The sequence below is a fragment of the Pararobbsia alpina genome, assembly GCF_965118125.1.
In the GTDB taxonomy this organism is placed as follows: Bacteria; Pseudomonadota; Gammaproteobacteria; order Burkholderiales; family Burkholderiaceae; genus Pararobbsia; species Pararobbsia alpina_A.
This window is the reverse complement of record NZ_OZ221287.1, coordinates 1382067-1497409: the sequence shown is the minus strand read 5'-3', so window position 1 is coordinate 1497409 and position 115343 is coordinate 1382067. Positions and strand designations below refer to the sequence as shown.

99 protein-coding genes, 1 other RNA gene and 1 pseudogene (2 of these 101 cut by a window edge) are annotated in these 115343 nt (G+C 62.9%); 32 read left to right on the top strand and 69 right to left on the bottom strand.

Going from position 1 to position 115343, the window contains the following annotated elements:
• A protein-coding gene (locus tag ACMFWR_RS06390; protein ID WP_413194165.1) for a histone deacetylase family protein crosses the window boundary here: on the bottom strand, positions 1 to 648 show its 5' portion. The gene continues 276 nt to the left of window position 1, outside the view; 648 of the gene's 924 nt are visible here — the first part of the coding sequence; its start codon is at positions 646 to 648; its stop codon lies beyond the left edge, outside the window.
• A gap of 164 nt (positions 649 to 812) precedes the next feature.
• Between ACMFWR_RS06390 and mltB the strand changes: the two genes are divergently transcribed.
• The gene (gene mltB / locus ACMFWR_RS06385) at positions 813 to 2012 is read left to right on the top strand and encodes a lytic murein transglycosylase B (protein ID WP_413194164.1); all 1200 of its coding nucleotides are present in this window, start codon (positions 813 to 815) and stop codon (positions 2010 to 2012) included.
• A gap of 218 nt (positions 2013 to 2230) precedes the next feature.
• Here mltB and cysM read toward each other — a convergent pair whose 3' ends face one another.
• The 17 genes from cysM to gyrA all read right to left on the bottom strand — a co-directional run bounded on the left by cysM (position 2231) and on the right by gyrA (position 21682).
• Positions 2231 to 3133, bottom strand: a complete 903-nt coding sequence (cysM, locus tag ACMFWR_RS06380) for a cysteine synthase CysM (protein WP_413194163.1) — start codon at positions 3131 to 3133, stop codon at positions 2231 to 2233.
• A 186-nt stretch (positions 3134 to 3319) separates the two neighbouring features.
• On the bottom strand, positions 3320 to 3730 hold the full coding sequence (locus tag ACMFWR_RS06375; RefSeq protein ID WP_413194162.1) for a ComEA family DNA-binding protein: 411 nt from the start codon (positions 3728 to 3730) through the stop codon (positions 3320 to 3322).
• A gap of 145 nt (positions 3731 to 3875) precedes the next feature.
• Complete coding sequence (rfaD, locus tag ACMFWR_RS06370; protein ID WP_413194161.1) at positions 3876 to 4871, bottom strand: ADP-glyceromanno-heptose 6-epimerase; 996 nt, start codon at positions 4869 to 4871, stop codon at positions 3876 to 3878.
• A gap of 79 nt (positions 4872 to 4950) precedes the next feature.
• Positions 4951 to 5913, bottom strand: coding sequence for a D-glycero-beta-D-manno-heptose-7-phosphate kinase (gene rfaE1 / locus ACMFWR_RS06365; RefSeq protein ID WP_413194160.1), 963 nt, complete (start codon positions 5911 to 5913; stop codon positions 4951 to 4953).
• Positions 5914 to 5947: 34 nt separating this feature from the next.
• Positions 5948 to 7348: a UDP-glucose dehydrogenase family protein gene (locus tag ACMFWR_RS06360; protein WP_413194159.1), complete on the bottom strand. Its 1401-nt coding sequence runs from the start codon at positions 7346 to 7348 to the stop codon at positions 5948 to 5950.
• 36 nt (positions 7349 to 7384) lie between these two features.
• Entirely contained in the window at positions 7385 to 8560 is a 1176-nt protein-coding gene (gene lapB / locus ACMFWR_RS06355; protein WP_413194158.1) for a lipopolysaccharide assembly protein LapB, read from the bottom strand.
• A 67-nt stretch (positions 8561 to 8627) separates the two neighbouring features.
• Positions 8628 to 8921, bottom strand: a complete 294-nt coding sequence (locus ACMFWR_RS06350) for a LapA family protein (protein ID WP_413194157.1) — start codon at positions 8919 to 8921, stop codon at positions 8628 to 8630.
• Positions 8922 to 9226: 305 nt separating this feature from the next.
• Complete coding sequence (locus tag ACMFWR_RS06345) at positions 9227 to 9550, bottom strand: integration host factor subunit beta (RefSeq protein ID WP_413194156.1); 324 nt, start codon at positions 9548 to 9550, stop codon at positions 9227 to 9229.
• 12 nt (positions 9551 to 9562) lie between these two features.
• A complete protein-coding gene (gene rpsA, locus ACMFWR_RS06340) occupies positions 9563 to 11272 on the bottom strand; it encodes a 30S ribosomal protein S1 (RefSeq protein ID WP_413194155.1) in 1710 nt (569 codons plus the stop codon).
• A gap of 124 nt (positions 11273 to 11396) precedes the next feature.
• The gene (gene cmk, locus ACMFWR_RS06335; protein WP_413194154.1) at positions 11397 to 12080 is read right to left on the bottom strand and encodes a (d)CMP kinase; all 684 of its coding nucleotides are present in this window, start codon (positions 12078 to 12080) and stop codon (positions 11397 to 11399) included.
• Positions 12077 to 13378: a 3-phosphoshikimate 1-carboxyvinyltransferase gene (gene aroA, locus ACMFWR_RS06330; protein ID WP_413194801.1), complete on the bottom strand. Its 1302-nt coding sequence runs from the start codon at positions 13376 to 13378 to the stop codon at positions 12077 to 12079. Before aroA ends, cmk begins: the two co-directional genes overlap by 4 nt.
• A gap of 211 nt (positions 13379 to 13589) precedes the next feature.
• Positions 13590 to 14711, bottom strand: coding sequence for a prephenate dehydrogenase (locus ACMFWR_RS06325; protein ID WP_413194153.1), 1122 nt, complete (start codon positions 14709 to 14711; stop codon positions 13590 to 13592).
• An 8-nt stretch (positions 14712 to 14719) separates the two neighbouring features.
• The gene (gene hisC / locus ACMFWR_RS06320; RefSeq protein ID WP_413194152.1) at positions 14720 to 15835 is read right to left on the bottom strand and encodes a histidinol-phosphate transaminase; all 1116 of its coding nucleotides are present in this window, start codon (positions 15833 to 15835) and stop codon (positions 14720 to 14722) included.
• 75 nt (positions 15836 to 15910) lie between these two features.
• Positions 15911 to 16996 carry a prephenate dehydratase gene (pheA, locus tag ACMFWR_RS06315; protein ID WP_413194151.1) on the bottom strand — a complete coding sequence of 362 codons (1086 nt, stop codon included), beginning with the start codon at positions 16994 to 16996 and terminating at the stop codon, positions 15911 to 15913.
• Between the two features lie 180 nt (positions 16997 to 17176).
• The gene (gene serC, locus ACMFWR_RS06310; protein WP_413194150.1) at positions 17177 to 18253 is read right to left on the bottom strand and encodes a 3-phosphoserine/phosphohydroxythreonine transaminase; all 1077 of its coding nucleotides are present in this window, start codon (positions 18251 to 18253) and stop codon (positions 17177 to 17179) included.
• A 105-nt stretch (positions 18254 to 18358) separates the two neighbouring features.
• Positions 18359 to 19030: a DUF2059 domain-containing protein gene (locus ACMFWR_RS06305; protein WP_413194800.1), complete on the bottom strand. Its 672-nt coding sequence runs from the start codon at positions 19028 to 19030 to the stop codon at positions 18359 to 18361.
• A 42-nt stretch (positions 19031 to 19072) separates the two neighbouring features.
• Positions 19073 to 21682, bottom strand: coding sequence for a DNA gyrase subunit A (gene gyrA / locus ACMFWR_RS06300; RefSeq protein ID WP_413194149.1), 2610 nt, complete (start codon positions 21680 to 21682; stop codon positions 19073 to 19075).
• Between the two features lie 760 nt (positions 21683 to 22442).
• Between gyrA and ompA the strand changes: the two genes are divergently transcribed.
• Together ompA and ACMFWR_RS06290 are read left to right on the top strand one after the other, a co-directional pair.
• Positions 22443 to 23093: an outer membrane protein OmpA gene (gene ompA / locus ACMFWR_RS06295; RefSeq protein ID WP_413194148.1), complete on the top strand. Its 651-nt coding sequence runs from the start codon at positions 22443 to 22445 to the stop codon at positions 23091 to 23093.
• A gap of 817 nt (positions 23094 to 23910) precedes the next feature.
• A complete protein-coding gene (locus ACMFWR_RS06290) occupies positions 23911 to 25365 on the top strand; it encodes a DUF2252 domain-containing protein (protein WP_413194147.1) in 1455 nt (484 codons plus the stop codon).
• Between the two features lie 56 nt (positions 25366 to 25421).
• On the opposite strand, the gene ssrA is transcribed toward ACMFWR_RS06290, so the two are convergent.
• Positions 25422 to 25780, bottom strand: a transfer-messenger RNA (tmRNA) gene (ssrA, locus tag ACMFWR_RS06285).
• Between the two features lie 446 nt (positions 25781 to 26226).
• Between ssrA and ACMFWR_RS06280 the strand changes: the two genes are divergently transcribed.
• Positions 26227 to 27483: a fumarylacetoacetate hydrolase family protein gene (locus tag ACMFWR_RS06280; RefSeq protein WP_413194146.1), complete on the top strand. Its 1257-nt coding sequence runs from the start codon at positions 26227 to 26229 to the stop codon at positions 27481 to 27483.
• Between the two features lie 19 nt (positions 27484 to 27502).
• On the opposite strand, the gene ACMFWR_RS06275 is transcribed toward ACMFWR_RS06280, so the two are convergent.
• Positions 27503 to 28165 (bottom strand): HAD family hydrolase, encoded by a 663-nt coding sequence (locus ACMFWR_RS06275; RefSeq protein WP_413194799.1) that lies wholly within the window; start codon positions 28163 to 28165, stop codon positions 27503 to 27505.
• A 70-nt stretch (positions 28166 to 28235) separates the two neighbouring features.
• Positions 28236 to 28934, bottom strand: a complete 699-nt coding sequence (gene ubiG, locus ACMFWR_RS06270; protein WP_413194145.1) for a bifunctional 2-polyprenyl-6-hydroxyphenol methylase/3-demethylubiquinol 3-O-methyltransferase UbiG — start codon at positions 28932 to 28934, stop codon at positions 28236 to 28238.
• 352 nt (positions 28935 to 29286) lie between these two features.
• Here ubiG and crcB point away from each other — a divergent pair, with 352 nt between their 5' ends.
• A complete protein-coding gene (gene crcB / locus ACMFWR_RS06265) occupies positions 29287 to 29670 on the top strand; it encodes a fluoride efflux transporter CrcB (RefSeq protein ID WP_413194144.1) in 384 nt (127 codons plus the stop codon).
• 48 nt (positions 29671 to 29718) lie between these two features.
• Here the strand turns inward: crcB and ACMFWR_RS06260 are convergent, their stop codons facing one another.
• A complete protein-coding gene (locus ACMFWR_RS06260; RefSeq protein WP_413194143.1) occupies positions 29719 to 31515 on the bottom strand; it encodes an FAD-dependent monooxygenase in 1797 nt (598 codons plus the stop codon).
• A 223-nt stretch (positions 31516 to 31738) separates the two neighbouring features.
• Between ACMFWR_RS06260 and ACMFWR_RS06255 the strand changes: the two genes are divergently transcribed.
• A complete protein-coding gene (locus ACMFWR_RS06255) occupies positions 31739 to 33568 on the top strand; it encodes a tetratricopeptide repeat protein (RefSeq protein ID WP_413194142.1) in 1830 nt (609 codons plus the stop codon).
• Positions 33569 to 33572: 4 nt separating this feature from the next.
• On the opposite strand, the gene ACMFWR_RS06250 is transcribed toward ACMFWR_RS06255, so the two are convergent.
• Positions 33573 to 34862 (bottom strand): MFS transporter, encoded by a 1290-nt coding sequence (locus tag ACMFWR_RS06250; RefSeq protein WP_413194141.1) that lies wholly within the window; start codon positions 34860 to 34862, stop codon positions 33573 to 33575.
• A gap of 314 nt (positions 34863 to 35176) precedes the next feature.
• Between ACMFWR_RS06250 and ACMFWR_RS06245 the strand changes: the two genes are divergently transcribed.
• Positions 35177 to 35773 (top strand): N-acetyltransferase family protein, encoded by a 597-nt coding sequence (locus ACMFWR_RS06245; RefSeq protein ID WP_413194140.1) that lies wholly within the window; start codon positions 35177 to 35179, stop codon positions 35771 to 35773.
• Positions 35774 to 35919: 146 nt separating this feature from the next.
• On the opposite strand, the pseudogene ACMFWR_RS06240 reads toward ACMFWR_RS06245, so the two are convergent.
• Positions 35920 to 36810 (bottom strand): annotated as a pseudogene (locus ACMFWR_RS06240) (gamma-glutamyl-gamma-aminobutyrate hydrolase family protein); the annotation flags it as partial.
• Between the two features lie 491 nt (positions 36811 to 37301).
• Between ACMFWR_RS06240 and ACMFWR_RS06235 the strand changes: the two are divergent.
• The 7 genes from ACMFWR_RS06235 to guaD all read left to right on the top strand — a co-directional run bounded on the left by ACMFWR_RS06235 (position 37302) and on the right by guaD (position 47665).
• Positions 37302 to 38735, top strand: coding sequence for an amidase (locus ACMFWR_RS06235; protein ID WP_413194139.1), 1434 nt, complete (start codon positions 37302 to 37304; stop codon positions 38733 to 38735).
• An 84-nt stretch (positions 38736 to 38819) separates the two neighbouring features.
• Positions 38820 to 39350 (top strand): disulfide bond formation protein B, encoded by a 531-nt coding sequence (locus ACMFWR_RS06230; protein WP_413194138.1) that lies wholly within the window; start codon positions 38820 to 38822, stop codon positions 39348 to 39350.
• 583 nt (positions 39351 to 39933) lie between these two features.
• Entirely contained in the window at positions 39934 to 41448 is a 1515-nt protein-coding gene (gene xdhA, locus ACMFWR_RS06225) for a xanthine dehydrogenase small subunit (protein WP_413194137.1), read from the top strand.
• 14 nt (positions 41449 to 41462) lie between these two features.
• Positions 41463 to 43955, top strand: a complete 2493-nt coding sequence (xdhB, locus tag ACMFWR_RS06220; RefSeq protein ID WP_413194136.1) for a xanthine dehydrogenase molybdopterin binding subunit — start codon at positions 41463 to 41465, stop codon at positions 43953 to 43955.
• Positions 43956 to 43958: 3 nt separating this feature from the next.
• Complete coding sequence (gene xdhC / locus ACMFWR_RS06215) at positions 43959 to 44966, top strand: xanthine dehydrogenase accessory protein XdhC (protein WP_413194135.1); 1008 nt, start codon at positions 43959 to 43961, stop codon at positions 44964 to 44966.
• A 268-nt stretch (positions 44967 to 45234) separates the two neighbouring features.
• Positions 45235 to 46260, top strand: coding sequence for an adenosine deaminase (locus tag ACMFWR_RS06210; protein ID WP_413194134.1), 1026 nt, complete (start codon positions 45235 to 45237; stop codon positions 46258 to 46260).
• Positions 46253 to 47665, top strand: a complete 1413-nt coding sequence (guaD, locus tag ACMFWR_RS06205) for a guanine deaminase (RefSeq protein ID WP_413194133.1) — start codon at positions 46253 to 46255, stop codon at positions 47663 to 47665. Before ACMFWR_RS06210 ends, guaD begins: the two co-directional genes overlap by 8 nt.
• A gap of 136 nt (positions 47666 to 47801) precedes the next feature.
• On the opposite strand, the gene ACMFWR_RS06200 is transcribed toward guaD, so the two are convergent.
• From ACMFWR_RS06200 to ACMFWR_RS06185, 4 genes are all read right to left on the bottom strand, one after another.
• Entirely contained in the window at positions 47802 to 49349 is a 1548-nt protein-coding gene (locus tag ACMFWR_RS06200; protein WP_413194132.1) for a TolC family protein, read from the bottom strand.
• An 8-nt stretch (positions 49350 to 49357) separates the two neighbouring features.
• Complete coding sequence (locus ACMFWR_RS06195; protein WP_413194131.1) at positions 49358 to 50500, bottom strand: HlyD family secretion protein; 1143 nt, start codon at positions 50498 to 50500, stop codon at positions 49358 to 49360.
• Positions 50500 to 50997, bottom strand: a complete 498-nt coding sequence (locus ACMFWR_RS06190) for a DUF3302 domain-containing protein (protein ID WP_413194130.1) — start codon at positions 50995 to 50997, stop codon at positions 50500 to 50502. Before ACMFWR_RS06190 ends, ACMFWR_RS06195 begins: the two co-directional genes overlap by 1 nt.
• Before the next feature lie 245 nt (positions 50998 to 51242).
• A complete protein-coding gene (locus tag ACMFWR_RS06185; RefSeq protein WP_413194129.1) occupies positions 51243 to 51941 on the bottom strand; it encodes a DUF4136 domain-containing protein in 699 nt (232 codons plus the stop codon).
• Between the two features lie 280 nt (positions 51942 to 52221).
• Between ACMFWR_RS06185 and pepN the strand changes: the two genes are divergently transcribed.
• On the top strand, positions 52222 to 54918 hold the full coding sequence (gene pepN / locus ACMFWR_RS06180) for an aminopeptidase N (protein WP_413194128.1): 2697 nt from the start codon (positions 52222 to 52224) through the stop codon (positions 54916 to 54918).
• A 108-nt stretch (positions 54919 to 55026) separates the two neighbouring features.
• On the opposite strand, the gene ACMFWR_RS06175 is transcribed toward pepN, so the two are convergent.
• The 3 genes from ACMFWR_RS06175 to ACMFWR_RS06165 form a co-directional block, all read right to left on the bottom strand.
• Entirely contained in the window at positions 55027 to 56313 is a 1287-nt protein-coding gene (locus ACMFWR_RS06175; RefSeq protein WP_413194127.1) for an RNA polymerase sigma factor, read from the bottom strand.
• Positions 56310 to 56726, bottom strand: coding sequence for a YciI family protein (locus ACMFWR_RS06170; protein WP_413194126.1), 417 nt, complete (start codon positions 56724 to 56726; stop codon positions 56310 to 56312). The genes ACMFWR_RS06175 and ACMFWR_RS06170 overlap by 4 nt, the downstream gene beginning before the upstream one ends.
• Before the next feature lie 211 nt (positions 56727 to 56937).
• Positions 56938 to 57291: a YciI family protein gene (locus tag ACMFWR_RS06165; RefSeq protein WP_413194125.1), complete on the bottom strand. Its 354-nt coding sequence runs from the start codon at positions 57289 to 57291 to the stop codon at positions 56938 to 56940.
• A 122-nt stretch (positions 57292 to 57413) separates the two neighbouring features.
• Between ACMFWR_RS06165 and ACMFWR_RS06160 the strand changes: the two genes are divergently transcribed.
• Positions 57414 to 58427, top strand: coding sequence for a class 1 fructose-bisphosphatase (locus ACMFWR_RS06160; protein WP_413194124.1), 1014 nt, complete (start codon positions 57414 to 57416; stop codon positions 58425 to 58427).
• 52 nt (positions 58428 to 58479) lie between these two features.
• Here the strand turns inward: ACMFWR_RS06160 and ACMFWR_RS06155 are convergent, their stop codons facing one another.
• Both ACMFWR_RS06155 and ACMFWR_RS06150 read right to left on the bottom strand, forming a co-directional pair.
• Complete coding sequence (locus tag ACMFWR_RS06155) at positions 58480 to 59691, bottom strand: serine hydrolase domain-containing protein (RefSeq protein ID WP_413194123.1); 1212 nt, start codon at positions 59689 to 59691, stop codon at positions 58480 to 58482.
• A 43-nt stretch (positions 59692 to 59734) separates the two neighbouring features.
• Complete coding sequence (locus ACMFWR_RS06150) at positions 59735 to 60169, bottom strand: hypothetical protein (RefSeq protein WP_413194122.1); 435 nt, start codon at positions 60167 to 60169, stop codon at positions 59735 to 59737.
• 203 nt (positions 60170 to 60372) lie between these two features.
• On the opposite strand from ACMFWR_RS06150, the gene ACMFWR_RS06145 reads away from it, so the two are divergent.
• The gene (locus ACMFWR_RS06145) at positions 60373 to 61089 is read left to right on the top strand and encodes a PolC-type DNA polymerase III (protein ID WP_413194121.1); all 717 of its coding nucleotides are present in this window, start codon (positions 60373 to 60375) and stop codon (positions 61087 to 61089) included.
• Positions 61090 to 61342: 253 nt separating this feature from the next.
• Here the strand turns inward: ACMFWR_RS06145 and ACMFWR_RS06140 are convergent, their stop codons facing one another.
• A complete protein-coding gene (locus ACMFWR_RS06140; protein ID WP_413194120.1) occupies positions 61343 to 61936 on the bottom strand; it encodes a nitroreductase family protein in 594 nt (197 codons plus the stop codon).
• A 605-nt stretch (positions 61937 to 62541) separates the two neighbouring features.
• On the opposite strand from ACMFWR_RS06140, the gene ACMFWR_RS06135 reads away from it, so the two are divergent.
• Complete coding sequence (locus tag ACMFWR_RS06135; RefSeq protein WP_413194798.1) at positions 62542 to 62862, top strand: DNA-binding protein; 321 nt, start codon at positions 62542 to 62544, stop codon at positions 62860 to 62862.
• Positions 62863 to 63202: 340 nt separating this feature from the next.
• On the opposite strand, the gene ACMFWR_RS06130 is transcribed toward ACMFWR_RS06135, so the two are convergent.
• Positions 63203 to 63910 carry a hypothetical protein gene (locus ACMFWR_RS06130; protein ID WP_413194119.1) on the bottom strand — a complete coding sequence of 236 codons (708 nt, stop codon included), beginning with the start codon at positions 63908 to 63910 and terminating at the stop codon, positions 63203 to 63205.
• Between the two features lie 332 nt (positions 63911 to 64242).
• Here ACMFWR_RS06130 and ACMFWR_RS06125 point away from each other — a divergent pair, with 332 nt between their 5' ends.
• Positions 64243 to 65607 (top strand): MFS transporter, encoded by a 1365-nt coding sequence (locus ACMFWR_RS06125; protein ID WP_413194118.1) that lies wholly within the window; start codon positions 64243 to 64245, stop codon positions 65605 to 65607.
• A gap of 169 nt (positions 65608 to 65776) precedes the next feature.
• On the opposite strand, the gene ACMFWR_RS06120 is transcribed toward ACMFWR_RS06125, so the two are convergent.
• The 5 genes from ACMFWR_RS06120 to ACMFWR_RS06100 form a co-directional block, all read right to left on the bottom strand.
• Complete coding sequence (locus tag ACMFWR_RS06120) at positions 65777 to 65965, bottom strand: hypothetical protein (RefSeq protein WP_413194117.1); 189 nt, start codon at positions 65963 to 65965, stop codon at positions 65777 to 65779.
• Between the two features lie 387 nt (positions 65966 to 66352).
• The gene (locus tag ACMFWR_RS06115; protein WP_413194116.1) at positions 66353 to 68590 is read right to left on the bottom strand and encodes a xanthine dehydrogenase family protein molybdopterin-binding subunit; all 2238 of its coding nucleotides are present in this window, start codon (positions 68588 to 68590) and stop codon (positions 66353 to 66355) included.
• On the bottom strand, positions 68587 to 69666 hold the full coding sequence (locus ACMFWR_RS06110) for an FAD binding domain-containing protein (protein ID WP_413194115.1): 1080 nt from the start codon (positions 69664 to 69666) through the stop codon (positions 68587 to 68589). The genes ACMFWR_RS06115 and ACMFWR_RS06110 overlap by 4 nt, the downstream gene beginning before the upstream one ends.
• 50 nt (positions 69667 to 69716) lie before the next feature.
• A complete protein-coding gene (locus ACMFWR_RS06105) occupies positions 69717 to 70550 on the bottom strand; it encodes a 2Fe-2S iron-sulfur cluster-binding protein (protein ID WP_413194114.1) in 834 nt (277 codons plus the stop codon).
• 2 nt (positions 70551 to 70552) lie between these two features.
• Positions 70553 to 70903 (bottom strand): hypothetical protein, encoded by a 351-nt coding sequence (locus tag ACMFWR_RS06100; protein WP_413194113.1) that lies wholly within the window; start codon positions 70901 to 70903, stop codon positions 70553 to 70555.
• Between the two features lie 694 nt (positions 70904 to 71597).
• Here ACMFWR_RS06100 and ACMFWR_RS06095 point away from each other — a divergent pair.
• The gene (locus tag ACMFWR_RS06095; RefSeq protein ID WP_413194112.1) at positions 71598 to 72044 is read left to right on the top strand and encodes a PA2169 family four-helix-bundle protein; all 447 of its coding nucleotides are present in this window, start codon (positions 71598 to 71600) and stop codon (positions 72042 to 72044) included.
• A gap of 172 nt (positions 72045 to 72216) precedes the next feature.
• Here the strand turns inward: ACMFWR_RS06095 and ACMFWR_RS06090 are convergent, their stop codons facing one another.
• The gene (locus ACMFWR_RS06090) at positions 72217 to 72555 is read right to left on the bottom strand and encodes a BON domain-containing protein (RefSeq protein WP_413194111.1); all 339 of its coding nucleotides are present in this window, start codon (positions 72553 to 72555) and stop codon (positions 72217 to 72219) included.
• A gap of 95 nt (positions 72556 to 72650) precedes the next feature.
• Positions 72651 to 73316, bottom strand: a complete 666-nt coding sequence (locus tag ACMFWR_RS06085; protein ID WP_413194110.1) for a BON domain-containing protein — start codon at positions 73314 to 73316, stop codon at positions 72651 to 72653.
• A gap of 568 nt (positions 73317 to 73884) precedes the next feature.
• Between ACMFWR_RS06085 and ACMFWR_RS06080 the strand changes: the two genes are divergently transcribed.
• On the top strand, positions 73885 to 75447 hold the full coding sequence (locus tag ACMFWR_RS06080; RefSeq protein WP_413194109.1) for an RNA polymerase factor sigma-54: 1563 nt from the start codon (positions 73885 to 73887) through the stop codon (positions 75445 to 75447).
• A 24-nt stretch (positions 75448 to 75471) separates the two neighbouring features.
• Here the strand turns inward: ACMFWR_RS06080 and ACMFWR_RS06075 are convergent, their stop codons facing one another.
• From ACMFWR_RS06075 to ACMFWR_RS06035, 9 genes are all read right to left on the bottom strand, one after another.
• Positions 75472 to 76443, bottom strand: coding sequence for a YihY/virulence factor BrkB family protein (locus ACMFWR_RS06075; RefSeq protein WP_413194108.1), 972 nt, complete (start codon positions 76441 to 76443; stop codon positions 75472 to 75474).
• A gap of 76 nt (positions 76444 to 76519) precedes the next feature.
• Positions 76520 to 76765, bottom strand: a complete 246-nt coding sequence (locus ACMFWR_RS06070) for a DUF2795 domain-containing protein (protein WP_413194107.1) — start codon at positions 76763 to 76765, stop codon at positions 76520 to 76522.
• Positions 76766 to 76969: 204 nt separating this feature from the next.
• On the bottom strand, positions 76970 to 77482 hold the full coding sequence (locus ACMFWR_RS06065) for a hemerythrin domain-containing protein (RefSeq protein ID WP_413194106.1): 513 nt from the start codon (positions 77480 to 77482) through the stop codon (positions 76970 to 76972).
• Positions 77483 to 78438: 956 nt separating this feature from the next.
• Positions 78439 to 79908: an alpha,alpha-trehalose-phosphate synthase (UDP-forming) gene (gene otsA / locus ACMFWR_RS06060; RefSeq protein ID WP_413194105.1), complete on the bottom strand. Its 1470-nt coding sequence runs from the start codon at positions 79906 to 79908 to the stop codon at positions 78439 to 78441.
• 225 nt (positions 79909 to 80133) lie between these two features.
• The gene (locus ACMFWR_RS06055) at positions 80134 to 80355 is read right to left on the bottom strand and encodes a hypothetical protein (RefSeq protein WP_413194104.1); all 222 of its coding nucleotides are present in this window, start codon (positions 80353 to 80355) and stop codon (positions 80134 to 80136) included.
• Between the two features lie 445 nt (positions 80356 to 80800).
• A complete protein-coding gene (locus ACMFWR_RS06050) occupies positions 80801 to 82198 on the bottom strand; it encodes a sigma-54-dependent transcriptional regulator (protein ID WP_413194103.1) in 1398 nt (465 codons plus the stop codon).
• A 243-nt stretch (positions 82199 to 82441) separates the two neighbouring features.
• Positions 82442 to 82801: a hypothetical protein gene (locus ACMFWR_RS06045; RefSeq protein ID WP_413194102.1), complete on the bottom strand. Its 360-nt coding sequence runs from the start codon at positions 82799 to 82801 to the stop codon at positions 82442 to 82444.
• Positions 82798 to 83169, bottom strand: a complete 372-nt coding sequence (locus tag ACMFWR_RS06040) for a phage holin family protein (RefSeq protein WP_413194101.1) — start codon at positions 83167 to 83169, stop codon at positions 82798 to 82800. Before ACMFWR_RS06040 ends, ACMFWR_RS06045 begins: the two co-directional genes overlap by 4 nt.
• Positions 83170 to 83197: 28 nt before the next feature.
• Entirely contained in the window at positions 83198 to 83677 is a 480-nt protein-coding gene (locus ACMFWR_RS06035; RefSeq protein WP_413194100.1) for a DUF883 family protein, read from the bottom strand.
• Between the two features lie 375 nt (positions 83678 to 84052).
• On the opposite strand from ACMFWR_RS06035, the gene ACMFWR_RS06030 reads away from it, so the two are divergent.
• Entirely contained in the window at positions 84053 to 85138 is a 1086-nt protein-coding gene (locus ACMFWR_RS06030) for a sigma-54 interaction domain-containing protein (RefSeq protein ID WP_413194099.1), read from the top strand.
• Between the two features lie 414 nt (positions 85139 to 85552).
• On the opposite strand, the gene ACMFWR_RS06025 is transcribed toward ACMFWR_RS06030, so the two are convergent.
• Positions 85553 to 86887 carry an AAA-associated domain-containing protein gene (locus ACMFWR_RS06025; RefSeq protein ID WP_413194098.1) on the bottom strand — a complete coding sequence of 445 codons (1335 nt, stop codon included), beginning with the start codon at positions 86885 to 86887 and terminating at the stop codon, positions 85553 to 85555.
• 13 nt (positions 86888 to 86900) lie between these two features.
• On the bottom strand, positions 86901 to 88649 hold the full coding sequence (locus ACMFWR_RS06020; protein ID WP_413194097.1) for an ABC transporter permease: 1749 nt from the start codon (positions 88647 to 88649) through the stop codon (positions 86901 to 86903).
• Positions 88650 to 88955: 306 nt separating this feature from the next.
• Here ACMFWR_RS06020 and ACMFWR_RS06015 point away from each other — a divergent pair, with 306 nt between their 5' ends.
• A complete protein-coding gene (locus ACMFWR_RS06015) occupies positions 88956 to 90746 on the top strand; it encodes a diguanylate cyclase (protein ID WP_413194096.1) in 1791 nt (596 codons plus the stop codon).
• A 215-nt stretch (positions 90747 to 90961) separates the two neighbouring features.
• Entirely contained in the window at positions 90962 to 91228 is a 267-nt protein-coding gene (locus tag ACMFWR_RS06010) for a hypothetical protein (RefSeq protein ID WP_121083851.1), read from the top strand.
• Positions 91229 to 91447: 219 nt separating this feature from the next.
• Here the strand turns inward: ACMFWR_RS06010 and mog are convergent, their stop codons facing one another.
• Both mog and yjgA read right to left on the bottom strand, forming a co-directional pair.
• The gene (gene mog / locus ACMFWR_RS06005; RefSeq protein ID WP_413194095.1) at positions 91448 to 92104 is read right to left on the bottom strand and encodes a molybdopterin adenylyltransferase; all 657 of its coding nucleotides are present in this window, start codon (positions 92102 to 92104) and stop codon (positions 91448 to 91450) included.
• Positions 92091 to 92741 (bottom strand): ribosome biogenesis factor YjgA, encoded by a 651-nt coding sequence (gene yjgA / locus ACMFWR_RS06000; protein ID WP_413194094.1) that lies wholly within the window; start codon positions 92739 to 92741, stop codon positions 92091 to 92093. The genes mog and yjgA overlap by 14 nt, the downstream gene beginning before the upstream one ends.
• A 107-nt stretch (positions 92742 to 92848) precedes the next feature.
• Between yjgA and pmbA the strand changes: the two genes are divergently transcribed.
• Positions 92849 to 94207 (top strand): metalloprotease PmbA, encoded by a 1359-nt coding sequence (gene pmbA / locus ACMFWR_RS05995; RefSeq protein ID WP_413194093.1) that lies wholly within the window; start codon positions 92849 to 92851, stop codon positions 94205 to 94207.
• Between the two features lie 3 nt (positions 94208 to 94210).
• Here pmbA and ACMFWR_RS05990 read toward each other — a convergent pair whose 3' ends face one another.
• From ACMFWR_RS05990 to ACMFWR_RS05945, 10 genes are all read right to left on the bottom strand, one after another.
• Positions 94211 to 94705 carry a dihydrofolate reductase gene (locus tag ACMFWR_RS05990; protein ID WP_413194092.1) on the bottom strand — a complete coding sequence of 165 codons (495 nt, stop codon included), beginning with the start codon at positions 94703 to 94705 and terminating at the stop codon, positions 94211 to 94213.
• 166 nt (positions 94706 to 94871) lie between these two features.
• Complete coding sequence (locus ACMFWR_RS05985) at positions 94872 to 95231, bottom strand: hypothetical protein (RefSeq protein ID WP_413194091.1); 360 nt, start codon at positions 95229 to 95231, stop codon at positions 94872 to 94874.
• A complete protein-coding gene (locus ACMFWR_RS05980; RefSeq protein ID WP_413194090.1) occupies positions 95206 to 96750 on the bottom strand; it encodes a sigma 54-interacting transcriptional regulator in 1545 nt (514 codons plus the stop codon). Before ACMFWR_RS05980 ends, ACMFWR_RS05985 begins: the two co-directional genes overlap by 26 nt.
• 21 nt (positions 96751 to 96771) lie before the next feature.
• On the bottom strand, positions 96772 to 98265 hold the full coding sequence (locus ACMFWR_RS05975) for a hypothetical protein (protein ID WP_413194797.1): 1494 nt from the start codon (positions 98263 to 98265) through the stop codon (positions 96772 to 96774).
• Positions 98266 to 98495: 230 nt separating this feature from the next.
• Entirely contained in the window at positions 98496 to 99305 is an 810-nt protein-coding gene (locus ACMFWR_RS05970) for a peptidase C39 (protein WP_413194089.1), read from the bottom strand.
• Positions 99306 to 99312: 7 nt separating this feature from the next.
• Positions 99313 to 99939 carry a C39 family peptidase gene (locus tag ACMFWR_RS05965; RefSeq protein WP_413194796.1) on the bottom strand — a complete coding sequence of 209 codons (627 nt, stop codon included), beginning with the start codon at positions 99937 to 99939 and terminating at the stop codon, positions 99313 to 99315.
• Between the two features lie 205 nt (positions 99940 to 100144).
• A complete protein-coding gene (locus ACMFWR_RS05960; protein ID WP_413194088.1) occupies positions 100145 to 101530 on the bottom strand; it encodes a cell wall anchor protein in 1386 nt (461 codons plus the stop codon).
• Between the two features lie 33 nt (positions 101531 to 101563).
• Positions 101564 to 102220 (bottom strand): hypothetical protein, encoded by a 657-nt coding sequence (locus tag ACMFWR_RS05955; protein ID WP_413194087.1) that lies wholly within the window; start codon positions 102218 to 102220, stop codon positions 101564 to 101566.
• A complete protein-coding gene (locus ACMFWR_RS05950; protein WP_413194086.1) occupies positions 102217 to 102690 on the bottom strand; it encodes a hypothetical protein in 474 nt (157 codons plus the stop codon). Before ACMFWR_RS05950 ends, ACMFWR_RS05955 begins: the two co-directional genes overlap by 4 nt.
• A gap of 1 nt (position 102691) precedes the next feature.
• Positions 102692 to 103267: a hypothetical protein gene (locus ACMFWR_RS05945; RefSeq protein WP_413194085.1), complete on the bottom strand. Its 576-nt coding sequence runs from the start codon at positions 103265 to 103267 to the stop codon at positions 102692 to 102694.
• A gap of 575 nt (positions 103268 to 103842) precedes the next feature.
• Between ACMFWR_RS05945 and ACMFWR_RS05940 the strand changes: the two genes are divergently transcribed.
• The gene (locus ACMFWR_RS05940; RefSeq protein ID WP_413194084.1) at positions 103843 to 105222 is read left to right on the top strand and encodes a sigma 54-interacting transcriptional regulator; all 1380 of its coding nucleotides are present in this window, start codon (positions 103843 to 103845) and stop codon (positions 105220 to 105222) included.
• Between the two features lie 87 nt (positions 105223 to 105309).
• Here the strand turns inward: ACMFWR_RS05940 and ACMFWR_RS05935 are convergent, their stop codons facing one another.
• From ACMFWR_RS05935 to ACMFWR_RS05925, 3 genes are all read right to left on the bottom strand, one after another.
• Positions 105310 to 106143 carry a thymidylate synthase gene (locus tag ACMFWR_RS05935; protein WP_413194083.1) on the bottom strand — a complete coding sequence of 278 codons (834 nt, stop codon included), beginning with the start codon at positions 106141 to 106143 and terminating at the stop codon, positions 105310 to 105312.
• Positions 106144 to 106409: 266 nt separating this feature from the next.
• The gene (locus ACMFWR_RS05930; RefSeq protein WP_413194082.1) at positions 106410 to 107696 is read right to left on the bottom strand and encodes an ATP-binding protein; all 1287 of its coding nucleotides are present in this window, start codon (positions 107694 to 107696) and stop codon (positions 106410 to 106412) included.
• A 109-nt stretch (positions 107697 to 107805) separates the two neighbouring features.
• Positions 107806 to 108534: a response regulator gene (locus tag ACMFWR_RS05925; RefSeq protein ID WP_413194081.1), complete on the bottom strand. Its 729-nt coding sequence runs from the start codon at positions 108532 to 108534 to the stop codon at positions 107806 to 107808.
• A gap of 186 nt (positions 108535 to 108720) precedes the next feature.
• On the opposite strand from ACMFWR_RS05925, the gene ACMFWR_RS05920 reads away from it, so the two are divergent.
• The 6 genes from ACMFWR_RS05920 (at position 108721) to ACMFWR_RS05895 (ending at position 114784) form a co-directional block, all read left to right on the top strand.
• Positions 108721 to 109296 (top strand): hypothetical protein, encoded by a 576-nt coding sequence (locus tag ACMFWR_RS05920; RefSeq protein ID WP_413194080.1) that lies wholly within the window; start codon positions 108721 to 108723, stop codon positions 109294 to 109296.
• A gap of 467 nt (positions 109297 to 109763) precedes the next feature.
• Positions 109764 to 110537 (top strand): ABC transporter substrate-binding protein, encoded by a 774-nt coding sequence (locus ACMFWR_RS05915; RefSeq protein ID WP_413194079.1) that lies wholly within the window; start codon positions 109764 to 109766, stop codon positions 110535 to 110537.
• Positions 110538 to 110691: 154 nt separating this feature from the next.
• Positions 110692 to 111378, top strand: a complete 687-nt coding sequence (locus ACMFWR_RS05910; RefSeq protein WP_413194078.1) for an ABC transporter permease — start codon at positions 110692 to 110694, stop codon at positions 111376 to 111378.
• Positions 111375 to 112088, top strand: coding sequence for an ABC transporter permease (locus ACMFWR_RS05905; RefSeq protein WP_413194077.1), 714 nt, complete (start codon positions 111375 to 111377; stop codon positions 112086 to 112088). The genes ACMFWR_RS05910 and ACMFWR_RS05905 overlap by 4 nt, the downstream gene beginning before the upstream one ends.
• 21 nt (positions 112089 to 112109) lie before the next feature.
• Complete coding sequence (locus tag ACMFWR_RS05900; RefSeq protein ID WP_413194076.1) at positions 112110 to 112877, top strand: ABC transporter ATP-binding protein; 768 nt, start codon at positions 112110 to 112112, stop codon at positions 112875 to 112877.
• A 782-nt stretch (positions 112878 to 113659) separates the two neighbouring features.
• On the top strand, positions 113660 to 114784 hold the full coding sequence (locus ACMFWR_RS05895; RefSeq protein ID WP_413194795.1) for a porin: 1125 nt from the start codon (positions 113660 to 113662) through the stop codon (positions 114782 to 114784).
• Between the two features lie 138 nt (positions 114785 to 114922).
• On the opposite strand, the gene ACMFWR_RS05890 is transcribed toward ACMFWR_RS05895, so the two are convergent.
• A protein-coding gene (locus ACMFWR_RS05890; RefSeq protein WP_413194075.1) for a hypothetical protein crosses the window boundary here: on the bottom strand, positions 114923 to 115343 show its 3' portion. The gene runs 176 nt beyond the window's last position; the window shows 421 of its 597 coding nt (coding positions 177-597); its start codon lies beyond the right edge, outside the window — the gene reads right to left on this strand; the stop codon is at positions 114923 to 114925.

Sequence of the window (115343 nt, the reverse complement as noted above, 5' to 3'; positions counted from 1 at the left end):
GGTCGCGCCGTTCGTGCGAGCGGCCAGCGGTACGTTGATCATGTTCGGCGCCATCGGGGTGTCCCCCGAATACGGATAGAACGGGTGCTGAAACAAGCCGCACATCAGTACACGCCGGTCGCCCGCGAACGCGGCCTCCGTGCCGTTGCCGTGGTGCACGTCAAAATCGACGATCGCCACGCGTGACAGCCCACGCACATCAAGCGCATGCCGTGCGGCGATCGCCACGTTATTGAAAAGACAGAACCCCATCGCGCGATCGGGTTCGGCGTGATGGCCCGGCGGACGCACGCTGCAGAACGCGTTGTCATAGCGGCCATCGATGACCGCATCGGTCGCCGCAACGGCCGCGCCGGCCGCACGCATGGCCGCACGCCAGCTGTGCTCGTTCATCCGCGTGTCGGCATCGATCTCGGCATAACCGTCGACGGGCGCAAGCGCGCGCAGATGGTCAATGTGCTCAGGACGATGGACGCGCAACAGCTCGTTCTCGTCGACGAGCGGAGCATCCTCGTGCACGAGCAAGGGGTCGATGCGGCTCGCGATCAGTTGATCTTCGATCGCCTGCAGACGCCTGGGACATTCGGGATGCCATTCGCCCATGTCGTGCAGGACGCAATCAGGATGGGAATAGAGTGCGGTGGCCATGCTCGTTGCAATGTGGGTCGAATCGCACGCTAAGCCCGGTGCGGGTTCGAATGACAATAAGTTACCACAGCGGCCTCGGTTATACTGCTTGCAAACCGCGCCCGACACGACCAATGATCGCCTCACGCTTGTCTCGCCTGTTTGCTCTCCGTCTCACTTCCGGTATGTCCGCCCGAATCGCGCTTGCAGCTGCGGGATTCGCGCTTGCATCGACGACTGCGTTTGCACAGGACCCCGCACCCCAGACCTTTCCCGGTCAGTCCGGTGCACCCGGCCAGACCTTCGAAGAAGAAATCGTCCCGCAGCGTTATGCGAATAACCCGGACGTCGACGCCTTCATCAACGACATGGTCGCGCGATACGACTTCGATGCAGACGCGCTCCACCAGTTGTTCAATCAGGTCAGCTATTCCGCGACGGCCGTCAAGCTCGTGACTCCGGCGCCTGCACCGGGCGTCAAGAACTGGCAAGTGTATCGAAGCCGCTTCGTCGAACCGATCCGTATCAATGCGGGCGTCAAGTTCTGGCGCGAAAACCGGGATGCGCTGCAGCGTGCCTACGCGCAGTACGGCGTGCCGCCCGAGGCGGTCGTCGGCATCATTGGTGTGGAGACTATCTATGGCAAGTACATGGGTAACTTCCGTGTGCTCGACGCGCTGACCACGCTCTCGTTCGACTATCCGCCGACGCCGAACCAGGCCGAACGCGAGCAGACGTTCCGACGCAATCTGGCCGACCTGCTCGTCTGGACTCGCGACTCGGGCATCGACCCGACCACGGTTCAGGGTTCGTATGCGGGCGCGATCGGCATTCCTCAATTCATGCCGAGCAGCATCGTGCAGTACGCGGTGAATTTCGACGGCAACAAGACGATCGATCTGCGCAACAACCCGACCGATGCGATCGGCAGCGTGGCCAATTATCTGAGCAAGAATGGCTGGGAGAAGGATCGCCCCGTCGAGTGGCATATCGCCGGCGACACGGGCAGCGTCGGGATCGCGCAGGCTGCGAACGACGGCAAGCCCGAACCCGCGTGGACGCTCAATCAATTGCTCACGGCGGGCATGCTGCTCAATCAGCCCGGCCTGGACCCGGCGCGTGAAGGCTCTACGATGCTGACGTCGGTCGATCTGCCTTCACCGGCCGCGCCGACCCAGTATGTGCTGGGCCTCAAGAACTTCTACGTGCTGACGCGCTATAACCGCAGCTTCTTCTACGCCCAGGCGGTCTACGAACTCGGCGAAGCGGTCAAGGCAAAGGTCATGGCCCTCGATGCCGCCGCAGCCGCGCGCGCGAATGATGCCAGCGGCGCTCCCGCCAACAGTGTCAACGCGCCGGCGGGTCAAGGCAGCGGTTCAAACTGATCCCACTGTGAGCACAGATGTTCTCTCACCCTCAGGTGTTGCCCGGAGGTGAGAGCCCGCGCGGTGCAAACTGATTCCGCTGCGCACACAGATGTGCCCTCCCCCAGCTAGCTCGCAAGAGCTGAGAACCGATGCGGCTTGAACTGCTTTCGCCGCACGCACCGATGTGTGCCTCACCGTCGGGCGAGCCCTAAGCGGTGATGCGCGGCGTGGCCTGCTCAGGCGGGGAATACGCCCGTCGACAAATAGCGATCGCCGCGGTCGCACACGACAAACACGATCGTCGCGTTCTCGACTTGCCGCGCGATGCGCAGCGCGACTTCACATGCGCCCGCCGCGGAGATGCCGCAGAAAATCCCTTCGACCGATGCCAGGCGCCGCGCCATCGACTCGGCTTCTGCCTGACTCACGGACTCTTCCCGATCGACGCGCGCCCGATCGAAAATCTTCGGCATATACGCTTCCGGCCATTTGCGGATACCCGGAATGCGCGAACCTTCAGCCGGCTGCGCACCGATGATCTGGATCGCCGAATTCTGTTCTTTCAGGAACTGCGACACACCCATGATCGTGCCCGTCGTGCCCATCGCCGACACGAAGTGCGTGATGCGCCCTTCGGTATCGCGCCAGATCTCCGGACCGGTGGTCTGATAGTGCGCAAGCGGATTGTCGGGATTGGCGAACTGGTCGAGGATCACGCCCTTCCCATCTCGCTGCATCTGCTCGGCGAGGTCGCGCGCGTACTCCATGCCGCCTTTGAGCGGCGTCAGAATGATTTCCGCCCCATACGCCGCCATGCTTTGCCGACGCTCGACCGACAAGTCCTCGGGCATCAGCAGGACCATCTTGTACCCGCGGATCGCAGCCGCCATCGCGAGCGCAATACCTGTGTTGCCGCTCGTCGCTTCGATCAGCGTATCGCCCGGCTTGATACGGCCACGTGCCTCTGCCTGCTTGATCATCGATAACGCCGGCCTGTCCTTGACCGAACCCGCGGGGTTGTTGCCCTCGAGCTTGCCAAGAATCACGTTGTTCCGCGCGCGAATCTCATCGTCCGGCAGACGAACGAGTTGAACGAGCGGTGTATTGCCGATGGTGTCTTCGATAGTTTTGTAAGGCATGGCGAAGGTAGGGATGCGAAGGCTCGAGACGTGTAGAGCGTTTGATTGTAATCCACGCCTGTCAGGCATGCTGGCAACGAGGTCATCGGGGAGGCCTTTAGCGCGGGCACGGCGTAGCGATGCTTCGTCGTGCCCTGCCTGCACACAACCGCGTGTGCTCAATGTCAGAACGGTGTGAGGTGAACGCTATTTGCGCGCCGCTTGCGTAGCGCGCGCCGCGCTCTTGCTGTGCGCGGGAATTGGCGCAGTCGCACCGCCCGCCGCAGCTTCAGGCACGCCCGCCGCAGTCGATCCACTGCGCGCCCCGCTTCCCTGCGCGCCCGTGCTGCCGATCGTCAGGCCGTTCTCGCGCAAGTGTGCGATCGATTTGGGACCGAGTCCGCTGATGCGCGCGGCCAGGTCATCGTCGTCCTTGAACGGGCCGTTTGCTTCGCGTTCCTTGACAATCGCTCGTGCCTTGGACACGCCAATTCCCGTAATGCTTTCGAGCGCGGCCTCGTTGGACGTGTTCACGTCGACCGCTGCGTACGCCGACGATACCGACACCCCGAGCGCGAGTGCCATGACCGCGCTGAACCCACGTTTGATAATGCACATGCTGACTCCCTTGGAAACCCATCGCAGCACGATGCCGCGATGAGAAGCCAGTCTAGGGAGCGCGCCATCCGGCGCGTAGTCAGCCGGAAGGCCTATGCCGAAGATACGTTCGAAGGCTGTCCGGCCTTCGACGGTCGTCCGGTCTTTAGTGATTCTGCTCGATCATCCACTGCACGTAACGCTCGACGCCCTGCTGCACGGTCAGAAACGGCACCGTATAACCGGCCGCGCGCAAACGCGTCTGATCGGCTTCGGTAAAGCATTGATACTTGCCACGCAGCGCATCCGGGAACGGGATGTATTCGATCAGGCCTTGCGCAACGAGATCCTCGAGCGACAGGCGCGTCTCGCCCTTGAGCGCGCGCATTGTATTGACGACCGTGGATGCGACGTCGTTAAACGGCTGCGCATTCCCCGTGCCGAGATTGAAAATCCCGGTGAGCTGAGGGCGATCGAAGAAGTGCAGGTTCACACGCACGACGTCTTCGACAGACACGAAGTCACGCGTCTGCATCCCTTTGCCGTATCCGTTGTATTCGCCGAACAGCTTGACCTTGCCTTCTGCACGGAACTGGTTGAAGTTGTGGAACGCGACCGACGCCATGCGACCCTTGTGCTGTTCACGGGGACCATAGACGTTGAAGTAGCGAAAGCCGACGATCTGGCTCTTCGCCGTCGGCAGGCGCCGACGAACGATCTGATCGAACAGGAATTTCGAATAGCCGTAGACGTTCAGCGGCCGCTCCGATTCGCGGTTCTCGACGAACGTCTCCGACCCGCCATAAATCGCGGCCGACGACGCGTACAGGAACGGCACCCGCTGCCCGATACACGCGTCCAGCAACGCGCTCGAGTAGCGGAAGTTGTTGTCCATCATGTAACGGCCGTCGGTCTCCATCGTGTCGGAGCACGCGCCTTCGTGGAACAGTCCGCGGACCTTGCCGAAGTATCCCGATGCGAAGCGCTCGACGAACTCGGTCTTGTCGAGATAGTCGGTGATTTCGCAGTCGACGAGATTGCGGAACTTGTCGGCGCGCGTCAGGTTGTCGACCGCGATGATGTCGGTCTCGCCACGCTCATTGAGCGCCTTGACGAGGTTGCTGCCGATCAGGCCGGCCGCGCCGGTAACGATAAGTGTCATGGGTCGCCTTGCGAGGATAAGACACGCAAGCCAGACCGCCCGGGGCAGTCCAGCTTCGTAAGACTGTCACTGTCGGGTCTTAGCCGAACAGCTCATGGTATTCGACGGTCGCCGTACCGAGCTTCGCGACGACCACGCCTGCCGCGCGATTCGCGTAGGCCATTGCCTGGGGCAGCGAGAGGCCTGCGCCAAGCATCGCTGCAAGCGTGGCGATCACGGTGTCGCCCGCACCCGAAACATCATACACTTCGCGCGCATGCGTCGGCTCGTGCACGGCGCCGGCATCGGTGAAGAGCGTCATGCCCTCTTCAGACCGTGTGAGCAGCAGCGCCGACAAGCCGAGTTCGGCACGCAGCTTCGCCACGCGCTGCTCGAGATCCGCTTCCGATTGCCACCTGCCCACGACTTCACGCAATTCCGCGCGATTCGGCGTGATGACCGAAGCGCCGCGATAGCGTGCCCAGTCATCCCCCTTCGGATCGACGAGCACCGTACGGCCTGCGGCACGCGCGCTCGCAATCATGCGTTCGACGTGCGTGAGACCGCCCTTCGCGTAGTCGGAGAGCAGCACGACATCATGGCCCGAAAGCAAGGCGTCGAATCGGGCGAGGCCGGCAAGCAGGACCTCATGTGTCGGTGTGTTCTCGAAGTCGATACGGATCAGCTGCTGCTGTCGAGACACGATGCGCAGCTTGATGGTCGTCGCGAGACCGGGGTCGCGCTCGACGTGCGCCGACACATTGCTGTGCTCGAGCAATTCGATGAGCTTCTGCGCAGGTTCATCGTCGCCGATCACGCAAAGCAGACTGGTTTGCGCGCCAAGCGTAGCGGCGTTGCGCGCGACGTTCGCGGCGCCGCCAAGGCGCTCCTCGCTGCGGTTGACGTGAACGACAGGCACGGGCGCCTCGGGCGAGATCCGGTTCACGTCGCCGAACCAGTAACGATCGAGCATGACGTCGCCGACCACGAGCACACGCGACGCGCCGAGCTGTTCGCGGGACACGGGGGGCAAAGGCGACGTCTGAGCGGTCGAGGATGTCATGGTGGTCGTGGATGCGGTCATTGCACTTCCCGAATCAAGCGACGACATTGACGGACCCTTCCTGCGAGAACGTCGTCTCCGAACGGCCGATACCGAAGTACTCGATGCCCTGCTCGGCGACCGTCGACGGGTCGTAGAGATTACGGCCGTCGAAAATCAGCGGCGTCTTGAGTTGCGCCTTGACGTAGGCGAAGTCCGGGCTCTTGAATGCCTTCCATTCCGTCACGATCACGAGCGCGTCGGCGCCTGCGAGCGCCTTGCGGGGTTCGTCGACGTAGGTGATGCGCGACAGCGCATCGGGCTGGTCCGCGAAATCGAGCGCAAACACGCGGCGCGCCTCCTCCATCGAAACCGGGTCGTGCGCGACGATCGAGGCACCGCGCGCCAGCAGCTCGGCGATGATCGGTCGGCTCGGCGCCGCACGCATATCGTCCGTGTTCGGCTTGAATGCGAGACCCCAGACCGCGAAGCGCTTGCCGCTCAAATCATTGCCAAGACGCTTGACGATCTTGCGTACCAGCACCTGCTTCTGGTTTTCATTGACGGCTTCGACGGCTTCGAGAATATGCAGGCGCTGTTCGTTTTCGTCCGCCGTGCGGATCAGGGCCTGCACGTCCTTCGGGAAGCACGAGCCGCCATAACCACACCCGGAATACAGAAAGTCGTATCCGATGCGCGGATCGGAACCGATCCCGCGGCGCACGGCTTCGATATCCGCGCCGACGCAGTCGGCGAGATTCGCGAGTTCGTTCATGAATGAAATCCGCGTGGCCAGCATCGCATTGGCCGCGTATTTCGTGAACTCTGCCGAACGGACATCCATGTAAAGCGTACGTTCGTGGTTACGATTGAACGGCGCATACAGTCGCTTGACCATCTCGCGCGCCTTCTGACCGAGCGCGTCGTCGTCGCAGCCGAGCACGATGCGGTCCGGCCGCATGAAATCGTCGACTGCCGCGCCTTCTTTCAGAAACTCGGGGTTCGAGACGACCGAGAACGTCGCGGAAACGCCGCGCGCACTCAGCTCTTCGCGGATCGCGGCCTGCACGCGCGCCGCCGTGCCGACCGGCACCGTCGACTTGTCGACGACGACCTTGAATCCCGTCATATGCTTGCCGATGGCGCGCGCGGCGGCGATCACGTATTGCAGATCAGCCGATCCGTCTTCATCAGGCGGTGTCCCGACCGCGATGAACTGCACATCGCCATGCGCGACGCTGGCAGCGACGTCCGTCGAGAACTGGATGCGCCCCGCTGCGCGATTGCGCGCGATGAGCTCCTGCAAGCCCGGCTCATGAATCGGCACGCCGCCCGCGTTGAGAATGTCGATCTTGCGCGGATCGACGTCGAGACAGAACACGTCATTGCCGATTTCCGCGAGGCAGGCGCCCGTTACGAGGCCCACGTAGCCAGTGCCGATAATAGTGATTTTCATGATCTTCGGGATACTCCTGAGTCGATTCGGCGGCGATCAGCCACCGCTGGCCATCGGTTCAACGCGACGCGGCGCATAGGTTTCCCAGCCGCTGCAGCCCGGGCACTGCCAGTAAAACAGACGCGCACGAAAGCCGCAGCTTTGGCAGGTATAGCGCGGCAGGTTCTTCGTACGCTGGCGAATCAGATTGCGCATGAGCTCGAGTTCGCCGCGCCGCGGTTCCTCCGCCGTGGCGACCTGCGATTCGAGCAATCGCGACATGCCGGCCAGATTCGGTGCCTTCTGCATTTGCGCGCGCACGAGTTCATGCGCGGCCTCGGTGCCGACGTGCTGCGCAATATAGGCATACGAGATGTCGAGCAGATCGTTTGACGGATACTTCTCGAGATATTGCATGATGAGGTGCGCGCCGTCGGCGTCCTTGCCGAGCGCCGTATAGGCCTTCATCAGGCGTTCGACGACGAGCGGCAGATGGGCCGCCGACTGCGTTTCGACCTGGCGCCACAGCTCGATGGCGCGCGCCGGATTGCCGGCGGCCATCTCGACGTCGCCCGCCAGCATCGTCGCTCGCACGTTCGCCGGATTCACGTCACGCGCGAGCTTCAGCTCGTCGGCCGATGCCGTCGCGTCCTTGCGCTGCAGCGCTTCCTGCGCGCGCTCGCAGTGGAACTGCGCAATCTCCTTGCGATACGACTGGCCGCTCGTGTTCGCGAGCTTTTCAGCCATTGCAATCGCCTGCGCCCAGTCCTTCTCGATCTCATAGATCGTCAACAGGCATCGTTGCGCTTCGACCGCGAATGCGCCGCTGCCGAACGCCTTGAAGGTGTCTTCGGCACGGTCGAGCAAACCCGCCTTCAGAAAGTCCTGACCGAGTTCGAACAAGGCGTGTTCGCGTTCGACTTCGGGCAAGTCATTGCGATTGAGCAGGTTCTGGTGAACGCGAATCGCGCGCTCGGTTTCACCGCGACGTCGAAACAGATTGCCCAGCGCAAAGTGCAGTTCGGTCGTCTCCGGATCCAGCTTCACGACCTCGATAAACGCATCGATGGCCTGGTCCGGCTGCTCGTTGAGCAGGAAATTAAGCCCGCGGAAATAGGATCGCGGCAGGCTCGCGCTTTCGGAAAGCAGATGCTTGACGTCGAAACGCGCGGCCATCCAGCCGAGCCCGAACACCACGGGGATCAGCAACAGCCACCAATAATCAAGATCCATGCGGTGTGATCAGGCAATAAAAGAGAGTGGGAAATACATTCGGGTATCGAGGCGCCTGGCGCCCGCGTCAAATGATCGGGGGCAGCGGGGGCTCGTCGATGACGGCGGGCGTGTCCTGCACGTTCTTCAACTGGCGCTTGAGCCGCCCGATCTCAAGGCGCTGTCGCACAAGCGCCGGCGCGGCGGCCAGCACACCGGCCAGCAGGCCAACGGCGAAGAACACGAGGCCGATCAGGATCAGCGGCGCCGTCCACGAGTAGCCGGCGACGAAATTGAGCGATGCGTCCTGCGTGTTCGCCAACGCGAGCACGAGCAGCACAATGAACACCACCGCGCGCAACAGCCAGACGATAAACCTCATGCGATTCGTTTCCGTTGATGAGTGACGAAAGACGCCCAGGACAGCCCGACCAGCGAGCCGTGACGTCGGTTTGCGAATCGTGCGTATTGTAAAGGATGCCGCGAATGTCCCGGCAGGACGGGCAGCAACGCCGCACAGATACAAAAAAAGCGCCCGAAGGCGCTTTTTCAAGGGTACTGCAATCACTTCAATTGGCGGCGGACGATGCGAGCCGTCAGTCGAACCCGGTGCCGCGCTTCATTTCAGGTCGCTCGTTGAGCGACCCTCGAAGAAAAGCGGTCCGCGGACCGCGGCGCAAGCATGCTTTACAGCGTGCTGCTCGCGCCGTCCTGCTTCAGCGGCTCTCCCGCACGACCGTCGACGCGTTCGCGCAATTCCTTGCCTGGCTTGAAATGCGGCACGTGCTTTTCGGGCACGAGCACCTTCTCGCCAGACTTCGGATTGCGCCCGACTCGCGACGGGCGGCGGTTCAGTCCGAAACTACCGAAGCCTCGAATTTCAATGCGGTGTCCTTTCGCAAGCGAGTCGGACATCGCATCGAGCATCTGCTTCACGGCGAAATCCACATCCTTCAACACCAGTTGTGAAAATCGCGTGGCCAATTGCGCGACCAATTCGGATTTGGTCATACGCCGGCAACCTTACTGGTTCTGACCGTCCAGCTTAGCCTTGAGCAGCGCGCCGAGATTCGTCGTGCCGCTTGCCGCCGAGCTGTCGTTCGCCATCTTCGCCATGGCTTCGGACTGTTCAGCCTGGTCCTTTGCCTTGATCGACAGATTGATGCTGCGCGACTTGCGGTCGATGTTGATCACGACGGCTTCGACCTGCTGGCCTTCCTTCAGCACATTGCGCGCATCTTCAACGCGGTCATGCGTGATTTCCGAAGCGCGCAGGTAGCCTTCGATGTCGCCTTGCAGCGTCACGACAGCACCCTTCGCGTCGACCGTCTTGACCGAACCGGTCACGATCGAACCCTTGTCGTTCATCGCAACGTAGTTGCTGAACGGGTCGCCTTCCATTTGCTTGATACCGAGCGAGATGCGTTCCTTCTCGACGTCGATACCGAGCACCAGGGCTTCGACTTCGTCGCCCTTCTTGTACTTGCGAACCGCTTCTTCGCCGCTTTCGTTCCACGACAGGTCCGACAGGTGGACCAGGCCGTCGATGCCGCCAGGCAGGCCAATGAACACGCCGAAGTCGGTGATCGACTTGATCGCGCCCTTGAGCTTGTCGCCCTTCTTGTAGTTGCGGCTGAAGTCATCCCACGGATTCGGCTTGCATTGCTTCATGCCGAGGCTGATACGACGACGGTCTTCGTCGATCTCGAGCACCATGACTTCGACTTCGTCGCCAAGCTGGACAACCTTGCTCGGTGCAACGTTCTTGTTCGTCCAGTCCATTTCCGAGACGTGGACCAGGCCTTCGATACCCGACTCGACTTCGACGAATGCGCCGTAGTCGGTGATGTTCGTGACCTTGCCGAACAGACGCGTGCCCGACGGGTAGCGGCGCGAGATGCCTTCCCACGGATCGTCGCCCAGTTGCTTGATACCCAGCGAAACGCGGTTCTTCTCTTGATCGAACTTGAGGATCTTCGCGGTGACTTCCTGGCCAACCGACAGGACTTCGCTCGGGTGACGCACGCGGCGCCATGCGATGTCGGTGATGTGCAGCAGGCCGTCGATGCCGCCGAGGTCAACGAACGCACCGTAGTCGGTGATGTTCTTGACGACGCCTTCGACGATCGCGCCTTCCTTGAGCGTCTCGAGCAGCTTCGCGCGTTCTTCGCCTTGCGTGGCTTCGATCACGGCACGACGCGACAGCACAACGTTGTTGCGCTTGCGGTCGAGCTTGATCACGCGGAATTCGAGGGTCTTGCCTTCGTACGGCGTCGTGTCCTTGACCGGACGGGTGTCGACGAGCGAACCCGGCAGGAACGCGCGGATGCCGTTGACCATGACGGTCAGGCCGCCCTTGACCTTGCCCGTGATCGTGCCGGTCACGAGTTCGTTGTTGTCGAGAGCCTTTTCCAGCGACAGCCACGAAGCGAGGCGCTTCGCCTTGTCGCGCGACAGGATCGTGTCGCCATAACCGTTTTCGAGCGCGTCGATCGCGACCGAAACGAAGTCGCCCGCCTGAACTTCAACCTCACCTGCATCGTTGAAGAATTCTTCGATGGGAATATAGGCTTCGGACTTCAGACCCGCGTTGACGACCACGAAGTTGTGGTCAACACGCACGACTTCGGCGGAGATCACTTCGCCGGCGCGCATGTCTTGACGGGTCAGCGACTCTTCGAACAGAGCCGCAAAGGATTCGTTGCTGGAGGTTGAGGTTTGCAGGTCGGACATAAAAAATGAAAAATCACACGTTCCCGTTCATCGCGCGGCGCGCGTCACTGCCAAACGGTCAACATGCGGGGTTAGAGGTTTAACACACGTCCCGCAGCACAACGCCCGGGACACTTCACTGCGCCTACTCTTGCTTCTTCTGCACTCTCTCGCGAAACCACCCGACCACCGTTTGAACGGTCTGTTCGACGTCCAGACCCGAGGTATCGAGCGTCAGCGCATCGTCGGCCGGCTTGAGCGGCGCGGCGGCCCGCTGGCTGTCGCGATCGTCGCGTGCTTGCAAATCGCGACTGAGATCGTCTAGCTTAGCAGAAAAACCTTTTTCTATCAATTGCTTATATCGGCGCTCCGCGCGGGCGGCCACGCTGGCGGTCAAAAACACCTTGAGCGTGGCATCCGGGAAGATCACAGTGCCCATGTCGCGGCCGTCCGCGACCAGGCCCGGAGGCACGCGGAAGGCCCGCTGGCGGGCAATCAGCGCCTGCCGCAGCGCGCCATGCACGGCGATCGACGAGGCCCGATTACCCACGTGCTCGGCACGGATATCGAGCGACACGTCCTGCCCGTCGAGGCGCACGCAGCCCTCGCGGAACACGATATGGAGGTCCTGGGCCAGTTCGACAAGCGTGTCGACGTCGTTTTCGTCGATCCCGATCTTCAGGCTCGCGAGCGCCGTCAACCGGTAGAGCGCCCCGCTATCCAGATAGTGAAACGCCAGCGCTTCGGCCACCTTCTGGGCCACGGTGCCCTTGCCCGACGCGGTCGGGCCGTCGATCGTGATGACCGGTACTTTCAGATTGGCACTCATTGATGCGTCACAGCCCCGAAACGGTCGAAATAGTCGGGGAACGTCTTGCCGACGCAACGCGGGTCGTTGATCTTGACGGGCACGCCCGCCAGGCTCACGAGCGAAAAGCACATGGCCATCCGGTGATCGTCGTATGTGTCGATTTCGGCATTCGGCGTCAATGCCGCCGGGGGCGTCACGACGAGGTAGTCCTGGCCTTCCTCGACGGTCGCGCCCACCTTGCGCAACTCGGTCGCCATCGCGGCGATCCGGTCGGTTTCCTTGACGCGCCAGCTCGCGATATTGCGCAGCGTGCTCGGGCCATTGGCAAACAGCGCCGCGACCGCGATCGTCATCGCGGCATCCGGAATCAGGTTGAAATCCATGTCGATGGCGCTCAGGCGGCCGTCTTCATTCTCGACACCGCGGACTTCGATCCACTCATCGCCGACCGACACGTTCGCGCCCATCTTTGCCAGCGCATCGGCAAACTGCACGTCGCCCTGGATGCTCGTATGGCCGACGCCTTCCACGCGCAGCGGGCCACCGCCGATTGCACCGGCGGCAAGAAAGTACGAGGCCGACGACGCGTCGCCCTCGACCGCGATGCGTCCCGGGGAGCGATAGCGCGCCCCCGCCGGAATCGTAAAGCGCGACCAGCCGTCGCGTGCCACGTCGACGCCAAAACGCGCCATCAGGCGTGTCGTGATCTCGATATACGGCTTCGAGATCAGCTCGCCCTGAACTTCGATGACCACGGGCGCGGTGCGTGCAACGAGCGGCAACGTCAGCAGCAACGCCGTCAGAAACTGGCTCGATACATCGCCGCGCACACGGATCGGCGCGGCGACGGCGATCGTTGCCGGATGAATGCGCAGCGGCGGAAAGCCCTCGTTCTGCTCGTAGTCGACCGAAGCGCCGATCTGGCGCAGCCCGTCGACGAGGTCGCCAATCGGGCGCTCGTGCATGCGCGGCACGCCGTGCACGCGATATTCGCCGCCGCTGAGCGCCAGCGCCGCCGTCAGCGGACGCACCGCCGTACCGGCGTTGCCGAGAAACAGCTCGCCGTCCTTGACCGGAAACACGCCGCCCGCGCCGCGAACGGTGCAGCGATCGCCGTCACGCTCGATCCCGATGCCGAGCTTCGCGAGCGCCTCGAGCATGACTTTCGTGTCGTCCGACGCCAGCAAGTTGTCGACGACGGTTTCGCCGTCGGCGAGCGCCGCCAGCAGCAGCACGCGATTCGAAATGCTCTTCGAACCCGGCAGACGCACGGTGCCGGCAGCACGCGAGAACGGTCCCAATACCAGTTGTTCCATCTTGAATCCCTGTTGTTCGGCCATGCCGTCGCGTGCCGAAAAGCACATCGAAACACGGCCGCTAAGGCCCTACCTTTGCCGGCCCGAATGAACGCAGGCTCGACTTGTGGGCTCTACTTTATTGGACGACGAGCGTCCGTGCGCGTCCAGTCAGCCGTTCGACCAGGCGCGCGGCACGTCTGGAATGCCGGCACGGATGCCGACGCACGCCTCAGTTGCCTGGGTTGGCGTCTGTCCGGCCGGTGGCCGGAGCCTGAACGACCGGTGCCTGCCCTGCCGCGCCGGTGCCCGGACGATCGCTCCACGCCTCCCGTGCGTCACGCGCCCGGGTGAACACCGCCGACAGCGATTCGCCGTCGCCCCGCTCAATGGCGGCGCGCAGACGTGCAAGCACGGCGGTATAGCCGTCGAGTTCGGCGAGCACGGCATCGCGGTTCGCGAGAAAGATATCGCGCCACATTTCCGGGCTGGAGGCGGCGATCCGCGTGAAATCGCGAAACCCGCCCGCGGCAAAGCCGAATTTGAGCGCGGCGTCAGGCGAATCGAGAATCTGGTCGACCAGCGCAAACGACAGCAGGTGTGGAAGATGGCTGACCGACGCGAACACGCCGTCATGCTGCGCAGCCGTCATGCGGTGCGTGCGGGCGCCGGTCGCCTGCCACATCGCGTCGACACGCGCGACATCGTCACCGCGGTTCTCGTCCAGCGGACACAGCACGACGTTACGGCCGTCATAGAGCGATTCGAGCGCGGCATCGACACCACTGCGCTCACGACCCGCGATCGGATGCGCGGGCACGAACTGCCCGACCCGCGAGCCCAGCGAAGCACGCGCCGCGGCAATCACGTCACCCTTGGTGCTGCCGGCGTCGGTCACGATCGTCTGCAACTGCAGATGCGGCAGCATGACGTCGAGCAAGGCGCCGGTCTGCGCGACGGGCGCAGCGAGCAACACGATATCGGCGCCATCGAGCGCCGACGCGAGCCCGGCGACGTCGTCAAACGTACAGGCCGAATCGACCACGCCCAGCTCAACCGCGCGGTCGACCGATGCATGCGAACGGCCCACACCAACGATCGTGCTCGACGGGCCCACGCATCCGGCACGGCGAAGCGCCAGCGCGAGCGAGCCGCCAATCAGGCCGACTCCGCAGATCACAATCTTGCGGAACGCAAAACCGTTGCCTTGCAAAGGCGTGGTCTGTCCCGCAACAGCGTTCGAGTCCGGCAGCGGAGCACCTTCAGCCGCGCCTGCGCCCGCCCCCTGCCCGGCACTACCGTTCTGATTCGCGGCCGGATCCTGCGACACAGCGCCCTGCGGGCCTGAATTCATTGCACTCATCACGCGCGGCCGAGTACACGGCGCAGTGCCGCCAGGAACACGTCGTTTTCCTCGGGCAAGCCGATCGTCACGCGCAGCCACTGCGGCAGGCCATAGTTGCCCACCGGACGCACGATCACGCCTTCCTTGAGCAAGCCGAGATTCACACGCGAGCCGGCGTTGTCGTCATCGCCGACGCGGACCAGCACGAAGTTGCCCGACGACGGCACGTATTCGAGACCGAGCTCGTCGAATGCCGCGGTCAGCTTCTTGTAGCCGGCCGCATTGATCTCCGCGCTCTTTGCGAGAAACGCGTGATCGCCGAGCGCGGCGACCGCCGCAGCCTGAGCCATGCTGTTAACGTTAAACGGCTGACGCAGGCGGTTGAGCAAATCGGTCAACGCGGGCTGACCGATCGCAAAGCCAACGCGCAGGCCAGCGAGGCCGTAGGCCTTCGAGAACGTGCGCGAGACCAGCAGGTTCGGGTACCGGCGCGTCCACTCGATCGCGTCGTAACGCTGATCGGCCGTCAAGTATTCCGTGTACGCCTCGTCCAGCACGACGACAACGTGCGCGGGCACCTGCTTGATAAACGCCTCGATCTTGTCACCCGGAATGAACGTGCCCGTCGGGTTGTTCGGATTGGCGACGAATACGACACGCGTATCGGCTTCGATCGCAGCGAGCATCGCATCGAGATCGTGACCATAGGCCTGCGCCGGCACAACGATCGCGCGTGCGCCGACACCCTGCGTCGCCAGCGCATAGACAGCAAACGAGTACTGCGCGAACACGATCGACTGACCGCGCTCAACGAACGCATGCGCCGCGAGTTCGAGAATATCGTTGCTGCCGTTGCCAAGCGTGATCCAGTCTTCGGTCACGCCGTATCGCGCGGACAGCGCCGCCTTCAGATCGAAGCCGTTCGCATCGGGATAGCGGCCGAGGTCGCTGATGGCCTGTTGCATCGCGGCCTGCGCCGACGGCGGCATGCCGAGCGGGTTTTCGTTCGATGCGAGCTTGACGATGCGCGCCTCATCGAGACCGAACTCGCGGGCGACTTCGGAGATGGGCTTGCCGGCGATATACGGCGCAAGTGCACGGACGTACGACGGTCCGAAAGACGTGGCGGACATGAATGCTCCCTTCTTGACTGACTGACGGTGCCGGCCGCCGCGACGCACGCGCGGCCGGCGCTTTCGCGCCTGCGATCAATGCGAGCGCGGATACGACCCGAGGATCTTGATAAAGGCCGCGCTGCGATCGAGTTCTTCGATGGCCTCGGCGACATTCGCATCGTCGCTGTGGCCCTCGATATCGATATAAAACCAATACTCCCATGCCCCACGGCGCGCGGGCCGCGACTCGAAGCGCGTCATCGACACGCCGTGCCGCGCAAACGGCTCGAGCATATGGAACACCGCGCCCGGCTCGTTCTTCACCGACAGAATCATCGACGTCTGGTCGCGTCCGGTCGATTCGGGCGACGTGCCGCCGATCACGACAAAACGCGTGCGGTTGTGCGGATCGTCCTGGATCAGCGAGGCCACGGCCTGCAGGCCGTAGTGCGCGGCCGCGCGATCGCCGGCGATCGCGGCAAGCGTCGGATCTTCCGCGGCGAGACGTGCGGCTTCGGCGTTGCTCGACACCGCCTGACGCTCGAGCGTCGGCGCGTGCTTCGACAGCCACTCCTGACACTGCGCCAGGGCCTGCGCGTGCGCGCACACCCGCTTGACCCCATCGAGCTTGCCCGATTTGGTCAGCAGATTATGGTGAATCGGCACGGCGATTTCGCCGCTGATCGTCAACGTCGTATCGAGCATGAGATCGAGCGTGCGGGAGACGGCGCCTTCGGTCGAATTCTCGACCGGTGCCACGCCATAGTCCGCTCCGCCGGCTTCGACCGCCCGGAAGACTTCGTCGATCGACGAGCACGGCAAGCCTTTGACCGACTGGCCGAACAAGGTCTGCATCGCGAGCTCGCTGTAGGTGCCGACCGGGCCGAGATAGGCGATCGTCAGCTCGCGCTCGAGCGAGCGGCTTGCCGACATGATTTCGCGCCAGATGGCTTCGACGTGCTCGGGCCTCAACGGACCGGCCGCGCCAAGCTGCTGCAGGCGCGCGATGACCTGCAATTCACGCTCGGGCCGGAACACGGGGGCCGACATGGTCTTCTTGACCTCGCCGACTTCGAGCACCACCGCGGCGCGCTCGTTGAGCAACGCAAGCAACTGCGCGTCGAGCTCATCGATGCGATCGCGCAGCGGCTGCAATTTAAGGTTCAGTTCTTCGTCCATTGTCTATATGCGAGCGGTGCAGGCGCGCAACGCCACGCGCTGGCCCGAGGGCGAGCGCAGGCCAGGCCTGTTCCCGGGCAAGTTGCCCCGGGGCGTGGCGCCGACGCACGATGCGGCCACACTCGGCGGCCAGCCTGGTGCGCAGCCGCACACCTGCGATCCGGTATTCCGACGCAGCGCTTACGCGCGCGTTCGTTCGAATTCCCTCATGTAATCGACGAGTGCCTGCACAGCGTCGATTTGCACCGCGTTGTAGATCGATGCACGCATGCCGCCAACGGACTTGTGGCCCTTCAGCTGCAGAAGACGGCGCTCTTTAGCGCCTTCGAGAAACGCTTCGTTGAGCGTTTCATCGGCCAGGAAGAACGGCACATTCATTCGCGAGCGCGCCGATCGTTCCACTTTGTTCAGATAAAAATCACTGCTGTCTATCGTTTGATACAACAGCTCAGCCTTGGCAATATTCCGGCGTTCGATGGCCGCCAGGCCGCCTTGCGCCTTGAGCCACTTGAACACGAGGCCGGCGATATAGATCGCGTACGTCGGCGGCGTATTGAACATCGAGTCGTTTTCGGCGACAGTCTTCCACGTGAACGCGCTCGGGCAGATCGGCATCGCCTGATCGAGCAGGTCCTCGCGCGCGATCACGATCGTCACGCCGGCCATGCCGATATTCTTTTGCGCCCCGCCGTATACGACGCCAAAGCGCGACACGTCGAGCGGCCGCGACAGGATATGCGACGACGCATCCGCGACGATGGGCAGATCGCCAAGGTCCGGAAATGAGTTGAACTCGACGCCGTCGATGGTCTCGTTCGAGCAAAGGTGCAGATAGGCCGCATCGCGTTCGACGTTCCAGCTGTCGAATGCCGGAATGAACGTGTAGTTGCCCTTGGACGTCGCCGCGACGTGCACGTCGCCATAGCGCTTCGCTTCGGTCTGTGACTTGTTCGACCACGAACCCGTCACGACGTAGTTCGCCTTGTTGCGCTTGCCGAGCAAGTTCATCGGCACGATCGCGTTTTCTGCGATCCCGCCGCCTTGCAGGAACATGATCTTGTAATTCGACGGCACGGCGAGCAGCTCGCGCAGGTCGGCGACAGCGGTCTGGATGATCGAGGTGAACTCGCGGCCGCGATGGCTCATTTCCATCACGCTCATACCACTGCCCTGCCAGTCGAGCATCTCGCTCGCTGCCTGCTCCAGCACTTCGACGGGCAATGCCGCCGGGCCGGCCGAAAAATTAAACGCCCGCATTCGGATTCCGAGATCAAGAAACGACAAAGGCCGCTTGCGCACGTACGCAAACGGCCTCAATGGCACGGGCCCGAAGGCCCATGACGGGGGTCTGGCTACCGGGGCTTACTTCGCTGCCGGAGCTGCACCTGCGCCGGCCGCCGGCGCCTTCACGCTTGCCACTTCCTTGTCGGCCAGCGAACGCGTCGCGTTGACCGATTGCGGCATGTACTTGTCGAGCAGGCCATTGACGACATCGCGACCGACGAGGTCTTGGGCGTGCAGGAACTTCTGGCCGGTCGGGCTCTTGTAGAACGCCGTCAGATCCTTGATTTCCTGCGTCGAGTAGTAACGCGCATACGCTTGATACAGCGCATCGGTCTGGTCAGCCTTGAATTGCGGCGTCGTGAAGATCGTGCCTGCCGAGTCGACTAGCTTGGGAATCGACGATTGTTGCAGTTGCGGCACGACAGCGCGCTTCTGGTCAACGGTCATCGACTGGTTCTCGACGAGGGCTTCCTGGAGGATTTCCGGAACCATTTCCTTGGCGCGCATCTGGGCGCTGTTGGCCATCGCGGCTTCAAGCTTGTCGACTTCGATGGCGGCGAACAGGTCCTTGATCGCAGCCTTCTTCGGTGCGTCGATGTCGACGCGAGCCGGTTGCTGGGGAGCTTGCTGTGCCTGCGCGGGTGCGGCGGTCGTGCCCGCAGCCGGTGCGTTCTGGCCTTGCAACGCTTGTGCAAACACGAGGGTCGGGACGAACAGCGCGATCGGCAACAGTTTGAAATGCTTTTGCATCATTGCTCCATGAATAACTTGAAAGATTTCTGCGGGCTATGTTTATTCAGTCGCGTCATCGGCACCCGTTTCCGGCTCGCCTTCTGCGTCTGATTCTGCGTCGGTCTCCGCAATCTGCTGGAGACCCGACAAACGGGTGCCTTCGTCGAGGCTGATGAGTGTAACACCTTGCGTTGCGCGGCCCATTTCGCGGACCTCTGAAACGCGGGTACGAATCAGCACGCCCGACGTGGTAATCAGCATGATCTCGGCATCGGCGTCGACCAGCGTTGCGGCGACGACCTTGCCGTTGCGCTCGCTCGTCTGGATCGCGATCATGCCCTTCGTGCCGCGGCCATGACGCGTGTACTCGGTGATCGAGGTCCGCTTGCCGTAGCCGTTTTCGGTCGCGGTCAGCACGGACTGGTTCTCGTCGCCGGCCACCAGCATCGCAATAACCTGCTGCCCGTCTTCGAGCTGCATGCCGCGCACGCCGCGGGCTTCACGGCCCATCGGACGCACATCGTTTTCGTCGAAACGCACGGCCTTGCCCGAATCCGAGAACAGCATCACATCGTGCTGGCCGTCGGTGATCGCCGCACCGATCAGGAAATCGCCCTCGTCCAGATTGACGGCGATGATGCCCTTCTTGAGCGGACGCGAGAAGGCTTCGAGCGGGGTCTTCTTGACTGTGCCGAGCGACGTAGCCAGGAATACGAACCGGTCAGCCGAGAATTCACGCACCGGCAGCACGACGTTGATCTTCTCGCCTTCGGCAAGCGGGAACATATTGACGATCGGCCGGCCGCGCGAATTGCGCGAGCCCTGCGGCACTTCATAGACCTTGACCCAGTACACGCGGCCGCGGTTCGAGAAGCACAGGATGTGGTCGTGCGTGTTCGCGATGAACAGCGTCTCGATCCAGTCGTCTTCCTTCATCGCGATCGCCTGCTTGCCGCGGCCGCCACGCTTCTGGGCGCGGTATTCGGACAGCGGCTGCGACTTCACGTAGCCCGCATGCGACATCGTCACGACCATATCGGTCGGCGCGATCAGGTCTTCCGTGTTCAGGTCGATTGCGTTCGGCTCGATCAGCGAACGGCGTGCATCGCCGAACTCGGTTTTGATATGCGTGAGTTCGTCGCCAATGATCGTGCTGATCCGCTCCGGCTTGGCCAGGATGTCGAGCAGGTCGGCGATCTGCGCCATAACGTCGCGGTATTCGCCGGTAATCTTGTCCTGCTCGAGACCCGTCAGGCGTTGCAGACGCATCTGCAGAATTTCCTGCGCCTGGGTGTCCGACAGACGGTACAGGCCATCGCCCTGCATGCCGAACGCCGGATTCAGCCCTTCGGGCCTGAATGCCTCGATCCCACCGACGGCCTGCGCGTCGGTGCGCGACAGCATTTCGCGCACGAGCGAGGAGTCCCACGAACGCGACATGAGTTCCTGCTTCGCGATCGGCGGCGTCGGCGCCGACTTGATCAGCTCGATGAACTCGTCGATGTTCGCGAGCGCAACGGCCAGGCCTTCGAGCACGTGGCCGCGTTCGCGAGCCTTGCGCAGCTCGAACACCGTACGGCGTGTGACGACTTCACGGCGATGCGAGATGAAGTTCTCGAGAATCTGCTTGAGATTCAGCAGGCGCGGCTGGCCGTCGACGAGCGCGACCATGTTCATGCCGAACGTGTCCTGCAGCTGCGTATTCTTATAGAGGTTGTTGAGCACAACCTCGGGCACTTCACCGCGCTTGAGTTCGATGACGACGCGCATGCCCGATTTGTCGGACTCGTCGCGCAGATCGGAAATGCCCTCGATCTTCTTCTCGTTGACGAGCTCGGCAATGCGCTCGAGCAGCGTGCGCTTGTTCACCTGGAACGGCAGCTCGTCGACGATGATCGCTTCGCGTTGACCCCGATCGATATCTTCGAAGTGAGTGCGCGCTCGCATCACGACGCGGCCGCGCCCCGTGCGATAGCCGTCGCGCACGCCCGAGATGCCATAAATGATGCCGGCGGTCGGGAAATCGGGCGCCGGAATGATTTCGATCAGTTCGTCAATCGACGCATCCGGATTGCGCAGCAAATGCTGGCAGGCGTCGATGACTTCGCTGAGATTGTGCGGCGGGATATTGGTTGCCATGCCGACCGCAATACCCGACGAGCCGTTGATCAGCAGGTTCGGGATCCGCGCGGGCAGCACGAGCGGTTCTTGCTCGCTACCGTCATAGTTCGGACCGAAGTCGACGGTTTCCTTGTCGATGTCGGCAAGCAGCTCATGGCCGATCTTGGCCATGCGGATTTCGGTGTACCGCATCGCAGCGGCGTTGTCGCCGTCGATCGACCCGAAATTGCCCTGACCGTCGACGAGCATATAGCGCAGCGAAAAGTTCTGCGCCATCCGCACGATCGTGTCGTAAATCGATGCATCGCCATGGGGGTGGTACTTACCCATGACGTCACCGACGATACGCGCCGACTTCTTGTGAGCCCGGTTCCAGTCGTTGTTCTGCTCGTGCATGGCGTACATGACGCGGCGATGCACAGGTTTGAGGCCGTCGCGGACGTCCGGTAACGCACGCCCGACAATCACGCTCATGGCGTAATCGAGGTACGACCGGCGCATTTCCTCCTCAAGGGAGATCGGCAAAGTCTCTTTCGCGAATTGATCCATTATCCCTTTCTGTTCCAGAACCTTCTCTGGCACGGGCAAGCCCGGACACATAAGCGGGGGATTCTAGCATGCGGCGCACAGCCGCCGACGCACCCTGGGGCTTCCTGTGACGGGGCCCTCTATTACTAGTAGTGAGTTACTGGTCGTGAGCGAACGGCAACGAGAGACTTGAAACGCCCTGTGCGTAGTGCGAACCCACGGCATGCTGAGGCCGATGCGGCCGCGCGTTGCCGTGTTCTTTTAACGCGGTGTTACACACGCGCGCACTCAAGCGGAATGCATTGGGCGAAAGACACGTTTACAGTGTCGGGAACGACGCGTGACAGCGGGTTACGCGAAAAGTTCGACGTGAGAACGAAAGTCGCTGTCAACCGCTATCACGTGACGGGCACGAACGTCGTGCAAACAGGCCACACACGGGCGTCCGGACGCTTGCGAGGGGTCTGGTGCGCGCGTAGAGTGCAAAACGACGAAAAAGTTCTGCAAAAGTTTGGCAGGTTGCGCAGGATTCAGGGTAGGATGGCGTCCGCGCGGATGTTGCTCGCTGGCTACATGCATTACGGGCTTATCGTCGCAAAAGGACTTTTTCGGTGACTGCGGATAGCATCATGGCAGAATGCCCGCACTGTCTGGGATTGGTCAGAGTGTAATCGTCGCTTTTTTTGATAAACGGCGATGTTATACTCCGGGCAATGTCAGATTCGTCTTGGTCACCAAGCTCGCAGTAAACCTGCGGTAATCTCAATTTCGAGAGGAGAATATGAAAAAACTTTCAAAGCTCGCGTTCATTGCAGCTACCGCAGTCATGGCTGCATCGGCAATGGCTCAATCGGTTCCGGCATCGCGTCAAGCTGTGAACGATAACTGGGTAAACGGCACGGGCGAATGGGTTTGGATGAACGGCACGAACGAGCTCTGCTGGCGTGACGGCTTCTGGACCCCGGCAACGGCCAACGCAAAGTGCGACGGCGCCCTGGTTGCTCAGGCACCGGCTCCGGCACCTGCACCGGCTCCGGCTCCGGCTCCGGCGATCACGAGCCAGAAGGTCACCTTCCAAGCTGACACGCTGTTCGACTTCGACAAGGCTGTTCTGAAGCCCGAAGGCAAGGCGAAGCTGGATGATCTGGCATCGAAGATCGGCGACGTGAACCTGGAAGTCGTTGTCGCAACGGGCTACACCGACAAGATTGGCTCGGACAAGTACAACGACCGTCTGTCGCTGCGCCGTGCACAAGCTGTCAAGGCATACCTGGTCAGCAAGGGCATCGACGCCAACCGTATCTACACGGAAGGCAAGGGCAAGCGTAACCCGGTCGTGACGGATTGCAACCAGAAGAACCGTAAGGCCCTCATCGCCTGCCTCGCGCCGAACCGCCGCGTGGAAGTCGAAGTGGTCGGCACGTCGAAGTAAGCTTCTGCTGCGATCAAAAGCCCCGCTCCGGCGGGGCTTTTTTTTCGCCTGAACATATCGTGCGGGACCCATTCCCGACCGAATGCACAGATCGAATTCCATCGATTTATTCGTGCAATGTCAAAGACGTAGTCTGATCGCGTGCGATTTTCCAGGACTAGAAATATCCATAATCGTTGTTTGATCAACTATCCTATTAGGCTATTTTCGTGGTTCAATTAAGTGCTCATCAGTTTGGTCTGCGGATTGAATAAATCGTCATAAAGATTTCGCGAAACACTGACGCTTACCCGAGCATTCTTAAGCGAAAATTAAAATGCGGTGCCGCATAAAACATTTTTATTAATCGCTTCTCACCCCGTAATAAATACAAATCGCCCAACTCATCGGGTGACTTAACCGGTTACTTGCGCAGTCGAAATATTCACGCTGAAAAGAAGCCAATTTGCTTTGTGAATTTTTTGTGACAATCGCCCTTCGCCCTCCCTCCGTATCAAAGCGTCGTTTGGCCTGATGTTCGGCTTTACGTTCCGCTTCACGTTCGCTGAGCTTCGCCCGTCGCACGCCTGCCCCGCGCGTTCCTGCCAAGCCGTCTCAACCGGCGTCGCCCCGTCGTGGGATCTCCCGCGTCCTCGCCCTGCCGCCGGGACCAGCCAACCCTGACGGCGGTCCGACGGAAGGCTTTCAGACACCCGCCTGACCGCAAGGCGCTACGGCAGGCGAGGTGTTGACGGCTTCCGTGAAAACGGCGAGCGTTGCGCTCTGTCAGGCGTGCGAGATCGTGCGCTCGGCGCTTACGTCCGGGAGGAATGCCATCGTGTCCGATTCAGCAGCAGCGAAGCCCGTTCAATCTGGTGCGTCAGGCGCCAATCCGAAGGCCGCCGCCAATGTGCAAGACCCGGAGTCGCTGTTTTCCGGGCGCGACGCCGTCTCGGCGCGTGTCGGCCAGGGCAAAGCCTTGCGCCGCCAGGTCCCCCGCGAAAAGCTCGGTGAATGCACGATCAAGCGACGGGACCCCATTGCGCTGCTCGACGCGTCGAACGCCGGGCGGGTCGAAGAACTGATCCCCGTGCGGTACGGGCGCATGCTCGCCAACCCGTTCGCGTTCTACCGCGGCGGCGCACCGCTTTTCGCGCACGACCTCTCCGCGCTGCCCCACTCGGGCGTGCATGTGCAGCTCGGCGGCGACGCGCATCTCGCCAATTTCGGGCTGTTTGCCAGTCCGGAGCGCCGCATTCTGTTTGGGCCCAACGACTTCGATGAAACCCTGCCGGGCCCGTTCGACTGGGACGTGCGACGACTCGCCGCGTCGTTTGTGATCGCAGCCCGTGAGCGAGGGTTTCCGACGCGAGGCCAGCGTGCGGTGGTGCGCCGGCTGTGCGAAACCTTCCGGCGAAGGATCACCGACTTCAGCCGCATGGATACGCTCGACGTCTGGTACCACCAGTTCGATGCGGACACGATGCTCGCCACGGCCGACTCCGAGACGGAGCGCCGCAAGGAACAGATGGTGATCGATAAAGCGCGCGTGCAGTCCTCTCGATCGGTCATGACACGTTCGACGGAACTCGTGAACGGCAAGATCCGGATCAAGGATGTTCCTCCGCTCGTCTATCACGTACCGCTTGCCAGTCACGTCGAGCAGAAGCAGTACAACGCCCAGGTGCGACGTTTCTTCGCCGACTATCGGCTGACGCTGCCCGACGACCGCCGCGCGCTGTTCGACCGGTATGAGCTCGTCGATGTCGCGATCCGCGTGGTTGGCATCGGGTCAGTCGGCACACGCTGCTATGAAGCGCTCTTTATGGCCGATGGCGAGTCGCCGCTGTTTCTGCAGCTCAAGGAAGCGCGCGCGTCAGCGCTGGAAGGCTATCTGCCGGCGAGCCGGTTTCCGAACCACGGCCAGCGTGTCGTCAACGGGCAGCGCCTGCTTCAGTCGGCGAGTGACATCTTCCTCGGCTGGTCGAACATGCATCACACGGGAAACGACTTCTACGTGCGTCAGTTGCGCGATATGAAGGGGGCGTTCGACTTCAGCACGTTCGACCTCGAGGACCTTGGCGAATATGCGGTCTCCTGCGCGCACGCGCTCGCCCATTCGATGGCCAAGGCGGGCGACCCGGCACTACTGACCGGTTATGTCGGCAAGTCGGACGCCTTCGACGCGAGCATCGAGCGTTTCGCGCTGGCGTATGCGGATCAGAATGAAGCGGACTGGGAAGCGCTGAAGAAAGCCGCGAAGACAGGACGAATCCAGGCGGTTCGCGAGTAGCGTCGCCCGGCGAGAACCGGGAGCTCGCGCCTTGGCGCGGGCAACCGATAAAAGGATGGTGGAGGCGGCGGGAATCGAACCCGCGTCCAGAAGCACTCTACGACCAGTTCTACATGCTTAGTTCAGTCATTTAATTTAACCGGACGGACGCGGACGAACACGCTGCCGGACGGCGATTCACTAAGTTTTCGTCCCACGCGTCGTGACACCACGCGAGCTTATCTGACGTATATGACCTCGTGTGGCCTTGCGGCCCTAGCCCGTCAGCGAGCTAGTACGAGGACGGCGGCCCTTAGGCTGCCAGTGCGAACGTATCGTCGTTTGCAGTTACGTTTTTCCCATTGATTAACGAGGTGACGGGTCCTCGGCATGCCCTGAGCCGCTTCGCTACCCCTGTCGAAACCAGGTCGCCCCCACGGTCGGAACGCTCAACGATATGAGCAGTCTGGCAGTGTAACGCAGATCGACACCCTCATGAAAGGCCCGCGACGTTCGGCCGCAGGGCCGGCGCGCGAGCGGCACGTGCGGCGCGTCGGATGCCCGGAAGCTAAAACACGCTCATCTGCTGTCCGCCGTCCGGTACCCGGTGCCCCGCGCCGGATCCGCGTTTCGTGAAGCACGTCATAGCCGGCAAGACGCGGCAAAAACATAATCGCATCAAGAACGCCCGCGCTGGACACGCACGCGGCCGCCCCCTACGCTGTCGCACGGAGACACGACTGCGCATCGGCCTCGGCCATCGGGCCTGGCATCAGGATGCACGTCGCATTCGGCAAGTTCGATTTGTAGGCCGACGCCGAACCCTTTTCGATTTCGGATTCCCGACAAGACCACAGCGCGGCCCGAGCCGCCCAATCCATCATGAAATATCCAAGCCCCGCTTCCTGTTTGCCCGCCGATCTCGACAGCGCCCTGCTCGTCGGGCGTGTCTGGCGTCCTGCCCCCGTCGACGGCCCCTCTGTCGTCGTCGTCCGGCACGGTCAGGTCTACGACATCACGTCGACCGTGGCGACGATGGCCGACCTGCTCGACCGCGAGGATGCCGTCGATATCGCCCGCCACGCGCCCGGCGAAGCGCTCGGCACGGTCACCGCGCTGCTCGAGTCGACGACCGCCGCCTATGGCAGCACGGATGGCGAAGGCACGCGCCCCGCTGGCGCGGGCGCATCGGCTCACAACCCCGCCTCGCTACGCCTGCTCGCCCCGTGCGACGTGCAGGCCATCAAGGCCTGCGGCGTCACCTTCGCCGTGAGCCTGCTGGAGCGTGTGATCGAAGAACAAGCGGGCGGCGACGCGACCAAGGCGCGCGAAACACGCGAAACCATCAACACCTTGATCGGCACGGACCTGTCGAAGATCCGTCCGGGATCGCCGGCAGCAGCCAGACTCAAGGAAGAGCTCGAACGCCGCGGCGCGTGGTCGCAATACATGGAAGTCGGCATCGGCCCCGACGCGGAAGTGTTCTCGAAGTCGCAACCGATGTCGTCGGTGGGATTTGCGAGTCCGGTGGGCCTCTACCCGACATCGCAATGGAACAACCCCGAGCCCGAGATCGTGCTTGCGGTCAACAGCCGCGGAGAGATTGCCGGCGCAACGCTCGGCAACGACGTCAATCTGCGCGATATCGAAGGCCGCAGCGCGCTGCTGCTGGGCAAGGCCAAGGACAACAACGGGTCATGCTCGATCGGCCCGTTTATCCGGCTCTTCGATGGCCAGTTCACGCTCGACACGATTCGCGCCGCGAGCCTGTCGTTGCGGATCGAAGGCGAAGATGGATTCGAACTGGATGGCGTCAGCCATATGAGCGAAATCAGCCGCGACCCGGCCGATCTGGTCTCGCAGACCTGCGGTGCCCATCACCAGTACCCCGATGGGTTCATGCTGTTTCTCGGCACGATGTTTTCGCCGATCAAGGATCGGGATACCCCGGGAGGCGGCTTTACGCACCAGCTCGGCGACCTCGTGACGATCGCGACCCCGTCGCTTGGCGCGCTGGTCAATACGGTGCAGTTGTCGACACAGATTGCGCCGTGGACCTTCGGTGTACGTGCGCTCTATCGCAACCTCGCTTCGCGAGGCGTGTTCGACGAGGCCCGTGCAGGCGTCACCGGGCCTTGACCCGAGTGCTTCCGGCGCGTCAGACCGAACCGCGCAGCACCTGAGCGAGCCGGTCGGGCGATTCCACCACGCAGTCCGCATCCCAGGTGGCAGGCGGCGAGTCGGTGCCGCAGTATCCATATGCAGCGGCAATCGTCATCATCCCCGCGGCCTTGCCGGCCTTGACGTCGCGCAGGTCGTCGCCGACGTAGACGATATGCCCCGGGCTCACGCCAAGCTCCGACGCCGCATGCAGCAGCGGCGCGGGGTGAGGCTTCGAATGCGGCGTCGTATCGCCGGACACCACGCAGCTCGCCACTTCGGCAAGCCCGAGTTGCGCGACGAGCGGCTCGGTCAATCGCGCGACCTTGTTGGTCACGATGCCCCAACGCACATTGCGCGCGGTCAGTTCATCGAGCAACGGGCCAATCCCCGGAAACAGCACCGTCTCCACGCACAGATCTGCCTCGTAGTTCGCAAGGAATTCATCGCGCATCGCCGGAAACTTCGGATCGTCGGGTCCGATGCCGAACGCGGCGCCGAGCAAACCGCGCGCGCCAGCCGACGCCACCGGGCGAAACACGTCGAGCGGCAGCAATTCGAGTCCGCGTGCATCACGCATCTTGTTGGCCGCCGCGGCGAGGTCGGGCGCGGTGTCGGCGAGCGTGCCGTCGAGATCGAACAGCACGGCCCTCGCTGTCATCAGCGTCGAGGCAAGCAGCGGTTCGGGCAGCGGGTACAGCTCTGGCGTATCGGGCTCTTGCATGGTGGCCTCAACCCTCGCGCCGGCAGGCGAGCATGTAGTTGATGCTCGTGTCGTCGGACAGCGCGAAGTGCTTCCCGATCGGGTGATACGTGATGCCCTTGAACTGCGCGGCCTGCAGGCCGGCCATGCGTACGAAACGCGCGAGCTCTGCCGGACGGATAAAGCGCGCGTAATCGTGGGTGCCGCGCGGCAGCATGCGCGCGATGTACTCGGCGCCGACGACGGCAAACAGATAGGCCTTCGCGTTGCGGTTGAGCGTCGAAAAGAACACCCAGCCGCCGGGCTTGACGAGAGTCTTGCACGCCTCGACGATCGCTGCGGGGTCGGGCACGTGCTCGAGCATTTCCATGCAGGTCACGACATCGAACGTGCCGGGCTCGCGTGCGGCGATCGCCTCGGCTGCGATTTCTTCATATTCGACCGCGACCCCGCTTTCGAGGCTGTGAAGGTCGGCGACACCGAGCGCCTCGGTCGACAGGTCGATGCCTTTGACGCTCGCGCCCAGCGTGGCCATCGATTCGCTGAGGATCCCGCCACCGCAACCAATATCGAGTACGCGCTTGCCCGCGAGCGACGCATGCGAATCGATCCAGCCCAGGCGCAGCGGATTCAGGTCATGCAACGGTTTGAATTCCGCGCGCGGATCCCACCAGCGATGTGCAAGCTCGCTGAATTTCTGGAGTTCATGGGGGTCGGCATTCGTCATGGGGGTCGTGGCGTTCGATGCTTTGGACACGTCAGTATATCGGCGCAAACGCTGCGCCGCAAAAACGCCGGCCCGCGCAAGATCGACGCACCTGACTGCCTTGCCTGGCCCCCTTGACCTGTCGAGCCCGTCGGCGTGTCGATGACTGGGGCCGACGCAAGCCCGACGGAACGCTTTGGCAGGGTCGCAAGCCGCCGTCGGGACCAGGCCGCACGCTGACCGCGATGTCGTCGTGATCACGAATGCTAAGATCGGACGCCTATGTGACACGAGGACGACGACCCTGCGACGCAGCAGGACGCACTGAAACGCGCACGTCGCCGTCCCTTACGAACATCAACCGGGGTTCGACATGATGCTGTCGTTCATTGCCGTCGCACTGGGCGGCGCACTGGGCACGTTGCTGCGCTGGGTGCTCGGCTTGCGTTTCAATGCTGCGATGCCCGACCTGCCGCTTGGCACGCTGATCGCGAACCTGTCTGCAGGGTATGTGATCGGTCTTGCCGTCGCCTTTTTCGCGCGCTATCCCGATGTGCCGCTCGAATGGCGGCTGTTTGTCATTACCGGCATTCTCGGCGGCCTGTCGACGTTCTCGACCTTCTCGGCGGAGGTCACGGCCCATCTGCAAGCGGGGCGCGTGGGATGGGCGCTCGGCGAGATCGCCGTGCATGTCATCGGCTCCGTGCTCATGACCATGCTGGGGATTCTGACGATCACGACGTTCGTCAGGCGATAACGATCACCGCACCGCAATCGTGACCACCCCACGCACGCACTCAAGCGCTTACGCACTCACCGGTGCGGCAAACCACCGCGAGCAAAACGTCAGGCATGCCGGCCCGTCGATGGTCGGCCGGCCGCGGGCCACGATATAGCCGTCCGGGCGCCACAGGAAGAACACGGGTCGACTTTGCCCGTAGCCGTCGCTCAATGGGGGACCGCCACTGTGCTGCGGTCCGCCATTGTGGCCGTTGCCATTGCGCTGGGGCGCGTCCGCGACGAGCCAGATGCGGATCATGCCGCCGGCTCGATCCGACAGATGCCGGAACCCCTCCAGAAACGGCTCGAGCGGTTTGATCTGCGCGCCATTCGAACCGGGTTCGAGCAGCACGAACAACGAAAAACTCGCGGGGTCGTGCAGGTCGAACAGCCGCGCGTGACTCGGCACCTTGCCCAGCGGCCCGTCAAGAATTTCAACAAACGCGTCCGGCGCGCGATCGCCGGCCTGTGCGCCGCCGTCTAGAAGCCGGTCGAAACACAAGGGACCGCGCCGATAGTGGACCGCCAATTCGCTGATGCCACGCCGTGCGGCATTGCGCACGGGCCCCAGTGCTGTCAGCAGCGGCGCGATCCGGTCCCGGACCATCATGAGCCAGCCGTGGTCGGCCATGCCCATGCGCGTGACGAATGCCGTTTGCCTGAGCACGTCGCGTTCGATCGGATGGCGTTCGGCGTGATACGTATCGAGCAGGCGTAACGGCGCACCGCGCTGAATCAGTGCGAGCTTCCACGCGAGGTTCATCGCCTCCTGAATGCCGGTGTTCATCCCCTGCGCGCCGGCGGGGCTGTGAATATGCGCGGCGTCTCCCGCGAGCAGCACGCGGCCCTTGCTGAGATGCGCGACCATGCGCGAGTTGATCGTGAAGCGCGATGACCAGCCGAGCGACGCCAGGGTGACAGGACGTCCGACCCGCGACGAGACGATCGCCTGACACTGCTCGAGCGTCGGCGCGCCAGCCCCTTCGGCCGGTGCGGATGCAGCTTCGGCCGGCGCGGCGGCGCCTTCCGTTCGGGCAGCTTCGCCGCCGTTCGGCGTATGCGGTGCATTCGGTGTACCCGGACTCGCATCGGCGATCAGGCGGTAGCGGCCGCCACCCAGCGGAAAAATGGCCGTCAGCCCTTCGCGCGACAGAAAGATATGAAATTCGTCGTCAGGCAGATCCCATTCGACGCGCAGGTCCGCAAGCACGAAGTCCTGTTCGACGGTCACGCCCTCAAACGGCATCGCCAGGCAATGTCGCACGACGCTGTGTGCGCCGTCGGTGCCGACGAGCCACGCGGCGTCGACGGTTTCGGTGCGGCCGTCCGGATGCCGGACGATCCCGGTCACGCTCTGCGAGCTTTGCTCGAGCGACACCAGTTCGACACCGCGTTCGATGCGGCCGCCCAGCGTCTCGAGAGCTTGAGTCAGCACCCGCTCGGTCTCGGACTGGTCGACGAACAACAGGAACGGATAGCGGCTGTCGAGGGGATCGAAATCGATCCGGATGATGCGACGCTTCCCGGCGAGGATATTGCCTGCATGACCCCGATGACCGGCCGCCAACAGCGCGTCGACGATGCGATGCTGCTCGAGCAGCTCGAGCGTGCGCGCCTGCACGCCGATCGCACGCGAGCCCTGGGCAGGCGAAAGCGCGCGGTCGATCAGCCGGAACGGCACTTTCCAACGTGCAAGACACACGGCAAGCGCGAGTCCTGTCGGCCCCGCGCCGACGATCAGCACATCCGTGCGCGAGCGTCGCGGACCGGCCTGATGGCCCGGTTCCGTCGGGACAGAAGACTCACGGCTGGATTCAGACATGGTCGGCTCCGAAAACCCACGGCCGGTTCAGTGTAACGCCGGAACGCGTCGCGCTGCGAAGGGTCACGATGCCGCGGTGGCCATCCGCCGTTTCATTCAGCCGCACCAGCCGGACCGCCCGCCATGCTGCGCAAGGCGCCGTGCGCGCGCCAGCGCACCGAGACGGTTCGAGTGTGCGTGGCACAATACGCGTTCCTACAAGCTGGACCACGCCGAATCTGAAGTGAACGAGCTTCGCGAAGCCTACGCAGCCCACCAGAGCGGCCGTCTGGTTGAAGCCGAGCGCGGCTATCTTGCCGCATTGCAACAGTCGCCCGACGAAGTCGACGCGCTGCATCTGCTCGGCGTGCTGCGGCACCAACAGGGTCGGAACGCCGAGGCGGTCGAACTGCTCAGGCGCGCGGTCGCATTGCGCCCCCGCTTTGCCGGTGCACATCTGAATCTGGGCAATGCATGGAAGGCCCTCCGGCAATTCGACGAAGCCCAGGCGAGCTACCGCGCCGCGCTCGCCGTACAGCCCGATTTCGCGCACGCGCACTTCAACCTCGCCAATACCCTCGTGACGCTCGAACATCACGAGGACGCGATCAACCATTTCGAGCAGGCCGTGCGCCTGCAGCCGACCCACGCCGCCGCGTTCAATAATCTCGGCAATTCGCTGGCCGCGTTGCAACGGCACGAAGCCGCAGCCGGCGCGTTCTATAAAGCCATTCAATTGCAGCCCGGCTACGCGGGCGCGCATAACAACCTGGGTCTGGCGCTCAATGCGCTGGGTCGTCACGACGAAGCGCTCGACCAGTTCCGCAAAGCGCTGCTGACCGAGCCGAACTTCACGCTCGCGCGCTTCAACTACGGCACAACGCTCGACAAGCTCAGCCGGTCCGCGGATGCCATCGAGCCCCTCGAACGCGTGACGCGCGACCAGCCCGCCTTTGCGCCTGCACATTACGCGCTTGGCAATGCGTATGCGAATCTCGGGCGGCTCGCGGACGCCGAGGCCGCGCTCGCCAAGTCTGTGGAACTGGATCCGTCATTCGCCTTGGCATGGCAGGACTATGGCACGGTCGCCTACGACCTCGGCGACTACGCGAGAGCCGGACACGCATTTGAAGAGGCCACGCGCCTGCGCCCCGATCTTGCGCTCGCGCAATACAACCGCGGTCTCGTCGCGCTGATGAATGGCGACTTCGAGCGCGGCTTCGATGCCTATGAATGGCGCTGGAACGTATGGCCGAGGCCGACTGTCGCTGCACCGCCGTGGCGCGGCGGCGCGCTGCCCGAGACGGGTAAGCGCCTGCTGATCCATGCCGAGCAAGGTCTCGGCGATACGATCCAGTTCATCCGTTACGTTCCGCGCCTCGTCGCGGCGGGTGCGCAGGTCGTGCTCGAAGTCCAGCCGTCGCTGGCGAAACTCTTCGCGCCGAGTGCAGAAGCGTGGGGGGTGGAGTTGATTGAACGCGGCGCGCGCCGTCCGGCTGTCGATGCTGAATGCCCTCTGCTCAGTCTTCCGCTCGCACTCGGCACACGGGCCAATTCGATCCCGCGCAACGTCCCCTATGTGATGGCGCCGGGTCTGGGCAGCGGATACACCGAGACCACGCGCCGACGCGTCGGGATTGTCTGGTCAGGCGCCATCCGCGAGCGGCGCGAAACGCGAGCGATTCCCGTCGATGCGCTGACGTCGCTCTTCGTGATCGAAGACATCGAGTGGTGCGTGCTGCAGCACGAGGTGCCCGACGAAGACCGGGTCAGGCTCGCAGCATGGAGTTCGATCTCGTATCCGGACAAGCCGACGGACTTCGCGGATACCGCGGATCTGATCGCGCAGCTCGATCTGGTCGTGACCATCGACACGTCCGTGGCCCACCTCGCCGGCGCGATGGGCCGGCCGGTGTGGATCATGCTGCCGAAGGGGCCGGACTGGCGGTGGGGGCCGTCGGCGAGCACCACGCCCTGGTATCCGGGCGCAAAGCTGTTTCGGCAAACCACCGCCGGCGATTGGTCCGGCGTCGTCAACGACGTGTGCGCCGCGCTTCGAAGCGGCGGCTGGTGACGCGCTAGGCCGTCTTGTACTGCTGACGCGATTCCGGCGTACGGAACAGCACGAGCGTCGCGATCAGACCGCAGACCGCGGCAGCCGACATCCAGAGCCCCGGCGCCGCCTTGTTGCCCGTCGTGTGGATCAGCCAGGTCGAAATCGCCGGCGTAAAGCCGCCGAACAATGCCGTCGCCAGACTATAGGCGAGTGAGAATCCGGCGGTCCGCACTTCGGGCGGCATCACTTCGGTCAGTGCCACGACCATGGCGCCGTTGTAGCTTGCGTACAGGAACGACAGCCAGAGCTCGACCATCAGCAGCCGCGCGAACGAGGGGTCCGCGGTCAGCCATTGCATGACCGGGTAGCTCGTCAGAATCGTCAGGATCGTAAAGGTCAGCAGCAACGGCCGGCGCCCCACACGATCCGACAACGCGCCCATGACCGGCAGCCAGAACAAGTTTGAAATCCCGATACACACGGTCACGACCAGCGTGTCGACCGCCGACATCTTGAGCACGGTCTTGCCGAACGTCGGCGTGTAGGCTGTGATCAGATAGAACGACACCGTCGTCATCACGACCATCATCATGCCGGCGATCACGATGCCGCTGTTCGCAAGCATCGACTTGAAGATCTCCCCGACGCTCGGGCGATGCTTGCGTGCGAGAAACTCTTCCGTTTCCTGCAGCGAACGCCGGATCAGGAACAGGAACGGCACGATCAGGCAGCCGATGATGAACGGCACACGCCAGCCCCATGCATCCATCGTCGTATCGCCAAGCGTGTAGTGCAGCACCACGCCGAGCAATGCGGCGAAGACCACCGCGACCTGCTGGCTGCCCGACTGCCACGAACAATAAAAGCCCTTGTGCCCCTTGGTCGCCATCTCGCTCAGATAGACCGAGACCCCGCCGAGCTCGACGCCGGCCGAGAAGCCCTGCAGCAACCGCCCGAGCAGCACGAGCAGCGGCGCGAGGAAGCCGATTGTCCCGTACCCGGGCACCACGGCAACCAGCGAGGTGCCGACCGCCATCAGCAGCAGCGTGAGGATCAGCCCCTTGCGACGTCCATGGTGGTCGATATATGCCCCGAGGAAGATCGCCCCGAGCGGGCGCATCAGAAAGCCGGCGCCGAACACCGACAGCGACAGCATCAGCGAGGCGAACGGGTCATGACTCGGGAAGTACGTACGCGCGATATCCGACGCGTAATAGCCGTACACCATGAAGTCGTACATTTCGAGGAAATTGCCGCTGGTCACTCGAAAGACGGTGCGGGCTTTGGACTCTTGCTTGGCAGGGGTAGTCATGCGCGTCTCATGTGTCTGATCGCTCTATCGTGCCGCGCGGCATGGCCCGATGTCGGATGGAGCGACGGCCGGCTCCAGGCAGGAACCGCCCTTCTTGTATGGCCCGCGCCGGACTCGCGGTCAATCGCACGCCCGGATGCACGCCGGCTTCAACTTCAGTTCGAGGCCGGACACGCGCCCTGGGGCAATGGGGCGCAACGATACCGGTTTTTGGTCGCCCACACATCCTTTGCCGTCGCCGGGTCGCAGCGGCCCACAACGTAAAGGCAAGTATAATCCGGCCGATTCTGAACCGTTTCTCATTGATTTATAAGATGTTTGCCGACAATCAGCACTCCACCGCCCCTCACCACGCACCGGCCGGCGCCGTTGTTCCCACGCACGCCGAGGCTGGCACCGGCGGGCTCGTGATCCGGGTCGGTACGCCGGCGGATGCGTCCCTGCTCGCACGGCTGCACGCCACGAGCTGGCAGATGACGTACAAGGGCATCATGAGCGCGGACTTTCTCGAGTCACGCGTGTTCGCGGAGCGCGAAGCGCACTGGCAGCACAAGATGGCCGAGTGGGACCCCGCGCATGGCGAGATCCGTATCGCCGAGCTCAACGGTGAGCCGATCGGCTTTATGACCGTGGTGGACGACCGCGAGCCGCAGTACGGCATCTATCTCGACCATCTTCACGTGATGCCGGGCCACAAGGGCGCCGGCGCCGGCAAGCGTCTCATTGCCTGCGCCGAGCAGTGGGCACGAGCGCGCAACGCTCGCCAGATGTATCTGCTCGCGTGGGAAGCGAATCTGCCCGCGCGCGGTTTCTACGAGCATCTCGGCTGGTACTGCGCCGAGAAGTTCGAAGACGAACTCGTCGAAACGCGCGCCATCGCGTGCCGCTATATCTACAAGCTCGAAGGCTGAGGTCTCCGTCTCCGGCGCCATCTCTGGAATACCTGCCGGCACTGCTCGACGCGGAATCCGTCGTGCGGAACGGAGCCCGAGGTCGCGCTACCCGGCAGGGGCATGCCGATCGCCGGCACGCCCCGCCGCCCTGAAGTTCGCCGGGCTTAGAACCGCGTTTCGCGCGAGTGACGCAGGAACGTATCCAGCAACGGCGTGCAATCGAGCAATTCAGGCCCGCCCGCGCTATGAAACTCCGGGTGCCACTGCACGCCCATCACGAACGGCGCCTTGCGATACCGGATCGACTCGACGATGCCGTCGTCGGCCGACACCGCCTCGACCGTCAGGTCGCGGCCCAGCACCTTGACTGCCTGGTGGTGGATCGAATTGACCAGCGCTTCACTGCGCGTGGGGAACATCGACGCGAGTGTCGAGCCTTGCGGGAACTGGATCGTATGGCGCAGGCGGTCGTACTGCTCGTTCACGTGGACGGTCGCGGTCGGGACATCGGTCGCGATGTCCTGATACAAGGTCCCGCCAAATGCGACATTGATCAGCTGGCAGCCGCGGCAAATGCCGAGCACCGGCTTGCCCGCTTCAATGAATTCATGCAGTAACTCCAGCTCGTACATATCGCGGACGCGGTCGCCGGGCCACTCGGGACGCGTTGCGACATCCGCATACGACTGAGGCGACACGTCAGCCCCGCCCTGCAGCACGAGCCCATCGAGCTGCTTCGCGTAGTCCCGCAGACGGATATTGCTCGGGTGCAGCATGCCCTGATGACCGACCGTCGGGATCATGAAAACGATCACGTCACGAGACATGACCCAGTGCGCGACCGACTCTTCAAGATACTGAAGCGTCTTGCCGCGCAAGCCCTTCGCACCCGGCTCCGGATGGAAGATCCGCGCCGACACGCCGATGCGCAGCGTGCGCTGGGTGATTCGCTGACCCGCGCGATCAAACAATGCGCGCGCGCGTGCCGCAAAAATCCTCCCGAACACGGACCACGCCGAGTCATGCGACTTGAGATACGCAGGCGGCACATTCGGGGTTGCGGTACCGCGCATCGGTTCGGGCGGCACCGCCGGACCAGCGGAGTCCGTCGCGGATTCGACGACGGGATCGGGACGAGTACTGGGGGCGACGGTCGACGCAGTAGGCGCGACGCCAGCCTGGACTGCCGGTTCGGATGCCGGCGGGATAGGACGCGACGGGTCTTCACTCATCGTGGTTGAACGAGCGCAAGGCGCTTTGACGGCTAGGACGAATTCATTATCCGCTTGTCACCGGACGCGGGCAAACCTGCCTTTTGCAACCGATCGAAACGGTCCGCAACGACTCGTCACGTTTTTCTACGACGCGGCGTCACGTCAATGCGTCCTACAATGGCGGCCTGTCGTGAACCGAGCTGTCGTGAACCAGGATACTTGCCGCCATGAGTCAGCACGCTGCCCCCGCTACTTCCAACGATACGACTGGCCATTCTGCCGCCACGGATGCACGGGACGGAACACGCCGTGCCGGACCGTCCGGTTATCAAGTGAAAAGCCTCGCCGCGCTCGCGCACGATCTGGCCTCAGGCAGCATCACGAGCCGTGCATTGACTGAGACGATGCTCGCACGCATCGCGGACCCTGACGGCCAGGGCAGCCGGGTTTTCATTCATGTCGATGTCGACGGGGCGCTTGCGATGGCCGACGCGGCCGATGCCATGCGACGTGCCGGCAATGTGCTCTCGCCATTGCATGGCGTGCCGGTGTCGATCAAGGATCTATTCGACGTCAGGGGTGAGGTCACGCGCGCTGGATCGTCGATCCTGCGCGATGCCGCGCCGGCGAGCGCCGATTCCGAGGCCGTTGCACGGCTGCGCCGCGCGGGCGCCGTGCTGATCGGGCGGACGAATATGAGCGAATTTGCGTTTTCCGGTGTCGGGCTGAACCCCCACTATGGCCATCCGCTGGCGCCCTATCGGCGCGCCGCGCAGACCGTGTCGGGCGGTTCGTCCTCGGGTGCCGCGGCTTCCGTCGCGGACGGTATGGCCGCCGTCGCCCTCGGCACCGACACGGGCGGGTCGGTTCGCATTCCTTCGGCGTTCTGTGAGTTGACCGGTTTCAAGCCGACCGCCCGACGCGTGCCTTCGACGGGCGCCTTCCCGCTGTCGACGAGCCTCGACTCGATTGGCCCGATCGGCCTGACTGTCGATTGCTGCGCCATCGTCGACCGCATCCTCGCAGGCCCATCGTCATCGTCATCGTCGTCATCGGCCTCTGCGCCAGCGCACGCAGACTCGCCAGCCGGCGCTTCCGGCAGCGGAGCCGCTGTACCGTTCGGCGCCCGGCCGCTGGCGGGGCGTCGCCTCGGCGTGCTGCGCAACTATATGTTCAATGACGCGGACAGCATCGTGCCGCCGACCTTCGAACGGGCGCTGCGCGAGCTCGAAGCCGCCGGCGCGGAACTCGTCGACTTCACGTTCGACGCACTGGACCGGCTTCCCGACATCAACCGGATCGGCCTCTCGTCGATGGAATCCTATGCGCTTCACCGTCCGTGGCTCGACCGGTCTTCACAATACGATCCGCGCGTGCTGCTGCGCATCATGAAAGGCGAAGGCGTGCCGGCGAGCGACTATCTGGATCTGCTCGGCGAACGCCGCCGGATGATCGAAGCCGCCGCGCGCGCGTTTGCGCCGTTCGATGCCGTCGTCTGCCCTACCGTGCCGATCGCGCCGCCGACGGTCGCTGACCTCGCCGACGACACGGCATTCTTCCGGCTCAACCCGCTGATCCTGCGCAATCCGAGCGTAATCAACTTCATCGACGGGTGCGCCCTGTCGCTGCCGTGCAACCGGCCGGGCGATGCGCCGGTCGGTCTGATGGTGGCCGGAACCGGCGGCACGGATGCAGCGATTCTCGCGCTGGGCCGGCGCGTGGAGGCTGCGCTACATCATTTGCGCACAGTGGAGCGGCTACAATGACGCGCGCCGCGGCCCGGACCACTCAAGACCGTGCAAGTTTGACCGATAAGAGATTCATCACCGAACCACTGGCAAAACTGCTCAATGAACCGCACCTTTGACGCCTCGGCGCGTTTGCTGGCCCGCGAACGCCGGCGCCTGCTTGTATTAGCTCTCATCTGCATCGGCCTTGTCTGCGGAGCGCTCTACCTGCAGATCTTCAAGGGCGAAGACCCCTGCCCGCTCTGTATCCTCCAGCGCTACGGTTACCTGCTGGTCGCGATCTTCGCATTGCTCGGGTCGACTTCGTCGGGCTGGCGCAGCATCGCGATTTCCGAGACGCTCGTGCTGATCAGCGCAATCTTCGGCGTCGCGGTGTCGGCCCGCCACGTGTGGATTCAGGCGCATCCGAGCTTCAGCTGCGGCTTCGACAAGCTTCAGCCGATCGTTGACGGCCTGCCGCCGGCCAAGTGGCTGCCGAAGGTGTTCCAGGTCGCCGGCCTGTGTGAAACGCCTTATCCGCCGCTTCTCGGACTCACACTGCCGCAGTGGTCGCTGATCGGCTTTGTGATCATCGCGATCGCGGTGGCGCGATCGATGTCGACGCGCAAGCGCACGCTGGCCGCTGGCCGCTGACCTTCGCCCCTCGCCGGCGGGCGTTGCCCGCCTGCCACCCTCTCCGGCTCTCCTCACCGGCTCTCTACAGCCAGCTTCGGCCCTCTATGGCCCCTACGGCCATCTCACCGGTCATCTTCTGGTTAACACCGATGCCGCGCAGGCATGCGTCCCGCACGCGGCGTGGCATGGTAAGTGCGCACTCAATAACAAGCGCGCCAGCCTGTTGCCCCGCGTCGTCGTTCGCTGCTGAAGCGCCGCCAGCCTTGGGTTGGGCGCTCACCATAGTCGCCGCTCACATTGCCGCGCGCCGGCTCGACCCGCCGTCACCGCCCGAACGACCGGCCTCTCCGTGCCCCGACATAGCCGCCCTCGAATAGCCCGGATCAGACGCGCCAATACTTTCCGAGGCTTCACAGTGCTATGGTTCGGAACATGGATGGCGATCACGTGCGCATCAGCGCGGCGCGCGCCCGGTCCGAAGCATGATCGAGCTGCCTGATCGAACCGCTTGCTGAGCCGCGTTGCGAACCTGTTCGCGCGCGGCCTGTGGACGTGCCGATCGTGCGGCTCAATCAAGCCGAATGTTCAGCCGAGTCCCGATATGGATCCGCAAACCATCCGATTTTTCTATCGCGGCGAAGTCCGCGAAGTCAGCGGCATTGCCGCGACACGCACCGTCCTCCAGCACCTGCGCGAGGACCTTCATTGCACCGGCACGAAGGAAGGCTGCGCCGAAGGCGACTGTGGCGCCTGCACGGTCGTGGTCGGCGAACGTGACAATGCAGGCCATGTGGCGCTTAAAGCGGTCAACGCCTGTATTCAGTTCGTGCCCACGCTGGACGGCCGCGCGCTGTTCACCGTCGAGGATGTCCGCCGCGACGACGGAACCTTGCATCCGGTTCAGCAAGCCATGGTCGACTGTCATGGCTCCCAATGCGGCTTCTGCACGCCAGGCTTCGTGATGTCGATGTGGGCGCTCTATCAGAACCTCGACCCCGCCGTGGGCGCGCCGACGCGTCAGGAGATCGACGAAGCGTTGTCGGGCAACCTGTGCCGCTGCACCGGATATCGCCCGATCATCGATGCGACGCAGGCCATGGTCGACTATCCCGCTTCAGCCGGTGACCGGATCGACCGCGCCGGCCTTGCGCGCCAGCTTGCGGCGATTGGGCGCACCGGGACGCTCGACTATCCGTACACGGATGCGAACGGCAACACCCATCATTTCCATGCGCCCCGTACGCTTGAAGCGTTCGCCGAACTGCGCGCCGCGCATCCCGATGCGCGCGTCCTCGCCGGCAGCACGGATATCGGGCTGTGGGTGACCAAACAATTCCGTGATCTGGGCGACATGCTCTATATCGGCAACGTCGCCGAACTCCGGGAAATCGATGCTGACGGCGAGGCGCTGACCATCGGCGCAGCGGCGACCCTGCAGGACGCATTCGCCGCCATCGCCGCCGACTATCCGGAAATCGCCGAGATCTGGCAGCGCTTTGCGTCGGTGCCGATCCGCAACGCCGGCACGCTGGGGGGCAACGTGGCCAACGGCTCGCCGATCGGCGACTCGATGCCCGCGCTGATCGCGCTCGGCGCCGAGGTCGTGCTGCGCAATGGCGCCGTACAGCGCACCCTGCCGCTCGACGCGTTCTATCTCGCGTACCAGAAGACCGCGCTGACGCCCGGCGAGTTCGTGGAAGCCATCCGCCTGCCGCGCCCCTCGCAGCACCTGCGATTCCGGACCTACAAGCTCTCGAAACGCTATGACTCGGATATCTCGGCCGTCTGCGGCGCGTTTGCGATTCAATTCAAGGACGGCCGCATCGAACAGGCACGCCTCGCCTACGGTGGCGTAGCGGCGACGCCCAGGCGCGCTGTCGCGGCCGAGGCCGTACTGACAGGCACCGAGTGGTCCGAGGCCACCGTGCGCGCCGCCATGGATGCACTGTCCACCGACTACGCGCCGCTCACGGATATGCGCGCCTCGGATGCCTATCGCGCGAAAACCGCGCGGAACCTGCTCTATCGCTTCTGGCTCGAAACACGTGAGGAAGCGCCGCTCGACATGACTCAGGTCAACGTGTTCGCCACGACTGCGCCGTTGACCTCGGCCTGAGCGAAGGAGGGATCATGAACAAGCACGATGAAGCACAGGTCGTTGCCGCCGCCGGCAAGATCGGCATGGATCGTATGGACAGCGGTGCAGGCGCATCAGGTGCGCCAGGTGCATCGGCTGCGTCCATCGGCGTCGGCCGCGCACATGAATCGGCGGCGCTGCATGTGGCCGGCGAAGCCACGTATACCGACGACATCGTCGAGTTGCACGGCACCGTCCACGCAGCGCTCGGGCTGTCAAAGCACGCCCACGCCACCATTGCCTCGATCGATCTCGAGCGCGTGCGGCACGCGCCGGGTGTCATCGCTGTCTTCACGGCGGCCGATATCCCGGGCGTTAACGACTGCGGCCCGGTTTTTCACGACGATCCCGTGCTGGCGGACGGCGTGGTTCAGTACCTCGGGCAACCCGTGTTCGTGGTCGTTGCGCAGACTCACGATCTCGCTCGTCGCGCCGCTCAACTCGCGAAGCACGACGACGTGGTGCGCTACGAACCGCTCGAGGCCGTCCTGACTGCGCGCGAGGCACATGAGCGCGAGCAGTACGTCGTGCCCCCGCTGCACCTCGTGCGCGGCGACCCTGCCGGCAAAATCGCCGCGGCGCCCTACCGGATCACGGGCGAATTCGAGGTCGGCGGCCAGGAACAGTTCTATCTCGAAGGCCAGATCGCGTACGCCGTCCCGAAGGAAGGCGACTCGATGCACGTGTGGTCGTCGACGCAGCACCCGAGCGAAATGCAACACGTGGTCGCACACTTGCTCGATATCCCGAGTCACGCGGTGCTCGTTGAGTGTCGCCGCATGGGCGGCGGCTTTGGCGGCAAGGAATCCCAGTCGGCGCTGTTTGCCGCGGTCTCGGCCCTCTGCGCGCGCCATCTGAATCGTCCGGTCAAGCTGCGGGCGGACCGCGACGACGACTTCATGATCACGGGCAAACGCCACGACGCGTGGTATCGCTACGAAGCGGGTTTCGATGCACAGGGCCGGCTCGAAGGCGCGCGTGTCGAAATCGCGCTGCGAGCGGGCTATTCGGCGGACCTCTCGGGTGCCGTCGCAACGCGTGCCTTATGTCACTTCGACAATGCGTACTATCTGTCGGACGTCGATATATGGGCGCTCGCCTGCAAGACGAACACGCAATCGAATACAGCGTTTCGTGGCTTCGGCGGCCCGCAGGGCGCGCTCGTGATGGAGGTCATTCTCGACGGCATCGCGCGCAAACTGGGCCGCGATCCGCTCGACGTCCGGCGCGTCAACTACTACGGCACCACCGAGCGCAATATCACGCCGTACGGTCAGAGCGTGACGGACAACGTCATCGCGCCGCTGACCGACGAGCTCGTTGCATCAAGCGACTATGAAGCACGCCGGACCGCGATCGCCGCATTCAACCGGACGAGTCCGGTGCTCAAGCGCGGCATCGCCCTCACCCCGGTCAAGTTCGGCATCTCGTTCAATGTGCCCCATCTCAATCAGGCCGGGGCGCTCGTGCACGTCTATCGCGATGGCTCCGTGCTCGTGAATCATGGCGGCACCGAGATGGGCCAGGGGCTCAACACCAAGGTGGCGCAGGTCGTCGCCGCTGTGCTCGGGCTCGATCTGAGCCGCGTGCGTTCGACCGCGACCGACACGAGCAAAATTGCCAACACCTCGGCAACCGCCGCATCGACAGGTAGCGACCTCAACGGCAAAGCGGCCGAAGCGGCTGCCCTGACAATCCGCATGCGTCTCGCGGAGTTCGCCGCGAAACAGTACGGCGGCGACGCCGACGCCGTGGAATTCCGCAACGGGATGATTCACGCGAACGGCCAGGATCTCGCGTTTCGCACCGTGATCGAGGCTGCGTACCTGGCGCGCGTACAGTTATGGTCGGACGGATTTTATGCCACGCCGAAAGTGCATTGGGATTCCAAGACACTGACTGGCTCGCCGTTTTATTACTTCGCCTATGGGGCAGCCGTATCCGAGGTCGTGATCGACACGCTGACTGGCGAATGGAAGCTCCTGCAAGCCGATCTGCTCTATGACGCGGGCCGCTCGATCAACCCGGCCATCGATATCGGACAGGTCGAAGGCGCCTTTATTCAGGGCATGGGGTGGCTGACGACCGAAGAACTCTGGTGGAATGCGCAGGGGCGTCTGATGACGCACGCCCCATCGACCTACAAGATTCCATCGGTCAGCGATTGCCCGGAAGCTTTCCACGTCAAGCTGTTCGACAACGTGAACGCCGAGCCGAGCGTCTACCGTTCGAAGGCCGTCGGAGAGCCGCCGTTGCTGTTGCCCTTCTCGGTCTTCCTCGCGATTCGCGATGCCGTTGCATCGACCTCGGCCGATCCGCGTTGCGTACCGCCGTTGCGCGCACCCGCGACGCCGGAAGCGATCCTCGATGCGCTCGACGCGGTAGCCGACGGCCAGAGCGCTGTGCAGACGAGCATCAGTCCGCTCGCCGCCCCGGCACTCGTTGAAGGCGCCATCCTGTCGAGCGTCGAAACGACGGGGCGATAGCGTATGGAACGATGGCTTCAGGCACTGCAACAGACCCTCGCGCACGGCGACGCCGTCGTGCTGGTTACCGTCGCACGCACGGAGGGTTCGGCCCCGCGTGACGCTGGCACGAAGATGGTCGTCACGCGCGATACGGTCAGCGACACGATCGGCGGCGGCCACCTGGAATTCAAGGCCATCGAGGTAGCGCGTCAAGTCCTGCGCGAAGGGGGCCGCGGACCGACCGAAGTTAACCGGCGTCTCGAACGGTTTTCCCTCGGGCCGAGCCTGGGTCAGTGCTGCGGCGGCGCCGTGATGCTGGCGTTCGAACGGCTGACGATCGCGGACCTCGGATGGGTCAAGACACTCGCCCGGCGTATGACGGCCGGCCAGGCCACCGTGCGCAGCGTCGCCTTCGACTCGACCTTGCCTGTGATGCTCAGCGATCCGGAACCCGGTTGCGAAAGCCCGGACTGCCTGCTGTGGACCGGCGACGCGAGCGGCCCGCTGCTGACTGAGACGCTCGTGGTCGATACGTTTCCGGTCGTGCTGTTTGGCGCAGGACACGTCGGCGCTGCGCTGATCGAGATTCTGCGGACCCTGCGATGCACGATCCGTTGGGTGGACGAACGCGACGCGCAATTTCCGAAGCTGGACCTCGCGCGTTTCCCCACGCTGACAATCGATGCGAACGATGCGCCCGAGGCCGCGGTCGATGAAGCGCCGGCTGGCACGTATTTCCTGGTCATGACGCATAGCCATGCACTCGACCAGTCGCTGACTGAACGGATTCTTCGCCGCGCGGACTATGCGTATTTCGGTCTGATCGGCTCGCACACGAAGCGCAAACAGTTCGAGCACCGCCTCGCCGCGCGCGGCATCGACCCGCACCAGATCGCGCGGATGATCTGCCCGATCGGTGTGCCGGGCATCACGGACAAGTCGCCCGAGGTCATTGCGGTCGCGGTCGCGGCGCAGATGTTGCAGGTCGTCGATTCAAGGGTGAGTCATGCGCGCCCGGTCACGGCGTGAGCTCAACACCGGGTGTACGCGCGTGAAATAGGTGCATCGGGTACGCGCATGGGCTACGAGCACCAGGTACACGCACTACGCGCATTAGGCGCGATAGGCACGATAGACACGCACATGTTGTAAGCAGATCGGACCTTCGCGTCCGGCGCACCGAAGCGACGGTAAACTATGGGGTCATTCGGGATCACGACGATCCCGGTATTTCGCCCGACAGCGATCGGCTGATCGAGGCCCACGCATCACGACAGAACACACGAAGACTTCGCTTATGGAACAAGCTCTGCTCAACAAGATTCTCCGCGCACCGAAGGCCGAGCTTCACATGCATATCGAAGGCTCGCTCGAGCCCGAGCAGATCTTCGCACTCGCCGAGCGCAACAAGGTCAAGCTGACCTACGACACCGTCGAGGCACTGCGCAAGGCGTACGCGTTCAAGGACCTGCAGTCGTTCCTCGACATCTACTACGCAGGCGCGAGCGTCCTGCTCAAAGCCGAAGATTTCTATGACATGACGCGCGCCTATATGGACCGCGCTGCTGCCGACCACGTCATTCACACCGAACTCTTCTTCGATCCGCAGACGCACACCGAACGCGGCGTGCCGATCGAAGCCGTCGTCGAAGGGATCGAAGCCGGCATGGCCGACGCCGAACGTCGCCACGGGCTCACGAGCAAGCTGATCCTGTGCTTCCTGCGTCATTTGCCGGAAGACCACGCGCTGCAGACGTATGAAAGCGCCCTGCCGCTGTTCGAGCGTTACGGCGATCGCCTGATCGGCGTGGGGCTCGACTCATCAGAACGCGACTTCCCGCCGTCGAACTTTGCCCGCGTATTCGGCAAGGCGCGCGATCGCGGCCTGCGACTCGTCGCGCACGCCGGTGAGGAAGGACCGCCTGCCTATATCCATGAAGCGCTCGATATCCTGCGCGTCGAACGGATCGACCACGGCGTACGCAGCATCGAAGACGCCGACCTCGTCAAACGCCTTGCCGACGAACGTATTGCGCTAACGGTATGCCCGTTGTCGAATCTCAAGCTCATGGTGTTCGACGACCTGCGCAAGCACTCGTTGAAGGTGCTGCTCGATGCCGGCGTCGCGGTCACGGTGAACTCTGACGATCCGGCCTACTTCGGTGGATACGTGAACGACAACTTTGTTGCGATCGCAGAAGCGCTCGATCTCGGCGACCGCGATCTCTACACGATCGCGCGCAATAGCCTCGAAGCGTCGTTCGTTGATCCTGTGCAGCGCAGCGCAATGATTGGCAAGCTCGACGCGTACTGGCATGCGTGATTCGTCCGTGAGCCTGGGTCAGCGCGACGCATCGCGCGGCGGCAATCGCGAATGCGCACCGGAGTCCGGTCGCCGCGCCGCATACCGCGCACGTCTGTTGAGCTTTCGGGCAGACCCGGCGCTCGACGAACACGGTGTCGTCTTCCATGAAGACGGGCTATTGATCGTCGGCGACGACGGCAAAGTCGTCACGTTCGGCGACTATGCGTCACTGCACACGCAACTCGCCCCGGATACCCCGCTACACACGATGCGCGACAAGCTCATCGTGCCCGGGTTCATCGACACGCATGTGCACTTTCCGCAAACGGAGATGATCGCGTCGCCCGCTTCCGGTTTGCTGCCGTGGCTCGAAAACTGGACGTTTCCGGCCGAGCGCAAGTTCGAGGATGCCGCCCATGCGGCGGACGTCGCGTCATTCTTTCTCGACGAACTGCTCGCGAACGGCACAACGACTGCGTCGATCTATTGCAGCGTGCATCCGCAATCGGCGCAGGCACTGTTCACCGAATCACATCGGCGAGACCTGCGCATGATCGCGGGCAAGGTATTGATGGACCGGCATTGTCCCGAGTACCTGCGCGATACTGCGCAATCGGGTTATGACGACAGCAAGGCGTTGATCGAGCGCTGGCATAAGCACGGGCGCCAGCTTTACGCACTGACGCCTCGTTTTGCCCCGACGTCCACCGAAGCGCAACTCGAAGCGTGCCGCACGCTCGCGCGTGAGTACGACGACATCTTTATCCAGACGCATGTCGCCGAAAATCTCGATGAGATCCGTTGGGTCAAGGAGCTGTTTCCCGCACGCCGCAGCTACCTCGATGTCTACGATCACTACGAACTGGTGCGGCCCCGTGCCATATTCGGCCACTGCATTCACTTCGACGACTGCGATCGATGCAGGATGGCGGAGGCACGTGCCATCGCTGCGCACTGCCCTACCTCGAACCTGTTCCTCGGCAGCGGACTGTTCGACTTCGATGCCGCCGAGAAGACGCAGATGTCCGTGACGCTCGGCACCGACGTCGGCGGAGGCACTTCGTTCTCGATGCTGCAAACGATGAACGAAGCGCACAAGGTCGCGCGCATGGGCGGTCATCACCTCAGTGCATTGCGCATGTTTTATCTGGCGACAACCGGCGCCGCGCGTGCACTCGGTCTCGATCATCAGATCGGCACGCTCGCGGCGGGAGCCGAGGCCGACTTCATTGTGCTCGATCCCGCGGCGACACCCTTGCTCGAACGACGGACCGCGCGCGTCGACGATCTGGAAGCGCTGCTATTCGCGTTCGCGTTGCTCGGCGACGATCGCGCAATCGCAGCGACGTATGCGAACGGGCGCTGTGTGCACGAACGCGGCCTGCGTTCCGCAAGGGGAATACAGGCCTCCGTGGCGAGTTAAACGGGCTCATCCCCCTGCACACTCGTCGACGCACTGAGCGACTCACGAAGCGGCCCGATCACGTGGCCCAAGCTGCTCAGCGGGCGGCACGCTAAACGAATCGGTCGCCCGCTCGTTGAAGCGCCACGGTGCTTGCTCAATGAACCGCATCCGGCGTCGGGGACGATTCCTCACCCTCATCGAAGAATCGTCCGCCCAGCGCGAGATGGAGATCGACACGTGACGCGAGCGCCGCCATGCGCGCCTGGTCCACGGAAATCTGCGCGCGTGCGGCATCCATGCGTGCTTCAAGTTCCTTGTCGACATCGACCTGCCCCACTTCGCGTTGAACGCCCGTCAGATCGGCCGTCCGTGCGAGCGCATCGCGGCGAGTCGACAATGCCTCGGCCCGGGTGCCGAAATCGCGCTCCGCGGCGAGGGCATTCTCGACCTCGCCCATCGCCCGCTGAATTGTCTGTGCGTAACGCGCGGCCGCCTCGCTTTGCGACACCGTGGCGATCTCATACTGCGTCTGCCTCTTGCCGGCATCGAACAGCGGCCATGTGATCCTGGCTCCCACCGGGAAAATCATCTTGTCGAGCTGATCCTGCAAGCCCGCTGCGCGCGTATCGAGATACCCCGTGCCGGCAGTCAGCGCCACATTGGGCAACCGTGCGGCCTTGGCCTGCTGCGAACCAAAAAACGCGGCGGAAAACGCATTGCGAGCCGCGATCACGTCGGGGCGCCGATCGAGCACACCAAGCGGTACGCCTGCGGGTATCGGCGGCAGTGTCGCGCGGTTGAACAAGGTGGTGGTGTCCCGCACTTCGATCTGAGCTGACGGATATCGGCCCAGCAGGAGTTCGAGCGAACGTTGCGCAGATTCGCGGGCCTGACGCGCGCGAATGCGCTGCTCATGCGCCGCCTGCATGCGTGCCTCCGATTGAGCCAGTTCGGACGCCGTTGATTTCCCTACTTTGACGCGCTCCGCCGCGATGTCCCGCTGACGCGATGTATCGACATCGATGGATTCGAGCAACGCAAGCTCGCGCGTCGCTTCGATATTCATCAGCCATGCCTTGGCGACCGCCGCGCCCAGAGACGCTCGCGCATACACATAGTCCGCTTCGGCCGACCGATAGCGCGCCTCGCTTGCCTTGACGCCGGCACGTGCGACGCCCCACACATCGACTTCCCACGACGCCGTGGCGAACACGCCGGACAGGCTGAGTGCGTCGGGCGAAATGACGGAGTTCGACCATTTGCCGCCAAGATTCACGGTCGGCCACAACGTTGAACCGGCGAGTTCGGCTTGCAGGCGTGCCTGCTCGACGCGCGTGGCCGCGACCCGCATGTCGGGGTTGTGCTCGAACGCTTCGTCGATCAGCTGACGCAGTTCGCCGTGCGAGTCGAAGCCTAGCCACTCGGGCTGAAACGCAGCGGCATCCGCGCTCGCAGCCCAATGCGTGGGGAGCGGCGATGACAATGCCGCGTCGTAGGCTTGTTGCGCATCGGGCTCGTTAAGATCCGCGCATCCGGCCAGCGTGAGGCCCGATACGCCGATCACCGCACACGCCGCAATGCGAGACAGATGATAGGTGCGAGCGCGGCGGTCCGAGTGCTCGAGCAACCGCAGCAGGCACTTCCCGCGCATCACGCGCATCACGCCCTTCAATGAATTGAGTGCCTTGATCAGTGATTTCATTGCCGCCCTCACTCGATCTTGAACACGAGATAGTTGATCTTCGTCTTCACGCGAATGATCACCTTGCGCACCATATGCAGCATCGTCAGATGGTTCGTGTAGACCGCCGACTCCCCTCGTGCGCCCATCGGCAATGCATCGACATCGTCGGGATCGATGCGCACCTTGACGGCGTAGCGCAGCGGCGCATCGGGATGCGCGCCCTGGACAGCCGTCGTCGGCAACGTGCCCGATGCATTGAACTGTCCCTGCGCAGTCGACCAGACAATCGACTCGACTTCGCCGCGAAGAATGCGGCCGGGTCTCGCCTTCAACGCGATCTCGACCTCATTACCCGGCTCGACCTTTGTCAACTGGTTCTGATCGTAGAACGCGACAACGTTCTGCGTATTTTCGACAAAGCTCATCACCGGACGCAGCGGAAGCGCCGCGGCGAATGCACCTTCGCGAACCTGGAGGTTGACGGCATAGCCGTCGGCCGGCGCGCGAATCACGGTCTGCTCGAGTTCCCATTGCGCCGAGGCGAGCTGCGCACGCGTCTGTGCCACCATCGAGTGTTCATCGCCAACCGTTGCGTTCAAAGCAGTTTTAGCGCGTACTACACTCGCGCGCGCCGCGTCGCGTTGAGCCTCAAATTGCTTGACCTGAGCCGCATACGTCTCGACGTCGTATTGATTGCCCGCCTCTTTGTGAGCCAGCGTGGATGATTCATGTAGGCGCGTTTTCGCAAGCACAAGCTGCGCGTCAATATTGGCCAATTGACCCTTGGCGGCATCGACATCGGACTGAAGCTGCGCGGCCTTCGATTCGGTTTCGACGAGACGCGCCTGAAGCTCGGTCACCTTCTGGCGATACGGTTCAGGATCAAGACGCAACAGCACATCGCCCTTGTGAATGAGCGCATTGCCTTCGACCGGCACTTCGATCACACGCCCGGTGACGCGAGGCACGATTTCAACGACGTAATTCGTCACGCGGACATCATCGGATTGCGGCGACGTCACGTTAATCGTGAAGATCAATGCGGCAAGACCTGCCAAGCCCAGCGACACCGTGCCGACCTGGGTCTTGATATTCCATGGCAGCAACTTGAACTTGAAGAACACCAGCCAGACAAGTAGCGCGTACGTACAGACGATCATTTCGAGCATTACGCCACCTCGCCTTGATCAGAAGCGGTATGCGCCTTGCCATGCTCTGTGGATCGCAAGAGTTCGTCCCCCTTCGCCCCTCCGCCGTGGCGACCGTGGCCTGCATGCCCTGGATTCTCATGCGCTGTTTCGTGATGCGCCTTCCTGCTTCGAGTGCCCCTGACGATCGGGAACTGAATGGGCTTCATATAGGCCCACAACCACGCCAGTGGCCAGAGCAAACCGCCAAATACGAGCGAAAGCAGGCAGAGGACCTTAATCGCTTCGGCCTGCGGATGGTGACGCTTCTCGGCGATCACCTCGGGCAACACGTGGATTTTCCAGAAGAGATAAATCGCCACCACCGGCATGACGGTAATCGCGACCCATGAGATGCCATTGGCAAGCGTGTCTTCGAACGGATGCGCAGAGGCAGCGTGGGACAGGAGAGGCATCAGCCCCAGACCTGCGCCGGCCGCACATCGACGTGCGCGACGAAGAGAAAACTCCGAAAACATAACGTTCCTTTTGAAATGACTGCAGTCGCTTCCTGCAAAGCGGCGTACAGACATCTCAAAAGAACGCGCGGTTCCGGCGGCAAGAATTGTCTTACGGCGGATTCAGATAAATCCTGCTCGAAATGCTTGTGGCGGGATCGTCCCCAGCGGTCGCCGGGGTTGTATCGATTCCCGCATCGTCGCTATTTCAACCCATCCGATATTGCAGATTGTGATGGCGTGGGCGGCGGTGAAGATGCGCAGAGCTAGTTGACTGCCGGTGCCGATGCGGGCACCGGCGGGGCGACATTGACCGACCGTTCATTGCTCGGCAGTCCCGCTGTACCGTTCTGGTCAACCGGCACGCGCACGTTGCGTACCGTGCCGTTGGCAAGCGGGAAGTCGGCCAGCGCGCCACGCACGAGGAAAGGCATGGCATGCAATAGTGACGGATCATCGACTTGCGCGCTCGCGGTCACGCGATACACCTCTTTACCCGTCGCCTTGTCGATCATTCGAATGGCCAGTCGCTGATTCGACACCGAATACGTTTGTGTCGAATAGGTCGGCGGCGGAGGCGGGCCGACCCACCACGGGCCCCACGGGCGGTAATACGGCATGCCCCACGGGCCCCAGGGATCGTAAAAATCGGGCTGCTGGACGACCACCGTGTGATCCTGGCTGTCGTAATTCATCGAAACGAGGAAATTTGCGCTCGCGATCGGTGTCAGCTTGAAGCCATAAACCGAAAGCTCATTGTCGACGAGCTGCTCATACGTCGCCTGTTCAAGACTGTTCTGCTGAGCCGTACTGCGCTGGAACGCATACGTGCGCTGGGCGTCGCTTGCCGTCCAGTTCTGAAATGCGGTCACCTGCGTCGTGACATAACTCGCGCAGCCCCCCAGCGCGAGCGCGGCGGCGGCAACCACCCCGAAAGCCGCACGGCGAATCCATGTTATTGCCATGATGTTTATCCTTGATTGATGCGTCTGGATCATACGATGACCGTTGGACCGATTCAAAGGTTCATCGTTGCAAAGGCTTATCGGGACATTCGGGAGCCGTGGTGCCTTTCACAGCAACTCACGGCAACTCGCATCGCACAACCCTACACAAACGATTCGAAGCCCCGTTGTATTCCTGATGGCGTATCCGCACTTGAGTTTGGCTTTTGAAACCGTGATACCCCGGGCGGGGACGGTGCCCTTTTTGTACAATGGCAATATTGTTTCTAGAGATTCCGTCATGCTCGACAATTCCGCAGCTTCCGTAGCGATTCGCCGTCTCGATTACACCCCGCCCGCCTTTGCGATCGACGAAGTCAAACTCGAGTTCGATCTCTCCCCCGCGAAAACGACGGTCACCAGCACGATGAAAATCCGGCAACTGCCCGGATCGACGTCGCGCGACCTGGTGCTGCACGGCGAAGACATCGAGCTCGTCAGCGTCGCGATCGACGGCCAGCCGTGGACGGCCTATACGGCAAGCATCGACGGCCTGACGATCTCGAACGTCCCTTCCGGCGCTTTCACGCTCAAGCTCGTCAACACGAACAAGCCGGCGGAAAACACGACCCTGTCCGGGCTCTATGTCTCGAACCACAATTTCTTTACGCAGTGCGAAGCCGAGGGCTTTCGCCGCATCACCTATTTCCTCGACCGTCCCGACGTCATGACGACGTACACGGTCACGCTGCGCGCGTCGCGTGACGACTATCCGGTGCTCCTCTCGAACGGCAATCTCGTCGAGACCGGCGAACTGCCCGACGGCCGCCACTTCGCAACGTGGCACGACCCGTTCGTTAAACCGAGCTATCTGTTCGCGCTCGTCGCGGGCAAGCTCGTTGCGCGCGAAAAGCGCATCAAAATTCGCAGCGGCGAAGAGAAACTGCTCCAGGTATGGGTCGAACCGCGCGACCTGCCGAAGACCGAATATGCGATGGACTCGCTCGTTCACTCGATCGAGTGGGACGAAGAGCGCTTTGGTCTCCCGCTCGACCTCGAACGCTTCATGATCGTCGCGGTCAGCGACTTCAATATGGGCGCGATGGAGAACAAGGGCCTCAATATCTTCAATACGAAGTACGTGCTCGCCGATGCACAAACGGCCACCGACTTCGATTTTGCAGGTATCGAAGCCGTCGTCGGGCACGAATACTTCCACAACTGGACGGGCAATCGCGTCACGTGCCGCGACTGGTTCCAGCTGAGTCTCAAGGAAGGGCTGACCGTGTTCCGTGATCAGGAATTCTCGGCCGACATGTCGGCCCAGGGCCTGAGCCCGGAAGCGGCTGCAGCCGCGCGCGCAGCACGCCGCATCGACGACGTGCGCGGGCTGCGTCAAAGCCAGTTTGCGGAAGACGCAGGTCCGATGGCCCACCCGGTTCGCCCCGACAGCTACGTCGAGATCAATAACTTCTACACGATGACCGTGTATGAGAAGGGCGCCGAAGTCGTGCGGATGTATCAGACCCTGTTCGGCCGCGAGGGCTTTCGCAAGGGCATGGATCTGTACTTCCAGCGTCACGACGGTCACGCGGTCACCTGCGACGACTTCCGCGCCGCGATGGCCGACGCGAATGGCCGCGATCTCGCGCAATTCGAGCGCTGGTACAGCCAGGCCGGCACGCCGCGCGTTGCCGTCACGACCCGCTATGACGAAGCCGCGCGCACGTTCGACGTGACGCTCTCGCAAGGTTATGGTCCGTCGAGTGCCGCCGCGAAGGCCACGCAGACAGGTGCGCTGCTGATCCCGTTCGCGATCGGCCTGGTCGGCCCCGACGGCCGCGATCTGCCGCTCAAGCTCGAAGGCGGCACACGCGCCGACACCCCGACGACGCTCGTACTCGAATTGACCGAGACCGAGCAGACGTTCCGTTTCGTCGATGTCGCCGAACAACCGCTGCCTTCGCTGCTGCGCGATTTCTCGGCCCCGGTCATCGTCACCTACGACTACACCGACGATCAGCTCGCGTTCCTGTTCGCGCACGACAGCGATGCCTTCAATCGCTGGGAAGCGGGCCAGCGCCTGGCCACGCGCGCATTGCTGGGCCTGACCGCAACGGCAAGCCGCGGCGAGCCGCTCTCGATCGATCCGGCAATCATTGCCGCGTTCGGCCGTGTGCTGCGTGACGACACGCTTGCGCCTGCGTTCCGCGAACTCGCATTGACGTTGCCGTCGGAGACGTATCTGTCCGAGCAAATCGACGATGCCGATCCGGCCGCTGTGCACGCCGCGCGCCAGTTCTTCCGCCGCGCGCTCGCCAACGGCCTGCGCGACGACCTGTTCGCCGCCTATGACCGCAACCGCGTCGAAGGGCCCTACTCACCGAGCGCGATCGATGCCGGTCATCGCGGCCTGAAGAACGTTGCGCTCAACTATCTGGCCGATCTCGACGATCCCTCGGATAGCGCCGCGCTCGCTCGCGCCCAGTACCAGAACGCCGACAACATGACGGATCGCAGCGCAGCGCTGTCCGCCTTGCTGCAAATGGGCAAGTCGTTCGCCAGCGCCGCGCTCGACGATTTCTATCACCGCTTCGAGCAGGACCCGCTCGCGCTCGACAAGTGGTTTGCGATGCAAGCGGTGCGCCGAGGCGCTCGCGGCGAGCGTGTGCTCGATGACGTGCGTGCGCTGATGTCGCATCCGGCGTTCTCGCTGAAGAACCCGAATCGTGCGCGTTCGCTGATTTTCCAGTTCTGCATGGGCAACGCGGCGCAGTTCCATGCCGCGGATGGCTCGGGCTATGCGTTCTGGGCCGATCAGGTGCTGGCACTGGATGCCTTGAATCCGCAGGTCGCATCGCGCCTTGCACGTTCGCTCGAACGTTGGCGCAAGTTCACGCCGGCGCTGCGCGAGCAGATGCGCGCGGCGCTCGAGCGCGTCGCAGCGGGTGTGCAATCGAAGGACGTCCGCGAGGTTGTCGAGAAGGCGCTCGCCTGAGGCAGGCATCCGGCAGTCCGTAGTGCGCGTCGATAGCCGCCCGTCGGTAGTCGCCGGGCCAGCGGCGCTCGTCAGCTGCAGGACGGCACAACGATCACGTTGCAGGCGTCAGTGCAAGCGGCTCGCGCGTTCAAGCAGTAACTCCCGCTCACGCGCGTTGCGGGTCATCGACGCAGCACGCGCCAGTTCCGCGCGCGCTTCGTCGATGCGGCCGAGTTTGGCGAGAAGGTCGCCGCGCACACTCGGCAGCCAGTGATATCTCGACAGCGCGGGATCGTCGACCAGTGCGTCGACACAGTCCAGACCGGCTTGCGGGCCGAACGCCATCCCTACCGCTACCGCACGATTCAACGCGACGACAGGCGATGGCGCAATCTGCGCCAGTGCATCGTAGAGCGCGACGATCTGGTTCCAGTCGGTTTCTTCGGGCGTATTGGCGCGCGCGTGGCAGGCAGCAAGCGCTGCCTGAAGCGTGTACGGCCCCGCGTCGCCGCCCGACGCGATCGCGCGATCGAGCGCTTCGAGGCCCCGCCGGATCAGCAGACGGTCCCAACGGCTGCGGTCCTGATCAAACAACAGGACCGGCCGGCCTTCCGTATCCGTGCGTGCATGCAGGCGCGAGGCCTGAATTTCCATCAGTGCGACGAGGCCGTGCACTTCTCCTTCCTTGGGCGCAAGTCCCGCAAGTATGCGTCCGAGCCTCAACGCTTCTTCGCACAGCGCCGGGCGCATCCAGTCATCGCCGGCCGTGGCGGAATACCCTTCGTTGAAGATCAGGTAGATGACCTCGAGCACCGATGCGAGACGTGCCCCGCGCGCGTCGGCACGCGGCAACTCGAACGGCACCTTCGCCGCCGTCAGCGTGCGTTTGGCGCGCACGATGCGCTGCGCAATAGTGGCTTCGCTGCTCAGGTAGGCCCGTGCGATTTCATCTGTCGTCAGGCCGCCAAGCAGACGCAGGGTCAGCGCGACGCGCGCGTCGGTCGACAACACGGGGTGACACGCCGTAAAAATCAGCCGCAGCAGATCGTCGCCGATATCGTCGGCGCGCGCGGCGTCAAGGCCATCGACGAAATCGGGCACGACGTGCGCTTCGAGCGCGTCGAGGTCCGCGCCAAGCTCGTCGTGCTTGCGATGGTGCAGCGCATCGAGCTTGAGCTTGTCGAGCGCGCGACGCTTGGCGGTCGTCATCAGCCACGCTCCCGGGTTGTCCGGCACGCCCTCGGTGGGCCAGTGTTCGAGCGCAGCGACGAGGGCGTCCTGCGCGATCTCTTCGGCCGAGCCGACATCGCGAACAATCCGCGCAACGTGAGCGATGACTTTCGCGGACTCGATGCGCCAGACGGCCTCGATCGCGCGATGCGTTGCAGCGTCACGCTGCGCGGGTCCGTTCATTGGGTGTCAGCTTTCAGTGCGCGCAAGCATTGCGACCCGGGCATGTCCTGGAAATCCTCGGCCTCGTAAAGCTGCCGGACCTCGATTTCGCTTTGCATGTCCGGGCCGAACGGCGCGGGGAAACGCCGCGTCCATTCAAGCGCTTCTTCGCGCGAACGGACCTGGATGATCGTATAGCCTGCGACGAGTTCTTTTGACTCCGTGAACGGTCCGTCGAGAATCGTGCGCTTGCCGCCTGTGTCGTAGCGAATGCGCCAGCCCTTCGAAGTCGGCTGCAGTCCGGTCGCGTCGAGCAATACGCCCGCTTTTGCCAGATCTTCGTGAAACGAGGCCATGGCGGCCATGAGCTGCTCGTCGGGCATTGCTCCCGACTCGCTAATGGCGTTGCCGCGCACAATGATCATGAATCGCATCGCTTGTTCTCCATGTTGTATGAGTTGAACGTGGCAACCGGCTACGCGGCCCACCTCCCACCCACACGACGAACTGCGCGAACGAAAATCGACACGGCTGAGCACGTCATATTGCACGCTTCAGCGAAGGCGCATTGGGAGCCTGCCTTGCGTACCTTGCTTCGGGGCCACAGTGACTCATTAACTCAGTGCCCGTGCGGCGGGGGCGTGCCTACAAGTAGCACGGCCCCGTTTCGCGGACTTCGACCGTGCACCACTCGGCCGCCGGGCACTCGCGCGCGATTTGCAGGGCTTCCTCGTGCGTGTCGCAATCGAGCAGGAAGAAACCGCCGATCATTTCCTTGACCTCGGCGAACGGGCCGTCGACGAGACGGGATTCTCCGTCCCGTATCTGGACGCGTGTCGCACGTTTGTCGGAAATCAGCGAATTGCTCGCCTGAAGGATGCCTCGCGCCGAGAGGTCCTCGGTGAATCGGACCATCCGGTCGTAAAGCGCACGCCCGTCTTCGATCGTGCGCGTGTCGCGTTGATCAGTCGGTTCGACGATGAGCAGCATGTACGACATGGTGTCTCCGTTTTAAGAAGAGTCAACCGCCGGAACCGCCATTCTAGTGGAGATGCCGGTCGACATAGAACCGTTGCGATCGGCGCGTACAATCGGGGGCGTTATCAGTCACGGAGTTTTCAATGGCCCGACGCACTACCCTAACGCAGTACCTGATCGAGCAGCAGCGCCAGCACGACAATATTCCCGGCGACCTGCGTCTGTTGATCGAGGTTGTCGCACGCGCATGCAAGGCGATTGCGCACCACGTGAGCAAAGGCGCGCTGGGCGACGTGCTCGGGGTGGCGGGCAGCGAAAACGTGCAGGGCGAAGTCCAGAAAAAGCTCGACATCCTGTCCAACGAGATTCTGCTCGAAGCCAATGAATGGGGCGGCAACCTCGCCGCCATGGCCTCGGAAGAACTCGAGAAGATTCACCCGATTCCCAATCGCTACCCGAAGGGCGAATACCTGTTGCTGTTCGATCCGCTCGACGGCTCGTCGAACATCGACGTGAACGTATCGATCGGCACGATCTTCTCAGTGCTGCGTTGCCCGGACAACATCGAGAGCCCGAGCGAGCAATCGTTCCTGCAGGAGGGTTCGCGCCAGGTCGCGGCAGGCTACGCGGTGTACGGCCCGCAAACGGTGCTCGTGCTGACTACCGGCAATGGCGTGCAGTCGTTCACGCTCGACCGTGAGCTCGGCTCATGGGTCCTGACGACGCGCGACATGAAGATCCCGGAAGATACCCACGAGTATTCGATCAACGCGTCGAATGCGCGTCACTGGTATCCGCCTGTCACGCGCTATATCGACGAACTCGAAGCCGGCAAGGACGGCCCGCGCGGCGAGGACTTCAATATGCGCTGGATCGCGTCGATGGTCGCTGACGTGAACCGGATCCTGACGCGTGGCGGCATTTTCATGTACCCGGCGGACAAGCGCGACCCGTCGCGCCCGGGCAAGCTGCGGCTGATGTACGAAGCCAATCCGATGGCGTTTCTCGTCGAGCAGGCCGGCGGTGCGGCCACCAATGGCACGTCGCGCATCCTGGATCTGAAACCGCAGCATCTGCATGAGCGTGTTGCCGTGTTCCTCGGCTCGAAGAACGAAGTCGAGCGCGTGACGCAGTATCACGCGGAAGGCGGCCACTGATCGATGCCACCGTCGTGCGCGCGGTGCGCACGACGGTTCCCCGCACGCGTATTCAATCGTCGATCGCGTCGTAGGCAAGCCGTTCGAACTCGGCCGACACCGGGTAGTGCGACTCGGAACGCCGCTGGATCATGAAGATGCCGATCATGTCCTCGCGCGGATCAGCGAGCCAGTTTGTTCCGAACGCCCCGCCCCAGCTATAGGCACCAACGCTTCGATACCCGAGCGGCAAGCGCTTGACGGGATCGTCGACGATCGACAGGCCGAGCCCGAAGGTCTGCCCCGCCCAGAAATCGAGCCCGAATGTCGGTCGCGCGCGCTCCTCCGCGCTCAGCACGTTCGATGTCATCAGATCGACCGACGCGTGCGACAGGAGCCGCACGCCGTTCACGCGTCCGCGACCGAGCATCAGCTTCGCAAACTGAAGGTAATCGTCGGCTGTGGAGATCAGTCCGCCCCCGCCCCCTTCGAACCTGCCCTGATGCGCCCAGACGCTCTCTGTCGCGTGATCGGCGATCAGGACGTTATTCGTCGAATCGTTGAACACGTACGCGCTTGTCATCCGCGATACCTGATCATCGCGCAGCGTGAAACCCGTGTCGTGCATGCCCAGCGGCTCGAAAATCCGCGTGCGGAAGTATTCGCCGAGCGTCATGCCGGTCACGCGCGCGATCAGCACGCCGAGCAGATCGATCGACACGCTGTAGAACCAGCGCTCGCCGGGCTGATAGAGCAGCGGAATACCTGCGAGTCGTCGCACGCATTCATCGGAACTCGCCCGAGTGTGCAGGCCATTGAACGCCTGCGCATAGAGCGGCGCAAGCGCGGGTGGCGCCGTGAAATCGTAGGCAAGCCCGGCACGATGTGTAAGCAGGTCGAATACAGTGATCTTCTGTGCCGCCGGTACCGTGTCGTCCACCGATCCCTCCGGCGAGCGCATGACACGCGGCGAGGCAAACTCGGGCAACCACTTCTCGATCGGGTCACGCAGCCGCAGACGCCCCTCTTCCCGCAGCATGAGCGCGGCCACGGTGGTGATCGGCTTCGTCATCGACGCGATCCGAAAGATCGAATCGCGCGCAATGGGCGTTCGCGTCTCGGCATCGCGATAGCCACGCGCATCGGCGAAGGCAAGTTCGCCGTGGCGGTGCAGCAGTGTGACCATCCCAGCGACACCCGTGCCGCCGTCGGCGACATCGACATGGCGCGCCATCGCGTCGCCGATCCGCGCGAGCCGCGCGTCTGAAAAACCGCCTGCCGCCATCTGCCTGCCCTCCTGGGTTCAGAGATCGACGGTCTGCGCGGATTCAGAATCCGGTATCGAATCCGGCACGCACGTCGTGTTCTAAGGGGGCCGCCACCGAGCATCGCGCTTCCGTGCCCGCACAACGGCCATCGCATCCGTTGCAATAGTACCGGTCGCGGATACCAACGGCACGCCATGCTGTGCCCGTGTCCGACGAAATTGGCGTGCCGACGGCATGCCCGCCTTCGACGGCGTAAAACGTCGGCTCTCCGGCAAGGCCCTGGCTCAAGGCGGGGTCGATGCTGTCGCGGCCAAATGCGTCGCGCAGCGCGTCGATAAAGCCGGCGACTTCGGGCATGGCCTCCCGCAGCGGCTTGGACCTCGGGTTCGGGTTCTCGCCGAGGTTCGGATGGGCGTTGAGGTTCGGGTTGGCGCCCGGGTTGGAGTTGGGCTGTGCGCGCGAGACAGCCGGGCGCCGCTCTGCGACGACATTCATGCGAATCTCCTCGCGCCGGCACACGGCGCTCATGGTTTGTTCAGGTTTCAGCGACAATGCTGACTGCGCGGCCTCGCAAATGGGGGCGACGACCCGTCCGGAATCCGACCGATCCCGCATGAATCCAGGCAGGACCCCCGGTGACGCTGCGAGCGACACTGTACAAATATACAGTATTCTGATGTCTACGTTGTGACCGCCGAATGGAAGACAAACCGATAACCGACGATCCCGTATTCGAGCAGGTCCGCGAGGCCGTGGCCGAACTCGGCCGCGCCAACGGCGATGCCCTGCTCGACCGCATGCTGGGCGCACTCGAGCGCCCGATGGTCTTTGTCGACCTGGAAACGACGGGCGGCAACGCCCAGACGGACCGGATCACCGAAATCGGCGTCGTCGAGGTCAGTCGATACGGCGTCGAGACCTGGACATCGCTGGTCGACCCCGGACGCGAGATTCCCCTGTTTATCCAGGAGCTCACGGGCATCTCGAACGACATGGTGCGCGGCCAGCCCGTGTTCGAGTCACTGGCGCCGGCGTTGGCAGCGCGTCTGCGCGAGCGGCTCTTCGTCGCCCACAACGCGCGCTTCGATTACGGATTCCTGCAGCGCTCGTTCGAGCGTGCGGGCGTGGCCTTCGAGGCCGACATGCTGTGCACGGTCCAGCTGTCGCGCAAGCTGTTTCCGGACGCTGGACGCCACGGTCTCAGCGCAATCGTCGAGCGGTATGCGCTCGAGCCGCTTGGCCGCCATCGGGCGCTGGCCGATGCCGATCTGGTCTGGCAATTCTGGCAGGTCATCCACGCGCGGCATCCGGTCGAAACGATCCGGCACGCGGTGACGTCGCTGACACGCCGTCCATCAGACCCCGCACCCCGGCCCACGCGTCGCGCACGTGCGACAGCGTCGGACAACAGCTAGCGCCATCGCACCGCACGGTGCCGCAGCGCCCCTGTGACGCGATAACGCTGTGACGCTGTGACGAGGTGTGAATAGACGGCAACTGAGCCCCCCAGACCCCATCCACGTAAAAAAACCGGGCATGCGCCGACAGACGCAGTGCCCGGTTGTTCGTCATAGCACGAGATCTGCGACGTCCGATCTGCAGCGCGCAATCAGCGACGTGCATTCAACGACGTGCATTCAACGACGTGCGATCAACGACATTCGGCGATCAGCCGATGAACTTGCCTTCCGACGCGAATTCCGAGAGCGGCTTGCGCGGGCTCGGCAGCTCACGCTGCTGGAGCGCTTCGGGCAACGTCGACTTGTCGGCCTGCTTGCCGATCGCGATCGCGGCTTCGATGATGTAGTTGTCCGGCAAGCCGAGCTCGGCGCGGATCTTGTCCTTGTGAATGCCGGCCATGCCGTGCGCGGGCCAGCCCGAATAGGAGGCCTGCAGCGCGAGGTAGCCCCATGCGGCGCCCGCATCGAACGAATGCGTCGGCCAGGGCACTTCTTCCGTCGCGCCCGGCGGCAGCGACGTGTTCTTCGAAATCGCGATGACCAGCGCAGCCGCGTTCTTGGCCCATGCCTGATTGAACTCGTTCAAGAAGCCGAGAAACTGTTCCCAATGCGGCGTATTGCGGCGCGCATAAATAAAACGCCAGGGCTGCGCGTTATAGCAGGACGGGGCCCAGCGTGCCGCTTCCAGCAGCGACTTGAGCGTTGCCTCGGGGATCTCGTCGCCGGTGTAGGCACGGGGCGACCAGCGTTCGAGAAATTGCTGTTCGATCGGATGCTCGGCAATGCGCGGATTGGTAGTCATGCAGTGTGTCCGGATTTATCGATGGAAGGAGGCTCGGTGTTCAGTGTCGGGGCCATGCGCGACGAGACAAGACGCGACGAGACGATACGAAACAAGACAAGGCGCAACTAAACGAAACGACACTCGATGACACCGACTCGCTTCGCGACATCGAATACGACACACATGGCATGGCGACGGCGCCATGGTAACCCGCTCACCACCTGCGCGTCGCAAGGACGGACAGTTTCGCCACCCGGCCCGGATACCTGATTGACTCGAAGCTGGCGGATGAAATCGATCGGCCGGCGCTATGCTTCAACTCTGCACTTGCGTTCGCGGCGCTGCGCGGCAGCTGGGTCACGCACCGACCACCCAGGCAGGGCAACGGATACCCCGGTGTTTCGGATACGCCCTCATGAGCGAACCGCAAGGACATCCGGCGCTTTTGGTGATTCAATTACGTTACGTTTTTCTCAAGTGGCAGCGCCCGTTGCGTGCGAGACCCGTTCCATCATGCGTGAGGCAAGACCTGGAACAGATCGTGCATCTACTCGAGCGACGGCCCGATTCGCCGGACTGCCGACACGAGGTCGCGCAGGTTCTTTGGGGAGACGATCATGACAATGCAAGCCCAGCCGAATCAGGATGCAGAGCAAAAATTCCGCGACATGCTGGACAAGTTGCTCGACTTCCCACGTTGGACAGCCAAGCAACAGCTTGAGCTTGAAATGGCACGCGATGCGGCCAACACCATGCTGCACGTGGCCGAGTCCATGCGCCGCGGCACGCCGGATACGCTGGCGACGCTGCGGATCCTGCGCCTCGCCAAGGCGGTCGACTACGTGTTGACGGCGCTGGCTGCACAGCGCGATATCCGCCCTGCGACGTTGCGTGCGGTCTTCAATCTCGCAGGCCTGCCCGTCGACCCGGCTTACGGCCGTTGAGCAGATCGAAGCAGGCAGCAGCGTAGACAGGACAGTGGGGTCGAGCGCAACACTGTCCGCGCAAACCCAACGTGCGTGTATCGGTGTTACGTACACATCGGGACGTGCGAACAGAACATCGGCGTAACATCCATGCCGATCCGGGCACAATCGCTTCGGCGCCTCGCTCTTGTGACCGTGCGCTCCTGCGACCTGGCGTCAGTGCGCAAGGACTTCGTACCGGGTCACGCTCAACATGTTCGCAAGCGAACGCATTGACCGATGCGAGCGCCCCGTGTCCGCTCGAAACACACGCGGACACACATCAAGCACACGCCAAAGCGCGGCGAAACAGGAATGTTTAGTTCTGCGCGAGCGGTGTTTCCCAACCGCGCGCATGCGTCGCTTCGAGATGCACTTCGCCAGGCACGCCGGTCGGTGCAGCATGCAGGCGCATGCCATCGGGGAGCACAGGCGAGGCCGGGGTGTGCGAGCTCATCATCTTGGCGAGCAAGGCCCACAGCACCGGATTCTCGACAGAGAAATGATAGGGACGGCGACGGCGCGCCATATGGATCGACAGCGTATCGGCGCTGCCGCGAATGCCGATCACATCCCCAAGCTGAATGTTCGTCGAGCGCGCCGGCGACATGAAAACAAGCCGTTGATTCGTGAGAAACAGCTCGCCGCCGCCAACCGGATGCGCCAGTTCGGAACTGCCGTCACCGGAGTTCACCCGTATCGGCATGCGCGCACGCACGCTCTGGCCCGCGGCACGACGCCGCGCGCGCTGCCGCGCAAGCCGTGCATTGACGACTTCATATTGCGTGCAATGCTCGAACAACAGGCTGAACTCGCCGTCGACGACCTTCAGATTGGCAGTCGGCACAAGCGGGAACGAACGCGAACGATTGATTTCCTGGATATAGCTGCAGGCTGCCGAAGTCTGCGCGAACGCACGCGCGCGGCGCTGGTGCTCGGACTTCGCGGCTTCTCGTCGCTGCTCGCGAATCGACATCCACGCGAGTGCGAAGAACGCCACGGCAAGGATCGCCAGGAAGGTGGGCATTCGATTCTCCAATGGCCTTTTTCGGCGATCTCGTAGTACCCGGAATGCTATCGGGTCGAATTTCCTTTTTATGTTGGGCTCCGAACATTTAACCGGTTTTTACAACGGATTCGCTAGATAAAACCGCTTCCGTACGCCCTGCGCCCCGCCAGCCGGACTGCACGCCGCTGTGTGCGATACACCGCTCAGATGTTTCTGTTTCGAAACACGTCCCGATCGGCGATCGATCAGCGATCACGAGCAACTTCGCGAGCCTCATCAGGCCCCCGTTCAACGCACGTCTCTGAAGCGACCGCTACAATGCGGGATTGCCCGCCCTCCTCGCGCCGACCATGCAACACCCCGACGGACTTCCCACACCGCGTCGCTACTACGCGTTGTTTGTGCTCGCACTCGGCACCATGCTCGCCGTTCTCGATGGCGCGATTGCCAACGTGGCGCTGCCGACGATCGCGCGCGAACTGCACTCCGATCCCGCCACGTCGGTCTGGGTCGTCAACGCGTACCAGATGGCCGTCATGATCTCGTTGCTGCCGCTCGCGTCCCTCGCCGAGCGCGTCGGCTTCCGCAAGGTGTATCTCGGCGGGCTCACGCTGTTCACGATCGCGTCGCTGCTGTGCGCAACGTCGAATTCGATGTCGATGCTGACCGTTGCGCGCGTCTTCCAGGGCTTCGGCGCATCGGGGCTGATGAGCGTCAACATCGCCGTGATCCGGATGATCTTCCCGGCCCGCTTGCTCGGCAGAGGCGTCTCGATCAATGCGAGCGTCGTCGCCATCTCGACAGCGATCGGGCCGACACTGGCCTCGGGCATCCTGTCGATCGCGAGCTGGCACTGGCTATTCGCGATCAACGTGCCGCTGGGTGTTCTTGCGGTCGGTCTCGGCCTGCGCACGATGCCGAACAATGAATTGCACGATCGTCCCTACGACTACACGAGTGCGGTGCTCAACGCCCTGACGTTCGGACTCGCGATCCTTGCGGTCGACGGACTCGGGCATGCCGATGGACGCAACTGGGTCATCGCCGAAGCCGCAGGGTCGCTCGTGATCGGCGTGTTTTTCGTGCGCCGCCAACTCTCGCAGACCGCTCCGTTGCTGCCCGTCGATCTGTTGCGCATTCCGATGTTCGCGATGGCCATCGGCACATCGGTCTGCGCGTTCGTCGCGCAGATGCTCGCTTTCGTTTCGCTTCCGTTTTATCTGCAGGATGCGCTGGGCCGCTCGCAGGTCGAGACCGGTCTGCTGATGACGCCATGGCCCCTGACCATCGTGTTTGTCGCGCCGTTGTCGAGCGTCTTGTCCGATCGCATTCCGGCGGGCGTGCTCGGCGGCATCGGACTGTTTGCGTTTGCCGGCGGCCTGTTTGCGCTCGCAGGTTTGCCTGCGCATCCGGGTGCGTTCGACATCTGCTGGCGCATGGCGGTATGCGGGTTCGGTTATGGCCTGTTCCAGACACCGAACAATCGCGCGATCCTTTCATCTGCCCCACGCGCACGCAGCGGCGGCGCAAGCGGCATGCTCGGCATGGCGCGTCTCACGGGTCAGACATTCGGGGCAGCGCTCGTCGCGCTGATCTTCGGCCTGATTCCGGCGCATGGCACCACGATCACGCTGCTGGTGGGCGCGGCGTTCTCCGCGACGGCAGCGCTCGTGAGCCTGGGCCGTCTCGCCAACCGCTCAGTGGCAATGACCTGAGCCCGGCGCGCATCTGCCGTGTTGGAATGTGCCCACCATTTTCAAGCTTGAAAGCGTGTGGAGCGCGTGCACCCGGAAGCGTGACAGTCAGTGAAACGCCGCACGGCGGACACACGATCTTCATAGGAATGAGGGTCGTGTCCCCGCTTCCAACGTGCGCCTGAACTCGTCAACGTTTCAACTCCTTATCGTTTTGCTCAAGATCCGGTGGCGCCACTTCGCTTGCGGCCCGCATCGGCGCTTGCGGACTCCATTGGCACACCCCTTGCTCGTAAATAACCCGCAGCGCGGTAAGACGAAATACGCCGTATTGATTAAAGTGAAACAAGCGGCGTAACAATCCAATCAAAGAGAACATGCCGTCGTACGGTGCGCAAAAGTTCAACAGCAGGGAGTGAACGCGCCGTGCCGCAGCATCGGAAGTCTAGGGCAGGACACTGTCGAGTCCTGAGCTTTTCAATCCGGTAAGCGAGGCCATCATGAGTATTTTTGCGTATCGCCGTCACTTGCGGTTTTTAAATCACCAACAACGGCGCGTCTGGTGGGATCAACGCAAACGCCTTACTCCACGCGTGAGAATCGGCGGGGCTTATGTGCCGCCCAGCGTGTCGAAAGTCTTTACTTACGTCAAAGTCGGCTAAGCCGCGGCACGAAGGGGTGCGCGCACGTGAATGCGCACACCCCTTCGATATCTGTTCCATGACGTCGTATGTTCCATGACGTCGTGATCGACGAGCGCGATCGCTCACGCGCGAATGACTTTATCGAGTGTGATCGGCAGACTGCGCACACGCACGCCCGTAGCGTGATAGACCGCGTTGCCGACGGCGCCGGCAACACCCGTGATGCCGATTTCGCCGATACCTCGCGCGCCAAGCGGATTCAGGTGCATGTCTTCGGACTCGATGACACTGATGTCGATCGATCCGATATCCGCATTCACCGGCACGTGATACTCAGCGAAGTTATTGTTCGCTATCCGTCCGTAGCGCGGATCCAGTAGGCCCTCCTCGGTCAATGCCTGACCGACGCCCCACACGATGCCGCCCATCAGCTGACTATGCGCGGTCTTCTCGTTGAGCAAACGTCCGACGTCATAGACCGCGACGATGCGCGAAACGCGAATCACCCCGAGCATCTCGTCGACGCGCACCTCGGCAAACACGGCGCCGAACGAATGCTTCGAATAGTTGCGGGCATCATCAGAAGGCTTCACTTGCACCGTGGCCTCGATCGCCTGCCCGCCGTTGCGCGCAATGATCGCAGCAGCGGGATCACGACGCGACGGATCGGCTTTCAACGTGACCCATCCATCCTTGACGAAGACGTCGTCCGGCGACGCGCCATGCACGGGCGACGCGGAGTCCGCAACGGCAAGTCCGATCAGGCGATCACGCGCCGACAGCGCTGCGGCCTGCACAGCCGGCGAGACGCTGGCCGCCGACTGCGACCCACCTGATACCGGCGCGGCGGGCAAGGTCGAATCGCCGAGCGCAAAGCGCACGTTCTGCATCGGGAAACCCAGCGCATCGGCAGCCACTTGCGTCATGATCGTGTACGTGCCCGTGCCGAGATCCTGTGTGCCCGAACCCACGATGGCCGTGCCGTCGGGCTGGATGCGCGCAAACGCCGAAGCGGGGCTGCGATTCGCGGGGTAACTCGCCGTCGCCATACCCCATCCGATCCATTGATCGCCGTCGCGCATCGAACGCGGCGCCATCGACCGGCGCGACCAGCCGAATCGTTGTGCACCGACGGTATAGCAGTCGCGCAGCGATTTGCTGCTGAACGGCTTGCCGTCCTGCGGATCGCGTTCCGCGTAGTTGCGCAAGCGCAGCTCCAGCGGATCCATGTTCAATGCGTAGGCCATCTCGTCCATGGCGGCCTCGAGTGCGAACGAGCCGCTGGCTTCTCCCGGCGCACGCGTGAACGTCGGCGTACCTGTATTGATGCGCGCCAGCCGATGGGTGGTCGCCGCGTTCGGCACGTCGTACAGCATGCGCGACACGACCGCTGACGACTCGGTCCAGTCCTCGAACGTCGACGTCGTCGACACCACATCGTGCCGCAACGCGACGAGACGGCCATCGGCCTGCGCGGCCAGCCGGATATGCTGCTCGGTCTGGGGCCGGTGACCGACCATGCCGAACATCTGCGGGCGTTGCAGCGCGAGACGCACAGGCCGGCCGACTGCTTTGGCCGCCATCGCGGTCAGCACGACATGGGACCACACCGAGCCCTTCGACCCGAAGCCCCCGCCGACGAAAGGGCAGATCACGTGCACCTTCGCGGGCTCGATGCCAAGTGTCTTCGATACGGTGTTCACACATCCCGAGATGCCCTGCGTCGCATCGTAGAGCGTCAACGAATCGCCGTCCCATTCGGCCGTCGTCGCATGGGGCTCCATCGGCAGGTGGTATTCGAACGGCGTCGTGTAGACCGCATCGACGTGGGCCGAACCCGATTGCAGCGATGTATCGGGCGCACCGCGCGTCGTGTCGACGGGATCACGCGTCAGACGTTCGGGTGTGGCCAACTGTGACTTCATCGATTGCATATCGAGCCGCGGAGACTCGACCTGATATGTCACGGAAATATGGTTAGCGGCATCGACTGCATGCTCGAACGTATCGGCGACCACGATCGCAATCGGCTGATTCTGATAGTCGACCCGATCGTCCTGCAGCAGAGTCAGGCGCCGGCCCGCCGGCGGGCCAAATGCGCCCTGCCCGGCCTTGGGCAACCTCGGCGCGTTGTCATGCGTCATGACGAGCAGCACACCCGGCATGGCGCGCGCCGCCGTCGTATCGATTCGTGCGATACGTCCCTTCGCAGTACCGCTTGTCAGCAGCACGCCATGCGAGAGCCGGGGCAAGGCCCAGTCGCTCGCATAACGCGCCGCGCCCGTGACTTTGAGGCGACCGTCGGCACGATCGGCGGGTTGCCCTGTGAGCGGCTCATCGAGTCGGAGATCGCTATTCATGCCGGCACTCCTTGTGAAGCTTCGCGTACGGCGCGAATCACGGCGCGCTGCGCGAGCGTCACCTTGAAGGCATTGCCGGGATACGGCTGTGCCTCGCGCACCATGCTGGCGGCGGCCTGAGCGAGCGTCGCGTCGTCGAGCGTGCGGCCCGTGAGCATCTGCTCGACGCTCGCGGCACGCCACGGCTTGTGTGCAACACCGCCCAGTACGATCCGCGCGCTGCGCACGCGGTTGCCGTCCATATCCAGTGCAGCGGCAACCGATACGAGCGCGAATGCGTAACTGGCACGGTCACGTATCTTGAGGTAACGCACGTGAGACCCGAAGTTCGATGCCGGCAGATCGACCGCCGTAATGATCTCGCCCGGTTCCAGGTTGTTGTCGCGCTCGGGTGTCATTCCCGGCAGCCGGTGAAAATGCTCCATCGCAATCAGGCGATCACCGTTGGGCCCGGTCACGCGCACGGTCGCATCGAGCGCTGCGAGTCCGACGCTCATATCGGACGGCTGCACGGCAATGCATTGCGAATGGGCAGCGCCTGCGTCGCCTTGCGAATTCATCGCAGCGGCCGCTGCCGTCGATCCCGCGAGCGCATTCGGATCGAGCCGGGCATCGGCGCCAAAGATCGCATGCATCCGGTTGAATCCTTGTTGCGCCGCGCATCCCGATCCCGGCCGTCGCTTGTTGCATTCGGCGTAGACCACATCGTAGAAGTAGTGGCACCGCGTGCGCTGCATCAGGTTGCCGCCCACCGTGGCCATATTGCGAAGCTGAGCCGAGGCGCCCGCCAACAGGGCTTGCGACAGCAAGGGATAGCGCTCGCGAACCAGCGCATGGTTGGCGAGATCGCTGTTGCGCACCGTTGCGCCGATGCGCAGGCCGCCGCCCGGCAGGGTCGTGATCTGGTCGAGGCCGGCGATGCGCGTGATATCGATCAGGCGCACAGGCTGGGCGACGCCGCCTTTCATCAGGTCCAGCAAATTGGTGCCGCCGCCGATGATGGCGGAGCCCGCCAGCGAATTGGCGCGCACAGCCGACGCGAGGTCGGGCGCGCGCTGATAGTCGATCGCATTCATGAGAGTCGCTCCGTGGATGCAGAGACGTTTAGGGCGCGAAGGGACGCGCGTCAGACGCCGGACGTGCGAGCTGCACGCGCGGGGACGACGGCCTGTTCGGTGGAATCGGTCTGGAGATGGGCGGCGCGCGCGCAGGCGCGTATCGCACCGACGATGTTCTGATACGCGCCGCAGCGACAGAGATTGCCGCTCATGCGCTCGCGGATCTCGGCATCGGTCAGCGTCTCTGGCTTGCGCTGGATTGCGGCCGTGACGGTGCTTGCATCGCCGCGCTCGTACTCGCTCAGTACGGCAGCGGCCGAACACAACTGCCCCGGCGTACAGAAGCCACACTGGAACGCATCGTATTCGACGAATGCCTTCTGCATGATCTCGCCATGCGCCGCGGCCGAAAGCCCTTCGATCGTCGTGATCGCATCGCCCTCGTGCATGACCGCGAGCGTCAGACACGAGTTGACCCGCCGTCCGTTGACAAGCACGGTGCACGCGCCACATTGACCTCGATCGCAACCCTTCTTCGTGCCGACAAGGCCTGCGTAGTCACGCAACGCATCGAGCAAGGTCACGCGAGCCTCGAGTTGAAGCGCGTAGCGCCGGCCATTGATATCGAGTTCGACCGTGCGTGGCGCGGCAACAGCGGGGGGTGCGAGGGGCGGCGTCGCGACGGGCGCATCGGCTGCCCGCGCATGCTGGGCAGCGAGCGGCGCTGCGCTCAATGCTGCGCCAGCCACCGCGGACTGAAGAAATCGGCGGCGCCCGGTGTCCGCCGATGTTGCCGGACTCGGCCCGTTGCGTTCGTCAGCGCGCACCGGCGCTTCGGAAATCTCAGTGAAGTCCCGCTCAGGCGTGGCGAGACGATCGTGACAACGGTCCGATTCCGACATGACTAGATCCTGGTGACGTTAGGCGGCGCGGGCCGCACTGAGGTGCGCGGCATCGGCGCGCCGCGCAATGCACGCACCGGCGCGTCAGGCGCTGTTGCGAGCGTGGAAGACGATGCATCCGGCGGGGTCGCCATCGACCGGGCCGCGATTTGTGGAGCCGCCATGGACGGCGTAGCCAAAGATGAAGTCGCAGACGACGGCGCGTCGGGCGATGCGTCGCTCATATCGAGCGTCTGCTCGTCGTCCGGCGGCACCACGGATTCGATCGGGTAACGCGAATGCAGGTAAAGCGCAATCGTGACGAGCACGACGAACAGCAGCCACTGGCGAATCTGAATTCGTTTCGCTTTCATGACGACGCCCCTTGTGTTGATTCTTAGCCTGGTTGATGTCGACGACGTCGCTGCGGCTGCGCGTTCTCGAACGCAGGCGGACCCGGCAGGGTTGCCGGACCTCGCTGCGCTTCGTCCCCGTGCGCGCGCGACGCCTGCACAGACGCAAAGGTCGTGCCGACGCATGCGCAGGGTTGTCGCGCGCACGTCACCTTCTCGTGAGTGGGTCTGAAAGCTATTCGGTGAGACGAGACGTCCGCGTGTGTCCGGCCGCGATTGTTCGCACGCACGTACGAATCAATAGGCTTGCGACTGAAGTAGTCGCTCACTGGGGCGGCCTTTCGGGTCGACACCTTTCGATCGGCTATCGCCGCCCGGCACCCGGAATCGGGCCGGAATCGCGTCGGAATGACACGAAGATGGCGCCGCTGTCACGTAACGACCTGACGTGTGAGTGACATGTTCCGGCATGAATTGAACCTCTTACCAAATCCCTGTAATTGCGGCGCGCGCAGCAGACGCGTGTAGCAGACGCGTGTAACAGGCGCGCTCAGCGGACGCGGGCAGCAGACGCAGGTCGATCCTTGCGGACGCGTTTCATCGGCTTGCGACGCGCCTCCCGTGCCGGCCAGGCGGCAGGCATGCCTGATGCAACATCGTCAGTGCGCTACTGGTGGTCCACGCCTCCCGAGTTTCTTATTCAAGGAGAACAACCATGACGAACACCGTTTCCGTACTCAATGACCTGATCGAAACGTCCAAGGACGGGGAACAAGGCTTTCTCAAGGCTGCGGAAGATACCAACGATCCCAAGCTCAAGACGTTGCTGGCGAGCCGCGCGCAGGAGTGCGCGAACGCCGCACGCGAGTTGCAGGCGCGGGTCGTCGAACTCGGCGGCAAACCAGAAGACCGGGGCTCGGTCTCGGGCTCGATTCATCGAGGCTGGGTGGACATCAAGTCCGCACTATCGAGCCGGGACAATCACGCGATTCTTGCGGAGTGCGAGCGCGGAGAGGACGTTGCGAAGAAACGGTATCGCGAAGCGCTCGACAAAGAGCTGCCCGCCGATATCCGCTCACTGATTGAATTGCAGTTCCAGGGCGTGCTGCAGAACCACGACCGCATCCGTGAGCTGCGCGACCAGTACGCGGCGGTCCGTTGATCGACGTCGGTTGATGGACGTCGGTTGATGACGTCAGTTGCTCGACGTCAATTGGTCGACGTCTTTGGATCGACTGACGTTTGCTGATCCAGAAAGGCAGCAGAAAAAGAAAAGCGGCGCTCACGCGCCGCTTTTCATGTCCACACGCGTACGGCGAACCGTACTCGCGTGCTTAGTTGTTCGCGCGAACCGTCAGCTTGTTCGAAACCGACGTCACGCCCTGCACGCCTTGTGCAGCTTGCGTAGCGATATCGATCTGGCCTTGTTCCGGCACCGAACCCGTCAGCGTGACGACACCGTCCACTGCCTTCGTGTAGATGCGGGTCGGCTCGAGGCCCTTCGCACGGGCGAGCGCCTTGCGCACTTGCTTGACCAGCGCGCGGTTCGCTGCCTTCGACGACGTAGCGGCCGGCGCTGCCGGAGCTGCGTCGCTAGCTTGTGCGTACACGTTCAGCGCGAACACAACAGCGGCAGCACCACCGATCGCCTTCAGGAAGTCCACAGATTTCATTCAATTTCTCCTTGTTTGCCATGAAAAAACCAGTGCCCGCACAGCCTCACTGAGGCGACCTACGCCGCCGCCCGAGCGAGGACGCGCCACACCGGTCAGTTGCCGATCGAGAGTGTCGGCTCATCCTCGCCAGGCCGGTGCCTGACGTGAATGCGGTTGTCGATCTCGCGGACGCCGGCGCAGTGGTCCACGACATCTTCTATTGCATGCTGCATAAAACGATGCGGCACAAAACCTTCCAACGTCACGTTCGCGCTCACTACCGCAATCCGCACATCCGAGATATCCAGCGACTCGGTGCGCTTCAGGCGTTCTGTCACCGCCGCCAGGATCTCGGCGTCGGTCATGGGTCTGTCGGGGGATGAGTACGCGGCGGGATCGTCGCGATCCACGCGCTGTGCAGGGGTATCGTCTCGATACGGCGCCGCTCCCAGGTCCGCATGATTCACGCGTGCCTGCGGCTTGCCGTCGATCATCGCCTGGGCCTGCTGGTCCTCTCCAACCCTCTGCTGCGATATGTGCTGGACTGTCTCCTGCGACTTTATGTTTTTTGGGTCCTGCATGCCATCAGGGCTCACCGCGTGCATGCCTTCCGTCTTGTCGTCGGGTGCATGGGACTCGCGATAGCCAGGCTCGTCTCGCCGCTCAAGATCGCCGCGGTTATGGTGCGGCCCCTCACCCGGGGATTCGCCATAACCGCCATCCTGATCGACTGTCTCGCCGGGATTATAAGTTTTACGCTGACTCTGCGAAGCGGTCATTGCACACTCCTTTCGTTTGCGTGGCCGCATAACAACGCTCACTCAAGCTGGCTCAACCGACATGCCGCTATTGAGCATGCTTATCGATATTCAATGTGCCGCCCATACCTTGCAAACGCTGGCGCACATTGATCGACAGCCTTGATTCATATGCGTAACCGTCGATTTCAAGCGCTTAAGAACTTAATCACCTTTGCTTAATACCAACGAATTTCCACTCCAGCACATCGATAAATCGGCAAGCTAGGGAAATTACGGGGCCAGGGTGATACGTGCACGCGCGAAGTCTCATAAGACTCAAGAATAGTCCGATATGCGTCGCCTCGACAAATCGACCCCGTACTCACCACACCGTCACGACGCACTCGCGTGCGCGCCATCGTTACATTTCCCGACGCTCCCGAAGCTTGTCGGATCAAACGATCGGCTTGTAATTTCTGCCCGTCCGGAGCCGCTCGTTTGCCCTGACAAATCACGGTGAGAGCGTTGCAACTCCTGAGCCTGACATAGCTGGTACGGTGGTTGCTTTATATGGGGTCCAAGACGCCAATTTGCTGGAGCGGACTCAATGCATCCCACCGTTGAACTCAGAGCCAAACAAAGCCTGACGCTGACACCGCGTCTTCAACAATCTGTGCGCCTGTTGCAGTTGTCGTCGATGGAGTTCGCGCAGGAGTTGCGTAACGCGCTCGACACGAACCCCTTCCTCGAATTCGACGACGGGCAGGCGTCTGACGAGACAGAGACGCAAGACGACAACCTCAATGCAGCGACGCTGGACGGTACCGCCGGCGACATCGCGAGCGCCGAGTTTGCCGACGCGGCCAGCTCGCTGCCGAGCGATGTCGCGACGGACGTCACAAACTATGAAGCCGCGGGCGAAGGCCAGGACGTGCCGGCCGAAGTCATCGCCGATGCGCTTGCCGATACGCCGGAGCGCGACAGCCTGACGGGCGCTGACTTCCCTGTCGACCCGTATGCGCAGCGCTCGAATCGTAACGACGGCGATGACAATGATCCGACTGAGTGGATCCACGCCAAAGCCACGCTGCGTGAACATCTGCACGAGTCGCTGCGCATGTGCGCGATCGGCGACCGCGATCGCATCGCCGCGCAGCTGATCATTGAAGCGCTCGACGACGATGGCTATCTGCGTCAATCGCTCGATGAGCTCACTGAACTCGTAACGCTCGATCCGCCGATGAGCGAGGAAGAGCTTCATGTCGCGCTGATGCTCGTGCAGCGCCTCGATGCTCCGGGTCTCGCGGCGCGATCGCTGTCCGAATGTCTGTCGCTGCAATTGCAAGCCCTGCCTGACGACACCGACGGCCGCGCGGTCGCGCTCAAGATCGTTAACGAACATCTGGACCGCATGGCGCGACGCGAGCTCGCCGAGTTGCAGCGGCAGATCGGCTGCACGGGCGACGAGATTCGCACCGCGTGTTCGCTCGTGCGCCGCCTCGATCCGCGTCCGGGCGATGCCTTCGGCCGCGACGAGAACAACTACATCGTCCCCGACGTCATCGTGCGCCAGATCAAGAATCGCTGGGTCGTGCAGATCAATCCCGCCGTGCAGCCGCGCACGCGCATCCACCGCATGTATGCCGAAATGTTTGCGCAATCGGGCAGCACAAGCCGCTCTCCGCTTGCACAGCAGCTTCAGGAAGCGCGCTGGCTGATCCGCAATGCCCAGCAGCGCTTTACGACGATTCAGCGCGTCGCCGAATGCATCGTCGCTCACCAGAAAGCGTTCTTCGAGTATGGCGAGATCGCGCTCAAGCCCATGGTGCTGCGCGATGTTGCCGAAGAGCTTGGGCTTCATGAGTCGACGGTCTCGCGCGCCACGGGCAACAAATATATGGCCACGTCGCGCGGCATCTTCGAGTTCAAGCACTTCTTCCCGCGCGAGCTGGGCACGGAAAGCGGCGGGACGTGTTCGTCCGCAGCCGTGCGCGCCCTGCTCAAGGAAATGATCGATGCGGAAGACGCCACGTCACCGCTGTCCGACGTCACGCTCGCCAAGCTGCTCGCCGATCAGGGCGTCATCGTGGCGCGCCGTACGGTCGCCAAGTATCGGCGCCTCATGAAGGTGCCGCCCGCAGAAATGCGTCGCCAGACTGTGCCGGCGTAAGACCCGTCTTTTGCGGAGCGGCGCTCAGTGCGAACGGGCGCCGTCCTGCGTATCCCGCTGCAGTGACTGCGCCGCGTTTTGCGCGTTGGCTTGTACATTGGCCCGCGCCTTCTCCTTGGCATGCTGCAGGCGAAGCTTGCCGCTATACGCCGCCACTTCCGCACCGAGCAGGAACACGGCTGACGAGTAGTAGAGCCACATCAGGATGATCGCGAGCGAGCCGGCCGCGCCAAACATGTTCGCGGTGCCCGCATGGGCGAGATAGATCGAGAACAGGTTCTTGCCGCCGCCGAACAGGATCGCGGCAGCCAGCGCGCCGATCGTCGAGTCGCGCCAGTCCATGACGGCGTCGGGCAAGAATTTGAGCAACGCAGAAAACGCACCGATCAGGACGGCGAAGCTTGTCAGATGCTGCGCACCATTCGCGAGCACGTAAGACACGCTCGTCTCGCCCCAGACCCATCGCCCGAGGATGTTGACGACGGTATCGAGCACCTGGAGCACGACAACGAGAAAGCCGACGCCGACGACCAGCCCGAACGACAGCAGACGCAGCTTGACCAGCGACATGATGCTCTGCGCAGGCTTCAGGTGCGCCTCGATCGGCCAGATGACATTGAGCGCCGTATTCAGCGATGAGAATGTCGCCGACGCGCCAACAAGCACGGCGAATAGTGAAATGAGAGTCGTGCCGGCCGCAAGGTTCGCATGTCGCGCGTTGGCGACCATGGCCTGGATCGTGGCGGCCGCCTCGTTGCCGACGACGCCACGTATCTGCTCGAAGAGCCGCCCCTGTATCGCATCAGCGCCATAGAAAAAGCTCGCTACCGCGATCACGATAACGAGCGTCGGAGACAGAGAGAACGCCGTGTAAAACGCGATGGACGCCGCCGAAGAACTGCCGCGATGACCGACCCATGAGGACACAGGTTCGATGACCCAGTCGGCCCAGCGCCGCATGCGCGCCACGTCCATCCGTTGTCCAGGTGGTTTCAAGACATCGCTCCTTCGAGGCGCAGATCGCCCATTCGATAGGCCGCAAGGGTGCGATGGCTGGCATGGACTTCACACGCTAGTGCCAGAGTTTGCCCATCGCACGCGAGATCGCGGCGGGCCCCACGTAGTCGCCTTCCGGCAACCGGTCGAGGGTACTCAGTATCGCATCGTCGGCGCCGCGCGCCCGTGCACGCTCCATGAGCTGCGGCTTCGATGCGGGATACGCCAGTCCGCCCAGCGCCTTCTGGATAGCGATCGGACTCGGCAGGCGTACGCCGCCTTCGCCGGTGCGCTCGCTACGTTTGCCTTGATGACGAGACATAGGTCCTCCTTTTGGATAAACGCAACATGCGTACCCGTCCCTCCGGACGGGTCGCGGTGATCTTCGTTCAGCTCAGGGAAGTGGGGCGAGCGAATGCCGGACTGCCGCTTCGAACTCGCCAGGTGCCGCTTGATGGCGCGCGGCGGCTCGGGTTGTTGACAGCGCTCGTGCAGCGGCGTGCTCTAACCGTCGCCGGCCCGGCGTTCAGTCGTCGTACTCATAAGCGAGTGCATCCGTATCGACCATCGCCTTCTCGATGCTCACGCGGTGGTCGCAAATCTGCGCGGCCATCTGGTGCGTATCGATGCAGCTGGTACACAGCACAGGAAAGAGATTGGCCTCTTCCGCACTGAGATGGCGGCGCACGAGTGGAATCAATAGCCGGAACACGGCATCGAGACGCACCGCATCGTCGAGCAATGTTTCCGAGCGTTCGACCAGCGCGTTGGCCATATCGATCTCGAGCCGGGCGATTTCAAGCGCCATGCGCGCCTCGGGCGAGTCGGCCGCTGCCTCAATGGCTGGCAGCACGATCTCGTGCTCGAGCATCGTGTGGTACGTCAGCTCGCGGCCGATATCCACTGCGGCGTCGGCGCGTTCGCTGTCGTGAGGATCGAGCAGCTCGAAGCGTTCGAGCAGTCGATCGATCGCGCGATGTTCCGCGCGGAGAACTTCAAGGGCGTCCCGTTTCGGATTGAGCGCGACTGCCATCCCCATGATTCGCCTCCCATATACGACTGATCGGCATTCGCCGGTTATGCGATCCGGCGTCAATCTTCTTAGGAAATATGCTAGGTCAAACTCGATTTAAAAGGTAGTGGCAAAGCAGTCTATTTCGACGCAAATGATCGTGACTCGATAATTACTTCCGCGAGAGGAGGAATCATTGCTGTCAACCGGTAAATGAAACACTCTCGCGTACGTATCGAAACGGTTCGATGAGCATGCATGTGGCATACATGATGAACGCGCTTCACGGTCTTCGCTTTAACGCTCTCGTACACGCCCTCTTTATCTGAGCTTGTTTCAAGTTGTCTCAAGCCTGCCTCATCAACCCATTTGAAAGGTCCGATTCAAACGCAGGACCCAGAGACAAAGCCTGGGATGCCAATGGCGTCGTAACGATGTCGCAACGAAGTCGCAATGACTTCGGTATACCGCACCCATGCGCCAAGATGATGCGTGACGGGTGTTTTCGCTATAGCTCGCGACGGCATGCCGCGGCGAGCGCGTTGCGGATCGCACGCGCATCCGATCATTGACGGATGTTTAGTCGCGCAATACCTGAATCGCTTTTACGCCACGGTTTTGAGGTTTAGGCATGGGGTTGCATGGGGCGATGACACACTCGAATCAGCGGCAATCGCACGTCGATTTCCGGCTCGCGAACGTTTGTCGATTCCGATTTATTCGCCACATTTTGGATTTGGCATCCTTAAGGTATCCCGCATCGATACGCTTAAAGGCGGCGCCGTGCACCACCCTCTTGTTTATCTTCGATGGATCCGGAATGGCAAAAGCCGCCCCCGATGGGGCGGCTTGAAGGTCTCTCTCGTGGCTCGAAGTGGTTCGAGGCCGGATTAAGAGCGGCTGAGAGCGCCTCAAGAGCGGCTTGAGAGCGGCTTAAAAACGAAATACGAGCGCTTTGAAACGCTTTTGAGCGATTCCGAACGTTACGCTTTTACCTGGTCTCTTCGCCCATGCGACGAAGAAGCGGCACGTTTGACTCGCGCATGCGCGATGGTTTCCGCTTCGATGGCCCGAAGATCATCGAGGAACGAATCGCGCCAGACCGAAAGATCGTTCTTGCGCAGCGGTCCCATCATGTCGCGATAGCGCGCCTGACGCTCGGCAAGCGGCATCGACAGTGCGCGCTCGATGGCTTCGGACATCTGAAGCATATCGAACGGATTGACCACCAGCGCACCCGGCATCTGCTCGGCCGCCCCGGCGAACTGGGACAACACGAGCACGCCGGGATCCGACGGGTCCTGCGCGGCGACATACTCCTTCGCGACGAGATTCATGCCGTCACGCAGCGGCGTGACAAGCCCCACCTGAGCGATACGGAACAACGCCATCAACAGGTTGCGGTCGTACTTGCGGTTCAGGTACCGGATCGGCGACCAGTCGAGCTCGGCAAAACGCCCGTTGATGCGCCCCGTCTCTCGCTCAAGGTTCTGCCGGATACGTTGGTACGTCTGGACGTCTGAACGCGTTGGCGGTGCGATCTGCACGAGCGAAACACGGCGTTGCCAATGCGGCGAAGCCTGCAGAAGGTTCTCGAACGCAAGGAACCGCTCGGCGAGTCCCTTCGAATAGTCGAGGCGGTCCACGCTCATGATGAGCTTGCGGCCCTGCATGCTCTGGGCGAACTCCGTAACGGCCTTGCGCGTGCTGAACTGCTCGGCGGCCTGGGCGATCGCATCCGGATAGATGCCGATCGGGTAGGCCGCCGCCTTGGCCGTGCGGCCATAAGCCGTCAGCCGGACGACCGGTCGCCCATCCGCTGCGCGGACGTCGGCCGACGTCCCCATCGCTTCCCGCGTCACATAGTCGCGAAACGCCTGCACATCGGAGTCCGTCTGAAACCCGATCAGGTCGTAGGCCATCAGCGCTTTGGCGAGTTCCGCGTGCGGCGGGACTGCGCGAAATACTTCGGGCGCGGGAAACGGGATATGCAGGAAGAAGCCGATCGGGTTGCGCACACCGGCTTCGCGCAATGCCTCGGCCAACGGGATCAGGTGATAGTCGTGCACCCAGATCACATCGTCGTCCTTGAGCATCGGCACGAGGTCGCGCGCGAATTGCTGATTCACGCGCAGGTACCCCGCATACTCCTGCCGGTCGTATCGCAGCAGATCGGTGCGGTAGTGCAATGCGGGCCAGAGCGTCGCATTGGAAAAGCCGCGGTAATAGTGGTCGTAGTCGCGCTTGGCGAGGCCAACAGTCGCGTAGGTGACCTTGCCCTGAACGTCGATGGCGGGCGGTTGCGGCTGCGCGACGGTTTCGCCGCTCCATCCAAACCAGACGCCGCCGGTTTGCTTGAGCGCGTCCAGAACGCCAATGGCCAGACCGCCCGCGGCGGGGCGGCCTTCCTGCGTGGGAGCGACGCGATTGGATACGACGATCAGTCTGCTCATGCTCATTCCCGAAATAAATGACTCTTTCGGTAACAGCAATCGCCGTGCCTGCGTAATCAAAGTGTAATCAGAAGCCCTTCACTGGCCGCGCCCCCGACATCGTGCAGCGGTGTGCCTGGGCGTGGTTCAGCCTCGATCGACAGTCGTCGAACGCCCGTCATCGGGACGATGCACGGTCGCACGCCCCGATGCGTACGGGACCTTTCGAAGCATCCAGGGTCGCGCTCAGGCGTCCTGCTCGGTGCCGAGTTCGCGCTGGTATTCGATTCCTGCGGGGCGTGCGCCACCCTGATTGTGGTCACCGTCGTGCGGCCGTGAGGATTCGTCGGCCGCCTCGTTGTCTGCTTGCGTTTCTGGGCGCGTCGTATCGGTCACGGGTGCGGTCGGTGTCTGGGGTGTGGGCATCGCTGGCCTCCTGAATGGGTTCTCGGCTCGACGCCGGTCCATCAAGCATAGTCGCTAAATGACGAACCGGCAGGCCAACGCACTGCAGCATTCGTGCCTTCGAGCTTCACCCGGCGTTTTCACGCATGGGGCGTGCGCAGCCACCTGCCAGGCACGCGGCGAATCCTTTGAACCTGCGGTCGAATCTGCGGCTGAGCCTGGGGCGGCATTTCCCCTGGCATGGGCGGCGGGTCGCCGATCGGAGGCATGTCGGGAACGACCGGCGGATCGCGCGTCGGATCGGGCGGAGGCATATCCGGCGGCGTGGCCGGCGGCGACGGCGGAGGCGGGTTCGGATTGGGGCTGGGAGGCTCGGGCCGACGCAGACGATAGGTAGCGAAGGTATTCATGGTCGATTGGGCATGCATTGCGAAGGTCAAGGTCAGGGTTCTGCAACCTGTCCTTCACGACGCAATGATCATGCCCCGCCCATCGCCGTTTCGACCCCTCAAGCGTCGAGATCGGCCTTCTCGTCGTTATCAGCGTCGCCTGCCGCATCGCCCTTCGCGCTGTCGCCGTACTCAACAAGACGGTTGTAGAGCGTCTTGAGGCTGATGCCCAGAATCTCCGCGGCACGCGTCTTGACGCCCCCGCATTGTTCGAGCGTGGCGAGGATCAGCTGCTTGTCGGCCTCGGCGAGCGACGTGCCGAATGCAATCGTGACCGACGTGCCGGGTGACGGTTTGGCCAGCGAGATCTGCAACGGAACGGCAGCCGTGTTGGCCGCCTCGTTGCCCGACATGATGTAGGCCCGCTGCACGTAGTTCTTCAACTCGCGGACATTGCCCGGCCAGCTGTAGGCCGCCAGTGCGTCGCGCGTTTCCGGAGGAAAGGTCTTGTGCGTGCTGTAGCGCTGATTGAGGTCGTCGAGGAAACCCTGCGCGAGAAGTTCGACGTCCTTTCCGCGTTCGCGCAACGGCGGCAGATGCAGCGGGAACACATTGAGCCGGTGATACAGATCGAGGCGCAACTTGCCTTCGAGCACGGCCTCTTCGGGGTCGCGGTTGGTGGCCGCGATCAGCCGCACATCGGTCTCGATCTCCTTGGTCGTACCCACGCGCATGAACACGCCGGTCTCGAGCACGCGCAGCAGCTTCACCTGCAGCTCGATCGGCATTTCGGTGATTTCATCGAGGAACAGCGTCCCGCCGTTCGCACGTTCGAAATACCCCTTGTGCTGGCGATCGGCGCCCGTGAACGAGCCACGCTCGTGGCCGAACATTTCGGATTCGATCAGGTTCGGCGAAATCGCTCCGCAGTTGACTGCGACGAACGGATGCTTGCGGCGCAGGCTGAGTTCGTGAACGGTTTGCGCCGCGAGTTCCTTGCCGGTACCCGACTCGCCGACCAGCAGCACCGACGCAGCGGTCGGCGCAACGCGGCTGATCTGGTCGTAGACCGTCTGCATCGCGGGCGAGTTGCCCAGCATGAGTCCGAAGCGGCCCATGCGCCGCAATTCGCCGCGCAACGTGCCGATCTCGGCCTTGAGATCGCCCGAGCGCGGAATGCGATTCACGATCGCCTTCACGCGCTGCAGATTGATCGGCTTGACGAGGTAATCGGTCGCGCCGTTCTTGAGCGCATTGACCGCGCTCTCGACCGTCGCGTGGCCGGTGATCACAATGATTTCGACGCCGGTCGGGTCGAGGTCCTCGAACAGATCGACACCGCTGCCGTCCGGCAGTTTCAGATCGGTGAACACGACGTCAGGCATCTGCCGCACGATCTGAATACGTGCTTCGCGCAGATCGCCGGCCGTCACACAGGTCAATCCGTCCTCGCGGATCACCTCGGCGAGCGCCTGTCGGGTATTCGGATCGTCATCGACAATCAGAGCATGTGGCATACGCAATAAACCGGTGAAGTTAAACGCGGCACGACGCTTTGCGCGTCGCGCCCGACCGCCGATGCAATCAACGACAGTCTTACGTGTAGAGGCACAAAATACCTGACACAAACGCCGCCCGGAAAGGCTTACCGGGCGGCGTTTTCGGTCGGTTTGTAAATTTGATTATAGGGGCTTGCGCATCGGATGCGCGACTTCAATTTTGACAATGCGTGATCGCGCACCGTGTCGCGGCGCGAGCGGTCAGCGATGCGACGCGTGCCTGCGCGCGCCTCGGGCGACCGCTTCGACGAACGGCCCCACCTGACGTGCGACGCGCGCAAATGCGACGGACTTGAGCATGACTCGAAGCAAGCCGACGGCCATGCTGCCGATCCGGTGACGGCCGCGCAAGAGCACGAGCGCACCGACGGGTGCGAGCGGATATAGCATCGGGGCGACTTCGCGCGACTGCCCGAAGAAGCGGCTCAACGACGCACTGATCCGATCGATGCGCCGCAGAGGCTCGAGCACCACGTCGAGACCGTCAATGATATCGATGCGCCCCGCCGCGATTCGCTCGACCAGGCGATTCCGGCGCCGCGCCAGCAATGACGCACTCATTCGAGCCGTTCGAGCGCTTGCCGGTCGCGCTCGAATTCCGCAAGACTGTGTGCGAAGAGTGCCGTCGGCATCCGCAGGCGCCGCACGAACAGGACGATGACGATCGCCGCAACGACGGCCGCGCCGATAGTCAGCGCACCGATCGCTCGCAGACGATAGGGGGTGTCCCAATACGCCGCGAGTATCCAGAACGCGCCAAATACGCACGTCAGTGCGATAAAGAACACCGCCGCGAGCGCCGCCAGCACCAGCGCCAGCACGCGTTCACGCTCTTCGGCGATTTCAAGGCCCAGCAATGCAAGCCGGTCGCTCGCCTGGTCGATGAGGCCAATGGCGATGTCCTTGACGGAACGAACCAGGCTGCTCATGGGCTCACCTCTTTGGATGGGTATCGGATCAGCGCGCAGCCAGGACGCCAAGCAAAATGCCGACGCCCACGCCGACACCCACGGCCTGCCATGGGTTGTCGCGCACATACTGATCAGCGTTGTCGGCTGCGACGCGATACTTTCCGCGTGCGACGCTCGATGCTTCGGCCAATGCCGTCTTCGCTTCATCGAGCCGCTCGCGCAGGCGCGAGCGCAGCACGTCGATCTGCTCACCCGATGCGCTTGCCGTCAGACGCAGCAGCTCTTCGGTATCGGCGATCAGGGTGCGCAGGTCTTCCGCGATTTTCTGGCGGCCCAGCTGCAGCTGAATCGATTGGTCGGTCATGGTGTCGCTCCTCATATCGGGGGCCGATGAAGCCGTGCGCACGGCTTTGAGCCCGGTGGGTGAACGTTTCGTATCGGCATCGATGCGTGGCGAGGTTGGCGCTGCCGGCGAAGCCGGTGAGAGCGGATCACGCAGATGCCACTCGGTCATTCGGTCAGTCATATCCACGCCCGCCTTCGCGCCGTCGGTCTATGACGCATGCTCACGGCGTTCGCAGCTTTCGTGCCACGCGAATGCATTCGGGTCGTCTCCCTCGCTGCAGCGTGGCGATCATCCGCCCATCCTGCGGCGCACGCGCGAATCAAAACGCGATCCGCGCGGCGGCACCAACACGACTTCCGCGCTGATCGTGCCCTCACGGGTAAGTCTTACGGAGCACAATGTAATTTGGCCCGCAGCCGTGCATCTCCGTGTTCGCGATTGCGGCATCGATGTCGCGCGCTGCATCGTCTACCTGTTTTGACGATCGGCAATTTCGGCTAGCATGTGGCTTTAATTTGAGACACGATGGCCGTTGGCCTCCTTGACCGGACCCGCATGTCATCCATTGAAACTCCCGATACCCCGAGCGATAACGCCGAGCCGACACCGACACCTCGCCGCCGCACCAAGCGTGCAGCGGGTGCGGTCGCCGGGTTGAAATCGTTCGGCTTGCTATATGGTTCGTCAAGCGCGATGGAAGCGCTCTATGAGCAAATTCATCGCGTCGCCGAAACCGAAGCGACCGCGCTGATCATCGGCGAATCCGGCACCGGCAAGGAACTGATCGCACGCACGATTCACGATCACAGTACGCGCAAGGATGGTCCGTTTATCGCCGTGAATTGCGGCGCGATCCCCGACAACCTGATCGAGGCGGAATTGTTCGGCCATGAGCGCGGCAGCTTTACGGGTGCTGTGCAGAATCGCGTCGGCTATTTCGAGCACGCGAATAACGGCACGCTGTTTCTCGATGAAGTCACCGAGATGGCGCCTGTGCGCCAGGTCAAACTGCTTCGCGCGCTCGAGACCGGCACGTTCTATCGCGTCGGCGGCACCGATCAGCTGTCGTCGAATGTTCGTGTGATCGCCGCGACCAATCGCGACCCTTCGACCGCGGTCAAGGAAAACGGCCTGCGCGAAGACTTGATGTATCGGCTCGCTGTCTTCCCGCTACGCGCACCACCGCTGCGCGAACGCGAGAACGACCGTGAGTTTCTAGCGCAGCACTTCCTCGCCGAGCTCAACGCGCAGGAAGGCACCGACAAGACGTTCTCGAAGAAGGCGTTCGAGACCTTGCGCGCGTATTCATGGCCCGGCAACGTCCGTGAACTCAAGAACGCCGTCTACCGCGCATTCATCCTCGCCGAGAAGATCGTCGAATTGCCTCACCCGCACTTGCAGACGCGGCAGCGCAAAGCGGTGGCCCAAGGCGATGCGATGAGCGTGTGGGTTGGCACACCGCTCGCGGACGCGCAGAAGCAGATCATTCTCGGCACGCTCAAGCACTGCAACGGCGACAAACGCAAGACCGCCAAAGCGCTCGGCGTCAGTCTCAAGACGCTGTACAACCGCCTGGGCGCCTACGAGAACGAAGGCGCCGCCGTGGAACCCGGTGAAGCGGACGACGAAACGCCGGAGTAAGTGATCAGCTCAGGCGGTCCGCCTGAGCAATCCGACCAGACGGTCCGCCAGCGATGCGACCCAGTGATCCGCCTGATCGACCTCGCCGCCCTCAGTGAAGTCGACGAACTGTATTGAAGTCGACGAACTGTATCTGTGTCACGCACAAAAAAGCGCGCCGCCCCACCCGGAACGACGCGCAACTCGCACTGCCAGATCACTCGCAAAGCCCACGCCCCAACGACTGACGCCCGCTCCAACCGAACGCCGGCGACGGATAAGCAGGCCTGCCCCCTTGCGGCAGCAACGCGCGTGCCGCAAAAGCAAACAGGCGCCGGTACAAAATGTACCGGCGCCTGTTTCGATAAGTAATTTCTTTCGATCCGCTACACGCGGGAACGCACGTGCTTCAAATCCAGCGACCGTAGAACGTGATTAGCTCTCGATATCTTCGAGGCTGAACATTTCGGCCTGATCGCTATAGGAAAAGATTTCTGCGTAACGGCCCCAGTTGATGACCGCATCGAGCGTCTGCTCGGCAGCGGAATCCGACAGAAAATCCTCGAGCTCCTGTTCGAAGCGCACGCGCGGCGCACGATGCCCCGGCCGCTCGTTCAGCACCGTGCGGATCCGCGCGGCGAGCGGCACGTAGCGGAGCACGTGCTCGGCGAACATGCGCTTGCGTTCGTCGGTACCGTAGTCGGAAAAGATCTTGCCGGCCTGCGTGAGCATGATGTCGCCTTCGCGCATATCGGCGAAGCCGAGGTGCTGCATCATTTCGGCGACCGGAAACAGTTCGTCGACCTCGAGGTGCAGCGTGCGCGCAACTTCCGGCAAGTCAGCCTTGCCGTTGTACGGTGCGGCAGCGAGCGTTTCGATCAGACCCGCCATCAGGTTCGTCGACACCGGCGGCAGCCAGCTGCCCAGCGCGAGCTGGCCCGGCCGCGCGAGATCGGCGATCAGGCGCGTCGTCATCTTTGCGTAGATGTCGTCGACCAGCTGGCGGAATGCCGGGGCAAGACGATTGCGCGGATGCGCGAACGGCACCTTGATTTCCGCGATCACCCGGCCCGGGTTCGACGACAGCACGAGGATGCGGTCACACATAAAGACCGCTTCCTCGATGTTGTGCGTGACGATCAGCACCGATTTGATCGGCAGCTTCTTGTCGTTCCAGAGGTCGAGCAAGTCGGTGCGCAGCGTCTCGGCGGTCAGCACGTCGAGCGCGGAGAACGGCTCGTCCATCAGCAGCAGCGTCGGGTCGACCACCAGCGCGCGCGCAAAGCCCACGCGTTGACGCATGCCGCCCGACAGCTCGCGCGGATAGGCGTTCTCGAACCCGTCGAGACCGATCAGATCGATCGCCTTGAGCGCGCGTTCGCGGCGCTCCTTCGGACCGACGCCCAGCGCTTCGAGACCGGCTTCAACGTTTTGCAGCACCGTAAGCCACGGAAACAAGGCGAACGTCTGGAACACCATGGCGACACCGTCGGCCGGACCGCTCAACGGTTTGCCCAGGTATTCGACTTCACCGCCGGTCGGACGGATCAGGCCGGCGATGATGCGCAACAGCGTCGATTTTCCCGAGCCCGAACGTCCGAGCAGGCCGACGATCTCGCCTTCCTTGAGTTCGACGTTCGCATCGTCGAGCACGAGCAGCTCGCCCTGCGGCTTGGCAAAGCCGCGGCGTACGTGGCTCACGCGCAGGATATCGGCAGGCTGATTCGCGCTGGCGGGTGCGGGCGCGGGAGTAGCAGTCGGATTGAGCATGGCGGGATCCCGATCAGTTCAGGCGGAGCTTGTCTTCGGCATACGCGTAGAGCGGACGCCAGAGCAGGCGGTTGAACAGCGTGACGAGCAGCGACATGACCGCGATGCCCAGAATGATCCGCGGGTAATCGCCCGCAGTCGTTGTCGCGGCGATATAGGCGCCCAGGCCGTGGGCGACGACGTGCTCGTTACCCCATGACACGGCTTCGGACACGATGCTCGCGTTCCACGCGCCGCCCGATGCCGTGATCGCACCGGTCACGTAGTACGGAAAAATGCCCGGCAGCATGGCCTGCCGCCACCATTGCCAGCCGCGAATGCGGAAGTTGGTCGCCGCTTCCTTGAAGTCGTTCGGATAAGCGGTGGTGCCGGCAATCACGTTGAACAGGATGTACCACTGCGTACCGAGCACGATCAGCGGCGACAGCCAGATATCCGGATTCAGGTGGAAACGTACGATGACGACGACGAACACCGGGAACAGCAGGTTCGCCGGGAACGCCGCGAGGAACTGTGCGACCGGCTGTATCTTTTCCGCCAGCTTGGGACGCAGGCCGATCAGCACACCGAGCGGCACCCAGATCACCGAAGCGATCGCGATCAGCACGATCACGCGCAACAGCGTGATCAGACCCAGCACGAACGCTTCGCCAACGTCGTGCCAACCGACGCCGCTCGCCACGAATGCGATCACGCGCCATACAACGTAAGCCGTTCCGACGAGCACCAGCAATGCCCAGACGCCATCGGCGGCGCGCGTCGACGGGCGCGGAATCGCCGGCACGATCGACGGGAAGCTCGGCGCACGCAGACGGAAGGGAATGCGGGCGGCGGTCGTCAGCAGCCACGCGCCCGGAACGAGCAGTTGATGGATCAGGCGCGTCCGGCGGATCAGGTCCAGCAGCCACGAACCCGGGGCATCACCCGAACTCGTGGTCTCCATGCGGAACTTGTCGGACCATGCGACGAGCGGACGGAACAGAAACTGGTCGTACGCCAGGATCACGACCGTCATCGCGACGATGACCCAGCCGACCGCCGACAGGTTCTTTTGTTCGATCGCCATCGCGAGATACGCTCCGATTCCCGGGAGCGTGATCGAGTGATTGCCGACGGTGATGGCTTCCGATGCGACGACGAAGAACCAGCCGCCCGACATCGACATCATCATGTTCCAGATCAGGCCCGGCATCGAGAACGGCACTTCGAGCTTCCAGAAGCGCTGCCACGATGTCAGGTGGAACCCGCGCGACACTTCATCCAGATCGCGCGGCACCGTGCGCAGCGACTGGTAGAAGCTGAACGTCATGTTCCAGGCCTGGCTCGTGAAAATCGCGAAGATCGCCGCGCATTCAGCACCCGCCACTCGCGTGGGGAACAGTGCGATAAAGAACGTGACCGTGAACGAGATATAGCCGAGCACCGGCACCGACTGGAGGATGTCGAGAATCGGGACAAGCAGCTGACCCGCACGGCGGCTTTTCGCGGCAAGCGTGCCGTAGGTCAGCGTGAAGACGAGCGATGCCACCATCGCGGCCAGCATGCGCAGCGTCGTTCGTAACGCGTATTCAGGCAGATTGGCCGGATCCAGAGAGATCGTTTGTGTTTGTAGCGTGCCGATCGGCGCCATCGTCTGGTGGAATCCGATCACGGTCATCGCGATGATCGAAATGATCATCGGGAACGCGACAAAATCCCACCGGTTCGGCAGCAGCCGCCAGGCGGACGCATTTGCATTGGGAAGTTCGAAACCAAAGGCCATGGCCGCTCCTGTCGAGAGGCACGACACTACTACAACCCACGTGACAGGCACAACCTCTGACACCCCGAAACGCGGCAATGCAACATCCCCGGAAACGCCCGTTGCGCAAGGAGTTTGCAAGGGTTAGCGCGTCGAGTTTAACGCTGGCTTTCGACCGTTTCAGTCTTTAAGTGGCTTATTGAATTGCACGGTATGTCAGAGATATTTGATTTTCGGGCCATACACGCGTCACTTACATAAAGAAAGTCGGCGAAAAGCCGATAAAGATGATTATTGCTCTGCGCTCGCGGCTCACGCACCGGACCCATGCAGCACCCCGCTCGCCATCGCTCACCCTACTTCGCACTGTCGCCGGTCCGGCCCGCAGTGCGGCGCAGCCTTCAACGGCTCGCCATCCTGCTTGTCATCGGCGTGCTGATGGCGGCAAGCTGGTGGCTCGCCGACGCGATGTCGAACCGGCTGGCGCGGCGCGAACTCGGTGCCGCCGTCGAAGCACGCCAGCAGGTCGCCTCGGCAGTCACCGATAGCGTCGGCCAGTCGCTGGACGGCGACGTGGCCCTGCTCCGGGGTATCCCCGCGACGGTCGCGGCAGCCCCGGTCGTTCGAGAAGCGCTCGCACCGGATTCACCGAACACGCTCGCTCTCACCCATGCGTTGTCGCACGACGAGCGACGCACACAGCTCGAACGCGACGCGTCGCTCGCCTCGCTCAATGGCTTTTTGCGGCGCGTCAGCGATCTGGCCGGCATCGACGCAGTCTGGGTCGTCACGCGCGACGGCTTGTGCATCGCATCAAGCAATGCCAACACAGCCATCTCGTTTGTGGGTGACGACCTGTCCGCCCGGCCCTATATGCAGGCGATCGCCTCGGGCAAGACCACGATCGCCTTTGCGCGTGGCCTGACCACGGGCCGCCCGGGCATCTATGTAACCTCCGCCGTCGTCACCGACCACGGCATCGTCGGCGGCATCGTCGGCAAGCTCAACACCAGCCGTGCACGCCACTGGGTCGCGCAGCAAGGTTCGTTCGTCGCCGACCAGAACGGCGTGATCGTGCTCGCCCAGGATCGCTCGCTCGAACTGTACGCACTGCCGGGTTCCCCTGTGCTGACCATGGACCCGGCTGTTCGCGCGGCCACCTACGCGCAGCAGATTTTCCCGACGCTGACGGTGACCTCGCAGGGCGAACATGTCCACGAACAGGCACCCTGGCTGCCCCGCGCGACGGCCGACAAGCTCGTGTCGATCGAAAACGGGCCGCCGTCCCTGCTGAGCATGAAGACCATCGAGCACGGAGGACTGGCCGCGGGCCTGATCATGCCGTTCGACGTCTGGAACGAAGCGCAAGCCAATTTCCGGCGCAACCGCCTGCTGATCTTCCTCGCCGCCATGAGCGTGCTGTCCGTCGGTGTGGTGCTGTCGCTGTCCTACTATCGCGAGCGACGTCTGCATCACGACACGCGCGACATGGCCGACCAGCTCCAGCAAGCCAATGCGCGCCTGTCCGACGAGGCCCGCTACGACTCGCTGACCGGCGCGCTGTCGCGCCGTTACTTCCTCGACCTGCTGAGCACGCAGCTGCGCGCTTCGCAGCTGTCGCGCGCGCCGCTCACCGTCGTCATCGCGGACCTCGACCATTTCAAGCAAATCAACGACCGGCACGGCCATGCGACGGGCGATCGCGCGCTCGAATATTTCCTTGCGGTCTGTGAGCGTGCGCTGCGCGTGGGCGACGCAGTGGGCCGCCTGGGCGGCGAAGAGTTCGGGATGCTGCTACCGGGCGCGCCCGCGGGCCAGGCCGAGCAAGTCGCCGAAGCGATCCGCCTCGAATTCCGGCGCGCGCGGCCCAAATCGATTCCTGACGATATCGGCCTGAGCGTCAGTCTCGGCATTGCCGCCGCGATGCGCAACGACACACCCGAACGCCTGCTCTCCCGCGCCGATCAGGCGCTTTATCTGGCCAAGGCGCGCGGGCGTAACCGCTCGGTCGTGTTCGACACGCACTCGAACGTCGAATCACGCACGCCGGGTCAGGGCGCCGCCGGCCTGAGTGCCGCAGGCCAGACCGAGTCGGCGAACTCCACGACGACGGTCTGACGAGGCTGAACCGGCGGAGTGCCCGCCGACGGCCGGACAAGTTGACCGGCATGGGCCGACATGGGCCTGCGATGGCCCGCAAAGGGAGCCGCGCCTTGTCAGACCTCCGGCAAGGCGTTCCCCAGGATCGAACAAGCATTTAAACGGCTGTCTTGCGCGCACCCGCACCGGACCGGTTATTATCGGTTATCCCAACCGGTTCTATGGAGGCGCGCATGAAGGGTAACCTCGTCATCGTCTGCCGCGATCAGGACGCCCACGACTTCGACGCGATCATGTCGGAGTATGGCGCGTTCCAGACTCGGCTCTCGTCCACCGCCTGGTATCTCAAGCTCGAGATCGCGCCGGAGCTTGTGCAGGAAGAGATCGTCCAGCGTCTGGGCAAGTACGCTACGCACTACATTTTTGAAGCGACCTCGGTCACGTTCAATACAGTCGACAGCGAAGCCGCGGCATCGCTGAACGCGCTGTTCGAGGACTGAGTACGATTGAATCTGGCTGATTCCGGCTGATTCGGGAACAGCAGGCCGCGCGCCTGCGACGGCACACCCGGAGCTGTTGAGAGACACCCCGCTTTCGAGCGGGTTTTTTATGCGCGGACGTTTTTGAGGCGGTGTCGCCGGACTGCGAGCGATCGCCGCAGCCTTCGTGTCGCTATCGTAGCCATCATCGCCATCGTCGCGATGGCTTGATTCCCGTCGCTATTTCTTTTTGGGGCGGAACGCCTTGACGACACGTTCGTCGGTCTCGATGTACGGGCCGCCGATCAGGTCGATGCAATAGGGAATGGCCGCAAAGATGCCCGGCACGATCGACGTGCCCTGCGCGTCGCGAAGGCCTTCGAGCGTTTCGCGGATCGACTTCGGCTGCCCGGGCAAGTTGACGATCAGCGCCGCATGCCCGTCGATTTCACGGATCGCGCCCACCTGGCGCGACAGGATCGCGGTCGGCACGAAGCGCAGGCTGATTTGCCGCATCTGCTCGCCAAACCCCGGCATCTCCTTGCTCGCGACGGCCAGTGTCGCCTCGGGCGTCACATCGCGCCGCGACGGGCCCGTGCCACCGGTTGTCAGCACGAGGTCGCACTGCGCGCGGTCGACGAGTTCGACCAATGCCGCACTGATCGTCTCACGCTCGTCCGGAATCAACCGGGTCTGATGTTCCCATTGACTGGTGATCGCGCTGCCGAGCCATTCGAGCAGCGACGGAATCCCCTTGTCTTCGTAAACGCCGGTGCTCGCGCGATCGCTGATCGAAACAAGTCCGATCCGGACCGGGCGGGAAGACTGCGACGCTTCGCCCGCCGGGGAAGCGGCACTACCCGGCGTGCCCGATGACGGCCGGTCAATACCTGCCATCGTCGTCCTCGCGCACGGGGAAGATATCGTCGTCATCGTCATCATCGGACGGCTCGACGGGCTCCGCCGACGCCGATGCCGCGGCCTGCGCGGCCTTGATCCAGTGAAACAGTTCCCGGAAATGCTTCGGCGGACGCTGCTGCTGTTGGTCGCGGCGCGCGCTTCGGATCAGGTTGCGACCCGTCTGCACATCGGCAGCCGGATATTTCGCGACGAATTCGGTCAGTGCTGCATCGTCGGCCAACAGGCGCTCGCGCCAGCGCTCGACGGCGTGCAGGCGAACGGTCTCGGCCTTGCTCACACCGTTATAAGCGTCGAGCGCAGCGCGGATCTTCGCGACCTCTTCGTCGTCCAGCGATCGCATTACTTTGCCGACGTACTGCATCTGCCGGCGCTTGCCTTCGTGGTCGGTGATGCGGCGTGCTTCGCGCACGGCTTCGTCAACCGCTTCGGGCAGCGGCATTTTCTTGTGCGCGTCCTTCGACAGCGCGACAAGTTCGGCGCCCAGGGCCTGCAGGGCCAGCATATCGCGCTTGAGCTGCGATTTGCTGGGGCGGCCGCCGTACGGATCGTCCTCGTCGACAGGGGCGACGTGGCCAGTACGGGAGGCGGGGAGAGTGCGTGGTCTTTGCGTCATGGGGCGTATTGTATCGAACCCGGCCGCACAAGCGGCATGGCCAAGCGTGTTCGGGAACTTTGCGCCAAGCCTTGCTATGATCGCAGGATCAAGGAGAATCCATCGACATGTCCGCGCAACCGCGTTACTTCCCGCATACTCAGGACCAACTCAAAGAGATTGCCGCGGAGATCCTGCGGCACGCCACATCGCTCGGCGCGACCGACGCCGCGACGGAACTGTCCGAAGGCGACGGCCTGTCGGTGACCGTTCGCCGCGGCGAAGTGGAGACGATCGAGCACAATCGCGACAAGATGGTCGGCGTGACGGTGTTTATCGGTCAAAAGCGCGGCAATGCCAGCACATCGGACTTTTCGCCCGCCGCGCTGCGCGACACGGTCGCCGCCGCGTACAACATCGCGCGCTTCACGGCCGAAGACGACTGCGCGGGCCTCGCCGAAACCGAGCTTCTCGAAACGGCTCCGAAAGACCTCGACCTCTTCCATCCGTGGGCGCTCACGGCCGACGAGGCGGTGCAGATCGCCCGCCGCGCCGAGCAGGCGGCATTCGACACTGCGCCGAAGATCACCAATAGCGAAGGCGCGAGCGTGTCGGCCCAGCATTCGCAGTTCGTGCTCGCGACGAGCCGCGGCTTTTCAGCGGGTTACCCGTTCTCGCGCCATTTCGTGTCGTGCGCGCCGATTGCCGGCTCGGGCCGCAATATGCAGCGCGACGACTGGTACACGTCGCAGCGCAGCGCAGGTGCGCTCTCCGAGCCGGAAGCCGTAGGCCGCTACGCGGCCGAGCGCGCGCTGGCCCGGCTGGGCTCGCGCCGCCTCGATACGCGCAAATGCCCCGTTTTGTTCGAAGCGCCCCTGGCAGCCGGGCTGCTGGGCGCATTCGTTCAGGCCACCAGCGGCGGCGCGCTGTATCGCAAGACGACCTTTCTTGTCGACAGCCTCGGCAAGCCCGTCTTCGCGCCGCATATCGATATCGTCGAAGATCCCCACGTTGCACGCGCGATGGGCAGTTCGCCGTTCGACGAGGAAGGCGTGCGCACGCACAAACGCGACGTGGTCAGTGGTGGTGTCGTGCAGGGCTACTTCCTGTCGAGCTATTCGGCACGCAAACTCGGCATGCAGACGACAGGCAACGCAGGCGGCTCGCACAATATCGCGCTGCGTAGCCGTCATACCCGCGACGACGACGATTTCGAGGCCATGCTGCGCAAGCTCGGCACAGGCCTGCTGCTCACGGAACTCATGGGTCAGGGCGTCAATTACGTGACGGGCGACTACTCGCGCGGTGCGGCCGGTTTCTGGGTCGAAAACGGCAAGATCCAGTACCCGGTCGAAGAAATCACCGTCGCGAGCACCTTGCAGGACATGTTCCACCATATCGTCGCGATCGGCGCCGACACCATCGTGCGCGGCACCAAGCAGACGGGCTCGGTGCTGATCGAGCAGATGACGATCGCGGGTCAGTAACTCTCAGTACCGCTCGTAGCGCACCCACGAATACGGCAGCTCTCCGGGCGCCGTGTTCGCGGGATATTCGCGCGAGACCTCACGCCAGACAGCCGCATCGGGGGCAGCGAACGTCGCATCGCCCTCGACGTCCGCATCAATCTCCGTCACCACGAGCGCATCCGCGCGATCGAGCCCTTCCCGATACAGCTCGGCGCCGCCGATCAGATAAGCGTCGGCGGTGCCCTCTCCCGCACAGATCGCGAGCGCAGCGTCGAGGCCACCGACCGTCTCGCAGCCTTCGAAGCGCTTTGCGGCGTCGCGTGTCACCACGAGGTTGCGCCGGCCGGGCAGTGGCCGGCCGATCGACTCATGCGTCTTGCGGCCCATGATGACGGGTGCGCCCATCGTGGTGCGCTTGAAGAACTTGAGGTCTTCGGACAGATGCCACGGAAGTTGGTTGTCGCGGCCGATCACGCCATTGCGGGCGCGTGCGACGATCAGGATCAGACGGGTCATGAACCGGCGAGGTCGGAAATAGGGAAGCCGGGATTTTAGCCCGAGAGCGGCGTGCCTCGGCGCACCGCCATGAGCCGCGCGCAACCGCGGCCGCCGCGTGCGTGCGGGCGTGTGGGCGTACGTCGGATCCGGGCAGCCGCAGCAGTCAGGGTCAGACGCACCTGCCTCAAATCGGCGTGCAGGCCGCGCGGCGCTGATCGACGGGTGCCACTGGCGTGCGCTGAAGGATCGAATGACGTGAGACCGCCGTGCCGCATGCCCCGCCCCCGATCGTCAGATCGTCGGCGCCGGCCAGATCGGCACCGTGCTCGCTCGATGCGGTATCGGGCCATACCGGCCACACCATCTCGCACACCCGCGACATCACGCCGCTGAAACCCGGCGGCGTCCTGTCCTGCAGAGACTTCGCGTCGAGCATGTCGCCCATGCCCGCGACCCGTCCTCTCGCTGACGGGTCGCCGGGCGTTTCCATGCGACGCATCGCGCTCAAGCGCCGTACATCACTCGCCGTGTTCCGTTTCTTCATCGAATGACTTGTCATCGGTGTCCCTCAAGCCGTGCGTGCCCATTAAACGATATAAGGTCACGCGTGAAATCCCAAGGTCCATCGCGGCTTCATTGAGCCGGTGACGATGTCTGAGCAATGCCTGCTCGATGGCGCGGCGTTCGGCGTCCTCGCGCGCCTGCGCGAGCGTGATCGGCAACTGGCTCGTGAAGGTGTCGAGACCGAGGTCCTCGGCCGAGATCAGCCGGCCTTCCGCCATGACGATCGCGCGCCGCACGCGGTTGATCATCTCGCGCACATTGCCGGGCCAGCCGTAGTTGTACATGGCTTCGATCGCGGACGCCGTGAAGCCGCGAATCTTGCGCGCACTGTCGCTACGGAATTTGTGCAGCACATGATGCGCAAGAATCTCGATGTCCTTGCCGCGCGAGCGCAGCGGCGGCTCGTCAACGCGCACGACGCAGAGCCGGTGAAACAGGTCGGCACGGAACCGTCCGTCCTGCATGGCCGCCTCGAGATCGACGTGCGTCGCCGAAATGATGCGGATATCCACGGGAATGGACTCGCGACCGCCGAGGCGTTCGATCTTGCCCTCCTGCAGAAACCGCAGCAGGGCGGCCTGACTCTCGAGCGGCAAATCCCCGATTTCATCGAGGAACAGCGTGCCGCCGTTGGCCGACTCGACCCGGCCGATCTTGCGCTGGTTCGCACCGGTGAACGCGCCACGCTCATAGCCGAACAGTTCGGACTGCAACAGATGATGCGGAATCGCCCCGCAGTTGATCGCGACGAACGGCGCCTTCTTGCGCTCCGAGCGTTCGTGGATCGCGAGTGCCGTCAGTTCCTTGCCGGTCCCGGATTCCCCCGCGATAAACACGGACGCATCGGTATTGCCGAGCTTGCGGATCGTGCGAAACAGCTGCTGCATCGCATCGCACGTGCCGACCATCTCGTCATCGCCCGACGCAGCGACCGTTTGCGCGATATCGAAATCGCACAGCGTGATCATGCCGAACGCGTGGCCAAGTACGAAGTTGATCGTCTCGTTCGAAGTGGGCAGCTTCAGGTAGTCGAAGCAATAGTTGCGGATCATCCGGCGAAGGCCGAGATCGTCGAGCTGCGCCGAAGGCGTCACGGCGACCCAGCCGACGTTCGTGCGGCGCAGACAGCCCTCGAGCGCACCGAGGTCGCGGTTCGTAAAGCCGCCCGCGAGATCGATGAGCCCGGCGGCCGCGTCGTCGCTGCGAATCAGCCGCGCCGCGTCCGACACCGAGCGCGCGAACTGCACGCGCCACCCGTGTTCGCCGAGATAGTCGGCCAGTTCGTCCCGCGGCTGGCGCGACAGGTAGATCAGCGACCGCTCCGACTGCAGTGCCGCGCGCAGCTTCGCCCCGCCCTCGACGCTCATGAGCAGCGGGCGCGAAGTCGGAATATCACCGTCGTCGGCTGCCGTCGATACCGCGGGTGCGTCAAGCCGGCCTTCGAGCGCCCTGGCGCCTGCCACGGGGTGCACGGCCGTCAAATGAATGGATTCACGCACAATAGCCTCGTCTTGTCGCTGTCAAAACGTGTACGGGAAACGTACGCCGACGACGAAATTGGGTGCATCAGGTGTCAAGCCGATGCTCACCGAACCGTTGATCGTCAGATGCTTGTTGATCACCTGGTTCAGCCCGAAATTCATTGTCGAGGCGTTGGTCTGGCTTCCGGCCACCTTCTGGTAACCCGTACCCGAATCAATCTTGGTCTCCGGTTCGACAGCGGTCGTGAACGACAGACTCGCCGAGGTCTTGTCCGACAACGCGATCGCTGCGCCTGCACCGATCTGCACGATGTCGCCGAGTTTGACCTTGGCGGGTTCGACCTGACCCTGCACCGACGAGATGTCGGAGAAGGATTTGGCAACGTTATAGGTATAGGACAGGCTGCCGAATAGCACCACCGGATCGTATGTTTTAAGTACCGACACACCGGCTGTGAAATTCCAGATCCCGGTGCCTGTCGGCAATCGCGTGGGTGTAATCAGGTTGTTGTTATTCGGATCGCCGGTGACGAGCTTGATGCCGAAGGGCGATGTGCCCGTATCGGACTTCACGCGAAAGCTCGCGACGACATCGGGCCAGTCATTGGTCTCCTTGAGCACCTGGTAGTAGATGCCGAAGTTGACGTCGCCGATATTGCTGCTGTTGACGCTCGTATCGGAGAGCGACGACGATGCACCGCCTGCACCGCCACTGATGAACGTACTGCTTCGATACATGTAAGGCAGATCCGCATCGATGCTGATGCGATCGGTCAGGCCATAGCGCACATCGACGTCGTATTGGTATTGCGACGCTTTGGTCTGATCGAGATTGATATTGCCGAGAAAGATCGCGTCGAGGGCAAGAAAGCCGGTGAGCGAAAGTTGACGGCGATCGTAATACGTGTACGACAGCCCCTGGTCGATCGTCAGCTTGTGATCGAACAACGGAGCGTGCTCCTTCTGCACCACGGCCTGCTCGCTTTGCGTACGTTCCGGCTCGGCCGCCTTGTTGTCGGTGCCGATCGTCGGCGTCGTACCACCTGCTTGCGCCGTTCCTGTTCCTGCGCCTGATGCCGGTGTCACCGCGACGCCGTTAGCCGTACCCTGGCTCGCACCATTCACTGCACCCGCAGCGCCTGCCGCGGCAGGGCCACCCGAGCCGTACGGCACGGACGGTCCCGCGTTCGACTGGGCGAGCTGCTGACCCATGCCGTCCGACGCGACCGTGCCGTCGACGTTCTGCACACCGGTGCCGTTCTGCACACCGGCCCCGCTTGTCGCACCGCTTGCGGCCCCATTGGGTGCCCCGTTTGCTCCGTATTGCGATGCTGCGTAACCCGGCTCTCCCCGGCCACGCTGAGCCATCTCGAGTTCGACGATATGGTTTTCGAGTGACTTGATTTCCTTTTGCTGCTGCTCGACAACCCGCGACAACATGTCCAGCCTCTGCTCCACCGACTGCGATTCAAGCGACTGCGCGTAAGCCGATCCGGATACTGCGAGCAGAACGGCCGTTGCGCACGGCGCCATGGCATAGGGCGCGAGTGCCCCGTACAAGCTGCTGCCTTGCGTTTTCATTGTTGTCCCCCCGGTTGCGAGAGGGCCGGGTCCACGGCCTTCCCGCGATTGGACTTTGCAGTCCGTTTCAAAAATCGCGCTGCTCTGTCACTCCGTCACTCCAAAAACACAGCGCGTTGCTTCGTTGCTCGTTTCGCCTTGCTTCTCGTGTCAGGCACGCTTCGGTACGTGGGTCGCACCTGTTATTTTTTGAGCGAAGTCATATTGGCCAGCGCCGCCTGCACACCCATGAGCCGCAACTGGTTCGCGGTCAGGGAGCTGGTCTGCAGATGAAGCTGGAGCTGGTTCATCACGGACTGGTTGTTACCCGCGATCTTCATGAGCTGAGCGATATTCGCCGCCTGTGTCGGGTTTGCCGTGATCTGTTGCGTTGCTACGCCTGCGGGCGTGTTGAGTTTGACAACCGCACCGTTAGCGTTGAACGCGATGCTGGCCGCCAGGCCATTCGGTCCGCTCGCACTTGCCGATGTTGCCCCGTTGAAAGTCTGAGGCAGGTTGCCCGGCGAGAAATCGATCGTCGCCGAGTTGTTGCCGACATTGTTGAAGCCGGCCACTTGCGTGACCTGCGATACGCCGTTGGCCCGCACGTTCTCACCGCCGGCCGTGGTGGCGCCATTTGCGCCGTTGTTGAGAACACCGTTCACGTACGTGTTGACGGCCTGGTTCGTTTGATTGACGAGGCTCGTGACGGCCGCGTTCACACTCGATTGCAACGAGTACCCGTTGGCGGTCTTCGACACGGCGAGCGTGCCGCCGGCTGCGACGGATTCGCCGTTCGGAAGCTGCCATTGCGACAGCAGGTTGAGCACAAAACCGGAGATCGCCGGAATGCCGGCGAACTTGCCTGTTTGCGCCGCGAGGACTTCATCGCCCACCGGTTGCATGATCGGTGCGGCGATCGTCTCGCTGAAAGGGCTCATCAGTTCGGCGTGCGCCACACCCGTCATGGCGGCGCCGATTGCGAACCCCAGCATGAGCTTTCTTTGCTTCATCGTGGAATCAGAACAAGTCTGCCTTGATCAAACCGAAGTCGACAAAGGGAGTCGGACTGGTACCCGACTCCAGAGCACGCTCGCGCAGCTTCAGCGCCAGCGACTCGTTGTTCTGCAACAGCGGTGAATCCTCCCTGAATGGTTTGCCGAGCACCGCGAAGACGAGTCCGTTCCACGACTTCACGAAGTCGGATTCCAATACGATCCGGTTGCCAAGTGCGGGGTCAGCGATAAAGATGCGCTGGTCTTCCGCATGCTTGACGATCACGAAATGCTGGTAGCCGTCGATGTCCATGAGCACCATGACCGGTATTTGAAGCTTGTACAGCGCGTCGACATTCACGCGAAAGCCGCGGCCGCGCAGGCCGATCGTCTCGACGAACTTCTTCATGTCGAGCATCGAAAAGCCGTTCTTCTCGACGACCTCAGGTGTCGAGAACACCATCATTCGCTGGATCAGTTCCGTCTCGGGGATCTTGATGCCGTACCCGTAGTCGAGCAGCGTCGCCAGCGCGGCCGAGCCGCAGCTGTAGTCGAACTGCTGGGTGTGAATGTTCTGGTAGCGGATGTCGCGGATCGACTTGACGCTCTTGACGAGCGGCACGCCGACAGACGACGTCGTATCAAGCGCCATCTGGGCGAAGCAGTGGCCTGCTACGCCCAACAACGTCCCGGTAGTGACTGCGCGAATCCACTGACGCGGGGATGGTCCGGTCATTTCGGTCTCCTGCCCTGCTGACGGCGCCGCTTTCTCGGTCGGCTTCACGCCAGTTCAATGCGGGTGAAACTAGGACATCCACCCGCGCCGCCCTCAGGCGGCGCGGGCCGGGTGCGGCTCTTTACATCCCTGCCTTCACGCTCGCAACGGCCAGACCGTTGTGTTGGAGGTTGCCACCGCCAGAGGCGATGTTCACGCCGATGTTGCCGGTCGCGCCCATCAGGGCGTTCGCGCCGAGCGTGGCCGAGCCGTTGAACGTGCCCGTCACAGCAGCGCCAGCCATTTGCGTGCTGTCATCCGTCGCGACAACCGCACCGCCTTGCGAGTGCTTGCCGCTCGGCGTCGACGACACGAGTGCGAGGCTGTTGTTCTGCACGTTGCCCAGACCCGACGACACGTTCACGCCGACATTGCCCGTTGCATATTGGAGGGAGGCGTCACCCACCGATGCGACCAGGTTGTAGTTGTCGATCGTGCCGTGGCCGCTCGAACCTTGCGACGAGAACACTTGCGCATTGCCGAACGTCTTGCCGGCATCGATCGATGCAAGCGAAGCGTTGTTCGACTGGGCGTTGTCCAGACCGCTCGTGACGTTCACGCCGATATTGCCTTGCGCACCGTTGAGGGCGCCCGAGCCGATCGTTGCCATCGACGTTGCGGCTTGTTGCGTATCGGTGATCTGCGTCACACCACCCTTGACCGTGACCGAGCCATAGCTGTCGGACCAGTTGTTGGCGTAGCCCCAGTCAGCCGAATCGTGGCTTTCGCTCTTGGCCTTCACGCTGGCGCTGAACGACGAGCTTTGCTTGCTCGATTCGGATTCCTTGGTCGTGACATGGCCCCACAGCGAGCCGCTGCCGCTGCCCCAGGTCTTGTTGTCCTGAGCGCTGACCGTCGACAGCGAACCTTCACCCTTGGCATCGATGCCAGCAACCAGCCCGGCCGTGAGTTCACCCCAGCTGCCATGCGGATACAGATAGCCGCTGTCTTGCTGATAGCCCGCGGCGACGCCTGCGACCACACCGGCCTTGAGCTGACCCTTGAAGGCGTTGTACGTCGTGTCCTTCGAACCCGCATCGGTCTTGTAGTTATAGCCGCCCGAGGCATTGATCGAAGCCGACTGCGTGGCCGACTGGCTTTGCGACGAGTGCTCCGACGCATTGATGCTCGAGCTGTAGCTCGACTTGCTGTCGTGATACGAGTAGCCGTTGTCTGCCTTGTTGTTCCAGGCGGTCGTGGCATTCGTGTACGTCGTGACAGCGCCCTTCTGATAGCTCTGGGCGGTCGGCGACATCTTCGCGCCATTAAGATTTGCGGTCTGGTTGTTGTTGACGACGGCGCCGGCGCTGTCGTCCACCGACACGCAGCCGTAGATGCCGAAGAAGCCCGTGATCCACACGGATTGTGCGACTTCGGTTCCGTTGTAGAGGTACGGGTCCGACCACGGGCCTGCGTGGGCGACGCCAGCAACGGAAAGCACGGCTGCTGCAATGAGAGTGCGCTTCATGGTTACGCTCCGATACGAGTGTGTGTTACGACGTTAGAAAAAGGTGCCCGCCGGGGGACGGAGCACAAAACTGTTTGCCGTAGCATTCCCGGCACCGACAGACTGGTTGACCTGCACGACGCCGGTCGCGCCTTTGAACGCATCGTTTGCAATCGACGCTTCAAGGGCGTGACCATCGACCGCGTGGCCTCGAGTCCCGCCGTTCCTGGCAGTGGTCGCGGATAGTTCGTTGTCCGCTACCGCTTCCGCTCCAACAGGAAGACCGCCCACCGATACGGCATTCCTTTGAAGATTGTTCGCACCCGCGGCCTGATTGACGGCAATCACGCCGATGGTGTTCGAAAACGCATTCGAGCCGATTGTCGCGCTCGCACTACCCATCCGCACGGGCACAGAACGCGTGGTCTGCTGCTGCCCCGTGACGATCGCTGCACCGCTGCCGTACAACACGGCAGCCTGATTCGTCTGTACGTTGTCGACGCCCGCGGCGATGTTCACCGCCAGTGCACCGACCACCCCGTGTGCGGCGCCCTCACCGACAACGGCGCTCACGTCCTGCATCAGCAATGCCGCCTTGTCCGGCATCACGAACAACGAAGAACTCTGCGCCGAGGCCGAAGTGGCGGCGCCTGACAACACAAGCCATCCCGCGCATGCGAGCACGCGTCGGAGGGTGGTGGAGCGAGTCATTTGAGATTCCCCAGGCCGGAGGTCAAGGGCGTCAGCGCGCCCGTTATGGTTTGCGTCACCGTTGCACCAATCGCATTCGTACCGCCTTGTCCGCTCATGCCGACCGGCGCACCACCGCGTTGCTGCGCACCGCCGCCACCGATACCAAGCGCCGCGTTGGCCGCGCCCATCGCTGCAGCGTTGTTATTGCTTTGCACACCTGCCGATCCGCGTGCGCTGCCGAGGTCGACATCTGATGCGAGGCTTTCCATCAGCGGATCGAATGTCGAAGACGGGAAGGTCGACACGCGAATCGCGACCGGGTCGTCTTTTGTCGGCACCGGGCGATAAGCGATTCGCGGCGTCACATCGCGTGCGACGATCAGGTCGCCAGGCTCGTCGGCGAATGCGGGCTGTGCGGTCAGCGCGGCGGCCGCGCCGAACACGAGGGCCGCAAGCGGGACGAGGCGCGCGAGGTGCGTGGCGTTCATCTCACTTCCTCGTGTAGTTCACGATGTTGCCGGACTGCGCGGCACCTGCGGCCGAGCCGATGGGCTGCTGCGGCGTTTGCGTCGGCGGCGCGATTTCGTCCCACAGCGTCACCGAGTTATTGCGAAACGCGTCGGGTACGGCGGCGACCATCAGCATGCCCACCGCGCGACCGTGTTGATTGCCGAGTACGCGATCGTCGAGCGACGCTACGTCGTAACGTGTTACGGATGAGCCGGTAACAAACACCTTTTTGCTTGCGGCGTTATCGGCAATAGCGACCGAATCGTCGTTCGAAGCCGACGCTTGTTCGCTGTTCTCCGAGGCCGATGCCGACTGCGCTGACGTATCGCCTGCGACACGCTCCGGTGTCGCCGCGACGGGGGCCGATGGTGCTGCGGCCGCATCGGCCTGCGCACCGCCCAGCGAGGCCTGGACTGCATCTGCGCCTTGTCCTGCAGCATCCTGCGCGGCGACGCCGGACACTCCGGCGAACCAGCCTGCGCAGACCAGCATGGCGCTCAGTGCAGCGTGGCGCAGCATGCCGGGGTGTTGCGGATGAGAAGTTTGGGTACGCATGATGTCCTCCTTCACGGCAGGACATTTAGCGATAAGTGTGCCATTGGCCCGAAAGCGTTCTGCCGTGGGGACTCGGCGCGCGCGCGCAAAGTCACGCGCCGCGTAAACATCAAAAAACGTTTCAGTTGTGAAACGACGGGTCCGGCGCAAAGCGAGGCTGCATGCGGGTTTCAAGCCGGTGGCTGTTCAAAACGCCCGTCAGTTAAAGTTTGATGACGCGGATGCCGTTAAGCAGAAAGTGAACGTCGTGAGAAGAGGCAAAAGAAAAGCGGCTGGCGCGCGTGATTAAAATCCCGCAAAATTCGGCGCCCGGCCACTTTTTGATTACGGCGGCCGCTGGCGCTGTACTATAGTAGCCACACTTGCTGGCAGGGCAGGATTAAGCACCAGAGGCGGAATTAATCCGCTCAGAAGTAAAATATGCCATTCGGGGACCCGCAGTCGAAGCTTGTGAAGACGATCGAGATCGTCGGACGCAGACGTGGCGTCGCGCCTGTAATTACAACGCGAGTCAATGTGCGAGATTTGGTCACGATCGCAACAACGACTGAATGATTTGACGACAGGGTCACGTTATGGATACCGGACAACGACGGCAGTTGGTATACGTCTCCCGTCAGCCCAACGAGCAGTTGCATGACCTGCTGCGTGCGCGCGGCTGGGATATCAAGTTCGCCACGACCGCACGCGAAGTGCAGCGCGCGATTCATCAGGACGGCCCCACTGGAGGCCTGTTTGACGTCAGCAGCGGCTATGGCACGCATGAACTCGGCGCGTTCGAGAGCTGCCTCACGCTGCCCAACGTCGGTTGGGTCGCGACTGCCGGCAGCGGTCAGCTTGCCGACCGCCTCGTGCGCCGCCTGATTCGCGACTATTGCTTCGATTATCTGACTGTGCCGTATTCGGGCGAAAAGATCGTCGACTCGATCGGCCATGCATACGGCATGGTTGCGCTCGGCGAGCAGGAGTTTTCGCTGATTGGCGCCTCACGTGATGAGGAAATGGTCGGCAGTTGCGATGCGATGCGTCAGCTGTTTCGCACTATTCGAAAGGTTGCCAATACAGATGCAAGTGTGTTTATCGCTGGCGAGTCAGGTACCGGAAAGGAATTGACCGCACGTGCGATTCACGAGCGTTCTGAACGGCGCAAAATGCCTTTCATCGCAATTAATTGCGGTGCTATTCCCCATCATTTATTACAGTCGGAATTATTTGGGTATGAGCGCGGTGCTTTTACCGGTGCGAATGCCCGCAAGATCGGCCGTGTGGAAGCCGCGAATGGCGGTACATTGTTTCTCGATGAAGTCGGCGATTTGCCGCTCGAAAGTCAGGCAAGCCTGCTGCGCTTCCTGCAGGAGCGGAAAATCGAGCGGCTCGGCGGCCAGGAGTCGATTCCGGTCGATGTGCGCGTGATCGCAGCGACGCACGTGGATCTCGAGCAGGCGATGCGCGAGAACCGCTTCCGCGTCGATCTGTTCCACCGTCTCTGCGTGCTGCGCGTCGACGAACCGCCGCTGCGGGCCCGTGGCAAAGACATCGAATTGCTCGCGCATCACATGCTCGAGCGCTTCCGGACCGACAACGCACGACGTCTGCGCGGGTTTTCGGCTCCGGCCATCGAGGCGATGTACAACTACGGCTGGCCCGGCAATGTGCGCGAACTGATTAACCGCGTTCGCCGCGCCATCGTGATGGCCGAAGGCCGTCTGATCACGCCGGAAGATCTGGAGCTGCAGAGCTTTGCGTCGCAGCGCACGGTCACCCTCGCGGAAGCCCGTGAAGAAGCCGAGCGGCACGCGATCGAAGCCGCCCTGCTGCGCCATCGCCACCGCCTCAACGAGGCTGCGGTCGAACTGGGGATCTCGCGCGTGACGCTCTACCGCCTGATGGTTGCGCATGGCTTGCGCAGCCCGAGCGAAGACCGTCTGCCGATCGAACGCGTCGCACAGGGTTAAGTCGACAGCGACAGGTTCTCGCGCGGCTGACTGCCGAAACGAAAAAAGCTCGCCGATGGCGAGCTTTTTTCTTGAGCGCTGGAAACGTCAGACGGCGATCGGCGCCTTGATGGCCGGGTGGTATTGATAGTCGACGACCTCGAAGTCCTCGTACTTGTAGTCGAGGATCGATTCCGGACGACGCTTGATGACGAGCTTCGGCAACGGAAACGCTTCGCGCGCAAGCAATGTCTCGACTTGCTCGAAGTGATTCGAATAGATGTGGCAATCACCGCCCGCCCACACGAGCTCACCCACATCGAGATCGCACTGCTGCGCCAGCATATGCGTCAGCAACGCATAGCTCGCCCAGTTGAACGGCGTGCCGAGGAACACATCCTGGCTGCGGCAGTAAAGCAGGCAGCTCAGCTTGCCTTCGTTCACGTAGAACTGCGCAAACGCGTGGCACGGTGCGAGCGCCATACGCCCTTCGCGCGCATTGTCGACCGGCGACATTGACTCGTCGGGAAACGCGGCGACATTGAGCGCCGTCAGCAGCAGCCGGCGCGAATGCGGGCGCGTACGGATCTGGCGAACCAGTTCGCTGATCTGGTCGACGGTGGTGCCGTCGGGCTTCGGCCAGAAGCGCCATTGATAACCGTAGACCGGACCGAGGTTGCCGTTTTCATCGGCCCATTCGTCCCAGATCGTGACGCCGTTCTCGTTGAGGTAACGGATATTGGTGTCGCCGTTCAGGAACCACAGGAGCTCGTGAATCACGCTCTTGAGGTGGATCCGCTTCGTCGTGACGAGCGGGAACCCTTCGGACAGATCGAAACGGACCTGGCGGCCGAACACGCTGACCGTGCCGGTACCTGTGCGGTCTTCCTTCTTCGCGCCGTTGGCGAGAATGTCCTTGATCAGATCGTGATATTGCTTCATGGGCGGCGGAATCGGCCGTGGCGGCCTGGTCAGGAAATGGCGTAGGCGGCTCCGAAAGCCACCTGTCGAGCGACTGATTCAGCCGCAAAGGCGCCATTGTAGCAACGCTGAACCGACCTCGTCGGAAGCCCGATGGAGCTTCATGCCGGGTCTGCAGTACGGCCGCTCATCGGTCGAAGCCGTATGCGGCCGCCACGTGCTTGCGCGCAGCGGCCCACGTACATGCCCCGCCCGGAAGACGACCGGATCACCGGCATTCGCAGTGCCTAGGCGCGGACCTGGAACCGCATCGTCACGCGCAGGCCACCCTCGGGACGGTTGTCGATCTCGCAATCGCCCCCCGCGTGACGCGTGAGGCGGTCGACAATCGCTAGCCCCAGGCCGCTGTGCCCGTTACCCCCGCGTGCGGGGTCGAGCCGCACGAAAGGCCGCGTGGCCGCCGCCAGATTCGCCGGTGAAATGCCGTCGCCCGAGTCGCACACCCGCAGGCACCACGTGCCGTCGTCACGCCAGGTCGACACCGTGATCGGCGCTTCCCCATACGCGTGGGCGTTTTCGAGCAGGTTGGCCAGAATCCGGTCGAGCGAGGCTTCGGGCAACACGAACGATTCGCCTGCGGCGAGTTCGAGCACGACCGGCGGCTCGGACGGGTACACCGCGTGGAAATTGCGTGCCGCACGTTCGCACAGTCCGTCGACCGAAGTCGGCATCGACGTGTCAAGCGTGTCGTTCGCGAACATCAGGAACTGGTCGACGATGTGCGTCAGAGAATCGACGTCGCGCACCACGCCGTCGCGCGAGCGCGTGTCTTCCATCATTTCCGCGCGCAGGCGCAAGCGCGCCAGCGGCGTGCGCAGATCGTGGGCAACCCCCGCGAGCATGACGTTGCGATCGCTCTGCGTCTGCGAGATGTCGTTCACCATCTGATTGAAGCCGCGCGTGAGCTGACGAAGTTCGCGCGGTCCCGACTCGGCGACAGGCGCGACATGCTGTCCGCGCCCGAAGCGGCCGACCGCGCCGGCCAGCGTACGCAACGGGCGTTGCACCTGCCATGCCGCGAACAACGCCGACATCGCCGCGCCGATCGTGATGAAGATCAGCCAGAACAGCATCTTGTCGAACGTACGCGGGCCGCCGCGCAGCGGCTGCAACGGCACGACGATCCACTGCGTGTCGTTGGGCATCAGCACCCACAGGCGCGGCGGATGCGCACTGTCGTCAATGCGCAGCATCGTGCCCGAAGGCATCGACTCGCGGAAGTCGGTCAGGAAACGGGAAAACGGGGAGTTGTTGTCCGGGTCCGACGCCGGAACGGAAGACGACCCCTGATCGACAAGGCGCACGCGCGACGGCAATGGCAGATTCGGCGTGCGCACCTGATGCTGCTTCACGGCGTCGACGAGGAACGTGGTTTCCTCGACCGCATAGCGTGTCTGCATTTCCGAACGCTCGAACCGGATGACGGTATACCAGGCGAAATGGGAAAGCAGCAGCACGCCGACGGTAAAGATCGACAGGCGGCCAAACAGCGAATCAAAAGGTCGGATTCTCATCTTGGGTACAGCAAATCGCACACCCTCGTCCGTGTCGCCGCGCGACGGCGCACGCCGTCGAAACAGCGCACCGAGCCCGAGTGTGCGAGTCAGGTTCAATGGGCAACCTTCAGCTGGCAGCCGCCGCAGCGTCGTGTTCGCCGTCGGGCACGAACACATACCCGCGCCCGCGCACCGTCTGAATGAAGCGCGGCGCGGACGGATCGCCCTCGAGGATGCGGCGCAGGCGCCACACCTGGACATCGATACCGCGGTCGGTGCCGTCGTACTCGGGTCCGTGCAGCAGCTCGAGCAAACGCTCGCGCGTGAGCGTACGCATCGGGTGGTTCACAAAGATCTTGAGCAAGGCGAACTCGCTGCCTGACAGCGGCACGGCCGCACCCGCCTGCGTCAGCGTGCGTGCCTGGAAGTCGAGCACGAAACGGCCGAAGTTATAGGGTTCACGCTGCTCGGGCGCGGCGCTGGGCACCGTCTTGCGGCGGCGAAGCACGGCTTGCACGCGCGCCAGCAGCTCGCGCGGGTTGAACGGTTTGCCGAGATAGTCGTCGGCGCCGAGCTCGAGCCCGACGATGCGATCGACGTCATCGGCACGCGCGGTCAGCATGATCACGGGGATATCGTCGCCGGTCGCGCGCAACTGACGCAGCGCGGTCAGACCGTCGACACCCGGCATCATGAGATCGAGCACGATCAGGTCGGGACGCTCCCGTTCGAGCCGGCGCTCGAGCGAAGCCGCATCGTGAAGAACCGAGACCTCCATGCCCTGACGCTGCAGATAGTCACGCAGCAGGTCGCGCAGTTCGGGGTCGTCGTCGATGATCAGAATTTGAGTAGCCATGGTGCGCAGTGTAAACGGTCGATGAAGAGCGTTTGAGGGGTCAGTCCCGCGAGGAATTACAAGAGGTTACTCGGACGCGGAAGGGTAATTGCAAGTAACAAACTCGGCCCACAGCGTAAACGTCGCGCACCGATGAGTCGATACGCTTCACTCACGCTATCTAGCGTTTGATCGGAGAACGACAACATGTTCCGCAAAACCCATTCATCGCCCCGTGCAACGACCTCTTTCGCGGCAAAGATCGCGGGAGTCGCGGCAGTGGCCGCCCTCGCCGTCGGCGGCGTCGCGGTCGCTCAGACGTCCGCGCCGCTTGCAGCTTCGGGGGCGCACGCCGGCGGGTGGCATCACCACCACGGCGGCTTCGAGCACGAGCTCATGAAGCTCCACGCCCAGCTCAACCTCACGTCGCAGCAGGAAGCGCTCTGGCAAACCGCCGTCGCCACGACGAAGGCTAACCGCCAGCAGGAGCGCACGCTGCACCAGCAGGACAAGTCGCAGATGCAGGCGCAATCGCAAGTGCCGATCCTCGACCTGAGCGGCATGCATGCCCAGCGCGAGCAGCAAATGCAGCAGTTCCATCAGCTGCATGAGCAGACCGTCCAGGCCTGGCTCAATGTCTACAGCGCGTTGAACGACCAGCAAAAGACGCTTGTCAGCTCCACGCTGAAGGCCGACTGGGCACAAGCGCAGGCGCGCCATGCCGCGTTCAAGCAACGCTGGGAACAGCAGCATCAAGGCGCGGCTTCGTCTGCAGCGCAATAAGGCGACGGCTCAGTCGGCGAGCAATCGTCGACCGTCCATCTGCGACCCTTCTCGGCGAACCCTCGTCGAGAAGGTGTCTTCGCCGCTCCGTCCTCTCACGCAGATTGCGTAGCCGGACCGGTTTGCATAGCGCACTCAGCAGCGCACTCAGCAGCGCACTCAGCAGCGCACTCAGCAGCGCACTCCATAGCGCACCATCCGGTATACCGTCCCTGCCCGCCCTACACCGGGCCGGCGCACTTGCCCATCCCCCTGCACCCGGTCAGACAAGCCCCAATTTGATCCTGACGCGCTTCGGGTACAATCCCGCCTCATTCGCAAGGCCGGGCAACCGCTCCGCCGTGCGTCCGGCGCGGACGACCTGCCCCACGCCAGCAGGCATTTTGTCCGTCTACAATGTTTTTCGGACGATTCGCCAAGAGTGATTCGCCCGCCAGTCCGGCTCTCTCATCCAAGTCAGGGAAACAATGAAAAAACTCGCTTTGTGCCTGTCGCTCGCTCTGGTCGCCTTCGGCGCCCAGGCCAAGGACTACTCGACCATTCGCTTCGGCGTCGACGCCAGCTATCCCCCGTTCGAATCGAAGGCCTCGAACGGTGACATCGTCGGTTTCGATATCGACCTCGGCAACGCGCTCTGCGCGAAGCTCAAGGCAAAGTGCGTCTGGGTTCCGCAGGATTTCGACGGTCTGATCCCTGCACTCAAGGCACGCAAGTTCGACGGCATCATTTCGTCGCTGTCGATCACCGAAGCGCGTGAAAAGGAAATTGCGTTCTCGGACAAGCTGTTCGACGCACCCGCACGCATGATCGCGAAGGCCGGCTCGAACCTCCAGCCGACTCCGGATTCGCTCAAGGGCAAGCGCGTGGGCGTCGAGCAGGGCACGACGCAGGAAGCGTACGCCAAGGCTCACTGGGCCCCGGCTGGCGTGACGGTCGTTCCGTATCAGGATCAGCAACAGGTCTATGCCGACCTGATCTCGGGCCGCCTCGACGCGACGCTGCAGGATGAAGTGCAGGCCGACATCGGCTTCCTGAAGACGCCGCAAGGCAAGGGCTACGCGTGGGCCGGTCCGGAAGTCAACGATCCGCAAACGATCGGCGCCGGCACGGGCATCGGCCTTCGCAAGGAAGACACCGAGCTGAAGACCAAGCTGAACAAGGCCATGGCCGAAATTCACGCTGACGGCACGTTCGACAAGCTGCAGAAGAAGTACTTCGACTTCAACATTTATTCGAAGTAAGCAGCCGGAGCCGGAAGTCGCTTTTCCAAAGTCGACTTTCGTACGTCACATGCAGTTTCGACCGGGCACCGTCGTCTCCGACGCACCCGGTCTCTGAAGAAGCAACCCGGCGGGCGGCACGCGCTGCCCGCTTCTCCCCGACACAAGGTTTTCCATGCTGGCAGGCTATGGCCCGCTGATCCTGCAAGGCACGTGGCAGACGATCCAGCTTTCTGTGTTGTCGCTCGTCGTCGCCTTCGTGCTCGGCTTGCTTGGCGCAGGCGCCAAACTCTCGAAAAACAGGGCGTTGAAGGGCATCGCGACGGTCTACACGACACTGATTCGCGGCGTGCCCGACCTCGTGCTCATGCTGCTGCTGTTTTTCAGCCTTCAGATCTGGCTTAACCAGATCACCGATCTGTTCAACATGGACCAGATCGACATCAGCCCCTTCGTGGCCGGCGTGATCACGCTCGGCTTTATCTACGGGGCGTATTTCACAGAGACATTCCGCGGCGCTTTCCTGTCCGTTCCGCGCGGGCAATACGAAGCGGCCGCCGCGTACGGCATGACGGGCTGGCAAACGTTCTCGCGCATTCTGTTTCCGCAGATGATGCGATTCGCATTGCCCGGCATCGGCAATAACTGGCAGGTGCTCGTGAAGTCGACGGCGCTCGTGTCGATCATCGGTCTCGCCGATGTGGTCAAGGCGACGCAGGATGCGGGCAAGGCAACGTTCAATATGTTCTTCTTCGTGATGGTGGCCGCGGTCGTGTATCTGGCGATCACGACGATCTCGAATCTCGTGCTGATCTGGCTCGAACGTCGCTACGCCACCGGCGTGCGCAGGGCGCAAATATGATCCAGATCCTTCACGATTACTGGCGCGCCTTCCTGTTCACGGACGGCGAACACATCACGGGCGTCGCAATCACGCTGTGGCTGCTGGTCATTTCGATCGGCATCGGTTTTTGCCTGTCGGTGCCGCTCGCCGTGGCACGCGTGTCCGAGAACAAGTGGGTCTCGGCACCGGTGTGGCTCTACACGTATGTGTTCCGCGGCACGCCGCTCTACATCCAGTTGCTGCTGTTCTATACGGGCGTGTATTCACTGCAGGTCGTGCGCGACCATGCGCCGCTCGACGCGTTCTTTCGCAGCGGCATGAACTGCACGCTGCTCGCCTTTGCATTGAACACGTGCGCGTACACGACCGAGATCTTCGCGGGCGCCATCAAGGCCACGCCGTATGGCGAGGTCGAGGCCGCGCGCGCGTACGGCATGTCGCGCTTCACGACGTTGCGCCGCATCGTGATTCCGTCGGCGCTGCGCCGGGCGCTGCCGCTGTACAGCAACGAAGTGATCCTCATGCTGCACGCCACGACGCTCGCGTTCACGGCCACGGTGCCCGATATTCTGAAGATTGCGCGCGACGCGAATTCGGCGACCTATCTGTCCTTTCAGGCATTCGGCATTGCCGCCCTGCTCTATCTGGGCATTTCGTTCAGCCTCGTCGCGCTGTTTCGGCGCGCGGAAAAGCGCTGGCTCGCGTACCTCGCGCCGCGGCGCCATTGATTCAACCGGTTCAGGATTGCTATGGACAAACTGTTCGTCGACGATATTCACAAGCAATACGGCGATCATGAAGTGCTCAAAGGCGTTTCGCTGCGTGCGAAGGCCGGCGACGTCATCAGCATCATCGGCTCCTCGGGTTCGGGCAAAAGCACGTTCCTGCGTTGCATCAACTTTCTCGAGCAACCCAATGCGGGTCGCATCTATGTGAATGGGGAGGAAGTCCGCACGGTCGCCGATCGGGGTGGCGCGCTCAAGGTTGCCGATACGAAGCAGCTTCAGAAGGTGCGCACGAAGCTGTCGATGGTGTTCCAGCATTTCAACCTGTGGGCCCATCTGACCGCACTCGAGAACGTGATCGAGGCGCCGATGCATGTGCTCGGCCTGTCTCGTGCAGAGGCTGAGGAACGCGCCCGTACCTACCTCAAGCGGGTGGGCCTGGCTCCTGCCGTCGAAAAGCAGTATCCGGCGCACCTCTCGGGCGGCCAGCAACAACGCGTGGCCATCGCACGCGCGCTGGCGATGCAACCGGATGTGATGCTGTTCGACGAGCCGACCTCCGCGCTCGACCCCGAGCTCGTGTCGGAAGTGCTCAAGGTCATGCAGTCACTCGCCGAAGAGGGTCGCACGATGGTTGTGGTCACCCATGAAATGGGCTTCGCGCGCAACGTGTCGAACCATGTGATGTTCCTGCATCAGGGGCGCGTCGAAGAAGAAGGCGAGCCGAGTGAAGTGCTCGTTCAACCCAGGAGCGAACGGCTCCGGCAGTTCCTGTCAGGCAGCCTCAAGTAAGTCTTCCGGCCGGCGGTCCTCCGCCGGCCCCGGCACCCCGTCAGGGGCCTCGCCTTTCCTCCTTTCGCATCTTCGCCGCCAAGCGCCGGTCACCCCGAATCGTCCGGATCCGGTTTGCCGGAACGCGCCGGTCGGGCACGGGCAACTCACTTTGCGCATAAAAGTGCATCTTACAGATGGATTTCATGCGCCCGATTCATATTCCTGACATGAACCGTCAATAGTGGGTTTCCCTTATCAAGCAACGGTTACCGGGCGAAAACGACATGCATTCAATCATTTGGATGAAACTGGTCATCCCACCCGTTTATAAACGGCGGTTCCACGCATTGCATTTGTGCGACAGACCCGCGCCGTGCCGATAAGCGAACTTGGTGTACATGCTTATCTTTTGCTAGATTGGTAATCAAACAACGAAAACCCGGAATATCGGGCGTAGTTTTACTCCAAATGGCGGGATCACCAGGAGACTTACCAATTATTGAGACAGCGGCCACGGTCGGGCCTTTAGCGAAAAACCTTCTGGGGAAGGTCCGCTGCACGACATGCCAGCCGGTGTTTCTCCGAATCAAATCCTGATTTCTTGATTGCGATCGATGCCGCTGGGGCGTTGCTTCGCGATTGCGTGCTGGGGAGCCGCGAAATCAGGACGCACGAATCCGACGCGCTGGGCGTCGGTGCAGGTGTCCGGTGCCACTGGGGTGCCGGACGAATGGCGCATTGCGCCAGGCGGTAGGCGGTCGGACTGCTTACACGCACTACAGGGTACGGAGGAGTCAATGATGAAAAAGGCAATGCTCGCAGCATCGCTGATGGCTGCGGGCGTGACCGCGGCGTACGCGCAAAACAGCGTGACGCTGTACGGTCGTCTCGACGCAGGCGTGGAATATGTCAACGGCCTGAAGAACGGCCATCGCTTCGAAGCTGAGTCGGGCGACTGGGGTACGAGCCTCTGGGGTATGAAGGGTTCGGAAGATCTGGGCGGCGGTCTGTCGGCCATCTTCAAGTTGGAAACCGGCTTTGCGCTGCAAAACGGTACGGTTGGCGGCGGCAGCGGCCAGCTCTTCAATCGTTACGCATTGGTTGGTCTGAGCAGCCCGACGTACGGTACGTTCGAACTGGGCCGCTCGCTGTTCATCTCGAACGGCGTGTGGGACTTTGACCCGTTCGTGCAGGAAAACTGGTCGTCGGCTTCGCTGGTTCGTGGTCGTAACTGGCCGCAAGTCAGCAACTCGGTCAACTACCAGTCGCCGAAGTTCTACGGCTTCGATTTCGCAGGTCAGTATGCGTTCTCGAACAGCACGAACTTCAACGGCAACAACAACGCAGGTACGCCGGCAGCGGTGTCGTCGACCGGTCGTGCCGGTGGTGCGCAGATCACGTACACGGGTTCGTTCTTCCAGGTCCGCGGCCTGTACGACGAAATCCGCGACGGCAATGGTCAGTTCTCGAACCTGTTCGCATTCAGCCGCGAGTACACGGCTGCTGTGAACCTGACGTTCGGACCGGTCAAGGTTCAAGGCGCGTATGAGCATTTGAACGCGAACGCCGTGACCGATGGCGGCCCGACGTCGGCCGACCACGAATGGCTCGGTGTGACGTACCAGTTCACGCCGGCTCTCGCGCTGACGGGCGGTGGCTATCACATCAACGTGAACAAGGGCGGCGGCAACGCAACCCTGTACGAAATGACGGGTACGTACAACCTGTCGAAGCGTACGTTCCTGTACCTGACGGGCGCAACCGTGCGCAACAGCTCGACGGCGAATTTCTCGCTGTTCGCTGAAGCACCGGACAACAGCGCAGCGTTCAACACGACGAGCGCGCAGTCGATCCAGAACAGCCAGAACCCGCTGCCGGGTCACAGCCAGTCGGGCTTCTTCGCTGGCATCGACCACTCGTTCTAATCGCCACGGGTTCGTTGCCACTTAGCCGGAATCCCCCGTCAGCGTCTTTCTCGGGACGGAGCGGCTAAGACAACAGAAAGGCAACAGCGGTACGTACAGATCGGCGCATCAGGTTTTCGAACCTGTGCGCCGATTTTATTATCGGTTCCAGGCGCAGTAGAGGCCGGCACCGACTATAAAGCCGACCCCGTTGCCGACAGCCGCATCGAGGCTGGCTCGGGCTGCTAGCGCCAACCGCACGGCGCGCGGCATCCCGTCTGCACCATCGACCTCCCACCCGATCGCCGCACTGTTCACCGACACCACTCTGACAAGCCCGACGAAGAAGGTTGCCAGCAGGCACATCGCCTCCGTTTTCTTTGTGCTGCTTCCGCCAGCGCCAAACCAGAGATGCACGCCCGCGGCGAAAAGCAATCCGAGTGCGACGCCCCAGCCTGCCGCCGGATGAGCCGCCGATCGGACTGTCGACACACGGCGCCAGAAGGGTGCTTGCAACCTCGCTCGCATGTCCGGCCCGATACGCGCGTCGTAGTCGCCTTGCCGTATTCTGGCGTTCTGC

What these genes read in the sequence shown, in the direction of transcription:
- mltB (WP_413194164.1), top strand. Translation starts at nt 813, where the DNA reads ATGTCCGCCCGAATCGCGCTTGCAGCTGCGGGATTCGCGCTTGCATCG.
- cysM (WP_413194163.1), bottom strand. Translation starts at nt 3,133, where the DNA reads ATGCCTTACAAAACTATCGAAGACACCATCGGCAATACACCGCTCGTT.
- ACMFWR_RS06375 (WP_413194162.1), bottom strand. Translation starts at nt 3,730, where the DNA reads ATGTGCATTATCAAACGTGGGTTCAGCGCGGTCATGGCACTCGCGCTC.
- rfaD (WP_413194161.1), bottom strand. Translation starts at nt 4,871, where the DNA reads ATGACACTTATCGTTACCGGCGCGGCCGGCCTGATCGGCAGCAACCTC.
- rfaE1 (WP_413194160.1), bottom strand. Translation starts at nt 5,913, where the DNA reads ATGACATCCTCGACCGCTCAGACGTCGCCTTTGCCCCCCGTGTCCCGC.
- ACMFWR_RS06360 (WP_413194159.1), bottom strand. Translation starts at nt 7,348, where the DNA reads ATGAAAATCACTATTATCGGCACTGGCTACGTGGGCCTCGTAACGGGC.
- lapB (WP_413194158.1), bottom strand. Translation starts at nt 8,560, where the DNA reads ATGGATCTTGATTATTGGTGGCTGTTGCTGATCCCCGTGGTGTTCGGG.
- ACMFWR_RS06350 (WP_413194157.1), bottom strand. Translation starts at nt 8,921, where the DNA reads ATGAGGTTTATCGTCTGGCTGTTGCGCGCGGTGGTGTTCATTGTGCTG.
- ACMFWR_RS06345 (WP_413194156.1), bottom strand. Translation starts at nt 9,550, where the DNA reads ATGACCAAATCCGAATTGGTCGCGCAATTGGCCACGCGATTTTCACAA.
- rpsA (WP_413194155.1), bottom strand. Translation starts at nt 11,272, where the DNA reads ATGTCCGACCTGCAAACCTCAACCTCCAGCAACGAATCCTTTGCGGCT.
- cmk (WP_413194154.1), bottom strand. Translation starts at nt 12,080, where the DNA reads ATGAGTGCCAATCTGAAAGTACCGGTCATCACGATCGACGGCCCGACC.
- aroA (WP_413194801.1), bottom strand. Translation starts at nt 13,378, where the DNA reads ATGGAACAACTGGTATTGGGACCGTTCTCGCGTGCTGCCGGCACCGTG.
- ACMFWR_RS06325 (WP_413194153.1), bottom strand. Translation starts at nt 14,711, where the DNA reads ATGAATTCAGGCCCGCAGGGCGCTGTGTCGCAGGATCCGGCCGCGAAT.
- hisC (WP_413194152.1), bottom strand. Translation starts at nt 15,835, where the DNA reads ATGTCCGCCACGTCTTTCGGACCGTCGTACGTCCGTGCACTTGCGCCG.
- pheA (WP_413194151.1), bottom strand. Translation starts at nt 16,996, where the DNA reads ATGGACGAAGAACTGAACCTTAAATTGCAGCCGCTGCGCGATCGCATC.
- serC (WP_413194150.1), bottom strand. Translation starts at nt 18,253, where the DNA reads ATGCGGGCGTTTAATTTTTCGGCCGGCCCGGCGGCATTGCCCGTCGAA.
- ACMFWR_RS06305 (WP_413194800.1), bottom strand. Translation starts at nt 19,030, where the DNA reads ATGCAAAAGCATTTCAAACTGTTGCCGATCGCGCTGTTCGTCCCGACC.
- gyrA (WP_413194149.1), bottom strand. Translation starts at nt 21,682, where the DNA reads ATGGATCAATTCGCGAAAGAGACTTTGCCGATCTCCCTTGAGGAGGAA.
- ompA (WP_413194148.1), top strand. Translation starts at nt 22,443, where the DNA reads ATGAAAAAACTTTCAAAGCTCGCGTTCATTGCAGCTACCGCAGTCATG.
- ACMFWR_RS06280 (WP_413194146.1), top strand. Translation starts at nt 26,227, where the DNA reads ATGAAATATCCAAGCCCCGCTTCCTGTTTGCCCGCCGATCTCGACAGC.
- ACMFWR_RS06275 (WP_413194799.1), bottom strand. Translation starts at nt 28,165, where the DNA reads ATGACAGCGAGGGCCGTGCTGTTCGATCTCGACGGCACGCTCGCCGAC.
- ubiG (WP_413194145.1), bottom strand. Translation starts at nt 28,934, where the DNA reads ATGACGAATGCCGACCCCCATGAACTCCAGAAATTCAGCGAGCTTGCA.
- crcB (WP_413194144.1), top strand. Translation starts at nt 29,287, where the DNA reads ATGATGCTGTCGTTCATTGCCGTCGCACTGGGCGGCGCACTGGGCACG.
- ACMFWR_RS06260 (WP_413194143.1), bottom strand. Translation starts at nt 31,515, where the DNA reads ATGTCTGAATCCAGCCGTGAGTCTTCTGTCCCGACGGAACCGGGCCAT.
- ACMFWR_RS06250 (WP_413194141.1), bottom strand. Translation starts at nt 34,862, where the DNA reads ATGACTACCCCTGCCAAGCAAGAGTCCAAAGCCCGCACCGTCTTTCGA.
- ACMFWR_RS06245 (WP_413194140.1), top strand. Translation starts at nt 35,177, where the DNA reads ATGTTTGCCGACAATCAGCACTCCACCGCCCCTCACCACGCACCGGCC.
- ACMFWR_RS06230 (WP_413194138.1), top strand. Translation starts at nt 38,820, where the DNA reads ATGAACCGCACCTTTGACGCCTCGGCGCGTTTGCTGGCCCGCGAACGC.
- xdhA (WP_413194137.1), top strand. Translation starts at nt 39,934, where the DNA reads ATGGATCCGCAAACCATCCGATTTTTCTATCGCGGCGAAGTCCGCGAA.
- xdhB (WP_413194136.1), top strand. Translation starts at nt 41,463, where the DNA reads ATGAACAAGCACGATGAAGCACAGGTCGTTGCCGCCGCCGGCAAGATC.
- xdhC (WP_413194135.1), top strand. Translation starts at nt 43,959, where the DNA reads ATGGAACGATGGCTTCAGGCACTGCAACAGACCCTCGCGCACGGCGAC.
- ACMFWR_RS06210 (WP_413194134.1), top strand. Translation starts at nt 45,235, where the DNA reads ATGGAACAAGCTCTGCTCAACAAGATTCTCCGCGCACCGAAGGCCGAG.
- guaD (WP_413194133.1), top strand. Translation starts at nt 46,253, where the DNA reads ATGCGTGATTCGTCCGTGAGCCTGGGTCAGCGCGACGCATCGCGCGGC.
- ACMFWR_RS06200 (WP_413194132.1), bottom strand. Translation starts at nt 49,349, where the DNA reads ATGAAATCACTGATCAAGGCACTCAATTCATTGAAGGGCGTGATGCGC.
- ACMFWR_RS06195 (WP_413194131.1), bottom strand. Translation starts at nt 50,500, where the DNA reads ATGCTCGAAATGATCGTCTGTACGTACGCGCTACTTGTCTGGCTGGTG.
- ACMFWR_RS06190 (WP_413194130.1), bottom strand. Translation starts at nt 50,997, where the DNA reads ATGTTTTCGGAGTTTTCTCTTCGTCGCGCACGTCGATGTGCGGCCGGC.
- ACMFWR_RS06185 (WP_413194129.1), bottom strand. Translation starts at nt 51,941, where the DNA reads ATGGCAATAACATGGATTCGCCGTGCGGCTTTCGGGGTGGTTGCCGCC.
- pepN (WP_413194128.1), top strand. Translation starts at nt 52,222, where the DNA reads ATGCTCGACAATTCCGCAGCTTCCGTAGCGATTCGCCGTCTCGATTAC.
- ACMFWR_RS06175 (WP_413194127.1), bottom strand. Translation starts at nt 56,313, where the DNA reads ATGAACGGACCCGCGCAGCGTGACGCTGCAACGCATCGCGCGATCGAG.
- ACMFWR_RS06170 (WP_413194126.1), bottom strand. Translation starts at nt 56,726, where the DNA reads ATGCGATTCATGATCATTGTGCGCGGCAACGCCATTAGCGAGTCGGGA.
- ACMFWR_RS06165 (WP_413194125.1), bottom strand. Translation starts at nt 57,291, where the DNA reads ATGTCGTACATGCTGCTCATCGTCGAACCGACTGATCAACGCGACACG.
- ACMFWR_RS06160 (WP_413194124.1), top strand. Translation starts at nt 57,414, where the DNA reads ATGGCCCGACGCACTACCCTAACGCAGTACCTGATCGAGCAGCAGCGC.
- ACMFWR_RS06155 (WP_413194123.1), bottom strand. Translation starts at nt 59,691, where the DNA reads ATGGCGGCAGGCGGTTTTTCAGACGCGCGGCTCGCGCGGATCGGCGAC.
- ACMFWR_RS06150 (WP_413194122.1), bottom strand. Translation starts at nt 60,169, where the DNA reads ATGAATGTCGTCGCAGAGCGGCGCCCGGCTGTCTCGCGCGCACAGCCC.
- ACMFWR_RS06145 (WP_413194121.1), top strand. Translation starts at nt 60,373, where the DNA reads ATGGAAGACAAACCGATAACCGACGATCCCGTATTCGAGCAGGTCCGC.
- ACMFWR_RS06140 (WP_413194120.1), bottom strand. Translation starts at nt 61,936, where the DNA reads ATGACTACCAATCCGCGCATTGCCGAGCATCCGATCGAACAGCAATTT.
- ACMFWR_RS06135 (WP_413194798.1), top strand. Translation starts at nt 62,542, where the DNA reads ATGCAAGCCCAGCCGAATCAGGATGCAGAGCAAAAATTCCGCGACATG.
- ACMFWR_RS06130 (WP_413194119.1), bottom strand. Translation starts at nt 63,910, where the DNA reads ATGCCCACCTTCCTGGCGATCCTTGCCGTGGCGTTCTTCGCACTCGCG.
- ACMFWR_RS06125 (WP_413194118.1), top strand. Translation starts at nt 64,243, where the DNA reads ATGCAACACCCCGACGGACTTCCCACACCGCGTCGCTACTACGCGTTG.
- ACMFWR_RS06120 (WP_413194117.1), bottom strand. Translation starts at nt 65,965, where the DNA reads ATGTTCTCTTTGATTGGATTGTTACGCCGCTTGTTTCACTTTAATCAA.
- ACMFWR_RS06115 (WP_413194116.1), bottom strand. Translation starts at nt 68,590, where the DNA reads ATGAATAGCGATCTCCGACTCGATGAGCCGCTCACAGGGCAACCCGCC.
- ACMFWR_RS06110 (WP_413194115.1), bottom strand. Translation starts at nt 69,666, where the DNA reads ATGAATGCGATCGACTATCAGCGCGCGCCCGACCTCGCGTCGGCTGTG.
- ACMFWR_RS06105 (WP_413194114.1), bottom strand. Translation starts at nt 70,550, where the DNA reads ATGTCGGAATCGGACCGTTGTCACGATCGTCTCGCCACGCCTGAGCGG.
- ACMFWR_RS06100 (WP_413194113.1), bottom strand. Translation starts at nt 70,903, where the DNA reads ATGAAAGCGAAACGAATTCAGATTCGCCAGTGGCTGCTGTTCGTCGTG.
- ACMFWR_RS06095 (WP_413194112.1), top strand. Translation starts at nt 71,598, where the DNA reads ATGACGAACACCGTTTCCGTACTCAATGACCTGATCGAAACGTCCAAG.
- ACMFWR_RS06090 (WP_413194111.1), bottom strand. Translation starts at nt 72,555, where the DNA reads ATGAAATCTGTGGACTTCCTGAAGGCGATCGGTGGTGCTGCCGCTGTT.
- ACMFWR_RS06085 (WP_413194110.1), bottom strand. Translation starts at nt 73,316, where the DNA reads ATGACCGCTTCGCAGAGTCAGCGTAAAACTTATAATCCCGGCGAGACA.
- ACMFWR_RS06080 (WP_413194109.1), top strand. Translation starts at nt 73,885, where the DNA reads ATGCATCCCACCGTTGAACTCAGAGCCAAACAAAGCCTGACGCTGACA.
- ACMFWR_RS06070 (WP_413194107.1), bottom strand. Translation starts at nt 76,765, where the DNA reads ATGTCTCGTCATCAAGGCAAACGTAGCGAGCGCACCGGCGAAGGCGGC.
- ACMFWR_RS06065 (WP_413194106.1), bottom strand. Translation starts at nt 77,482, where the DNA reads ATGGGGATGGCAGTCGCGCTCAATCCGAAACGGGACGCCCTTGAAGTT.
- otsA (WP_413194105.1), bottom strand. Translation starts at nt 79,908, where the DNA reads ATGAGCAGACTGATCGTCGTATCCAATCGCGTCGCTCCCACGCAGGAA.
- ACMFWR_RS06055 (WP_413194104.1), bottom strand. Translation starts at nt 80,355, where the DNA reads ATGGACCGGCGTCGAGCCGAGAACCCATTCAGGAGGCCAGCGATGCCC.
- ACMFWR_RS06050 (WP_413194103.1), bottom strand. Translation starts at nt 82,198, where the DNA reads ATGCCACATGCTCTGATTGTCGATGACGATCCGAATACCCGACAGGCG.
- ACMFWR_RS06045 (WP_413194102.1), bottom strand. Translation starts at nt 82,801, where the DNA reads ATGAGTGCGTCATTGCTGGCGCGGCGCCGGAATCGCCTGGTCGAGCGA.
- ACMFWR_RS06040 (WP_413194101.1), bottom strand. Translation starts at nt 83,169, where the DNA reads ATGAGCAGCCTGGTTCGTTCCGTCAAGGACATCGCCATTGGCCTCATC.
- ACMFWR_RS06035 (WP_413194100.1), bottom strand. Translation starts at nt 83,677, where the DNA reads ATGACTGACCGAATGACCGAGTGGCATCTGCGTGATCCGCTCTCACCG.
- ACMFWR_RS06030 (WP_413194099.1), top strand. Translation starts at nt 84,053, where the DNA reads ATGTCATCCATTGAAACTCCCGATACCCCGAGCGATAACGCCGAGCCG.
- ACMFWR_RS06025 (WP_413194098.1), bottom strand. Translation starts at nt 86,887, where the DNA reads ATGCTCAATCCGACTGCTACTCCCGCGCCCGCACCCGCCAGCGCGAAT.
- ACMFWR_RS06020 (WP_413194097.1), bottom strand. Translation starts at nt 88,649, where the DNA reads ATGGCCTTTGGTTTCGAACTTCCCAATGCAAATGCGTCCGCCTGGCGG.
- ACMFWR_RS06015 (WP_413194096.1), top strand. Translation starts at nt 88,956, where the DNA reads ATGCAGCACCCCGCTCGCCATCGCTCACCCTACTTCGCACTGTCGCCG.
- ACMFWR_RS06010 (WP_121083851.1), top strand. Translation starts at nt 90,962, where the DNA reads ATGAAGGGTAACCTCGTCATCGTCTGCCGCGATCAGGACGCCCACGAC.
- mog (WP_413194095.1), bottom strand. Translation starts at nt 92,104, where the DNA reads ATGGCAGGTATTGACCGGCCGTCATCGGGCACGCCGGGTAGTGCCGCT.
- yjgA (WP_413194094.1), bottom strand. Translation starts at nt 92,741, where the DNA reads ATGACGCAAAGACCACGCACTCTCCCCGCCTCCCGTACTGGCCACGTC.
- pmbA (WP_413194093.1), top strand. Translation starts at nt 92,849, where the DNA reads ATGTCCGCGCAACCGCGTTACTTCCCGCATACTCAGGACCAACTCAAA.
- ACMFWR_RS05990 (WP_413194092.1), bottom strand. Translation starts at nt 94,705, where the DNA reads ATGACCCGTCTGATCCTGATCGTCGCACGCGCCCGCAATGGCGTGATC.
- ACMFWR_RS05985 (WP_413194091.1), bottom strand. Translation starts at nt 95,231, where the DNA reads ATGAAGAAACGGAACACGGCGAGTGATGTACGGCGCTTGAGCGCGATG.
- ACMFWR_RS05975 (WP_413194797.1), bottom strand. Translation starts at nt 98,265, where the DNA reads ATGGCGCCGTGCGCAACGGCCGTTCTGCTCGCAGTATCCGGATCGGCT.
- ACMFWR_RS05970 (WP_413194089.1), bottom strand. Translation starts at nt 99,305, where the DNA reads ATGAAGCAAAGAAAGCTCATGCTGGGGTTCGCAATCGGCGCCGCCATG.
- ACMFWR_RS05965 (WP_413194796.1), bottom strand. Translation starts at nt 99,939, where the DNA reads ATGGCGCTTGATACGACGTCGTCTGTCGGCGTGCCGCTCGTCAAGAGC.
- ACMFWR_RS05960 (WP_413194088.1), bottom strand. Translation starts at nt 101,530, where the DNA reads ATGAAGCGCACTCTCATTGCAGCAGCCGTGCTTTCCGTTGCTGGCGTC.
- ACMFWR_RS05955 (WP_413194087.1), bottom strand. Translation starts at nt 102,220, where the DNA reads ATGACTCGCTCCACCACCCTCCGACGCGTGCTCGCATGCGCGGGATGG.
- ACMFWR_RS05950 (WP_413194086.1), bottom strand. Translation starts at nt 102,690, where the DNA reads ATGAACGCCACGCACCTCGCGCGCCTCGTCCCGCTTGCGGCCCTCGTG.
- ACMFWR_RS05945 (WP_413194085.1), bottom strand. Translation starts at nt 103,267, where the DNA reads ATGCGTACCCAAACTTCTCATCCGCAACACCCCGGCATGCTGCGCCAC.
- ACMFWR_RS05940 (WP_413194084.1), top strand. Translation starts at nt 103,843, where the DNA reads ATGGATACCGGACAACGACGGCAGTTGGTATACGTCTCCCGTCAGCCC.
- ACMFWR_RS05935 (WP_413194083.1), bottom strand. Translation starts at nt 106,143, where the DNA reads ATGAAGCAATATCACGATCTGATCAAGGACATTCTCGCCAACGGCGCG.
- ACMFWR_RS05930 (WP_413194082.1), bottom strand. Translation starts at nt 107,696, where the DNA reads ATGAGAATCCGACCTTTTGATTCGCTGTTTGGCCGCCTGTCGATCTTT.
- ACMFWR_RS05925 (WP_413194081.1), bottom strand. Translation starts at nt 108,534, where the DNA reads ATGGCTACTCAAATTCTGATCATCGACGACGACCCCGAACTGCGCGAC.
- ACMFWR_RS05920 (WP_413194080.1), top strand. Translation starts at nt 108,721, where the DNA reads ATGTTCCGCAAAACCCATTCATCGCCCCGTGCAACGACCTCTTTCGCG.
- ACMFWR_RS05915 (WP_413194079.1), top strand. Translation starts at nt 109,764, where the DNA reads ATGAAAAAACTCGCTTTGTGCCTGTCGCTCGCTCTGGTCGCCTTCGGC.
- ACMFWR_RS05910 (WP_413194078.1), top strand. Translation starts at nt 110,692, where the DNA reads ATGCTGGCAGGCTATGGCCCGCTGATCCTGCAAGGCACGTGGCAGACG.
- ACMFWR_RS05905 (WP_413194077.1), top strand. Translation starts at nt 111,375, where the DNA reads ATGATCCAGATCCTTCACGATTACTGGCGCGCCTTCCTGTTCACGGAC.
- ACMFWR_RS05900 (WP_413194076.1), top strand. Translation starts at nt 112,110, where the DNA reads ATGGACAAACTGTTCGTCGACGATATTCACAAGCAATACGGCGATCAT.
- ACMFWR_RS05895 (WP_413194795.1), top strand. Translation starts at nt 113,660, where the DNA reads ATGAAAAAGGCAATGCTCGCAGCATCGCTGATGGCTGCGGGCGTGACC.